This is a genomic window from Anoxybacillus tengchongensis (assembly GCF_014201585.1).
In the GTDB taxonomy this organism is placed as follows: domain Bacteria; phylum Bacillota; class Bacilli; order Bacillales; family Anoxybacillaceae; genus Anoxybacillus; species Anoxybacillus tengchongensis.
Map to the genome: position 1 here is coordinate 1 of NZ_JACHES010000001.1, position 115,343 is coordinate 115,343.

Consider the following 115,343-nt stretch of genomic DNA (forward strand, 5'->3'; position numbering starts at 1 on the left):
GCATGCAAAGACAAATATCACGAAAGTACGAAATGAATAAAACAAAAACAGAAGGAGGTGAATTCCGTTACAGAAAAACGGAAAACATCAAGAAAATTGAATTCCTTGTTTTGAAAAAACGCCGAAGGCTAAAAAATATACAACTTAACTATACCCATCACATCACAACGACGTTGGTGAAAGCCAAGCCAACGTATGTCGTGATGGAAGACTTGAACACAAGTGGCATGTTAAAAAATCGCAAGCTATCGAAAGCGATTCAACAACAAACATTCCACGAGTTTAAGCGGCAAATGACGTACAAATGTGCATGGCAAGGTATCGAGTTGATCGTCGTAGATCGCTTTTATCCGTCAAGCAAAAAGTGTAGCCGTTGCGGTCATGTGAAAGACCGCCTTTCTTTATCGGAACGGACGTACCGTTGCGAAGTGTGTGGGTTACAAATGGATCGCGATCTCAACGCGAGCATCAACTTGAAACAATATGCCGAATCCATGATGTGACATGACCATGTACCCATACGTTAGTGGGGAAGTAAAGTCTTCGGAGCGCCAAGCAAACGAGAGTAGCTTTTTGCGAAATCGGGCGCGATGAACAAAGAAGGAAACGAAAACTTTATAAATAATGAATAGATGATTTATAAAGTTTTGTAAGTTTTCTGTAACGGGAGAACCGATGTATCAAACAATTGTTATGACATGTGGTGTATCGTCATTAATGAGAACAAATGTGTTTGGAAAAAGAAAAGAAAATTTGCTTCATAAGTTGGGAATGAGCGAAGGAGAATTTTCTCAATTGCTTAATAAACACACCGTTTCTGAAGAAATAGATAGAGCGATTTTGAAGTGGATAGATGAAATGAAACGACATTTTAAAGAAGTGAAAGAAACCCCAAATTTTGTAAGTGCAGAATATTCGATGATGTATGAACTACAAAAACAAGGGAAATTAGGGAAACATCCACGTGTAGAACTTATATTGACAAGTACTGTTGGTGGGAAAATTGTGGAGCGATTGCTTAGCGCTTTGTTTAAGGAACATTTTTCTGCAACGGTTGGATGCTCATATGTGAATATCGACGTAACTGAAACGAAGCGAATGAATCGAACGTTAGGGGAATATATGCAAACAGTCGGTGAAAAGTTGTCGCAAGGAGAGCCATCATCCACGTGCTTTGCTCCCATTGGTGGATATAAAGTAATGACGTCACTTGGATATATTGTTGGTTCGTTTTTAGGTTATCCCACCGCTTATTTACACGAAAATAGTCAAATTATGCACGAAATCCCTCCTATTCCGATTCATCTTGATGAGGGGTTTGTACAGAAGCATATTGCTCTCTTAAGACGTTGTCAGCGCCATATTGTATGTATTGATGAACTATCGCATCCAGAAAAACAAGTCATTTCAGCTTATTCATCCATATTCCAACAAGAAGAGGGCTACGTCTATTTGACGCCTTTCGGTGAATTTTTGTTTGAACATGAAAAATATAAACATTTATTGGATACAAAATATTTGGCAACGAAACAAGTAATAAAAATGATGGAAGGAAACAAGAAGTTTGTTGTAGATCAACTTAAACAATTTGTGAAAAAACTAAAGTATGAAGAAGGAATCATTTTTAATTTACAACATGAAAAAGAATTCGAGAAACTCGATCAAAAAAGGGTAAAATTTTATTTATATAAATCATCTACTGGGGACGTGTTCCGTCTCGCTTATCAGTATGATGAAAAAGAAGATGTGCTCTTTGCCAATTATTTATGGTTTGATCATAATCAATACGAAAGAGAAGCAGCTGTTGGAATTGGACTTTATGAACAGCATTCTGAATTTGAGGATATTACAAATATAATCGTTGGACATAAGTGAGGGGAACGATAATGAATCATTCAGCCATTTGCAAACGGTCATATGATATGCAACTAATTACCCCCCTCGCCATGCATGGGGCGAATCCGAAGCAACAGGCGGAATTTCGCATCGCATCGTGGCGTGGTGTGTTGCGGTATTGGTGGCGAACACTTCAGGAAGAATTTAATAAGGAAACATTGCTAAAAAAGGAAGAGGCATTATTTGGTGGGACGATGATGGAAAAGCAAAAATCACCTGTTGCTTTTGTGCTAGAAAAAGAGATGGTGAGTGCAAAAAAAGAAAATGTGCTTCCACATAAACAAGGGACTGCTGTTCCAGCGATTCCGAGCGGCTGCTCTGTAACGGTGACGATGCAAGCGCGCAACCGCCATGAACCGTACGTACACACTTATGATTTGTATGTGCAATATATGCTTCATCTTGCTGGTATGGGACAGCGAGCACGGCGCGGATTTGGTGCAATGCAATGGACGGAGCACAGATGGGAAAGCGTTGCTCAATTTTCGGATAGTTTACAACAAATTCTTCAACAGTTGCGCGTAAGTGATGCGTTTACGTTTTCACATGAAGGATGTGTAGTAAAACGAAAAAGGGATGTAAAAACAAGCTATCCGGTATTGTCAGCTGTTTGGATTGGGAAAGGAGAGCAATCTCCACAAAGTATATTAATCAAGTTCGGGAAAGCATCGCACGAAGCGAACGGTCGAGGGGATCTTGGATGCGTGCGCCCGAAAAAATGGGCTTCGCCGTTGTGGTGCACCGTAAGAAAAATGGGTAGCTTATACTATCCAATTATTACAGAAGTGAAAGCAAATGATGAACGATATACGAATAAAAACTATGAGCGTCAACGAGACGAGTTTTTGAAAATAGTCGGGGTGAAATTATGACGAACCGCCATGTCGTGATTTTTACAATTGGTCCTGTGCAGTCATTTATCGCTTCCGCGCGAAGAACAGAAGATTTGTGGAGCGGAAGTTACATTCTTTCTTATTTAGCACGGGAAGCGATGAAAGCGTTGTATCAAATGGATGAAACAACGGAAATGGTATTTCCGAAAGTTTCGAAAGAAGAGTTAAATAAGCCAAATGTAAAAAACTTTCATATTGCGTCCATTCCGAACCGTTTTACTGCGATCGTCCAAGGAAGTGCAGAGCAAGTGTACGCTCGGTTAAAGGAAGTGGAACAAAGCGTACGCAACATTTTTACGGACTTTTGTTTTCAAGCGATCGAAGAAGTGTTTCATTCTTTAAGCGACGAAGAAAAAGAAAAATTAAAGCGCTTAACCGAAAAGCAAATTCGCTCATTTTTAGAAATATATTGGGTAATTGAACCGTATGGAGATGAACCATTTAACAAGGTGCGAGAGCGGGCAGAGAAACGCCTTGGAGCGTTAAAAAACGAAAAAACGTTTGAATATGTGCCGCAAACAAGTTTCGTTTGTACGATTTGTAAAGAACGAGAAGCGCTTTGTCTTGATGACATTCATCCGAATGATCGGTACGGTACGATTAAGCAAAAGTTAGTTAAGACGTGGAGTAGACGCGCTTACGAGTACAGAGAAAACGAAGAAAAACAAACAGGAAAAATTAAAGATTCAGAGTTTTTATGTGGCGTTTGTTTAGGAAAACGAGCAGCTCGCTCTTATTTTGAGGAGAAGTTTAAACAAGCAGGAGCGAAATTTCGCTCATTCCCTTCTGTATTGGACATCGGTCACGGAAACTATTATGCCATCATTATGATGGATGGAGACAACATGGGAAAATTGTTTAGCGGCGACAAAGAACATGCGTATAGTGAAGTGAGTGAAAAACTTGCGCGTTTTGCGCAACAACATGTTCCACATATTGTCGAAAAACATGATGGCAGGCTCGTTTATGCGGGCGGAGATGATGTGCTTGCGTTTGTCCCTGTTGACAAAGCGTTAATAATCGCAGAACAGTTACGCTTTGCATTTAGCGATCAAGAAAAGGGACTTGGCAAGGAAGCAACCGCTTCGTTTGGCGTGATCATCGGGCATAAAAAAGCACCACTTCATATGTTGCTTGATGGGGTGCGCAAATTAGAGAAAAAGGCGAAAAGCTACCGAAAAGAAAAAGATGCGCTCGCTCTTTCGATTTATATGGGAGCAGGAGAAATTTTAGAAACGGTGTTGCCATGGAAAATTGAACATGAAACAACGTCGCAATTATTACTAAAATTCGTCGACTTGCTTCATACGACATTATCATCGACGTTTATTTATCGCTTTTTAGAGGCATTTTCCCCGTTATTAGAGCAAGGAGGAAAGTGGAAGCAAAACGATATGCTCCGTCTCGAGCTTTATCGTTTATTACACCGCTCGAAGCGTGAAGGAGCTAAACATGTCGATGTTCGTCCATACGTCGAAGATTTAATGAAATTGCACGACGTAGCAAAAACAGGATATGACTTTTTATATTTGTTAAAGATGTTGACGTTTTTTAGAAGGAAGGAGGGGGAGAAAAAGTGAGATTGTCATTACAACCAATTGACACGTTTTTTTTCAAAACACATCACGTGACAGAAGCAGGGGAGCATACGGTGATGGAATCGATGTTTCCACCGCGTCCAAGCACCGTTTACGGTGCGTTGCGCGCAGCGTACATTCATGCTCATACGTCGTTTGACGAATTTGCACAAGGGACGAATGAACAGGTGCGTCTGTGGATGGGGACACCAGAGAGTTACGGAGAGTTTCGTCTCCAATATTGCACGCTATACCGAAATGAGCCGTTTTTGCCGCTACCGCTTGATTATCAATTGATCGAAGAAGACGGTAAACTATCAGCTCACTCTCTTCAACTATCAAAAGACCATAAATTATCATCTATTTCCAATCCGTGGCGTTTAATTGCGACAAAACGAGCGAAGACGAAAGACGCGAAACATCATTGTGTAAGCATGACACATTGGAAACAAGCGTTGCTAGATGGAAGAGAAATGACAGACATTATCTCGTTATCTTCCATCGTTATTCCGGAAGAAAAAGTGGGCATCCAGCTTAACACATATGCTCGGACAACAGAGAAAGGCCAACTATATCGTGCGACGCATTACCGTTTTCACGATGGATGGGAGCTTGCGGCATATGTTGAGAACGCCCCTGATTTTTCAAACGTTTCGTTTGCGCGCATCGGTGGAGAAAATCGTCCATGGGTCGTGCAGCAACAAAATGATTCGTTCTCATTGTGGAATGAAAAGGAAAAAGAAAAAATAGCAAGTCGCATTCGTCAAACGAAAAAAGCGAAAATCGTATTTCTTTCCCCTGCAATTTTCGCAGGTGGCGCTCGCCCGCGCCAATTTGACGGAGAATATGTAACGTTACCGAACGGACTCAAGGTGAAGTGGCTAGCAGGCGCAATCGGACGTCCAGAGCTTTACGGTGGCTGGGATATCGTTCGTCACCGCCCGAAAGAGCGCATGCCGATGATTCCGGCAGGTTCTGTCATTTACGTGGAAATCGACAGTGAAGAACATATTCCACGTCTTATGGAACTAGCAAACGGTATGCATTTTACGGATGAAAACGCACACGAAGGGTTTGGTTTCGCTATGATTACAAGCGCAAATGAAAGCAAGGAGGAGTTATAACATGTATTCAATCGTACAACCATTTTTATTGCACGCAGTTACATCGGTTCATGCAGGAAGCGGAAGTGAAATTGGATTAGTCGACTTACCGATTCAACGCGAAAAACATACAGGATTTCCGAAAATTGAAAGTTCTTCCTTAAAAGGAGCGCTTCGCTACCATATGAAGCTTTCCGCAAACGGAAACAAAGACGAAGAAAAAAAGTTAGAAATTATTTTTGGTGGAGAAAAAAGCGATGAAAACAATACGGTCGCGAGTGCCACAGCGTTAAGTGATGCGCGCATCCTTCTTTTCCCTGTCAAATCGATGCGCGGTGTTTTCGCTTGGGTGACATGCCCACAAGTGATTCAACGTTGGAACTATGAGATGAGCATGCATAAAAAAGACGCCCTTGCTCTCCCTGTTCCGAAAGAAAATACGTGCAGCACAACGAAACTGCTTGTTGGAAAAAGTGAACTCGTGCTCGAAGAATATACGTTTTCTGTTCAAGTGGATGAAAATACAAAAGCGATCGCTCAACGAATTGAACAATGGCTCGGGGCGCACGTATGTATCCCTGTTGTCGATCGCCTCGTTGTGTTGTCCGATGATGATTTTGCTGACTTTGTTCAATTGTCAACAGAAGTCAATGCGCGCATTAAAATTAATGACGAAACAGGAACAGTGGACGAAGGGGCGCTTTGGTACGAAGAAAATGTGCCCCCAGAAACAATTTTTTATAGTTTTTTATATGTCGGCAATCCGCGCAAAAAAGACGAGCGTGTAAAAGATGCCGAACAAATTCATACGTACTTAGTAGCTGAGCGCAAGTTTCCAGAAGTATTTCAATTAGGTGGAAATAGCACATTAGGACGCGGAATGATGAGAACGATTTGGCTAGGGGTGTGAGAGGGATGAAAACGACACGTGTTGGAATTGAAAATGGCCGTGCTACATTTGCGTTTGAGGCAGTAAAAAAAGCGAAAGAAGGCGGAGTGAAAGATTTTAAGGCGTATCGGTCTTATGTGAAAAAAATGCCTTCGCTTATTCAAGTGAACGGCTTTGGACAAGCGCTCGCTTTTTGTTTTCAAAAAGGGAAAGAAAAAGAATATGGTGCTATTTATAACACATTGCGAGATTGGTTAAAAGAAAAGTATAAAGGCAAATTCGAAGACAAAGAGTTTGTCGAGGTAGTGATCAGTTTATCAAGTGCTGAATATCGTGCATGGACGATGGAAGCGTTAGCGTTGTTAAATTGGATGCGCAAGTTTGCAGACGGCATGGCAAAGCAAGGAGAGTGAACTTATGAACAAGCGTCACCCCGCAAAACAACAAGTACGAGAAGAAAAATATTTTCTTCCAAAGGATACGCATGCGATTTTTCGCGCTGCAAACGATCAGCAACTAACCCATTTAGCTTATCGTTTACATTATGGGCTATCTCATGAGTTTGATGAGAAAAAAGGTTGCTATAAAGTGGCGAAACGTCTTCCTGTCGTATCCATTCATCCAGACGTTCAACAAGTGGCGAAACAAGCACTTCTTCATCGTGAGCGTTCGTTTGTTTCTTTTGCGCATATCGCATCTGTTCGGAAGCTCAAAGCTACGCCTGTCGGAAAAATGGTTCACGGGCTCGGTGCCGGTCACGTTCGCGAAACGTCGCTAACGATTCATCCAACGTACGGGATTCCATACATTCCAGCGTCAAGTTTAAAAGGTGTCGTGCGGCAATGGTGGATCGAAGCGTACGGGGAAGGAAAAGAAGCCGCAATCGAACAGTCTAATGAAGCAACAGCGATTTTCGGTACACAGCAACGACGAGGTTGCGTGCAGTTTTACGACGTTTATTTAGTGAATGGGTTGCAACTCGTTCCAGAAGTAATGACGGTGCATATGAAGAAGTACTATGAAACAAAAGGTATGCCGACAGATGATCAATCTCCGACACCTGTTTCGTTTTTTACAGTGAAAGTGACGGACGTCGACATTTATTTATCTTGTTTACATCTTGAGCAGCAGGCGGAGCAGTTGTTAAAGACAGCAACGGAGTGGACGATGCGGGCACTTGAGGAATTAGGAATTGGCTCAAAAACATCGTCAGGATATGGCTATTTTCGTAACGTGCGCGACGTGACAGAACAAGAATTTCTTCCGCTTATGAAGCAAGCGAAAGAGCAAATCGAAAGCGAGATGCAAAAACAACAGCAACAAAAAGAAGAACAATACCTCGCTTCTTTGTCGCCGGAAGAACGATTAGTCAAAGAAATTGAACGATTAACAACAAACGAACAAGACCAGCAAAAAAGCAAATCGGAATTGTACAAACAAGTCATTGAAACGAAAAATAAAGATGCTGCTCGTGCGCTGAAAGCATATTGGGAAAAAATCGGCGAATGGAACGTAAAGCCAAAACAAAAAAAGCAATATGAGAAAGTACAAGCCGTTCGTGCATTGCTAGAATAGTTATCATGACATGCCATCGCTCTCTCATAGAGATGCGGTGGCAGTTTTATAGTTTTATGCAATACAATTTCTTTCTCTGGTATTTTTTGACTTTATTAAAGTAGGAATTTTTTGAGGGGATATGTTTATGGCGTATGAAGCACTTATGTTTGATCTTGACGGTACGTTAGTTGATACTTCAGCAATAAAAACGTGGAGAGAAAAAAGATTATGGCACGAGTGTATACGGCATTTCCGCTTTACTCGTTTCAATCCACATGTACGTTTGTTATTAAATAATATACAAAACAAAAAAATTGGAATTGTCACAAATGCTCCGTACATGTATGCTGAACCGCTTTTAAAATATCACGGTATTCGTTATGATGCACTTATTTCCTATGAAAAAAATCGAAACAACAAACCATATCCAGATCCATTATTTCGTTGTGCCCAACATATGAATGTTCACATTAAACATTGTATATACGTTGGAAATGAAGCGATCGATATTGCAGCAGCGAAAGCAGCAGGCTGTACATCTGTGGCATATGTGAATACATATAGTGAAATCGAACAATTGCTTGTTCATATGCCTCATTTGATCATTAATAATTTTTTAGATTTACAGCATATACTAACCGAAGAGAAAGAGATGAAGAAAACAGCTCAAAAACGTTTTGAACAGGCATTAGAGGAAAAACACAAGGGGAATGGCTCGGGATATTTTCGCTATCTCAGAGAGGCAAGCGATCAAGGACATGGACTTGCACAGTATTATCTTGCTAAGTTGTTACGCAAAAACCCCCATCTTCTTCACGAAGGGAAAAATGTACACGACTTGTTGTGGAGTGCTGCAATGAAAATGATACCAGAAGCCATTTTTGAACTTGGTCAATTGTTTGAAAAGGAAAATGAATGGGAGAAAGCAAAACATTTTTATCGTGTTGCTGCTCATATGGGTTACGCTCCCGCACAATATTTTTTTGCAAAGATGAAATTACGAACTCCGTTTTCACACATGAAATTGCATATTGCTTATCATTGGATAAAAAAGTGTAGTGAAAAACTTAACCAAACTCTCCCTCTTTTAAACCAAGTGGAGAAAATTGTGCAATTTGAAAACGACCTAAGACAGCATTTCCACTATGACAAAGGAAATGAAATTTTTTTTATATGCAACTACCTTCCAAACGAAAAATATAAAGATGAATATTCTATGCGTATATTAGGTGTAAAGGAACGGAAGCAGGCGGATATTGCCTATTTTTGTGAGCGTATTTCTCCTCTTATTTCAGACGACATCGTAATATGTTGCTTTCCTTCTTCAGATCATCGTAATATTTTGACAGGCATACGTGAAATTGCTCAATTTGTTGCACAAGAGAAAGGGATAGATGGCACGGATTGTCTCGTTAGATGGAAAAGCCGTGAGAAAAGTTCTTATGGTGGAGAAAGAAATATACAGTCACATGTGCAAACAATGAAAGTTTTTAAGCGAGAAAAAATTGTGGGAAAGCATGTGCTCCTTTTAGATGATGTTACAACATCAGGAAGTTCACTTCGGGCGGGTGAGCAGTTACTTCTTGAATCAGGTGCCTTATATGTGACAAAACTTGCCCTCGGAAAAACGAAATGAGGATAAGGAAGGGGAACGTCATGCGAACATTATGGTTAGCTTTCACATTTGTTCGAGGCCTTGGGGCAAAAAGAATAAAGAATATATATGATACGATGCCACAGTTAACGGAAAATTATTTTCATGATGATGAACAAAAGCATATATTAATGAAAGTGATTAAAAATAAAAATATTTTAGATGTTTTATTTCATGAAAAAACAATGAAAGAGTATATAAAGCAAGCACAAGAAGTAATATGGCATCATCAAAAGCAAGATATAAACGTCATTACAATTGGAGACGAGTATTATCCAAAATTATTGAAAAAGCTAGATGATCCTCCGATTGCTCTCTACTGTAAAGGAAATATTGAATTATTACAAACATCTGATCATATTGCTATCGTCGGCACACGCCATCCAACGGAAATCGGGAAAAAGTTTGCACGAAGGATTGCAGAAGTATTTGTCGAAAAAGGATATTGTATTGTTAGTGGGCTAGCTATAGGAATTGATACGGAAGCTCATATTGGTACGTTAGATGCGAAAGGAAAAACCGTTGCCGTTTTAGCAGGTGGTCTTCATTCAATTTTTCCAAAAGAAAATACAAATTTAGCACACCGAATTATTGAAAATGGGGGGGTGCTTATATCCGAGCAAGCGATTGGATCCCCAGCATTTCGAGCTGCATTTGTACAAAGGGATCGCATTCAAAGTGGATTGTCTTTAGCTGTTTGTCCAGTACAGACAGATATCGAAGGAGGGACACAAAACACCATTCAATTTGCACGCAAACAAAATCGCTTATTGTTTTGTCCTGTTCCAATTGAGAATGTCCCAGCAACTCGTGGAATTTTTAAACTATTAGAAGAAGATGCTATTCCTTTGAAGACTTCAAGTGATCTGCCCTATATTATACAAAATATTGAAAACAAAAAGGTTGAGCTACTTGAAGATAATAAACAAAGTAGCAAGCCGATACTTAACTGCAAGACAGTTGAGCAATTAAATTTGTTTGACTAATCTTCCGGAAAGGATATGTTTTTTGTATGGTCAGTCAACTTGATGAAATGATCAAACTTATTAATGCTGGAAATTTACAAGAAGCAAAAAAACAGTTTTGTGAAAAAGCTAGTTCATTGAGCAAATATGATTATTTTAAACTGTCAAAACATTTATCAGAACGTGAATACCACTTGGAAAGCATGAGCGTGCTAAAAAAAGGTTTAGAGTATTTTCCGAAAAATGAATATCTTATTCGGAGTCTCGTTCCTAAAGTATATAAGCATATTATTCGTCGTTTTTATAATGAAAAGCATATTCCAGAAGAACAATATACAGCAACAATTGAATATATTGATCGTATATTAGAAGAAATGAACCGAGGGGAGTACAGTTATATTTATTTAAGACATGTGGACTATTTACTAACAAAACAAAACGTAAATAAGGAGATAGTCTTAGCTTATTTACAGCGTCTCAAAGGATTTCCGTTAAGCAAAGATGCTTATAAAAATGGAGAACAGTCGTTTCCATCCCCATATGAAAAGTGGGTGACGAAAACGGCAAAGCTTCAGTTTGAATTAAAGCAATACACACGATGTATAGAGACCGTGAATGAGGCATTGAAAGCTCCGATTTCTTGGCATTATCATAACGATATTTGGCTTTTACGATTAAAAGCGCGTTCTTTGTGCTTTCTTGGAGAAATAACCGATGCGGTTCGCATATATGAAGAATTGTTACTTAAACATCCAACGTGGTTTATGTATCGGGAAATGGCTGAGTGTTATGAAAACATAGGAGAGCGACAAAAAGCGTTGTATTATGGAGCGAAAGCTTGTTTAAGTCGTGATGCTGAGCCAATGAAATGTGGAAAGTTATATACAATGATGTATGAATGGCTTGTTGAAAGTGAGGAGTATATGGCGTTTGTACATATAGACTATATCATTCAAGTCTATAAGGAAAACGATTTTCACGTAGATGAAAAAACGAAAAAATTACATGAACGCATATGCCAAAAATACGAGCAGCCAAAAAACATTCGTCAAACGTTAGAAAGGTTTTGGTTTCATATCATTGAGAGGATAATACCACGACACGAAGGAACGATTTGTAAGCTTCTTCCTAATGGGAAAACAGGATTCATTGAATATGGCAATAAGCAAAAAATTTATTTTAAAAAATCTGATGTACGTTTTCCAAAGAAACTTGTGCAAGAGGGAAAAAAGGTGACGTTTTTTATCGAAGAGTCGTTTGATTTTGCGAAAAATCGGCGTTCGCAAATCGCACAATATATTTGTGAGGTGAACGATGAAGAACATTGCCCCAAAAGCATTCCAATGTCCAAATGACTTGTTTCATGAAATTGAAAAAAGATTGCACACGCATGAGTTAGTTATATACTCTAGAAAAGATCATCCATATCATTTTATTTTAGAAGTGGGAACGAAAGAGAGAAAAATTGGTAGAATAAAGTGTCATTACAATAAATTTTTTCGTTGTACATCTGTGGAGATGATTGATGCTATGGATGACATTTATCCTTTGCTTGTTCAGCTGTTTCCAATAAAAAAGATAAAGGATAATCAAGTCGATGAACTTGCTCGTTATTTAATAATTAACTACCATTTCGAAGTTCATATTATTCATCGTGATCGTGTAAGAACATGCTACGAAATTCGTTTTAGGGATCAGTTCATTTGGGTAAATATAGAAAACAAACATGAAAATTCATGCACATATGTACAAGGTGATTTGGATTTCTTTGACGAAGTGTACCATATTTATATTGACTTTGAACGTATCATAAGACAAACACAGTAAAATCCACTTATTGTGAATTTCTTCACAACTGTCGTCGACCCCCAATCGTGCAAAAACCCCGGGGGATCGACGACAGTTTGTATGTTGCAATTTTTTCAGTTGTATCAACGGATATAGACTATTGACTGAATTTTCGAATGTATGTATAATATCAATGTATAGCTTTTCCATGTGTTGATTTATCAACATTTTTTTGGGGTTTGTATCGTACCTATGAGGAATTGAAACATTGTATAGCGCTGATCTGGCCGTTTTCTGTATAGAAGAGTTTGTATCGTACCTATGAGGAATTGAAACTCGGGTCAATAAAGAAAACTATTTTGAAGTTGAAAACGCGTTTGTATCGTACCTATGAGGAATTGAAACTTTCAGTATCGCTGAATTAAGCCGTTTTCACTTACTCCCAGTTTGTATCGTACCTATGAGGAATTGAAACATCGTATTAAACGCGGAGATACATGTACGATTGAAGCAGGTTTGTATCGTACCTATGAGGAATTGAAACTCAATCTTTTTCAAGCGTTCAAAATAAATCGGCATCGGTTTGTATCGTACCTATGAGGAATTGAAACTGATACAACAAGATTGCTGAAAAAAATGTCGAAATGGTTTGTATCGTACCTATGAGGAATTGAAACACCCACGGCGCAGGACAATTTTTTCTGGTGATGTCATGTTTGTATCGTACCTATGAGGAATTGAAACGGACTTGACTTAGACACGTTGATTCTAATCATTCTGTTTGTATCGTACCTATGAGGAATTGAAACTGTTCTGCGACGACTAAAAGGCCCTTCTGCCATCCGTAGTTTGTATCGTACCTATGAGGAATTGAAACGCGAATACAATCGTGTATTCGCCGTCCGCAACCCATTTCGTTTGTATCGTACCTATGAGGAATTGAAACGATGCTTGCAATCGGAAGAGGAGGTAGCTAGGTGGATAGAGTTTGTATCGTACCTATGAGGAATTGAAACATTTCGATACAACTTTTTGAAGCGTGAAAAATCCTTGTTTGTATCGTACCTATGAGGAATTGAAACCTAAAAATTTCATTTTTACTTCCTCCTTTGTTTGTAAGTTTGTATCGTACCTATGAGGAATTGAAACAAGTTATCTTCTGTTGTTTTTTCTATTTGTACTTCAACCGTTTGTATCGTACCTATGAGGAATTGAAACACGACGAAAGATGGCTTCTCTTTCGTCGACTTCTCCTGCGTTTGTATCGTACCTATGAGGAATTGAAACATGAAGATTTTTCAATAATTGGAATGAGAAATCTCAATGGTTTGTATCGTACCTATGAGGAATTGAAACTATGAATGGGTGTGGATAGATGACGAAGCAGGCCAAAGCGTTTGTATCGTACCTATGAGGAATTGAAACTCGCTAATTTTCCGCTCAATTTTTCTGAAGGTATGGTTGTTTGTATCGTACCTATGAGGAATTGAAACGTGCAGAGGCGTACAAGCATTGGGCTGTCCTGTTGGAGTTTGTATCGTACCTATGAGGAATTGAAACTCCACTCCGTCACGATTTGTAAGAACGCTTGTGATTTTTGTTTGTATCGTACCTATGAGGAATTGAAACAAGGCAATGGCTGATATATTTGATAGCATTTCGGATGTTTGTATCGTACCTATGAGGAATTGAAACCGCCCATCTTCTAAATTTTTCAATCCGCTTTTCCATTCGTTTGTATCGTACCTATGAGGAATTGAAACCCATACCAAACAACATTCCACGCAGCATACCCGATTTCCGTTTGTATCGTACCTATGAGGAATTGAAACGCAGAAATGCAATATTCGCTCGCACGAGATGAAGAAATTTGTATCGTACCTATAAGGATTAAAAAAGCTGTTCCGAAGTGTTGTTCGGAACAGCTTTTATGTTGTTTATACGTTCCAGAGACCTTTCTTTTGTTGGCGTGCTTTTCGTTCAGCCTCAAGAAAACGTTGTTGATACTTTACATTTGGTTGAATCGTCATCACACGTGCGTATCCGTCTTTGACGAGCGTTTCGTTGTAAAGCTCTTTTCCAATCCAAACGTATGCTAGGAATCTGCCGTATTTATCTTTTATTCCTACATCGAACTCAAGTGTAACTGTTTGATTAGTCAATCGTTTTTTTGTGTAATTAGATGCTTCTTTTCCATATTTCTCGACTGGTTTTTGAGGATGGACGGTTTCTGGTGTATTAACCCCAATGAAACGAACTCGTGACGTTGCGCCGTTAGAGAAGCGTACATCGATCGTGTCGCCATCTACTACACGAATGACTTTTACGATATGTTTTGAGTTCACACGAATAGTAGGGACACTCGTGGCTTTACTTTTTTGGCGAATAATGTTGCCATTTTTATCATGATAATGATACTTTCCCGTTTCTAGCCCCCATTTTTCACAATTAGTTCGACAAGTATGTCCACCATTTGCATCTGTTTTTCCTGGATGGGCGTATGCGGAAGAAGTAAATAAAAAAATGAAAGCAATGAGAAAAGAAAATATGGCTCTAAACAAAATGACTTCCTCCTTCGTCCTCTATATTTTTTGCTCCCGTTCCTATTATTTGTATATTTAAATATTATGTCAAGAAAATGAAGAAGATAGATGGATATTTGGGAGCTTCTGATTTCGAATTTATTAATATAATGATTGAATATGTCATGTTTTAAATTATGAAAATTTATTGAAATTTAGTTTTATTTGACAAAAAACGACAACATTTTCTTTTCTTTTTCGGTAGAATCGTTACATAGGATGAGATATAAAAATATCTTTTTAGACAAAATTTATTTTTATGCTATTTTGCACTGAAGTAGGTGGTTGCTATGATTAAAACTATTTACTCTCTAGGTCATAAGTATATGATCGATGAAAATCCTTCTATAGTACAAGCTATAACGTTACCGCTTGAAAAGCCGGATGATACTATAAAATATGCCGTTATCATCGATCTGTCACTGCAAACGAAAAAGGTTCAACTGTCCCTAAAAGAGATCGGATCATCTACTTCTACCGATCTCTTGTGGATCGGAACAGCAGATGGAGCAGCAAGCCCGCAGTGGTACGGTACTGTAAGAAACATCGAATATTTACTAGGACAAACAATTCCGAACTTACTTGAGCGCTGGGATCGAGAAGACTCTTATTATCGTCTTCTAAAAGAAGCTCATCAATTGTTCTTTCTTGATCTTGGCGCTACTAAAAAATCAGATGAGAGATATCGTTATGTGTTTAATCCAATCTATATTGGCGGTACGTTGACGGAAGTAGACGGAAAAAAAGCAGTTAGTGAGGTAGCTAAGCAGTTTCAGCATTTTGTTGAAAAAGAAGCACACGTAAACAGCAAAGATGTTCTTTTATATTCTTTAGCTATTGATGGCAAGCTTATTGTGAAGCAACCAGAGTACGAGAGATTGGTGATTTCTGAAAAGTTTAGTGTATTTAAGGACGCAGAAGAAGGTATATGTGCGCTTACAAATAAAAAAGCTCCTGTTACGGGCGAAACTACAAAATTAAAGTTTAACTACTACATAAATGATAAAATCAGCTTTGCGAGTGACTTGGATAAAAAATCGTTTGTAAAAAATTTATCAATTTCCAAAGAAGCCTATCAAGCAATTATGGCTGGGGAAGCATACATCCTTAGAGATTTTAACACCCGCTTTAGTGGCCTCCCTTGCTATATTATCCCAGACTTTTTATATGATGTTCCATTTGCGAACACACCTCTCCAAGACATTAGTGAACGTATCCGACGATTCATTCGTACAGTGAAAACAGTTGAGACAGCAGAGTTTTTGTATAGAGATATTGAAGATTACAAGTTATTTGAAGAGCAAATGGATAATTATATTTCTCTACATTTTCTTTTTTATACAAAATCGAAAGCTTCTCTAAAGATTAACAAACTGATATCCGACGTCCCTTTGACTTATCTACGAGCTCTGGGGAGAGGAATGAGAAATGTTGAAGATATTGGGCGTCGCTTTTTTAGTAGTGGAAAATTTAATTTAGGGTTAGATGCTATTTATTATTTAATTCCAATGCGTACCCAACGAGGAGAAAACTTAGAAAAACGAAAAATATTGTATGTTTATGAGTCTTTGTTAACAAATAAGTCTATTTCTTATCAATGGCTTGTCACGCAATTTGTGCAATTGGCTAAAGTTCATATGTATGCAAATTACGACCTTTATCAATATAATAGCAAAAAAGAATATAATGATTTTCAACTTATCGATTCGATGATACACGCACAGTTATTTTTGAAGCTCTTGTACAGGCTTAATTTAATAAAGGAGGGAAGAGAAATGACAGGTATTTTATATGATTTGCCTGATGCAGAAATGGCGGAATATATGGAAACGATGAACTATATGACTGCACAAAGAGCGTTATTTTTGCTCGGTTATTTAATTGCTCGAATTGGGGCAGAACAGGTTAAGAGATCTAACGAACGGTCAGAAGCTCTTGGACAAGCTAGAGCAGGGAAAACAGCGAGTAAACCTATTTTATCAAAAATTAATTACCATGGAATGAACAAGCAAAAAGTGATGATGCTTTCTACTGAAGTGTTTGAAAAACTTCGCCAACTGAAAATTGCGTCTTTGTATAATGAGTCGATTTATGCAGCGCACAAGCATTTACTAGATGTAGCACTACGGGAAAAATGGAGTTTGTCAGATCGTGAAAGCGTCTTTTATTTACTGTCTGGTTATGCTTATGGAACAAAACGAATTTTAGAAAACGCCAAAAAAGGCAAGACAGAATTAGATAATGAAGAATAATGTCGAAAGCGAGGAGAAGATGCGATGAACAATAGTGATATTTTATTTCTTTATGATGCGAAATTAACAAATCCAAATGGTGACATTGATGAAGAAAACCGTCCACGCATGGACTATGAACGCTCGATAAACTTAGTAAGCGACGTTCGATTGAAGCGCTATATTCGTGATTACTTTGAACAAATTGGGAAAGAAATTTTTGTAGGGAAAGTGGATGGGGAGACGGTAAATGCGACAGAACGGATTAAACGTTTATTTGAGAAATACGATGGTAAAGTAAATATTAACAAATTATCAAAAGAACAACAAACATGGATGCTTGATCAATTGATCGACGTTCGAGTATTTGGAGCAACAATGCCATTGAAATCTGAGGATAAGGGAAGCTCCATGACTTTTATTGGTCCTGTTCAGTTCAACTGGGGATATTCATTAAATAAAGTGACGCTTGTGGAGTCAGCAAGTATTACTTCTCATTTTGGCTCGGATGATAAAAACGATGGCGGCAACATTGGAAAAGATTATCGTGTATACTACTCGTTTTTAGCATTTCATGGGGTAATTAGTGGTCATCGTGCAGCACATACAAGGCTTACAGATGAAGATATTCATCTTTTTGACAAGGCGGTTATCAAGTCTATTCCATTAAGTGCGACTCGCAGTAAAGTCGGTCAGTATCCACGCCTATATGTACGTGTGGAATATAACTCTCCGGAATTCCTTGTAGGGGACTTGCGAGATTTAGTGAGTTTAGCAGAAACAGAAGGATTGCGAAGCATTTCAGAGGTGCAACTTCATGTGGATGCGCTAGTAAACAAGTTGTTAGAAGTGCGTGATGAGATTGCGTATATTCATTACTGGCAGGATTCTAACTTATTGTTAAGTTATGAAGGGCTGCAAGGAAAATTGGTTGATCTTATACCGACTGAGTTGGCTGATAAGCTTGTTTCAGTGTTGTAAAAAAGGGTGACATTTATGAACATGCTTATTTTTGATTTGGTTGGGAAGATGGGACATTTTCGAAAGATAGATACGAACTCATCTTCTCTATCATATTTTTTTCCGCCGCGAACAACGGTTATAGGAATTATTGCGGGTATTTTAGGAATGGAAAGAGATAGTTATTATGAGCAGTTTTCAGAGAATCAATGCGATATCGCACTTTCTGTACGTACTCCCGTCCGGAAAATGGTTCAAACAGTAAATTATATGCTAGTAACATCTAAAAGTCATCTCAACAATAGTAAGGGGCATACACAAATCCCACTTGAGTTTGTTTTACCTAGGAAAGAAGAAGTACATTTGCGATACCGCATTTATTTTTCACATGATGATTCGTTTATTTATGAAAGTGTGAAGAAGCGAATACAAGAAAATCGCTATATTTATCCTCCATACTTGGGACTTTCTGAACTTATTGGGCAATTGGAATGGATTACCGAGGTGGAAGGGGTACAAAATGAGGCAGGTAGGTTAGTGCCGATTCATTCTGTTGCTCGCGTTTCCCAGTTACGTGAACGCTCAATTCAGCTATCTAATGAAATAAGGATTGTTAAAGAGTTCATGACTCGCCACTTCACAAAGGAAAGAATGATTCAAGAAACCGATTACTATTTGTTAGAGCAATCGCGGCAACTAGTAGCTACTCCCGAGGTACCGTATGTTACTGTCATGTACGGTGGGGAAAAAGAAAACGTGTTATTTATGTAGCGCAGCGACGTTCGAATTGCTGCGCTATTTTTAAGGGGGCGAAAACATGTATCTATCCCATACAAACCCGGATAAACAATTAGTTGTTCATTTATGGGAAGTGTATGAGTATTCGAGTGATATGCTGAAGCACGTGCCGTTATCCGAAGAAAATCGGGAAGTATTGCTATATATCAATAAGATTGTTTCTTTGACTCACGATTTTGGCAAATACTTATCCTATTTTCAAACCTATTTAAAAAACGGAGAAACGCAAGGGGACTTGCATCATCATTCATTTATTTCTGCTTTGTTTGCAGCTCACCTTTTATGCCGCTCAAGTTTCTTGGTAGCTTCTTGGTCTGAATTTGCTCCATTATTAGGATATTTTATAATTATGCATCACCATGGGAATCTGCGCGATATAGCATTAGATGTAACAAAATCACGAGATATTTATGAAGATAGTGTACAAGACTCTCTTCGCTATCGTATTCGTATTTTGAAGGAGCAGATTGAGGATGTAAAAAAACATGTATCAGATATCACAAAGGATCTGCGTCCGCTATGGGAGAAGTTATGTGTCCCTCTCTCGTTGGAAGAGGAACTTCAAGACTTTACGCGGGACTACGAAAAAAGCTTTGATGAGGTATACCGTCAATACTATTTTATTAAGAAGAAAAGGAGAGGAGAGGTAACGGATAATTTATACTACTATACCTTATTGCTATATTCAGTACTAATTAATGCTGATAAACTGTCAGCTGCAAATATTAAAAGACAGCCACGTGTCCACATTCCTTCAGATCTTGTTGATCAATACCGTAAAATCCATTTCAATACAGAAGTAATAGAAGGGACGAATGGATGGCGCAATCGAATGTACAATGTTGTAATGGAGCGACTCCAATATATTGCGAACACAAAGCCAGAGCAACGATTGTTTACACTAACGGCACCAACTGGCGCAGGAAAAACATTGTTGTCGATTTCAGCTGCTTTGAAATGGAGAGAATATGCCGAACAGCATGAAGGCTATACACCAAAAGTTATTTATGCATTACCGTTCACAAGTGTTATTGACCAAAACGAGAAAGTCATTCACGATCTGTTAAAACAATTGGAGGATTTTACATGTAACGAACAGCGATATCTTGTAAAGCACCATCATTTGTCTAATTTTCAGTATCGTACAAATAATGAAGAATTACCTGTTAGGCAGGCACTGTTGTTGACGGAAAGTTGGGAAGCTGAGTTTATTGTAACAACATTTGTGCAATTATTTTATACATTGATCGGTTATGAAAATAGAGCACTAAAGAAATTTCATCAAATTGCAGGAGGCATTATTATTCTTGATGAAATACAAAATGTACCTGTTGAATACTGGCCTCTGCTTCGCTCTGTATTATACAAAATGGCTGAATTATTTAGTTGCAAAATTTTATTACTAACAGCTACACAGCCTTTAATTTTTCCAAAAGATGAGACAATAGAGCTTCTAGAATCTGACATGATAAAGCCGATTAACTTCTTTAAGGAAATGGAGCGTGTGGAGCTTCATCCGTTTAGAGGAGAAAGAGGATTTTGTAATGTGGATGAATGGATTGAACAGTTTCAACTTCGATTTGAAGAGGGAAAAAGTTACTTATCCATTTTTAACACGATTAAAACGTCAATTGATGTATATGAACGATTAAAAGGTTGGCTAAAACAGTACGGCTATCATGTGATATACCTTTCTACTAATATTGTTCCTTACGAACGTAGGCAACGGATTGAAACAATGAAGCAACTTTTAAAAGATAAGAAGAAGGTAGCTGTTATTTCTACACAAGTAGTCGAAGCTGGAGTAGATGTTGATTTTGATATTGTTTATCGTGATATAGGTCCAATTGATGCTATTGTCCAAGCTGCAGGTCGCTGTAACCGGAACGGAAAAGCAAGGGAGTTTGGCAAAGTGTATATTGTTCCGGTAGAAAGAAACGGAACTTTAGAATCGCAGTACGTATACGGATCTGTTCATACGAAAATTGCAAAAGAATCGTTGCCGAAAGAGACAGTTTCAGAGCATCAATTTTTTGGTATTATTTATCGGTATTTTGAGAGTGTACAAAATGCTAAATCATTTACTGTATCAGAAGGGATTATACGGGCGATAGAGGGATTGAGATTTGATGCAAAAGAAAAGAGCGAGTTCGACTATGTATCAGACTTTCAACTAATTAAAGATGTTCACCAGGCAGTAGATGTATTCGTTGAAGTAGATGAGCAAGCAATGGCTATTTGGGAAGAGTACATTTCAACGGTAATTGAAGAAAAAGATTTAGAAACAAAACTTGAAAACTATTTACACTTGAAGAAAGAGGTACGTCAGTATGTCATTTCTGCCCCAATCCAGCTTGTGAAAAATTTAGATCGTGACTTGTACGAGAAAACTCGAATGCTCCGATTACCAAATGACATATTAAACCAATATTATCATTGCGAATATGGATTAATTCGCTCAAGTGAGATGGTGGATGCATGGACTATGTAATGGATGTAAATGGTACACATATTTGGTATTACTTTATTTGCAAGCGTGAAGTCTGGCTTATTGTGCACCAAATAGCAGCTGATCAAGAAGATGATAACCTTGAAATAGGGCGGTTTATTTCTGAAACAAGTTATCAACGTCAGAAAAAAGAAATAATCATTGGAAATATTAAAGTGGATCGTGTACGTCGTGAAGGGAATACACTTGTTGTCGGTGAAGTGAAAAAATCATCCACTTATGAAAAAAGTGCATATTATCAACTCTTTTATTATCTTGATACACTTCGGAAAATGGGAATAACAGCTCAAGGAGAGCTTTTGTTTCCAAAAGAGAAGAAAGTGGTTAAAGTGGAATGGACAGAAAAAGGGAAGCAAGTATTAGAAGAAGCCATTGCTGATATTCGCAGCATCGCCCGTTCACCTGTACCTCCAGAGCCGAAAAAGATCGGATTTTGCCGTAGTTGTGCTTACCGAGAATATTGTTGGGCGGAGGAATAGAAATGAAAAAAACGCTTTATATTTTTCAAAATGGAGAGTTGTTTCGGAAGGACAACAGTGTTTGTTTTGAAACATCTGAGCGGAAACGTGTGTTGCCTGTCGAGGATATTAACGATATTTACATTTTCGGTGAAGTGAATGTAACGAAAAAGTTTTTGGAGTTAATGGCACAAAAGCATATTTGTATCCATTATTTTAATCATTATGGTTATTACACCGGGACATTTTATCCTCGGGAGCACTTAAATGCGGGGCATGTTGTTTTGAAACAGGCTGAAGCGTATTTGCATCCTGAAAAACGTCTTATTCTAGCGCGAAAATTTATTGATGGGTCTATCGGACAAATGATTCAAGTGTTGAAATATTATCAAAATCGCATACAAGAGAAAAATGATAAATTCAAGGAAATGATTTTAGATTTTCAGCAGAGCTGCTCCAAGCTGGAACAATGGACTAGTGTTGAAGAAATGATGGCAACAGAAGGGCATGTACGTGAGAAATATTATCGTATGTTCGATGACATTTTGAACAATCATCCAGACTTTTTGTTTGAAAAACGCTCGAAGCGCCCACCTCTAAATCGTTTAAATGCGATGATTAGTTTCGGAAATCAGATTTGCTATACGATGTGTTTGAGTGAAATCTATAAAACATACTTAGATCCACGAATTGGTTTTTTGCATGCGACAAACTTTCGGCGGTTTTCACTTAATTTAGATGTTGCAGAAATTTTCAAGCCGATTATGGTAGATCGTTTAATTTTTACGCTTATTAATAAGAAAATGATAACGAAAAAAGATTTTGATAAGCATATGGAAGGAATTTTATTGTCTGAAGAAGGACGCAAAAAGTTTATTGAAGAGTTAGACAAACGGATGAAAACAACAGTTAATCATCGGCATCTCGGGAAATCCGTATCCTATCGACGGCTTATTCGGTTAGAGCTTTATAAAATTCAAAAACATTTACTCGGTGAAAAAGAATATGAGCCATATCGCTCATTATGGTAGGTGTCGATATATGTTTGTTATTCTTGTCTATGATTTTGATAAGAGAAGGGTTTCAAAAGCATTGAAAATTGCACGTAAATATTTATACTGGGTTCAAAACTCAGTATTCGAAGGGGAGATTTCTGAAGCGAACTATGTGAAGTTAAAAGCGGAGCTGGAAGACATTATAGATCCAGATGTTGATTCAGTTATTTTTTATACATTCCGCACGCAAAAATATTCGAAGCGTGAAGAGTTTGGACTGAAAAAAGGTGGAGAGGAATTCATTTTGTAGAGAGGAAGACGGAAATGCGTTTAACGATTACATTACGGGGAACAGACGGAACGGTTATATTGCCACTTCATTATCAGCAATATTTACAAGGGCTAATATACCATTCACTCAGCGATGAGGCATTTGCTCACTTTTTGCATGATCGTGGATTTCGCAAAGAAAAGCGATCGTTTAAAATGTTTACATTTAGCCGCTTATTTGGCGAACATTACATTCAATACGATGCCAAAACGATTACTTTTGTTGATTCGATTCAATGGCACATTGGCACTGTGCTTCCTGAACTGACGCAACAGTTAGGGGAATATTTATTGCTTCAGCCATACGTAAAAATTGGTGATCAGCATGTCATCGTTGAGCGAGTGGAAACCGAGAAACGAGCAATTGAGCAACGTGAAATTGAAATCGATATGTTGTCGCCGATGACTGTATACAGTACGTACGAAACGGTGGATGGGAAGAAAAAAACACAATTTTTTGACCCGAACGATGAAGTGTTTCCCCATTTAATGGAACGGAATTTTCATAACAAATATGAAGCATACTATGGGGTTCCACCGAGCGATCGGTTACTCATCGAACCTGTCGATGTTCGAAAAAACGATCGGATCGTAACGAGCTTTAAAGGCTTTTACATTACAGCGTGGAAAGGGCGGTATAAGCTTATTTCTTCTCCAGAAAATTTAACGTTTTTGTATCGTGTAGGTATCGGCGGACGAAACTCACAAGGATTCGGCATGTTTCGTATTGCAAATAGAAAGTGAAGTATTTCACAACTGTCGTCGACCTCCAATCTTGCAAAAACCTCGGGGGATCGACGACAGTTTGTATTTTGCCACTCTTTCAGTTGTATCAACGGATATAGGCTATTGACTGAATTTTCGGATGTATGTATAATAACATTGTATAGCTTTTCCAAGTGTTGATTTATCAATACTTTTTTGGGGTTTGTATCGTACCTATGAGGAATTGAAACTAAGCTGGTTCAATATCTTGACGGCGAACCTTATAATAGTTTGTATCGTACCTATGAGGAATTGAAACATGATATGATAGACAGCATTCATTTCTTTTTTTACAATGTTTGTATCGTACCTATGAGGAATTGAAACAAATCAGTAATACCGCTATTACCAAAATAAAAGGCTGTTTGTATCGTACCTATGAGGAATTGAAACGAGTTTTCGTATCCCGACCCGAACGCAACCGAATCGCAAGTTTGTATCGTACCTATGAGGAATTGAAACTCCTCAATCCACGTCTTTCCATCCCAAATAAGCCACTGTTTGTATCGTACCTATGAGGAATTGAAACTCTGTTCGGTGGAAAAGATGAATCCTCGCAAGACCTCGTTTGTATCGTACCTATGAGGAATTGAAACTTAGGAGGAAAAGATAATGGCACAAATTAGCTTCGAGGGTTTGTATCGTACCTATGAGGAATTGAAACCAGCTTGAAAGAAGGTGTGAAATGGTGGTAGATGCGTTTGTTTGTATCGTACCTATGAGGAATTGAAACTTTGCAAATACATAACCAATCTTTGTTTTACCAATGTTTGTTTGTATCGTACCTATGAGGAATTGAAACGAACCATTGAAACTCGACGGGAACGAGCGAGCGATGATTGTTTGTATCGTACCTATGAGGAATTGAAACTGGTTTTTCAACATATTGCTTACTTGCAAATCCTCTACGTTTGTATCGTACCTATGAGGAATTGAAACAAGTTTTCAAGGAGCGTTTCTGTTAGAAAGGTTTTCAAAACATTTCTAGCGGGAGGTGAAAGTCTTGCCCGTGCATAAAGCGTATAAGTTTCGCATGTACCCGAACAAAAAACAAGAGGTGCTAATTAATAAAACGTTCGGATGCTCACGTTTTGTGTTTAACCATTTTCTCGTCAGATGGAACGACACATACAAAAAAACAGGGAAAGGACTGTCTTATCAGGCGTGTTCTTCGCAATTGACCAAGTTGAAAAAAGAATACACTTGGCTCAAAGAAGTGGACAGCATCGCACTTCAAACCTCGCTGAAACATTTGTCGGATGCATTCACACGATTTTTCCAAAAACAAAACGACAAACCTCGTTTTAAGTCAAAGAAGAACAAGGTGCAATCGTATACAACGAAATACACGAAAGGAAATATAGCGATTGTAGGTAACAAAATCAAGCTTCCGAAACTAGGATTCGTTCGTTTTGCCAAAAGTCGTGAGGTAGAAGGACGTATGTTATCCGTCACCATTCGACGCAATCCAAGCGGAAAATATTTCGTATCCATTCTTGTAAAAACAGATGTGCAACCACTCCCAAAAACACATACTGCTGTTGGTATCGACATGGGTTTAAAGAACTTTGTCATTCTTTCAGACGGAACAACGTATGCGAATCCAAAATTTCTTCGGAAACTTGAAAAAAAATTAGTCAAAGCTCAACGCATTCTTTCTAGGCGCAAAATCGGGAGTTCGAATTGGCATAAGCAGCGAATCAAGGTTGCGCGCATACACGAGAAAATCACAAATTCCCGAAACGACTACTTGCACAAAATCTCCACCGAGATCGTCAAAAACCACGACATCATCGGGATGGAAGATTTGTCAGTTGCTAGCATGCTCAAAAACAACAAACTCTCCAAAGCGATCTGCGAGGCGTCATGGGCAACGTTCAAAGCGATGATCGCATACAAGGCCAAGTGGTATGGGAAGCAATTGGTTGTGGTGGCGAAAAACTTCCCATCGAGCCAGTTATGCTCCCATTGCGGATATCAAAATAAAGACGTGAAACATCTCACTTTGCGTGAATGGCAATGCCCAAATTGCCATACCCGTCATGACCGAGATGTGAACGCAAGTATCAATATTAAGAATGAAGCCGTTCGGCTTCTAACCGCAGGAACTGCGGGGCTAGCCTACTAAATAACTGAAGGGTGCTTCGGTGTTTGTAGGAATCTCCTGCTTCAAACAAACCGTAAGGTTGTTAAGCGGCGAGTAGTTCAATTGAACGTAGTGGGATAAACCCTCCCCCTTTCACTTAATTTTCACCATCGGCTAGTACATTTACGATATACGGTAAATGATATGTGAATGCGGGGGATATGTGTTGAAGAAAAATATTGTAAAAATCATATTAGATGTATCGTTGGCGATTATGTTTGTGTTGTTAATGAATCCGAGGGTGTTTAATGGGTTGCCGTTTCATGAAGTGACAGGGTTAGTGATTGGTGTCGCTATTTTCGTTCATATTGCATTAAACTATAAATGGGTTGTCAATACGGCGAAAAAAATGTTTGATCGTTCACTTTCAGGGAAGACGAGATTTAGTTTTTTGCTAAATATATTGTTGTTTATATCGATGACGGGAATTATTGTGACAGGCATTCTTATTTCCAAAGTCGTTTTTCCGCATATTGCAGGTGGGGAAAATCACGTTTTGCGAGAGCTTCATGATGTTTTTTCGAATGCGACGCTTGTGCTTGTCGGCGTTCACATTGCGTTACATTGGCACTGGATCATGGGTGTGTGGCGAAAAATATTTAAGACAAAAGAAGGGCATTGGCGGAAAGGAGTGCTTGTGGCTTTCGCGTTGGTGTTTGCGTTATTTTTCGGAAGCATGCACTGGCTTGCGGTTCATGTAAAGCCGAGCGAAGAGGCGTTCAAGTCGAAATTTAAACATGAAGTGGCTCATGTGGGAGATATGCCTGCACCGCCGAAAAAGTTTCGCGAAGGGGAGTTTCCTCATAAAGAACGCCACGGCAGCAGCCATCCGCTACTTGTTATTTTTGGTCACTTTACATTTTGGGCAGTTGTTATTGTTCCTGTTTACTACATAGAAAAGCGAATGCGTCATAGACGACAGGTTCGTGTGTGAAAAAAGGTGTCCCAAGTGTGTGGGACACCTTTTGTTCATGATCCTTTTTTTCCTTTATCATGTTTATAACATTCATGAAATAGCTTCATTAATGCACGTTTTTCGATACGTGAAACGTAGCTGCGAGAAATGCCGAGTTCTTTGGCGATTTCGCGCTGGGTGCGTTCAGGTTGCATGTTTAAGCCGAAGCGACTAACAATGACTTGGCGTTCACGATCGTCAAGGACGTGCAAATGTTGGGCGATGTTTTCAAGCTCATTATTTTTTTCAATCATATCGCTAATGTCCTCATCTTCCGACTTTAATACATCTAGCAAGCTAATTTCGTTTCCGTCGCGATCTTGCCCGATTGGATCATGAAGAGATACATCTTTTTTTGTTTTTTTGAGCGAACGTAAATGCATAAGTATTTCATTTTCAATACAACGCGCTGCATAAGTGGCGAGTTTCGTTCCTTTTCCGGTTGAGTAGCTTTCGATCGCTTTAATTAAGCCGATTGTGCCGATTGAAATTAAATCTTCTGGATCTTCTCCGGTGTTTTCAAACTTTTTTACAATGTGCGCAACGAGACGTAAATTATGTTCGATTAGCTTATTTCGGGCGTGTTCGTCTCCTTTAGCCATCTGTTTTAAATACATTGCTTCTTCTTTTGCATCGAGCGGTTGTGGGAAGGCATTGTTTTTCACATAAGAAACTAAAAAGACAAGCTCTTTTATAAACAAAGCAAGTGCAGAAAAAATAGTGCCCATCATCGTTCACCTCACAGGTGGTCATTTGTTGCTTATGTATGTATATGCATTAGAAAACTTGTTCGTGTTTGGACACACGATTTTTTTTGTTTTGTGAAAGAACATGACGTATAATTGGAAACTGTAAATATACCTAAGAAAGAAGGATGAATCGTGAGAAGGGCGATGATGAAACCGTTAAAACTGACACCGCCGCAACTATTAGCGTTTATGTTTCTTTTTCTCGTCGTTATTGGTGGGGTGTTGTTGAAGTTGCCGATCGCAACAAATAAACATATTAGCTGGCTTGATGCATTCTTTTTATCCACGTCCGCCGCGACAGTAACTGGACTAGCACCAATTGATCCCGGCTCTACGTTCACGTTGTTTGGGGAAGTCGTTTTAATGGTGCTCATTCAAGTGGGTGGGCTTGGGATTATGACCTTTGCGGTGCTCGTTGTCATTGTGCTTGGAAAAAAAATCGGAATGAAGCAGCGCATGTTGATGCAGGAAGCCCTAAATCAACCATCGCTTGGCGGCGTCATTCGTTTGGCGCGCAATTTATTGTTGTTTGCTTTATTCATGGAAGTTGTCGGAGCGGCGTTGTTAGCGATCGATTGGGTTCCGAAAATGGGGTGGGCAAAAGGATTGTATTACAGTCTTTTTCACACCATCGCATCGTTTAATAATGCAGGGTTTGCATTATGGCCGGATAATTTGTCACGTTTTGTCGGTGACCCGATCGTCAACGTTACCGTTTCTTTGCTCGTGATCATCGGAGGTCTTGGTTTTACCGTTGTGTTTGACGTATTGTATCAACGGCGTTGGAGAAAACTGTCTCTCCATACGAAACTCATGTTAATCATGACGCTTGTTGTGAATGTTGTGGCGATTGTTGCCATATTTTTATTTGAACGTCATAATCCGAAAACGCTCGGTTCACTTTCGCTTTTTGAACAGTTATGGGCTGCATATTTTCAAGGCATTACACCAAGAACGGCAGGATTTAATACAATCGATATCGGCTCATTAGAGCAACCAACAGCGATGCTTATGATTTTTCTTATGTTTATTGGAGCAGGAAGCACATCGACCGGTGGAGGAATTAAACTGACAACATTTGCGGTCATCGTGTTTGCGGTGATGAGTTTTCTAAAAGGAAAAGAAGAAACAGTGATTGGGATGAGAACGATTCGCCATACGATCATTTTGCGTGCGTTAGCGATTGCATCGATGAGTATGTTGTTTATTTTTGTTGTGACGATGATGTTGACACTTACCGAAGACGCCTCGCTTCTTGCTCTTTTATTTGAAGTAGTATCTGCATTTGGGACCGTTGGACTCTCGATGAATTTGACGCCACATTTATCAACGGTTGGGAAAATGCTCATTATTGGCGTCATGTTGTTTGGAAAGTTAGGTCCGTTAACGCTCGTGTATTCGATTGCGAAACCGAAAAAAACAAATATTCGTTATCCGAACGGAGATATATTGACAGGATGAAAAAAGCGAGGGAGCGTCCCTCGCTTTTATTGTGCTGGCTCTTGTGGCATAATTAAAATTTCTACACGTCGGTTTTTGGCGCGTCCTTCTGGTGTGGCGTTGGAAGCGATCGGTTTAAATTCACCGTATCCTTTTGCGCTAAATAATTGTGGATTTAACTTTGTATTTTCAAGCAACAGTTTCATAAAGTTAACGGCGCGCATGACGCTTAATTCCCAGTTTGAAGCAAACTTCGCATTGTTGATCGGTACGTTGTCCGTATGTCCGCTAATGACGATGTTGCGCGGTGGATTCATGACAAGCAAGTTTGATATTTTTTTGGCGACATCGCGATATTGCGGTTTAATGTCAGCACTGCCCGAATCAAACAGCACATCGTTTGCGATCGTAACAAGTAATCCTTCCTCTGTCATCGCTACAGATAATTCTCCACTCAATTGATTCGTTTTGACGTATTCGTTAAATTTACTTTGAATCTTTTTTAATTCCTCGTATTCTTCTTTTGAAATTTTGACATACGGTTTTTGATTTGGTGAGTCTTTAATGACCGAGTCCATTTCTTCCCGCTCAATCGGGCTTAAATATTGCAGCGCCCCTGTACCGCCTGTGAATACACTATTAAACGCGCGCGCAATTTCCATAAACTTTTTTGAGTCAATTTGACTACTTGCGAACAGTACGATAAATAGCGCAAGCAACAATGTCAATAAGTCAGCGTACGGAATGAGCCAGCTTTCATCGACATGTTCTTCATGATGATGTTTTTTATGCTTTTTCGCCATTATTTTGAGCTCCTTGTCCTAAAAGTTTTTGACGTTCGCTCATCGGTAAGTACGAAGCTAATTTTTGTTCAATCGCCCGCGGTGCTTGTCCTTCAATAATGGAAAGCACACCTTCAATCATCACTTGTCGCACTTTAATTTCTTCTTTTGATTTCCGTTTTAATTTGTTCGCAAACGGGTGCCAAAGAACGTATCCTGTAAAAATCCCCATGAGTGTCGCCACGAACGCCGCACTAATCGCATGACCGAGACGCTCAATATCAGACATATCTTGCAAGGCAGCGATCAATCCAACGACGGCCCCAAGTACCCCGAGCGTTGGGGCATATGTGCCGGCTTGTGTAAAAATGGTAGCGTTCGCTAAGTGTCGTTCTTCCATCGCTTCAATTTCTTCCGTCATGACATCACGAATAAATTCTTGTGACTGTCCGTCAATCGCTAAACTTAATCCGTTGCGCAAAAACGGATCATCAATTTCAGCCACTTTTGCTTCTAACGCTAACAATCCTTCGCGGCGAGCGATGTTTGCCCATTCAACAAACAGAGGGATGAGTTCTTCAATTTTCGGCGTTTTTGACTCTTTGAAAATAATCCCAAATAATTTCGGCACTTTCGAAATTTCTTTTGTTGGAAAGGCGATCGTAACAGCGGCCGCTGTCCCTAATAAAATGATTAAAATCGCAGCAGGGTTAATGAGCACAGCTGGGCTTACCCCTTTAAACACCATTCCGACACCGACAGCGATAATGCCAAGAATGAGCCCAATTAAGGACGTACGGTCCATGATATCACCTCTAGTTGTAGTTGTAGATTGAAAAATAAATCCAAGTTTATCATATAATTTATCCGAATGTTTGAAAAGGGAAATTTGTACGAAAAAAACCCTTGAAGTGGAAAACTTCAAGGGTTAAATTTTCTTTAGCTTGAATGGACCAACCATTAAAAGAGAAAGCGTAAAAATAATAAAAATAAAGACATAAGGCGGGAAGTAATGAATCGTTAAATAGCTGAGCGTCAATAAACAACCTGCCGCTGTAATCGGCAAACCGGTGAAATATCCGTTGCTTTCAGTAATGTTAAATCGCGCTAGGCGAAAGGCTCCACAACCGATATAAAAAATCGTAAAAAATGAGCCAGGTGCACCAAATTCGTGCAATAATCCTTGATAAAGTAATAGTGCAGGTGCTACTCCAAATGATATAATATCACTCATTGAGTCCAATTGTTTCCCTAAGTCCGATTCGATGTTCATTTTCCGAGCGACTGTCCCGTCAAAACGATCGGCAAGTGCTGCTAAAAAAATAAATAATACAGAAACGTTCAGCTGGCCTTTCACCGCAAATAAAATTGCGAAACCGCCTAAGCTTAAGTTTGTTAACGTCAATACGTTTGCCGTATGCGCTTTAAGTTTTTTAATGGTATGATCAATATAATCCGATAAAAACATATAAATTCACTCCTTTATTAAAATCGTGCCGACCCACTTGCCAAAAATATCACTCGGTTACTAATATTTTATTGATAATAAGCAAACTAGTAAAGGACATTCTTTACTTTAGGAGGGAAAGTCGTTGGTGAAGTGGTTATATCGACTATTTATTGAATTGACAAATCAGCCATTGACATCGAAATGTCTCGCTTCGTTCACACGTTCGAAATGGAGTCGGTTAGTCATTCCATCTTATGCGAAAGTATATAAAGTTAATGAAGAAGAAATGGAAAAAAAGTTGCACGAATACGAAACGCTCCAACAACTGTTCGTTCGCACATTAAAAGAAGGTCTTCGTCCAGTTGATGCGCATCCAGATAGCGTCGTCAGCCCTGTCGATGCAGTCATCGAAGATGTCGGCATCATTACGGATCAAAAAGAAATCATCGTCAAAGGGAAAACGTACTCCATTCGTGAAATGCTCGGCGATGACCGAATAGCTGAAAAATATTTGCATGGAACGTTTATTATTTTGTATTTAAGTCCGAGTCATTATCATCGCATTCATAGCCCAATATGTGGGGAGGTTGTAAAGCAGTGGGAGCTCGGCAACAAGTCATATCCGGTAAACCGCCTTGGATTGAAATATGGCAAGGCGCCCCTTTCTAAAAATTACAGAAGAATTACGGAACTGTGTACAAATGGCATGTATACGGCTATTGTGAAAGTCGGGGCGATGTTTGTCAACAGCATTGAATTAACGCATGAGCATGATTACGTAAAAAAAGGAGAAGAAATCGGATATTTTTCGTTCGGTTCAACCGTTGTGTTATTGTTTGAAAAAGATGTATTTACGTTAGACGAACAAATCGTTCCGCCACTTGAAGTGAAAATGGGACAACGGATCGGTTTTTTGACACAAAAGAAAAAGAGCCAATAAAGGCTCAAGCCGATGATGATTGTTTTAGTTTATGTTCAAGACGGCGACGGAAAATTTCACGTTCAATCAGTTGAATAAACTCTTTACTTAATTGCAACTCTTTCGCTTTGTAGTATGATTCGATTAATAAGTCGTCAGGCAAACATTTCATTTTTTTCGCCTCCTAAGGTATACATCAATACATGTATACATATAATGGTAGGTTTATCTTCACTTTACCATAAATCAAAAATAAGAACAATTGTTCTAATTATCCACAGGTGGCGGTGGATAAAGTGTGGATGGATTGTTCATAACATGTAGGAAAAGTTGATAAATATGTGTGGGTAATGTGTATAAAGTTATCCACAATACACGAAAGTCGTCGGATTTTGTCGAAAAATTTTACAATTTGTTTATTTATGTAAAAAACAAAGAAGGAATGAGGAAGTATGTTAAAATATTTTTTGCCAAACGAACATGCGAAAAGTATTTTTGAAATTACCCCAGAGCATTTGAAACAAAAAGGAATAAAAGGGATTATTACCGATTTAGACAATACGTTAATCGAATGGGATCGCCCGCTAGCAACGCCAGATGTTGCTCGTTGGTTTGAACAAATGAAACAAAGCGGCATTCAAGTAACGATCGTATCGAATAACAATAAAAAGCGAGTTGAAGCGTTTGCGAAACCGCTCGGTATCCCGTTTATTTTTGAGGCGCGCAAGCCGTTAACGCGAGCGTTTCAACAAGCGCTGCGCGACATGAATCTAAAAAAGGAAGAAGTTGTCGTCATCGGTGATCAGCTTCTTACCGATGTATTTGGCGGCAATCGCCTCGGATTACATACGATTTTAGTCGTTCCTGTTGCGCAAACAGACGGCTTTTTTACTCGTATAAATCGAAATATTGAACGAAAAATTTTAAATATGATGCGAAAAAAAGGTATGATTCATTGGGAGTGATGATAATGAGTGAACGAATGATTTGTATTGGGTGTGGAGTAACAATTCAAACCGAAGATGAAACGAAAATTGGATATGCGCCTCCTTCAGCGCTTGAACGTGATCCAATGATTTGCCAGCGCTGTTTTCGATTAAAACATTACAACGAAGTGCAAGATGTATCTTTAACGGATGATGACTTTTTAAACATTTTGCACGGCATCGGACAAGCGGATGGACTTGTAGTGAAAATTGTTGACATTTTTGACTTCAATGGTAGTTGGTTGCCGGGCTTACATCGATTTGTCGGAAAAAAAGATGTGCTACTTGTCGGCAATAAAGTTGATTTGTTGCCAAAGTCTGTGAAACATGAAAAAGTCACGCGTTGGATGAAACAAACAGCGCGTGAACTCGGATTGCAGCCACGCGATGTCTTTTTAGTCAGCGCCAATAAAGGTGATGGAATGAAGGAAGTGATGGTTGCGATTGATGAGTATCGCAATGGAAAAGATGTATATGTCGTCGGCTGTACAAACGTCGGAAAATCAACGTTTATTAATCGTATCATTAAAGAAGCGACAGGAAAAGGAAACGTCATTACGACGTCATATTTTCCGGGAACGACATTAGATATGATTGAAATTCCGCTCGATGACGGATCAGCGCTTTATGATACGCCAGGCATTATAAATCATCATCAAATGGCACATTTCGTCGATAAAAAAGATTTAAAAGTCATTACGCCGAAAAAAGAAATAAAGCCGAAAGTATATCAATTAAACGAACAACAAACGTTATTTTTCGGCGGACTTGCCCGGTTAGATTATGTGAGCGGGGGAAGACGTCCATTTGTATGTTATATGTCAAATGAACTATTTATTCATCGAACGAAACGTGAACATGCAGATGAATTGTATGAGAGACATCTCGGTGAATTGTTGCAGCCGCCGCGCAAAAGCTATTGTGATCAATTGCCACCACTTGTTGCCCATCATTTTACGTTAAAAGAACCAAAAACAGATATCGTTTTTTCAGGGCTCGGTTGGGTGACATGTCACGAACCGGGGGCACAAGTCATTGCGTATGCGCCAAAAGGTGTCGGTGTGATGTTGCGCAAATCGCTCATTTAACATAAAAGGGGGAGAGGGATTTGAAACTATTTGGACTTATTGGCTGTCCTGTTCATCATTCGTTATCGCCACTTATGCATAACGATGCGTTCCAATCGTTACATATCGATGCGCATTATCATGCGTTTCATGTCGAGCCACATATGTTAAAAGAGGCGGTAGAAAGTTTAAAGGCGTTACAATGTGCCGGGTTTAATGTGACGATCCCGCATAAGACAGCGGTGATGGAATATATGGATGAGCTTGACGAAACGGCTACACAAATAGGGGCAGTGAATACAGTTGTTAATGAAAATGGGAAATGGGTTGGCTATAATACAGATGGTGAAGGATTCGTTCGGGCGTTATGCGAGCAAATGAACATGGAATTATCCGGCGCAAGCATACTCATTGTCGGTGCAGGTGGAGCCGCGCGTGGCATTTATTTTACTCTTTTAAAACATCAAGTGTCCGCTCTTGATATATGTAATCGCACACTAGGAAGGGCGGAAGCGTTTGTTAAAAAAGAAAAGTCAGCTGTGTATTCGCTTGAACAAGCGGAAGAGCGTTTAGGAGAGTATGACATCGTCATTAACACAACGTCTGTCGGCATGTATCCGAATGTTGATGCGATGCCAATTTCCCTTCGAAATTTAAAAAAAGATACAATCGTCAGCGATATTATTTATAATCCGCTGATGACGAAATGGTTGCAAGAAGCGAAAGAAAAAGGGGCGCGCGTGCAAAACGGCGTTGGGATGTTTGTCTACCAAGGGGCGCTAGCGTTTGAAAAATGGACAGGCATCTTCCCCGATACGAAACGAATGGAACAACTTGTTATTCAACAGTTAGGAGGAAAAACATGTTAACAGGAAAGCAAAAACGATTTTTACGTTCTTTAGCTCATCATTTAACACCAATTTTTCAAGTAGGAAAAGGCGGTGTCAATGACAATATGATTAAACAAATTGCGGATGCGCTTGAAGCGAGAGAACTCATTAAAGTGAGTGTACTAAAAAATTGCGAAGAAGAAAAAGAAGTAGTTGCAGAGCAATTAGCGAAAGGTGCAGGGGCGGAAATCGTCCAACTGATCGGACATACGATCGTGTTATATAAAGAATCACGTGAACATAAACAAATTGTGTTACCAAAATAGGAGCGACGCGGTGAAAAAAGTAGGCATTTTAGGTGGGACGTTTGATCCGCCTCATTACGGGCATTTACTAATTGCGGATGATGTACGAACGGAGTTGCAACTCGATGAAATATGGTTTATGCCAAACTACATTCCGCCACATAAAGACAAAAAAGTGACAGATCATGTGCATCGCGTCAATATGTTGCATGCGGCGGTTGCCAATCAGCCGCACTTTCGCATTGAAACGATCGAACTTGAACGAAAAGAACGGTCATATACGTACGATACGATCGTTTTGTTAAAGAAAAAACATCCTCATACGATATTTTATTTTATTATTGGCGGGGATATGGTCGAATATTTGCCACACTGGTATCGTATTGATGAGCTCATTCAGCTTGTGCAATTTGTCGGCGTGAAACGACCGGGTTATTCGCTTTGTACGCCGTATCCGATCATTGAAGTCGATGTGCCGGTGTTTGCAGTTTCTTCTTCGCTCATTCGTCAACGTATACAAAGTGGAAAAAGTGTGACGTACTTGTTGCCCGAAGCCGTTCAATTATATATAAAGGAGAATCGGTTGTATGAAACGTGAAGAAGCGTTAGCGATCGTGCGCAAGCAATTAAAAGAACAACGTTACATTCATACAGTAGGCGTGATGGAAACAGCGATTGAACTTGCGAAAATATATGGTGCTGATATTCAAAAGGCGGAATTAGCCGCGATTTTTCATGACTACGCTAAATTCCGTACAAAAGAGGAAATGAAGCGCATCATTATCGAGCAACAAATGCCACAAGATTTGTTAGCGTACAGCCCAGAGTTATGGCATGCGCCGGTCGGGGCATACTTAGTTCAAACGGAAGTCGGCATTCAAGATGAAGACATTTTACAGGCGATTCGTTATCATACATCAGGAAGACCGAATATGACATTGCTTGAAAAAATTGTATATATCGCCGATTATATTGAGCCGAATCGTTCGTTTCCAGGTGTTGACGAAGTGCGGGCGTTAGCACGAGAGCATTTGGATCGTGCGCTTTTTCGGGCGTTGCAAAATACGATTCAATTTTTAATGGATAAACGTGAACCGATTTATCCAGATACGTTTCATACGTATAATGATATAGCACAAAAATTGAAGGGGGTTTCATCATGACGGAACGAGATATTTTACGTATTGCTGTACAAGCAGCTGATGAAAAAAAAGCAGAGAACATCGTGGCATTAAATATGAAAGGTATTTCGCTTGTCGCCGACTACTTTATGATTTGCCATGGCAATTCAGATAAACAAGTACAAGCTATTGCGCGCGAAATTAAAGAAAAGGCGGAAGAACATGACGTTCTAGTCAAACGTGTTGAAGGCTTTGATGAAGCGCGTTGGATTTTAGTCGATTTAGGGGATGTTGTCGTCCATGTATTCCATAAAGAAGATCGGGAATATTACAATCTCGAACGGCTATGGGGCGATGCGCCACTTGAACAAATTGAGAGTGATCTCGGAGCATGACGTACGAACGATTTGCGAGTTGGTATGATCAATTAATGAGCGATGCCCCGTATGACGCGTGGTGTGCACTCGTTGAACGAACGGTTGCTTCCCATCACGTTGGAAAACGGCTACTGGATCTCGGATGTGGTACGGGGGAGCTTGCGATTCGGTTAGCAGAAAAAGGGTTTGAAGTGACCGGTGTCGACTTATCAGAGCAAATGCTAGCTATTGCACAAATGAAAGCAGAAGAGCGCGGGGTCGCTCTCTCGTTTTTTCAACAAGATATGCGCGAATTTGGCCCGTTCGAGCCGTTTGATACGATCGTTATTTTTTGCGATTCACTCAATTATTTATTACAGGAAGAAGACGTGATTGCCACATTTTCACGTGCATATGATCAATTGCGTTCGGGTGGATTGTTTTTATTTGATGTGCATTCTTTATTTAAAATGGAAAACGTCTTTTTACACCATAGAACGTTTGCGAGCAACGATGAACAAGTGAGCTATATATGGAATTGTTACGAAGGACCGTGGCCGCATAGCGTCGAACATGAGCTCACGTTTTTTGTTCAATTAGAAGAAGGCGTGTATGAGCGAGTTGATGAAATGCACGTACAGCGAACATATGATGTGGATCGATATGTGATGTGGTTAAAACAAGCTGGTTTTCGCCTATTACATGTATGGGCGGATTTTACAGAACAGAAACCGACAAAAGAAAGCGAGCGCATTTTTTTCATTGCGCAAAAATAACGTCCCAAAAGTGTTTGCTTTTGGGACGTTTTAATTAGAAGGAGTTTTTTTGTTAATCGCGAATATTATCGATTTGTTGGCGCACCTTTTCCGTTTCTTCATAAAACTTTTCGTGCGTTTTTTGGAAAACATGGACAAACAAGTCCCCAACTTCTTTTTCTAACACGTCAATGCCAGCCCCTGTAATGCCGCCTTTCACGCATACTTTTTCCTGCAATGTTGGTAGTGTATATAATTGTTGTTCAAGCAATGCTCCTAGCCCAATGATCATGTTTGTCGCTAACGTTGTTGCTTGCTCTTTCGTAATAGATGTTTGTTGAACAGCTGCATCGATAAACTTTTGAATTAAGTAGCTAAAAAAAGCAGGACCGCAGCTTGTTAAATCAGAAGCGATGCGCGTAATAGGCTCGTCTATGTATATTGGACGAGAAATGGAACGGAATAGCTGCTCAATCGTTGTCCGATTTGCCTCTGTGCAACGTTCACTTACAGTAATTAACGTACTTCCGGCGAGCGCCCGATTTGTAATGCTCGGAATGACGCGGACGACATGACATGGCACGAGTGATTCAAGTTGCTGCACGGAAATCGGGCTCGTAATCGATACGATACAGTGATGACCAGTCAAATGTGGACGTAGTTGCTTTAAAACGGCAGGCACATGCAACGGTTTTGTACAAATAAAAACAATGGTCGCATGTTTAGCTACTTCTTCATTTGTCGCCATGACGTGAATGTCTGGGTAACGCTTTTGTATATTGTACGCTTTTTCAAGCGTCCGGTTCGTAATGAATAGTTGTTCTGGTTTTACCGCATTTCCGTTAATAAACGATTCAATTAAAATCGTTCCCATGTTTCCTGTTCCAATAAACCCTATATTCAACGGTATTCCCCCCTTATCCGTCACCACTATACGTCATATGTATGCGCGAATAATGCTTTTTATGAAAGGATGAAAGCATGAAGTGGATAAAAACATATGAACGTTGGATATATGTAGGCTCGATTGTCATTGGAGCGATCATTTGGATCGTTCAACAACAAGAGGAAACGCCGATACAACCGCTTCCTTTCGAACAGGTAGAACAACAAGAACAGCAAGAAAAGCAAGTAGAGGAGCAATCATCCGTTGTTGTCGATGTGAAAGGAGCAGTGAAACGAGCGGGAGTATATGAAGTGGCGCCGACAAGTCGTATTCATGACGTTATTCAACTGGCAGGAGGATTAACAGACGAAGCAGATGAGACGAAAGTGAACTTTGCAATGAAAGTGCATGATGAAATGGTCATTTACGTGCCGAAAAAAGGTGAGGATATCCTCGTGGAAACAGCTAGTCAAACGAGCAGTTCAAGTGGAAAAATCAACATTAACACAGCAACGATTGAACAACTACAAACATTACAAGGAATTGGTCCTGCGAAAGCATCTGCGATTATAGCATATCGCGAGGAACACGGACCGTTTCAAAACGTCGAAGATTTGTTGAATGTTAGTGGAATCGGTCCGAAATCGCTTGAAAAAATAAAAGAACAAATTGTCGTTCGTTAAAATTGACGATAAACTAAAGGCATAATGGACAAGGGGGAGAAATAGATGGAGCGAATTACATGGGATCAATATTTTATGGCCCAAAGCCATTTATTAGCGTTGCGTAGCACGTGTACGAGACTAGCTGTCGGGGCAACAATTGTGCGCGATAAGCGTATTATTGCCGGGGGATATAACGGTTCGATCGCAGGGGGGGCGCATTGTATCGATGAAGGATGTTATGTGATCGACAATCATTGCGTGCGCACTATTCATGCAGAAATGAATGCCATTTTGCAATGTGCAAAGTTCGGTGTGCCAACAGAAGGGTCGGAAATATACGTCACCCACTTTCCTTGTTTACAATGTTGCAAAGCGATTATTCAAAGCGGGATAAAAGCTGTGTATTATGCGAACGACTATAAAAACCACCCGTTTGCTTTGCAATTGTTCGAACAAGCGGGGGTAACGGTAAAACACGTTCCGTTTGATGTTAACTCGATTCCAACATTTTTACACGCAAAGGGGAGATGACGTATCGTTTACGTGGCGATGGCGGCCGTTTTGGCCGTCTTGTCTATGCTAACGAAATCGCCTGTTTGTTTTGTATTGTCATTTATGTACAGTTTCTTTTTACTTTGGAGGAAGCGGGAGTTGTTTTTCGCTTGTATATGTTGTTATTTGCTTTTCTCGTTATGGAGCAAATGGGTGGATGCACATAATGTGACGGCGCTTTCAGGTAATGAAACGACATTTTTTGTCCGATTTATTGCCCCGATTTATATTGACGGCGATCAAGTGAAAACGATTGTCCAATGGCAAAAGGAACGATTGCAACTCGCCTACCGTCTTCGAACAGAAGAGGAAAAACGAAAATGGGAAGACATTCAAATTGGGACAGCGTGCTTATTAAAAGGAACGATTGAACGCCCTTCTTTACCAACAAACCCGTATGCCTTCAATTATCGTCGTTATTTGTTTTACCAACACATTCATTGGATCGTTCGCCCAGCTTCACTTGAACGTTGTACGCGTACAAATGTGACATGGATAGAACGATTACAAATGATTCGACAACAAGGCATTCGCTACATTCAACATTATTTTCCAGATGGCGTAAGTGCGTTTATGCAAGCGTTGATTTACGGTGAACGGAGTGATATAGAGCCAACGGTGTTGGCGAGTTATCAAAAGTTAGGGCTTATTCATTTACTTGCGATTTCAGGTTTGCATATGACGTTGCTTGTCGGTGGTTGTTTTTATTTGTTTATTCGCTTCGGCATCCCGAGGGAACGAGCGACGGTGATATTGCTTGGATGCATTCCGCTATATGCTGTTTTAGCTGGTGCTGCTCCGTCGGTGATGCGCGCGGCCATCATGACAAGTTGTTTTCTCCTTTTTTCATCTCGTCTCCGTACACTTGATACGTTAAGTATCGCTTGCCTCGTTTTATTAGTAAAAGACCCGTATACAGTATTTCATCTCGGTTTTCAATTATCTTTTCTCGTTTGTTTTGCATTAATCATATGCTCTACATTCATTCAAAACGAACCATCTGTTGTGCGTCAATTGTTCATGACATCCTTTATTGCACAAATAAGTACATTACCGCTTTTGCTTTATCATTTTTACGAAGTGTCTTTTTTATCTATTCCGTTAAACATCATTTTTGTTCCACTTTACTCGTTTATTATTTTGCCGCTTTCCTTTTTAGCGTTGCTCATCCACTTGTTTATGCCATTTGCTAGTCCCCTCATCATATATGTACTAGCGATTGTCATTGAACATGCGAACGCCCTTGTTGTTGCACTAGCCGATACATTCGTGCTTACGCTCGGTCGTCCGCCACTATTGTTGCTTGTTGCTTATATCATCTCGATTTTCCTTTTTTTTCTTTCTTTCGAATACGGAAAGTGCGCGGTTATTTTTCGTTTTTCATTTATTTTTGTTATGATCGCACATTTTATTTGGCCATTTTTTCGCCCGACTGGTGAAGTCGTGATGTTAGACGTTGGACAAGGAGATAGTATATATATTGAGCTGCCATATCGAAAAGCGGTTTATATAATTGATACGGGTGGAACGATGTCGTTTAGCGATGAACATTGGAAAAAACGGAAGCGATCGTTTCGTGTTGGAGAAGATGTGATCGTTCCATTTTTAAAGGCAAAAGGAGTTCGCACGCTTGATGCGCTCATTGCAACACATGGTGACTTCGATCATATAGGGGATGCAAACGATATATTCGATGCCGTTCGTGTGCGAAAGCTAATCGTTGGTATGCAACGAAATGATTTCATCCAATCGGTGATGAAGCAAGCGATAAATAAAGGAACACATGTAGAAATGGTGAAAAGTGGTGATCGTTGGACAGTGGGAGAAGCTCGATTTTATATTCTTTCTCCGTTTGGAAACGAAACGACAACAAATGATGGTTCTGTTGTATTGTATGTGTTTATGGGAGGGGCATATTGGCTATTTACCGGCGATTTGGAAGAGGAAGGGGAGCGGCGAATAATAAGCACATATCGGTCATTGCCTGTTCACATCTTAAAAGTAGGGCATCATGGGAGTAAAACGTCAACATCTGAACCGTTTTTACGACATATACGTCCGAAATGGGCGCTTATTTCAGTCGGACGACGTAACCGATATGGTCATCCGCATCGTGAAGTCATCGAACGTTTACGTCGCTATGACGTGCACATATTTCGAACGGATGAACAAGGAGCGATCGTGATTCGTTTTCATAAGCGGATAAGCACCATTCAGACGTTTTCGCCATAACATACAAGAAAAAAGAGACTGCAACAAGCAATCTCTTTCGGGCGTTCATTATGCACCGAAAAATTTTACAAGTGTGGCGATAATGAACATAGTGGCGAAAAAGCCGAATGATACGATGAAGCCAACTGCCGAGTCAACGGCATCGTTGCGCGTACATTGAACGTTTTTTTCAAATTCGTTCATGACCATCCCTCCTATTTTCTCACCATTAGTATAAGGGAAAAATGAAAGAAAATCTACATCGTTGACAACAGTTGTCACAAATAGTTCGCGCCAGATCGGAAAAGATAATGATACCCGTTGGACAAATGAGTTCCTAGGGCTTGTTTTCCAACGTTTAAATAAATGGGAGTTGGCAATTTTCGTTTGCTAACTCCCTTGTAAAATGCTCCGAAACGTTGTATGTTCTTTAAAGAAAGTCGATAAAGAATGGGGAAGGGAACATGGAACAACTATATGTCATATATGGTACGGAGCATTTTTTAATCAAACAAGCGCATGAGCAAATCATTCGACGAGCATTATCGGATGAAGAGCGTGAATGGAACGTTAGTACATATGATTGCGAAGAAACGCCGATTGAAGTAGCGCTTGAAGACGCAGAAACGCTTCCGTTTCTTGGTGAACGAAAAGTTGTGATCGTCAAGCAACCGTATTTTTTAACGGCGGAAAAAGGAAAAGAAAAAGTAGAGCACGACGTGAAACGGTTAGAAGCTTACATTGAGCAACCAGCACCGTTTTCAAGCGTCATTTTTGTCGGTTCGTATGAAAAACTCGACGAACGAAAAAAAGTGACGAAAGCGTTATTAAAAAAAGCGCATGTCATTGTTGCGAAACCGTTAAATGAAAAAGAATTAAAACAATGGGTGAAAGGGCAATGTCAAATTGATGATGATGCAATTGATGTATTGCTTACATTAGCGGGTACTGACTTAGCGACATTATCGAATGAAATCGAAAAGCTTATGCTTTTTGCTGAGCGTCGTTCCATTACAGCTGACGATGTTCGGTTGCTTGTATCACGTACACTTGAACAAAACGTATTTACCCTTGTAGAGCAAATCGCTAGGCGCAACATTTCAGCTGCATTACAAACATTGCAAGATTTATTGCGCCAAAATGAAGAGCCGATCAAGCTTGTCGCATTATTGGCTAGTCAATTTCGGCTTATATATGAAGTGAAAGAATTGATGAAAACAGGGTACGGACAACAACAAATCGCCTCGATGTTAGGTGTTCATCCGTTTCGTGTAAAAATGGCAGCAAGTTATGCAAGCGGGTTTTCAGAACAGCAGTTGATGCACATTTTATATGATTTAGCTGAAACGGATTACGCACTAAAAAGCAGCGCGATGGACAAACAGTTGTCGTTGCAGTTGTTTTTCTTAAAGTTACAGCGGTAGAGAAGAAACTACCGCTTTTGTTGCAATGCATCGACATCAATGATATAGTAGCATTTTCCTCAATGAAATATGTGTGGCTCCCAATAATGAAAAAACAGCTTGCCGCGTATGACAAGCTGTTTTTTCATTATGCTGTAATGCTGTTTAATTTTTTCGCTAAACGTGATTTATAGCGATTTGCAGCATTTTTGTGGATTAAGCCTTTGCTAGCTGCTTTGTCGATTTTTTTCGTTGCAAATGCGAAAGCTTCTTTCGCTTTTTCCACGTCTTTTAATTCAACAAGCGCTTCGAATTTTTTAATTGCAGTGCGCATTGCTGATTTCATAGATGCGTTATGAGCGCGACGCTTTTCGCTTGTTTTTGCACGTTTAATTGCTGATTTAATGTTTGCCATTTTTTTCACCTCCGTTAACCGATCGCCAATATATACGTTCAATACGCGACAGTTCGATGAACAATAAGAACAAGTGATATTCTACCAAACTGCTCTTAATTATGCAATAGGGCAAATCCGGAAAAGTACGATTGTATGAAAAAGGAGGAAAATGGATAAAACAAATGATAAAAAGTAATGAAAGTGATAAGTGATGGAGGGGATCGCATGATCGATTTACGACCGTATAGTGTACGAACGGATTTAGCGATTGAAGCGCATGAAATAGCGATTGAAGAACGATTGCAAAGCAAGCAGGAAACTTCGCTTGAAGGGGTATTGATTCACGATTGGGAAGAAGATGGTGTTCATTTTTCATTTGTAGAAGTGACGGAAGAAGGCGCAAAAACGTTGGGCAAAAAACAAGGAAAGTATTTAACAATTGAAGCGCAAGGCATTCGAACGCAAGATACTGACTTACAACAAAAAGTAGAAAAACTATTTGCGAAACATTTTCATGCTTTTTTACAGCAGCTTGGTATTCCTCAAGAAGCCAGTTGTCTCGTCGTTGGGTTAGGGAATGCGGAAGTCACCCCTGATGCGCTCGGTCCACTAGCTGTGTCTAACTTATTGGTGACGCGTCATTTATTTCAGTTACAGCCTGAAAGTGTTCAAGACGGATTTCGCTCGGTGAGCGCCCTTGCCCCAGGAGTGATGGGAATGACCGGAATCGAAACGAGCGATGTTATTGCAGGTATCGTAGAAAAAATTAAACCGGATTTTATCGTTGCTATTGATGCATTAGCTGCCCGTTCAATTGAACGAGTAAACGCCACGATTCAAATTTCAGATACAGGTATTCACCCAGGATCAGGAGTAGGAAATAAACGAAAAGAGCTAAGTAAACAAACGTTAGGTATTCCTGTTATTGCTATCGGTGTACCAACTGTTGTTGATGCCGTATCGATTGCAAGCGATACGATTGATTTGTTATTAAAACATCTCGGTCGCGAGATGAAAGAAGGCAATCGCGCAGCGCGCGCGTTGGCCCCAGCTAATCTTGTATTCGGGAAGAAAAAAAAGTTAACGGAAGGAGATTTGCCAAATGAGTCCGATCGTTCTGCTTTTTTAGGCATGGTCGGTATGCTAGATGAAGAAGAAAAGCGGCAATTAATTTATGAAGTGCTTGCTCCGATCGGTCATAATTTAATGGTTACACCAAAAGAAGTGGATGTCTTTATCGAAGAAATGGCGAACATATTGGCGAGCGGGTTGAACGCTGCTTTGCATCATCGGATTGATCAAGAAAACGTTGGGGCATATACGCATTAGTTTTTCGTTCTATCTTTCAAAGCGTTGTCATATTGATAGAGTAGACAAGCTTTGAAAGGGTGAAGTGATGAAAATGATGGTGACCGTTCACGGGGCAAGTATAAAAAAGTGGCTTGTATTTATTTTGTTTACATTTATGGGGACGTTGACAGTTGTCGCTACGATGACAGCGACATCGACATATCGCCTTTCTTCTTCTTCTGTTCATGAAGTGACAAATCGGTTTTCAACGGAATCGCTTGTACACTTGCTCTCTTTTGAAAATGTGTACTTTCGTCACATGTTGCCGAAAGATAAACAACAATGGCCGTATTCTCAATATTTTTTTCAAATGACGACAAGTGTCAACTTGAATGATCCTCGCAGTTTGCTTGGACGGGAACTTCCGGGTTTTTCGTTGTATGATAGTGAAATTATTTTAGCTGGAGAAGGAACGGACTTTACAAACATCCCATACGAATCGCCCCCTCCTTTAGAAGTGCTGCTTGCTGAGCGCGAAGCTGCCCAAGAACAGCTTCAAGAGGAAGAAACGCCACCTGCTCCTGCGCCGTCACAAACGACAGGAGGAAAAAAAGTAGTCTACATTTATCATACACATACACAAGAATCGTATTTGCCAGCGTTAAAAGGAGTTACGAATCCAAACTTTGCCCATCATCCGACTGTGAATGTGACGAAAGTTGGCAAAAAATTAGGAGAAGAGTTAGAAAAGCGTGGCATTGGTGCGGTTGTAGACACGACCGACTTTATAAGCAAATTATTAAAAAGCAATATGGAATATTATCAAGCGTATGATATGTCGCGTAAAACGGTCGTTGAAGCGATGGCGAACAATCGTGACGTGCAATATTTAATTGATATTCACCGTGATTCTCGTCGCCGTAATGATACGACAGTGACGATTAATGGAGTTGATTATGCACGAGTGTCGTTCATTATCGGCGGGGAAAACGCGAAATATGAGAAAAATTTACAGCTCGTAACGAAATTGCATGAGTTGCTTGAAAAAAAATATCCAGGGTTAAGCCGTGGAACGTTCGAGAAAAAAGGGGTCGGCACAAATGGAAAGTTTAATCAAGATTTATCAGAAAACGCCATTTTAATTGAATTTGGTGGTGTGGATAACACGTTTCAAGAATTGTATCGAACGGTGTCAGCTGTTGCTGACGTGTTTAGTGAATATTATTGGCAAGCGGAAAAAGTGAATGCGACACAACCAGCAGAAAAAAAGTAGGTGAGTAAGATGGTGAAATTTACAATTCAAAGTTTACTCATCGCCGTCATTTTTTTAGTCGGGGTATTGCTCGGCATGCAACAAGCAAACGAAGGAATGCGAAAGATGAAAGGGTATAACGATCCATCGCTTGAGCGGGTTGTACACGTATCAAAAGATGAAACGATCGTCCTTGGACAATCCATCGAAGAGAAAAAAGAAAAACTGCAACAAATTGAGGCGTTTAACATGTTTTCAAAGGCAGGTCAAAAGCTAGCCACGCTCGTTCATTCGCTCGTTGAACATATGCTTTCATTTATGCAAAAGGCAGGATAACGATCCGCCTTTTCTTTTTTTGCGTTGAATATTGCAAACGTTGTTGTTATAATCAAAGCTAGCGTATTTCGGAATTTATAGGAGTGGAATATAGATGAATCGTGAAGAAAGATTAAAAAGAAGGGATCGCATTCGTAACTTTTCGATTATTGCACATATCGACCACGGAAAATCTACGCTTGCAGACCGCATTCTTGAAAAGACGGGTGCGCTATCTGAGCGCGAAATGAAAGATCAAGCGCTTGACTCGATGGAGCTAGAGCGTGAGCGCGGTATTACGATTAAATTAAACGCTGTCCAGCTTCATTACAAAGCAAAAGACGGCGAAGATTACATTTTACATTTAATCGACACGCCGGGGCACGTCGATTTTACGTATGAGGTGTCACGCAGTTTAGCGGCGTGTGAAGGTGCGATTTTAGTCGTTGATGCGGCGCAAGGTATTGAAGCACAAACGCTTGCGAACGTATATTTAGCGATTGATAACAATTTAGAAATTTTGCCCGTTATCAATAAAATTGACTTACCAAGTGCAGACCCTGAACGTGTTCGTCAAGAAATTGAAGATGTGATCGGTCTTGATGCATCCGAAGCGGTGTTGGCATCAGCGAAAGTTGGCATTGGGATCGAAGAAATTTTAGAGCAAATCGTTCAAAAAATTCCTGCTCCATCTGGCGACCCAGATGCTCCGCTAAAAGCGCTCATTTTTGACTCGTTGTACGATCCGTATCGTGGGGTTGTCGCATATATTCGCGTCGTCGAAGGAACGGTCAAAGCGGGTCAAAAAATTAAAATGATGGCGACAGGAAAAGAATTTGAAGTTGTTGAGGTCGGCGTATTTACACCGAAAGCGAAAGTTGTAGATGAATTAACGGTCGGTGATGTTGGTTATTTAACGGCTTCGATTAAAAACGTCAGCGATACGCGTGTCGGGGATACGATTACGCATGCGGACAATCCAGCGAGCGAACCGCTTCCAGGGTATCGCCGATTAAATCCGATGGTGTTTTGCGGATTATATCCGATCGATACAGCGCGCTACAACGATTTGCGTGAGGCGTTAGAAAAATTACAATTAAACGATGCAGCGTTGCAGTTTGAGCCGGAAACGTCACAAGCGCTCGGTTTCGGCTTCCGCTGTGGCTTTTTAGGACTTTTGCATATGGAAATTATTCAAGAACGATTAGAGCGCGAATTTAACATTGACATTATTGCAACAGCGCCAAGCGTTGTATATAAAGTATATTTAACAGACGGAACAGAGTTAGCTGTCGATAACCCGTCAAACATGCCAGATCCGCAAAAAATTGAACGTGTGGAAGAGCCGTACGTGCGTGCGACAATTATGGTGCCAAACGATTACGTCGGCCCTGTCATGGAATTATGTCAAAAGAAACGTGGCATTTTCGGAGATATGCAATATTTAGACGAGCGGCGCGTCACATTGACGTATGAATTGCCACTTGCTGAAATTGTGTACGATTTCTTTGACATTTTAAAGTCGAGCACGAAAGGATACGCATCGTTTGACTATGAGTTGATCGGCTATAAGCCGTCTAAGCTCGTCAAAATGGACATTTTATTAAACGGTGAAAAAGTTGACGCTTTATCGTTTATTGTCCATCGCGATTCAGCATACGACCGTGGAAAAGTGATCGTTGAAAAATTAAAAGATTTAATTCCGCGTCAACAGTTTGAAGTGCCTGTTCAAGCAGCCATTGGTAATAAAATTATTGCCCGTTCAACGATTAAAGCATTGCGCAAAAACGTATTAGCGAAATGTTACGGTGGTGACATTTCTCGTAAGCGCAAGTTGCTTGAAAAGCAAAAAGAAGGGAAAAAGCGCATGAAGCAAGTCGGCTCTGTTGAAGTGCCACAAGAAGCGTTTATGGCTGTATTAAAAATGGATGATCAAAAATAAACCGCAGAACGATTCTGCGGTTTTTTATATAGAAAAGGGTGAAACAAGTGATTCAAGCAGCATATATTCATATCCCGTTTTGTACGCACATTTGTCATTATTGTGATTTCAATAAAGTATTTTTACATCAACAACCGGTTGATGCTTATATTGATGCGTTAATCATCGAAATGGAGCGGACGTTTGAACGCTTTCCAACGCCACGATTACAAACGGTATTTATCGGTGGAGGAACGCCGACGTCGCTTAACGCCAAACAACTCGAGCGATTATTGCGCGCGATTCATCGTATAGTTCCACTTGCTTCAAATGTCGAGTTTACCGTTGAAGCGAACCCAGATGGCGTAAGTGACGAACAGTTGCATGTGCTCAAGCAATGGGGCGTGAATCGCCTTAGCTTTGGGGTGCAGACGTTTGACGATGAGCTGTTAACACGCATTGGACGTACGCATACGAAAGAAACAGCGATCGAAACAATCGAACGAGCGCACGAGCTCGGTTTTTATAATATAAATATCGATTTAATGTACGGATTGCCAACACAAACGATCGCTCAACTAAAAGAGACGTTGCACATGACGTTTTCATTGCCGATTCAGCACGTTTCTGCTTACTCGTTAATTATTGAACCGAAAACGGTATTTTACAACTTAATGAAAAAAAGTACGTTGTCGTTACCGAGTCAAGAAGAAGAAGCATATATGTACGAAATTATTATGGAACAAATGGAACAACGTGGGTATAAACAGTACGAACTAAGCAATTATGCACGAAACGGGTTTTATAGCCGTCATAATATGACATATTGGAATAATGAGTATTACTACGGATTTGGTGCAGGAGCGCACAGTTATATGAACGGCGTAAGATATGTAAACGCGGGACCGATTAAAAAATATATCCAACTCATTCAACAAGGCCAACTCCCTTATGTAGATACACATGTTGTGTCAAAAGAGGAGGAAATGGAAGAGCATATGTTTCTCGGTTTGCGAAAAATCGAGGGAATAAATAAAGATGAATTTTTTCAACGTTATGGAAAAACGGTACATGCTGTCTTTAATGAAGCGATTGCGTTGCAAAAACAAAACGGATTACTCGAAGAAACAGATGAAGCTATTTTTCTTACACATCGCGGCAAATTGCTAGGAAATGAAGTATTTCAGTCGTTTCTTGGCGTTTCATCTTGACATGAAAAGTGCAATTTGATACCTTAATAGTAGATTTAGCACTCGCTTTATTAGAGTGCTAACAGAGGTGATAAGCGTTGCTAACAGATCGCCAATTGTTAATTTTAAAAATTATTGTCGATGATTTTATTCGTTCAGGGCAACCGGTTGGTTCGCGGACGTTGTCGAAAAAAGAACAAATTACGTTCAGTTCGGCGACCATTCGTAACGAGATGGCGGATTTAGAAGAACTTGGTTTTATTGAAAAAACACATATTTCCTCTGGTCGCGTTCCGTCTCAAAAAGGATATCGGTATTACGTTGATCATTTGTTGCCACCTTTTCGATTAACACAAAAAGATGTCCAAACGATTCGATCGATTTTTAATGAACAAATATACGAATTAGAGAAGCTCATTCAAAAATCGGCGCAAATTTTATCCGATTTAACAAACTATACAACGGTTGTGCTCGGTCCTTCAGTGAAAGAGCATAAATTAAAAACGATTCAAATCATCCCGCTGAATGCAGAAACAGCTGTTGCGATCATTGTGACGGATACAGGATATGTGGAAAAGCATGTCGTTACACTTCCACCGTCTATTCCGACATCTGATGTTGAAAAAATGGTAAACATTTTAAACGATCGGTTGACGGGTGTGCCTTTAGAAGATTTGACAGATAAAATTCAAACGGAAGTTGCGCATGTTTTGCGTGAACATATCCAAAGCTACGACCACATGTTGCGGATGATTTCTACTCCGTTAGATTTAAACGCGCCTGCACAAATGTTTTTAAGTGGAAAAATGAACATGCTTCGTCAACCGGAATTTAACGACATCGATAAACTTCGTGCTTTATTTAATGTCATTGAACAAGAAAAAGAGTTTTATCGTTTGTTAAGAAAACATAAGCAACAAGGCGTCCAAGTGAAAATTGGCACTGAAAACGACGTGGAAGGAATGGAAAACTGCAGTTTAATTACAGCGACATATTCTGTCGGTGGAGAGAAACTAGGCACAATTGCCGTCCTTGGTCCAACTCGTATGGAATATTCGCGCGTCATTTCGTTGTTGAATCTTGTTGCGACTGACTTATCGAACGTATTAACGATGTGGTATCAAAAAGATTAGCGATGTCAATATTATGGATGGGGAATTTCCCCATCCGCTTTTCAAGTGTTTGAGGGAGGTGAGAAGATGGAGAAAGAACAGCGTACATATGATGAAACGGCTGAACAACACGAAGACATACAAACTGAGCAACAACAAGATGAGCAAATGCAAAGTGGAGAAACAAAAGAAGAAAAAGACGAGTTAGCACTTGCTTATGAAAAAATTGCGCAACTCGAAGCAAAGTTAGCAGAAACAGAAAATCGTTTCCTTCGTTTACATGCTGATTTTGATAATTATCGTCGCCGTGTACGTTTAGATATGGAAGCTGCTGAAAAATATCGTGCGCAAAGCTTAGTTGCTGACTTGTTGCCGATTTTAGATAACTTTGAACGCGCATTACAAGTGCAAGTAGAAGATGAGAAAGCAAAATCGCTCTTACAAGGAATGGAAATGGTTTACCGCGCGTTAATTGAAGCGCTGAAAAAAGAAGGTGTCGAAGTGATTGAATCGGTTGGAAAACCGTTCGATCCGCATGTGCATCAAGCAGTCATGCAAGTCGACGATCAAAACTATGAACCAAATACAGTTGTTGAAGAGTTTCAAAAAGGCTATAAACTAAAAGATCGTGTCATTCGTCCGGCAATGGTCAAAGTAAATCAATAAGGAGGGATTATGTATGAGCAAAATTATCGGTATTGACTTAGGTACAACAAACTCTTGCGTTGCGGTATTAGAAGGCGGTGAGCCAAAAGTTATTCCAAACCCAGAAGGAGGTCGCACGACACCATCTGTCGTTGCGTTTAAAAATGGTGAGCGTTTAGTTGGTGAAGTCGCAAAACGTCAAGCGATCACAAACCCAAACACAATCATTTCAATTAAACGCCATATGGGTACAGACTATAAAGTACAAATCGAGGGAAAAGAATATACACCTCAACAAATTTCTGCGATGATTTTACAATACTTAAAATCATATGCAGAAGCATATTTAGGTGAACCTGTGACACGTGCGGTCATTACCGTTCCAGCTTACTTTAACGATGCGCAACGTCAAGCGACAAAAGATGCGGGTCGCATCGCTGGCTTAGAAGTCGAGCGTATCATTAACGAGCCGACAGCGGCAGCATTAGCATACGGATTAGATAAAATGGATGAAGATCAAACGATTCTCGTCTACGACCTTGGTGGCGGTACGTTTGACGTATCGATTCTTGAATTAGGCGATGGCGTATTTGAAGTAAAAGCAACGGCAGGTGACAACCACCTTGGCGGTGACGACTTTGACCAAGTCATTATTGATTATTTAGTAGAAGAGTTCAAAAAAGAACATGGCATCGATTTATCGAAAGACAAAATGGCATTACAACGTTTAAAAGATGCAGCAGAAAAAGCGAAAAAAGAACTTTCTGGCGTCATGCAAACGCAAATTTCGTTGCCGTTTATTAGCGCGAACGAAAACGGTCCGCTTCACCTAGAAATGACGTTAACGCGCGCAAAATTTGAAGAATTGTCTGCTCACTTAGTTGAACGTACGATGGAACCTGTTCGCCAAGCGTTAAAAGACGCGGGATTAACTCCTGCGGATATCGACAAAGTCATTCTTGTCGGTGGTTCAACGCGCATCCCTGCCGTTCAAGAAGCGATTAAAAAAGAAATCGGAAAAGAGCCGCATAAAGGAGTAAACCCAGATGAAGTCGTTGCAATTGGTGCTGCGATCCAAGGTGGAGTTATTGCTGGTGACGTGAAAGACGTCGTATTATTAGACGTAACACCTCTTTCGCTCGGTATCGAAACGATGGGTGGCGTCTTTACAAAATTAATTGAGCGCAATACGACGATTCCGACAAGCAAATCGCAAATTTTTACAACGGCAGCGGACAATCAAACAGCGGTGGACATTCACGTTTTACAAGGGGAACGCCCAATGGCTGCCGACAACAAAACGCTCGGTCGCTTCCAATTAACGGACATTCCACCAGCTCCGCGCGGTGTGCCGCAAATTGAAGTGACGTTCGATATTGACGCGAACGGTATTGTGCACGTACGTGCGAAAGACTTAGGTACAAATAAAGAACAATCAATTACAATTAAATCTTCGTCTGGTCTTTCTGAAGAAGAAATTCAACGCATGATTAAAGAAGCGGAAGAAAATGCAGAAGCAGACCGGAAGCGAAAAGAAGAAGTTGAACTTCGCAACGAAGCAGATCATCTCATGTTTACAACAGAAAAAACATTAAAAGAATTAGAAGGAAAAGTAGACGAAGCCGATGTGAAAAAAGCGCAAGAAGCAAAAGATGCGTTGAAAGCAGCGCTTGAAGGAAAAGATATCGAGGACATTCGTGCGAAGAAAAATGCGCTTCAAGAAGTTGTACAACAGCTTTCAATTAAGTTATATGAGCAAGCAGCTAAGCAAGCGCAAGCTCAACAAAGCGAAGGCAAAAAAGACGATAACGTCGTGGATGCCGAATTTGAAGAAGTGAAAGAAGATAAGTAAACAAACAAAAAGTCAAAGTCAGGCCTGCCTTGGCTTTGACTTTTTTGCTATGGAAATATCAAATATATTGCGTAATAAGATGAGACAATGATAAAATTACGTTCATGTGAACGAGTCGGGAGTGGGTGATCATGAGTAAACGAGACTATTATGAAGTGCTCGGTGTAAGTAAAAACGCAACAAAGGAAGAAATTAAAAAAGCATATCGGAAGTTATCAAAACAGTATCATCCAGATATTAATAAAGCACCCGATGCAGCAGAAAAGTTTAAAGAAATTAAAGAAGCATACGAAGTGTTAAGTGACGATCAAAAGCGTGCTCACTACGATCAGTTTGGTCATACAGATCCGAACCAGCAGTTTGGTGGATTTGGCGGTGCTGATTTTGATTTTGGTGGGTTTGGTGGCTTCGAAGATATTTTCAGTAGCTTTTTTGGCGGTGGGCGCCGACGTGATCCGAACGCCCCACGTGCAGGGGCAGACTTGCAATATACGATGCGCTTGACGTTTGAAGAAGCGGTATTCGGAAAAGAAACAAATATTGAAATTCCACGTGAAGAAACGTGCGATACATGCCAAGGTTCTGGTGCGAAGCCGGGAACGAAAAAAGAAACGTGCGCACATTGTCACGGTACAGGGCAATTAACGATTGAACAAGCAACGCCATTTGGGCGCATCGTCAATCGACGTGTTTGTCATCATTGCGGCGGAACAGGGCAATGGATTAAAGAAAAATGTACAACATGTCATGGAACAGGTCGTGTGAAAAAACGGAAAAAAATTCATGTGAAAATTCCTGCTGGTGTCGACGATGGCCAGCAATTGCGTTTAGCAGGTCAAGGTGAACCAGGAATAAACGGAGGACCACCTGGGGACTTATATATCGTTTTCCACGTTGAACCGCATGAATTTTTCGAACGCGATGGCGATGACATTTATTGTGAAATGCCAATTACATTTACGCAAGCGGCGCTCGGTGCAGATATCGAAGTGCCGACGTTGTATGGAAAAGTAAAGTTGAAAATTCCAGCTGGTACGCAAACAGGTACAAAATTCCGTTTAAAAGGAAAAGGAGTGCCGAATGTGCATGGGTACGGAAAAGGAGATCAACATATTCGCGTGCGTGTCGTCACGCCAACGAAATTAACGGAACGTCAAAAACAATTATTGCGTGAATTTGAACAACTCAGTCAAGGGAATGGCCAAGAAGACAGCTTTTTTGCAAAAGTGAAGCGGGCATTTAAAGGGGAGTAACGTGAAGGAGGAGTTGGTAGATCATGAAATGGTCAGAAATAAGCATTCATACAACACACGAAGCGGTTGAGGCGATTTCGAATATTTTACATGAAGCAGGTGCAGGTGGCGTTGTCATTGAAGATCCATTTGAACTAACGAAAGAGCGTGAAACGACTTACGGGGAAATCTACCAACTCAATCCTGACGATTACCCCGAAGAAGGCGTCATTATTAAAGCATATTTACCAGTGAATAGTTTTTTAGGTGAAACTGTCGAAGAAATTAAACAAGCAATTAACAACTTAATGTTATATAACATTGATATCGGGCGAAATAAAATTACGATCAGTGAAGTGAATGAAGAAGAATGGGCGACGGCATGGAAAAAATATTACAATCCGGTGAAAATTTCTGAACGCTTCACGATCGTTCCGACATGGGAAACGTATGAACCGGTTTCAAGCGATGAATTAATTATTGAGCTAGATCCGGGCATGGCGTTTGGCACAGGGACGCATCCAACAACAGTCATGTGTATTCAAGCGCTTGAAAAAACGGTTAAAGAAGGAGATACAGTCGTTGATGTCGGTACGGGATCAGGCATTTTAAGCATTGCTGCTGCGATGCTAGGTGCCAAACGTGTCCATGCGCTCGATTTAGATCCGGTTGCGGTAGAAAGTGCCAAATTAAACGTGAAGTTAAATAAAGTACATGATGTCGTCACCGTTTCGCAAAACAATTTACTTGATCGAATCGATGAACAAGCAGATGTCATCGTCGCCAACATTTTAGCTGAAATTATCCTTCGTTTTGTCGATGATGCGTATCGTTTGTTGCGCTCAGGTGGCGTATTTATTACATCAGGTATTATTCAAACGAAAAAACAAGAAGTGAAGGAAGGGCTTCTTCGCGCTGGTTTTACAATTGAAGAAACGTTAACGATGGAAGACTGGGTTGCGTTTATTGCAAAAAAACAATAAAAAGGGTGTTCGTGTTGCAACGATATTTTGTACGTAACGAGCAAATCGTTGGCGATCACGTTATGATTTATGGCGATGACGTCCATCATATCGGACGGGTGATGCGCATGAATGAAGGTGATCGCCTTCTTTGTTGTAATGAACGTAGTGAAACGATGCTTTGTGAGATCGAACAAATTTCCAATGATTTTGTGCGATGCCGTATTATACAATGGATAGAGGCAAACGTTGAACTTCCTGTACACGTATATGTCGCAAGTGGATTGTTAAAAGGAGATAAATACGAACTCGTCTTACAGAAAGGGACAGAGCTCGGGGCGAAAGGATTTCTTCCACTCATAACTTCTCGTTCGATCGTGAAATGGGACGAGAAAAAGGGCGATAAAAAAGTGGAGCGTTGGCAAAAAATTGTGAAAGAAGCAGCGGAACAATCGCATAGAGCCTATATGCCATCTGTTTATGCTCCGATGACAGTTCATGAACTCATCTCATGGGCGCACGATGTCGATTATAAATGTATTGCATATGAAGAAGAGGCGAAAGAAGGAAACCATCGTTCGTTTGCTCGTCTTCTTCAGACGATGAACGACGGGAACTCTCTCCTCATCGTTTTTGGACCAGAGGGCGGACTATCCGAGCAAGAAGTTGCGCTATTAAAAGACCATGGGTTTGTCGCGTGTAGTCTTGGACCGCGTATTTTACGGGCAGAGACGGCGCCGTTATACGCATTATCAGCAGTATCTTATGAATGGGAACTTAAGTGAGGTGATATACATGCCAACGGTTGCATTTCATACGTTAGGATGCAAAGTGAATCATTACGAAACAGAAGCGATTTGGCAGTTGTTTAAACAAGCAGGATATGAGCGAAAAGATTTTGAAAGCCACGCCGATGTATACGTTATTAATACGTGTACAGTAACGAATACAGGGGATAAAAAAAGTCGCCAAGTCATTCGTCGTGCGGTGCGCCGTAATCCTGATGCGGTCGTCTGTGTAACAGGCTGTTATGCCCAAACGTCTCCTGCGGAAGTTATGGCAATTCCAGGCGTTGATATTGTCATCGGTACACAAGATCGCGGTAAAATTTTAGAGTACATTGAACAGTTTAAACAACAACGCCAGCCGATTAACGGTGTGCGCAATATTATGAAAACACGCGTATATGAAGAGCTTGATGTGCCTGCGTTTACGGATCGAACACGTGCATCGCTGAAAATTCAAGAAGGATGCAATAACTTTTGTACGTTTTGTATTATTCCATGGGCGCGTGGCTTAATGCGATCACGCGATCCGAAAGAAGTCATTCGTCAGGCGCAACAACTCGTTGATGCAGGCTATAAGGAAATTGTGTTAACGGGCATTCATACAGGCGGATATGGAGAAGATATGAAAGATTACAATTTCGCCATGTTGTTGCGCGATATCGATGAGCAAGTGAAAGGATTGAAACGATTACGTATTTCATCGATTGAAGCGAGCCAAATTACAGATGACGTCATCGCCGTATTAAAACAGTCTGATAAAATTGTTCGTCATTTACACATTCCGTTGCAATCTGGTTCAAATACGGTGTTAAAGCGAATGCGTCGCAAATATACGACGGAATTTTTTGCGGAGAGACTGGCACGTTTACGCGAAGTATTTCCAGACTTAGCTGTTACATCGGATGTGATCGTCGGCTTCCCGGGTGAGACGGAAGAAGAATTTATGGAGACATACGAATTTATTCGCGAGCAACGCTTCTCCGAACTGCACGTCTTTCCATACTCGAAGCGGACAGGCACACCAGCAGCAAGAATGCCAGATCAAGTTGACGAAGAAATAAAAAATGAGCGCGTTCATCGCTTAATTGCGCTTTCCGATCAATTAGCGAAAGAGTATGCATCAAAGTTTGAAGGACAAGTGCTTGAAGTCATTCCAGAAGAGCTTTATAAAGAAGATCCAACGAGCGGCTTATATGTCGGCTATACGGATAACTATTTAAAAGTGAAATTCCCAGCAACAGAAGACATGGTAGGTAAGCTTGTGAAAGTGAAAATGACAAAAGCAGGCTACCCATATAACGAAGGGGAATTTGTTCGCGTCATCGATGATGCCCATGAAGCCATTCGGTTAAGCTCATAAAAAGAAGTTGACTTATGAACTTGGTTATATTATACTTTGAAAGTACATGTTCTAACATGTGCCAAGGATTAGCGGTTTTGTTCGGAGGGAGGGAAGTAGGATGTCGAAAACGATCGTTCGTAAAAACGAGTCGCTTGAAGATGCTCTTCGTCGCTTCAAACGTGCGGTTTCCAAAACAGGTACGTTACAAGAAGCAAGAAAGCGCGAATTCTATGAAAAGCCAAGCGTAAGACGCAAGAAAAAGTCTGAAGCGGCTAGAAAGCGCAAATATTAAAAGAGGGTGTATTTATGAGTCTTCTCGAACGTTTGAACAATGATATGAAGCAAGCGATGAAAAACAAAGAGAAGGACAAATTATCGGTCATTCGCATGGTGAAATCCGCTTTACAAAATGAAGCGATTAAACTTGGCAAAACGTTGACCGAGGATGAAGAATTAACCGTACTTTCTCGCGAATTAAAACAGCGTAAAGACTCCCTCCAAGAATTTGAAAAAGCTGGTCGCACAGACCTTGTTGATAAAGTCAAGGAAGAGATTACGGTTCTTGAACTTTACATGCCGAAGCAGTTGAGCGAAGAAGAGCTTGTGCAAATCGTAAAAGAAACGATTGCCGAGGTAGGCGCTTCCTCAAAAGCGGATATGGGTAAAGTGATGGGAGCGATCATGCCGAAAGTGAAAGGAAAAGCAGACGGCTCGCTCGTAAACAAACTTGTTCAACAACATTTGAGTTAAAACACCTTACGACATCGTAAGGTGTTTTTCTGTTTTTGAAACTTTTTTTCTTTTCATACGTACATATAAAAGGTGAAGGGAGGAAAAACGATGGGCGATTTCATTATTGCTTTTACGCATCCGTTTCTTGCTGCTCTCTTACTCATCGTTGGCAGCGTGCTGTTTGTTTGGCAGCTATACGATGCGCGTTGGGGATGGAAGGGAACGGGAAGCCTCGTTTGCTTTTTGCTTTTTTTCTCAGCGCATTTAGCGGCTGGTTTAACAACTTTTGGAGCGATCATGTTATTTGCTATTGGTCTTATTTTGTTAGTCATTGAGTTGTTTGTTCCGGGTGGGGTAATTGGCTTGCTTGGGCTCGGGACGCTTGTTTGGAGTTTATTTTTAGCCGCCAAACATTCCCCTTTTATCACTGTTTCTTTAGCCGTAGCTGTCGTTAGTGCGCTCATGATGGGATTGTGGTTAAGTCGAGTCAGTAAAAAGAAGATGATGCTTTTCGAGAAAATCGTGCTTACTGATGAACAGCGAAATGAAAAAGGGTATGTTTCTCACGAAGCGCGTGTTGATTTAATTGGAAAGCGTGGAGTGTCGCTTACTGTCTTGCGACCAGCGGGAACAGCACTCATTGATGAAGAACGTGTAGATGTCGTCACAGAAGGAGAATATATAGAGCGAAATCGCCCGATTGAAGTCGTTTATGTCGATGGGTTAAAAATTGTTGTTCGTGAATGGAAAAAAGAGGAGGAGATCATATGACACCAGATCAATTTTTGTTCATTATTGCACTTGCTTTAGGGCTTGTGTTGTTAGCTGTGTTTTTCTCGTTCGTTCCAGTTATGCTTTGGATTTCAGCTATTGCTTCCGGCGTTCCAATTAGCATTTTTACGCTTATTGGTATGCGATTACGTCGCGTCATTCCATCGCGCGTTATTAATCCGTTAATCAAGGCGAAAAAAGCAGGATTAGATGTAACGATTAATCAGTTGGAAAGCCATTATTTAGCAGGAGGAAATGTCGACCGCGTCGTTAATGCTTTAATTGCTGCACAACGCGCCAATATTAATTTAACGTTTGAACGTTGTGCTGCCATTGATTTAGCAGGACGAAATGTACTAGAAGCTGTCCAAATGAGCGTGAATCCAAAAGTCATTGAAACGCCATTTATTTCGGGTGTCGCAATGGATGGTATTGAAGTGAAGGCGAAAGCGCGTATTACTGTACGAGCAAATATTGATCGATTAGTGGGTGGAGCAGGGGAAGAGACGATTATCGCACGTGTAGGTGAAGGTATTGTATCAACAATCGGCTCTCAAGACGATCATAAAAAAGTGCTTGAAAACCCAGATATGATTTCTCAAACGGTATTGGCTAAAGGATTAGACTCAGGAACAGCGTTTGAAATTTTATCGATTGATATTGCGGACATTGATATCGGAAAAAATATCGGTGCAGAATTGCAAACAGATCAAGCAGAGGCAGATAAGAAAATTGCGCAAGCGAAAGCAGAAGAACGTCGTGCAATGGCCGTTGCGCTTGAACAAGAAATGAAAGCACGCGTGCAAGAAATGCAGGCAAAAGTTATTGAAGCAGAGGCACAAGTGCCACTTGCGATGGCGGAAGCCCTTCGTTCTGGCAAGCTCGGTGTGATGGATTACATGAACTTAAAAAACATTATGGCGGATACGAATATGCGCGATTCGATTGGGAAACTCACGCAACAACCAGATGATGAGAAAAAGTGAGGAATAAATGATGGTGCTAATCGATTGGCTCCTTAACAACTTATTTGTCGTCTTTGTTTTAGTTACATTTGTTTCATGGATTGGAAAACGAATGAAAACAGTAGAGGAAACGATTGAACAAAAACAACAGCAAGAACAACAACCGACCGTCGTTGTGAAAGAAATAGAGCCAGAAACGAGACGTGAAGTGAAGAAAGAGCGAGAAATTATTGTGCCACAGCAAATGATCGAGCAACAAGCAAAAGTAAAACAATTACCGACGCATCCGCTCGTACAAGGTGTCATTTTTTCAGAAGTGTTTGGTCCACCGCGAGCAAAGCGTCCGTACAGTAGAAAATAAGTGATATAACCCCCATTTCGCTCATACATATGAGATGAAAGGGGGTTTTGTTTATGATCGGAAAATGGAAAAACAACATGCGACAATGGTTAACAAATCAAATGGAATTACCCGCAGATGTTGTCGCTGACCTCCCCCGTATTACAATGATTGGGCATATTCATATCTACATAGAAAACCATCGTGGTTTACTTTTGTTTACAGACCGCGAATTGCGTTTGTTGTTAAAAAACGGGCAGCTACTTGTCAAAGGGGAATCGTTTAGTATTAAAACGATTTTGCCAGAAGAAATTTTGCTCGAGGGAAAGATTAGCCAAGTGTTGTATTTGGAAGAATAAGGGGGGGCGAGTGTGAAAAACGAATGGATGTATCGCGTGGCCGGAAATTTGCGTATACGTATTGTTGGAAAAGGATTAGAGCGGTTATTAAATGAATTTACACGACGTGGAATATACGTATGGAACGTGAGGCGAGAGGATGAAAACTCGCTCACGTGTTACATGTTTCTTCGCGATATTCATCATGTGCGAGTAGCGATGCGAAAAAGTGGATGTAAGCTATATGTTCTCGAACGGCGAGGGGCACCGTTTTGGTTGAAAACGTCATGGAAAAATAGCGGCATCGTTGTCGGATTAGTTGCCTTTATGTGCGTCGTTTTTTTATTATCTAATATGATTTGGCGTATTGAAGTAACTGGGGCGAATCCAGAAGTGGAACATACCGTGAGACAACAATTAAAAAAAATAGGGGTTGAACGTGGCGCCCTACAGTTTGTCATCCCTACCCCTGAAGCGATTCAGCGAACGTTAATGAACAATATGGATACGATTACGTGGATTGGTGTTGAATGGCGCGGGACAACGTTATATTGCCAAGTCGTTGAAAAAAAGAAGCCGACACAAACGAAAGCGAATGCGCCACAACATCTTGTTGCAAAGAAAAAAGCGATCATTACGTATATGTTTGTCGAACAAGGTCAAGCAGTTGTAGAAGTGAATGATCATGTTGTCCCAGGACAGTTGCTTGTTTCTGGTTTTATTGGAAAAGAAGGACAAACGGAGATCGTGCCAGCGCGCGGTCAAATTTTAGGCGAGACGTGGTACAAGTCTACAGTTGCCGTTCCGTTAAAAACAACGTTTTATATGTTGACAGGGAAAAAACGGGAAACACATTACGTTCGTTTTTGGTCGTGGAAAGTTCCGGTTTTTTGGAATCATAAAGAACCGTTTTCACAATTTGAAAAACAAGTAGACGAAAAAACGTTTCGTTTCTTGACGTGGACGTTACCGATTCGCTATGAAAAAGTAGTGTGGCGTGAAAAAGAAGTTGCTGTTCGTGAATATTCATATGAACAGGCAAAAACAGCCGCAAAACAAATTGCTCGTGAACAGTTAAAGCGACAATTGCCTGCGGATGCGATCATCCAAGGTGAAAAAGTTTTGCATGAGACGAAGGAGAATGGTAAAGTAAAAGTAGAAATGCATTACCAAGTCATTGAAAACATTGCGACACCACAACCAATTATTCAAGGAGATTGAGGAATGTCGGAACAGTTTGTCACGATTTACCCTAACGTACAAAATGCAGATGAAGCGCTTGCCTTATTTGGTGCGCACGATATTCATTTAAAGCGCATTGAACAAGAACTCGGTGTTTCCATTGTGACGCGCGGAGAGGCAGTCAGCGTTTCAGGAAGCAAACAACATATTGAGCTTGTTGATGAATTGCTTCGTCATTTGTTGTTTGTTATTCGTAAAGGCATCGTTATTAGCGAGCGAGATGTGCTTTATGCGCTACAAATGGCGAAGAATGGTACGATTTCTTATTTTGTAGAGTTGTACAATGAAGAAATTGGAAAAAATGCAAAAGGAAAAGCGATTCGCGTCAAAACGCTTGGTCAGCGTCAATACGTTTCTGCCATTCAGCGCCACGACTTAATTTTCGGTATTGGACCGGCAGGAACGGGAAAAACGTATTTGGCTGTCGTTATGGCTGTACAAGCGTTAAAAAACGGACAAGTCAAGCGAATTATTTTAACGCGTCCGGCCGTTGAAGCGGGAGAAAACTTAGGTTTTTTGCCGGGGGATTTAAAAGAAAAAGTTGATCCGTATTTACGGCCGCTTTACGATGCCCTTCATGACGTCCTTGGTCATGAACATACCCAACGATTAATTGAGCGCGGTGCAATTGAAATTGCTCCGCTAGCATATATGCGTGGGCGAACGTTAGATGATGCGTTTGTCATTTTAGACGAGGCGCAAAATACAACGCCTTCGCAAATGAAGATGTTTTTAACGCGCCTTGGCTTTGGCTCGAAAATGGTAATTACCGGTGATATTTCGCAAGTGGATTTGCCAAAAGGTGTTCGTTCGGGACTTGCGATTGCAAAAGACATTTTAACGAATGTAAGCGGAATTTCATTTGTCTTTTTAGAGCAAGCTGATGTTGTACGCCATCCGCTTGTCGGCAAAATTATCGCTGCATATGAAGATGCCGGAATGTAAATGCGACCTGCGCTCACGTAGGTCCTTTTTGCACTTTAATAAAGAGAGGGAAGAGTATATGTTAATGATTGACTTTATTGATGAGACGAATGAAATAACAGAACAACAAATCGATCTTATTGAACAGTTATTGCAACATGCTGCAAAGGAAGAACACGTACGAGATGGAGCAGAAGTGAGCGTCACGTTTGTTGATAATGAAAAAATTCGCGAAATCAACCGCGATTATCGCGGAAAAGATCAACCGACAGATGTCATTTCGTTTGCGCTCGAAGAAATGGGTGAAGAAGAAATCGAAATTGTCGGTGCAGATTTTCCGCCGGTGTTAGGAGATATTATCATTTCCGTTCCAAAAGCGCGCGAACAGGCAGAACAATACGGTCATTCGTTTATGCGTGAACTTGGTTTTTTAGCGGTGCACGGTTTTTTACATTTGCTCGGTTATGATCATGAAACGGAAGAAGAAGAAAAAGTGATGTTTGCGAAACAAGAGCAATTATTACAACAGTTCGGCTTAACGAGATGATTGCTTATGCGCTGGAAACGATTTGTCGCTAGCGTGTTATATGCTTTACACGGCATTCGTCTGGCGGTTTGTTATGAGCGAAATATGCGCATTCATTTAGCAGCAACGATTGCTGTTATCGTTGCTGCAACGGTGTTTCGTATTACGAAAACGGAATGGCTCGTGTTGCTTTTGACGATCGGGGCAGTCATTAGCTTAGAAATCGTCAACAGTGCAATTGAACGGACGGTCGATTTAGTGACGGACGAGTATCGACCGTTAGCGAAAGAAGCGAAAGATTTAGCGGCAGGTGCAGTGCTCGTTTTTGCGATTATTTCTGTTATTATTGGAATTACCATTTTCTCACCTTATTTGTATGTATTTTTTAAAAATTCTTTACATTTTCATAAATAGTAGTGAAATCGTGTTCATATTTTGGTAAAATAAAAAGCAAGCATATTTTATGCGATGGAGGTTTTTATGATTCGAGAAGAATATAAATCAGGATTCGTAGCAATTATCGGACGACCAAATGTAGGGAAATCTACATTTTTAAATCGCGTCATCGGGCAAAAAATTGCTATTATGAGCGATAAGCCACAAACGACGCGCAATAAAATTCAAGGTGTATATACAACAGATGACGCGCAAATTATTTTCATTGATACGCCAGGCATTCATAAACCGAAACATAAGCTTGGCGATTTCATGGTCAAAGTAGCGCAAAGTGCGTTGCAAGAAGTCGATTTAATTTTATTCATGGTGAATGCTGTAGAAGGGCTCGGTCGCGGTGATGAATTTATTATCGAACGTTTAAAACAAGTGCAAACACCGATATTTTTAGTCATCAATAAAATTGATGAAATACATCCCGACGATTTATTGCCGCTGATTGAGCAATATCGCTCACTCCATTCGTTTGCCGAAGTCATTCCTATTTCAGCGTTGCAAGGCAACAATGTAGAGACATTGTTGCAACAAATTAAAAACTACTTGCCTGAAGGACCGCAATATTATCCTGCGCACCAAGTGACGGATCATCCTGAGCGGTTTATTATTGCTGAGTTTATTCGCGAAAAAGCGCTCCATTTAACGCGCGAAGAAGTACCACATTCCATTGCGGTTGTCATCGACTCGATTGAACGTCGGGAAAATAGCGATACTGTATATGTTGCAGCGACCATTATCGTTGAGCGCGATTCGCAAAAAGGAATTATTATCGGCAAGCGCGGTCAAATGTTAAAGGAGATCGGCCAGCGAGCGCGCGTCGATATTGAAGCGCTACTCGGTTCAAAAGTGTTTTTAGAACTATGGGTGAAAGTACAAAAAGACTGGCGAAATAAAATGGCACAGTTGCGAGACCTTGGCTATCGCGAAGATGAATATTAATACTGTAAAATTTTAAAAGACATCGTGACAGCGACAAACGGGCAAACTACAAGTGAGCTGCTCAATCACCGTCAACTAACGAGAGAAAGGTGTGGTTCGATGCTCGATTTTACCTGGAAGCTATTTAGTCAAACAGGGAATATTGACACGTATCTGTTATTTAAGGAGCTAGAACGCGAAACGCAAGAGCAAGCGAGCGATTCAACGTATCATTTAACTGAACGAGATTATCACGTCCTGTAACTTTGGAAGGTTATGTTATATGTTTGAAAAGTGTGAAGGGATTGTCATTCGAACGATTGACTATGGAGAGACAAATAAAATCGTTACGATATTTACACGCGAATGGGGAAAGGTCGCTGCGATGGCAAGAGGTGCGAAAAAGCCGAGCAGCCGCCTTTCTTCTGTTACGCAAATGTTTACATACGGTATTTATTTGATTCAAAAAAGTCGCGGTGTTGGAAGTTTACATCAAGGAGAATTGCTTTCAACGATGCGCCATATACGAGAGGACATTTTTTTAACAGCATACGCCTCGTATGTTGTTGAATTGACAGATAAAGCAGTGGAAGAAAGACGTCCGAATCCATATTTATTTGAGCTTCTTTTACAAACGCTCACGTATATGAACGAAGGACTTGATGCGGAAGTGTTGATGTACATATACGAAATGAAGCTGCTTCCGGCATTCGGATTGTATCCAAAGTTAGACGGCTGCGCTGTTTGTGAAGAGAAAGAAGGCACGTTTGCTTTTTCGATTGCGCAAGGGGGATTTTTATGTCACCGTTGTTTTGAGCACGATCCATACTGTATTCCGATGACTCCGTCGGTTTTAAAATTACTTCGCCTTTTTTACTACGTAGATTTGTCCCGCATTGGTCAAATCGCTGTCAAGCAGGAAACGAAAAAACAATTACAAACGATTATTTCAGCTTATTACGATGAATATTCGGGCCTTTCGCTGAAGACGAAACGTTTTTTACAGCAGCTCCATACGTTAAAAGGTGAAAGCGGACAAATATAATGTTGTCCGCTTCCCACTTTTGTTTGCAAAATATAAAGATGAATTATAATATGGTCTTATAGTGTAGCCTATTGTAAGGTGGTGAGCGACAATCGAACTCAATAAACGTCAAGAACAAATTTTACAAATCGTCAAAGATCACGGACCGATTACAGGGGAACATATTGCTGAGAAGCTCAATTTAACACGTGCGACGTTACGGCCGGATTTAGCGATTTTAACGATGGCCGGGTATTTAGAAGCGAGACCTCGTGTTGGGTATTTTTATACAGGAAAAACAGGAACGCAACTGCTTGCTGATAAAATTAGAAAAATTAAAGTGAGCGACTATCAGTCTATTCCGGTCGTGATTCATGAAAACATGAGCGTCTATGATGCGATTGTGACGATGTTTTTAGAAGATGTCGGCACGTTGTTTGTTGTGGATGAACAGTCGTTGCTTGTCGGTGTGCTATCCCGAAAAGATTTGTTGCGCGCCAGTATCGGAAAACAAGAATTGACGTCTATTCCTGTCAATATTATTATGACGCGAATGCCAAATATTACGTTTTGTGAAAAAGATGATTTACTCATTGACATCGCCCAAAAGTTAATTGAAAAGCAAATTGATGCGATGCCAGTCGTCAAAAAAGTGGACAAAGGGTATGAAGTCATCGGGCGTATTACAAAAACGAATATGACGAAGGTACTTGTCGCGTTAGCGAAAGAAGACGTGCTTTAAAGGGGGAAAACCATGAGTCAAATCGTATACGTCGTATCCGATTCAGCAGGAGAGACGGCCGAGCTCGTTGTCAAAGCAGCGGCGAGTCAGTTCCAAGGGGCGCTCGTTCAATTTCGGCGTGTTCCGTACGTAGAAGATGTTGAAACGCTATCAGAGGTTGTCGCGTTAGCAAAAATGAACCGAGGTATTATCGTTTTTACATTAGTCATACCGGAAATGCGCCAATTTTTACTAGCCGAAGCAGCACGTGAAGGAGTTCCTGTATACGATATTATTGGACCGCTCATTGAACAAATGGCGAAATTGCTACAAATGACACCTCGTTGCGAACCAGGACCTATTCGCGTGTTAGATGAAGATTACTTCCGTAAAATTGAGGCAATTGAATTTGCAGTAAAATATGATGATGGACGTGACCCTCGGGGCATTTTGCGAGCCGATATCGTTTTAATCGGGGTATCGCGCACGTCGAAAACACCGCTATCGCAATATTTAGCTCATAAGCGTTTTAAAGTAGCTAACGTGCCGATTGTTCCAGAAGTCGATCCACCTGAAGAATTGTTTCAAGTGCCGCCCGAAAAATGTTTCGGTCTAAAAATTAGTCCAGAGAAGTTAAACGAAATTCGTCGTGAGCGGCTAAAATCGCTCGGCTTAGATGATCGCGCCATTTACGCAAACATTGATCGGATTAAAGAAGAATTGCAATACTTTGATGGGATTGTGAAAAAAATTGGTTGTGAAGTCATTGATGTGACAAATAAAGCGGTTGAAGAAACAGCGAATGTCATTATGAATATTATGCGCAAAAGAGAGAAATAAACAGACAAAGCACAATCACAACAAGTGATATGTGCTTTTCCTTTTTCATAAAAACGTTTGTGCATTTGTATAGCCAACTGACGTTTTTTATATTATAATAAAAAATTGTGATAAAACAGGTTTAGACTGAACATAGGACGAATAAACTATTTATAGCTAATTGTCAAGTGACAATGCATCGGGATTTTCGACAATATTTTTTTCTCAAAAAGAAGGATTGTTTCGCGCAATGGAGAATAAAAACATACAAAACAATTGGATCAAAGCCACACGTTTTGTCGAAATATGTTTGGAGCTGTTGAAATATGGGACAACGCATTCCTGAAGAAACGGTTGAGCACATTCGTCGCTCAGTCGATATTGTAGACATCATCCAACAGTATGTCTCGCTTAAAAAACAAGGACGCAACTATTTTGGTTTATGTCCTTTCCACGGAGAGAAAACACCTTCTTTTTCTGTTTCACCAGAAAAGCAAATTTACCACTGTTTCGGCTGTGGGGCAGGCGGAAATGTGTTTTCGTTTTTGATGGACATCGAAGGAATTACATTCATAGAAGCAGTGAAGCGATTGGCACCGCGGGCAAATGTAGATCTGTCGCACATCGTTGATGATCATCCGACAGCCGAGCGGACAGAAACAGCAACGATGATTGCTGCGCATGAGCTGCTAAAAAAGTTTTATCATCATTTGCTTATGCATACAAATGAAGGAGAGGAAGCATTAAGCTACTTACTTCATCGGGGATTTACGCGCGAAATCATCGAACAGTTTGAAATTGGCTACGCTTTGCCATCTTGGAATGCAGCTGTTACATTTTTAACAAACAAAGGTTTTTCGCTTTCTCTGATGGAGCAAGCAGGATTAATCGTAAAAAAATCAGGAGAGGACTCATATTTTGATCGTTTTCGTCATCGCATTATGTTTCCAATCCATAACCATCACGGAGAAACGGTTGCGTTCTCAGGGAGAGCGCTCGGAAACGAAGATCCGAAGTACTTGAATAGTCCTGAAACACCTATTTTCAACAAACGAAACATTTTATATCATTTTCATGAGGCGCGCGTGCCGATGCGCCAAAAACAGCAAGTAGTGTTGTTTGAAGGTTTTGCGGATGTAATTGCCGCTGTGCAAGCTGGCATTTCCCATGCGGTAGCAACGATGGGAACGGCTTTATCAGAAGAACAGGCGCGCATGCTACGGCGAAACGCATCTTCTGTCATCGTTTGTTACGATGGCGACCGAGCTGGAATAGACGCTGCGCTCAGAGCTTCAGAGACGCTTATGGAGGCTGGCTGTTATGTCAAAGTGGCGATGATACCAGATGGGCTCGATCCTGATGAATATGTGCGAAAATATGGTGCCGACCGCTTTCGTCATCATGTGCTTGATGCAAGCTTATCGCTTACTGCATTTAAGTTAGAATATTTGAAGCGCGGGCGTCATTTACAAAATGAAAGCGAGCGACTTCGTTACATTGAAGAAGCAGTCAAAGAAATTAGTCGCTTATCTAATGCCATTGAAGCTGACTATTACTTGCGACAACTAGCGGATGAGTTTTCGATTTCTATGGATGCGTTACGTGAACAAATGACGCTTCATGGGAAAAAGCAACAAACGGAACGGAAAAAACATGAGCGTCGCGAGACAGTCATTCTACCTGCGAAGACAAAATTGTTACCTGCTTTTCAAAAAGCAGAACGGATGTTAATTGCTCATATGTTGCGCGATAAAGAGATCGCATTAACTGTGCAAGAGGCGATCGAAGGCGCATTTAACATCGAGGAACACCGCGCTATTGTCGCTTATTTATATGCATTTTACGAAGAAGGACACGAACCCGATGTAAGCTCGTTGCTTGAACGCATTCATGATCCACAACTAAAACGCATTGTGACAGAGCTGTCGATGATGCTGATTAACGAAGATATTTCATCAGCGGAGTTACAAGATTATATTCAATGCGTGCTCAATTATCCGAAAGAACAGTTGCTTAAGCAAAAAGAAACGCAGTTGCGCGAAGCTGAACGCCAAAAAGATTATGAGCGCGCCAAACGCATTGCTAGCGAAATCATCGCAATGCGAAAGTCTTTGCATTTTGGAAGGAGGGGAATAAATGGCTGAAAAGTCAACACATTCCGATTTAACGTTAGAGCAAGTGAAAGAGCAATTAATTGAACTAGGTAAAAAACGTGGTGTTCTTACCTATGAAGAAATCGCAGAACGATTATCACCGTTTGATCTCGATTCTGATCAAATGGACGAATATTATGAATATTTAAGTGAGCAAGGTATCGAAGTCGTCGGTGAGTCCGATTTAGATGATGAGGATCTAGAAGATCCAGACTTCGATGATTTGAAAGACGAAGAGTTCGATTTAAACGATTTAAGCGTTCCGCCAGGTGTAAAAATTAACGACCCTGTTCGTATGTATTTAAAAGAAATTGGACGCGTTCCATTATTGTCAGCAGAAGAAGAAATTGAGTTAGCGAAACGGATCGAACAAGGTGACGAAGAAGCAAAGCGCCGTCTTGCTGAAGCGAACCTTCGCCTTGTTGTGAGCATCGCCAAACGTTACGTTGGTCGTGGCATGCTTTTTCTTGACTTGATCCAAGAAGGCAATATGGGCTTAATTAAAGCCGTCGAAAAATTTGATTACCGCAAAGGATATAAATTTAGCACATATGCAACATGGTGGATTCGACAAGCGATTACGCGTGCGATTGCTGACCAAGCACGTACGATTCGCATTCCTGTTCACATGGTTGAAACGATTAACAAGCTCATTCGCGTTCAACGGCAACTTTTACAAGATCTCGGTCGCGAGCCATCTCCGGAAGAAATTGCAGAAGAGATGGATTTAACGCCAGAAAAGGTGCGTGAAATTTTAAAAATTGCTCAAGAACCTGTATCGCTTGAAACGCCGATTGGTGAAGAAGACGACTCCCATTTAGGCGATTTTATTGAAGACCAAGATGCGACATCTCCAGCCGAACATGCAGCGTATGAACTGCTGAAAGAGCAACTTGAAGACGTGTTAGATACGCTAACAGATCGGGAAGAAAATGTTCTTCGTCTTCGTTTCGGTCTTGACGACGGCCGTACACGAACGCTTGAAGAAGTCGGAAAAGTGTTCGGTGTAACGCGCGAGCGCATTCGCCAAATTGAAGCAAAAGCGTTGCGGAAGCTGCGTCACCCAAGCCGTAGCAAGCGTCTAAAAGACTTTTTAGAATAACCGTTTACAAGAAATAGTTTACTTCTTACAATAGAAGTAAGCTATTTCTTTATTTAGGAAGGAATGCGTATTCAATGGAACAAAAACGAAAAGAAATTATTATTAACGAAATTAAATATTGGAAACAAACGCGATTGTTGCCGGAACAATATTGTGATTTTTTGCTTGCGTTGTATACAGAAGGGAATCATAACAACGATGTTGGTCAGCCGACGAAGCAAGTCCCGACATGGGCTGTTCGTTTTACGATGATGATGATCGGCATCTTTTTGCCTTTTGCCCTTCTTGTCATTTATTTTACTGAATTGTCGTTCGTTTTGCAAACGCTCATTTTGTCACTTTTTGTCATAGTTTGTTTGATGACCGTCCGTTTTTTTGCACAACATAAAATGCTCACTCATATTTCTCTCATCGTTGGCGCGTTGTCTCTTCTTTTACTTTCGATCCGCGCATGCGATGTTTATTTTTCGGGAAGTACGACCGCATTAGCAATTACAGTAATATGTAATTGCTTTGTTTGGCTATTGATCGGTTGGCGTTTTTCACTCATGTATTTCGTCATTTCGGGTGTTGTCGGCATCATCCTTCTTTTTTCTTCATTTTTCATTTAAAAAAATTTACATACAGGGCTTTTCCTTTATGGGAATTTAAAGTACAATAAAATTGTTTGTAACGTTTTCATTTTGAAAAACATGCTTTATTACATAAGGGAGGGTAAAGTATGAATCGTAATCCATTAATCCCATTTGCACTCATTATGGTAATGGGAATCGGCCTCATTTTCTTTCTGTCTGTAAAAGGTCTCGGGGATATGAAAGAAGTGGCGAAAGAGAAAGAAGGCGGCGCGAAGACAGAAGAAACAGCTGCTGCGGGTCCAGAAGACATTTACAAAAAAAGCTGTGTAGCATGTCATGGTGCGAACTATGAAGGTGGTGTTGGTCCAGCGTTAAAAGGTGTAGGTGACCGTCTATCTGTTGATCAAATTAAAGATGTATTAGTAAACGGTCGTGGAAGCATGCCAGCTGGACTAGTCCCTGCGGATCAAGCAGAAGAGATGGCAAAATGGCTTGCTGAATTGAAATAAACGAAGTAGAAAAGTCCCTTTACCTCGGTGAAGGGATTTTTCGTTTTTTGCAAAACATGATAAACTGAAGAAAAAAGTGTGGTGACTATCATTGAACGAATTACAGCTATCTAAACGGTTACAAACAGTTGTTTCATTCATTCCAAAAGGAAGCGTACTAGCAGACATCGGTTCAGACCATGCTTATTTGCCATGCTATGCATATTTGCATGGATACATAACAAAAGCGATTGCGGGTGAGGTAGCGGATGGGCCGTTTCGTTCAGCAAAGCAACAAGTGGAAAAATGCGGACTTTCTCGTGTCATTTCCGTTCGTAAAGGGGACGGACTACAAGTTGTTGCGCCAAATGAGGTAAATTGTGTCACAATTGCCGGGATGGGGGGTACGCTCATCTCAAACATTTTAGAAGCAGGAAAAGGAAAATTAACAGCTGTGAAGCGGCTCATTTTACAACCAAATGTCGGTGCGCATATTGTACGGCGATGGCTGTTAGAAAATGAGTGGGAGCTAATAGATGAACGCATTTTAGAAGAAGATGGACAAATTTATGAAGTGCTCGTTGCGGAGCGTGGCAATCCTTATCGGCCATATACGCAGCTCCATGTCGAATTGTTGCTCGGTCCGTTTTTATTGAAAGAGCGAAATGACGTGTTTGAAAAAAAATGGGCGCTAGAAATGAAACATTGGCGGGATGTCATCGAGCAACTGAAACATGCAAAAACAGAAGAAGCAATGAAAAAGAAACAACAATTTGTTGAAACATTGCATATGGTAGAGGAGGCTTTAAACAGATGAAAACCCCAAACGGATATGAAATGATTCAACTGTTCGAACAGTTTGCTCCAAAACATTTGGCGATGGAAGGGGATAAAATCGGTTTACAAATCGGTACGTTAAACAAGCCAATTCGACGCATCATGATTACGTTAGACGTATTAGAACATGTTGTCGATGAAGCCATTGTGCATGAAATTGATTTAATTATTGCGCATCATCCACCGATTTTTCGTCCGCTTAAACATATTGTTACCGATCAGCCGTATGGTCGCATGATTGAAAAGTGTATCAAACATAACATTGCTATTTACGCTGCGCACACGAATTTAGATATCGCTAAGGGCGGGGTGAACGACTGGATCGCTGAGGCACTGCAATTACAAAATGTTGATGTTCTCGTACCAACGTACGAAGAGCCGTTGAAAAAGCTTGTCGTATATGTGCCACGCACACATGCAGATGCGGTGCGCAAAGCAATGGGCGATGCCGGTGCTGGACATATCGGAAATTATAGCCATTGTACATTTAATAGCGAAGGCATAGGTACGTTTTTACCAGAAGAAGGAGCAAATCCGTTTATCGGTCAACAAGGGAAGTTAGAAACAGTAGAAGAAGTACGCATCGAAACGATCGTCCCTGCACGTTTGCAACGAAAAGTCATTCGAGCGATGTTACAAACTCATCCGTATGAAGAAGTAGCGTATGATGTATATCCGCTTGACAATAAAGGGACGACATATGGGCTCGGACGAATCGGGACATTAAGCGAAGAGATGACGTTGCAACAATTTGCGGAACATGTGAAAACATCATTGCATGTACCGGCTGTTCGTGTCGTTGGTGAATTGGCGAGTCGTGTTCGTAAAGTTGCAGTCATTGGTGGTGACGGAAATAAATATATTCACGAAGCAAAAATGAGCGGTGCCGATGTGTACGTAACAGGTGACTTATATTATCATGTCGCACATGATGCGTTAATGCTCGGTTTAAATGTCGTTGACCCGGGGCATCATGTCGAAAAGGTGATGAAAGAAGGAGTGGCGAACGTATTAAAAACGATGTGTGCACAACAAAAATTCGATGTCGATATATACGTGTCGCAAACGAACACAGAGCCGTTTACGTTCATATAAAAAAGAGGCTTATTCGCCTCTTTTTTTCACTTTTGGTAAAATTTTGGTTATTGGTACTTTTCGTTCACGCTTCCATGTTTCAGGATTGTTCGGATCAAACTGCTCTAAAAAGTCGATGACTTCTTTTGTAATGGGTGTTGGTGTGGATGCGCCGGCAGTCACTGCGACTTTTTTGGCGTCTTTAATCCATTCGATGTCGATTTCAGTCACGTCTGCAACACGATACGCTTTCGTTCCGGCAATTTCTTCAGATACTTGTGCGAGTCGATTGGAATTATTACTTCTTGGATCACCGACAACGATCGTTACATCTGCTTCTTTTGCTTGTTCAGCAACGGCTTCTTGCCGTACTTGGGTCGCTAAGCAAATTTCACGGTGCATTTCGACGTGCGGATATTTTTCTTTTACTTTTTCCATAATATGTGCCACATCCCATTGACTCATCGTCGTTTGGTTTGTCACAATAATGTGTTTCGATTGAATATTCAGTTGTTCTACATCTTCAGGTTTTTCAATTAAATGAACAGCGTGTGGTGCAACGCCAATTGCTCCTTCAGGTTCAGGATGTCCTTTTTTTCCGATGTAAATGACTTCATAGCCGTTCGCTACTTTTTCGCGAATTAAATCATGTGTTTTCGTGACATCTGGGCATGTGGCATCAATTGTAACAAGTCCTTTTTCTCTTGCGCGCTGTTTCACCTCAGGTGAAACACCGTGGGCAGTAAAAATGACTGTGCCACGATCGATACTTTCTAAAATTTCAAGTCGATTCGGGCCGTCGAGGGTAATAATTCCTTCTTCAGCGAATGCATCGGTTACATGTTTATTATGAACGATCATGCCTAAAATGTAGATCGGTCTTGGTAACGTCGGATCGAGCGCGGCGTTGCGGGCGATAACCATCGCATCAACGACTCCGTAACAATATCCGCGTGGCGTAATTTTAATGACTTCCATAATGGATCGCTCCTTCTTGGCGTGTTTGTCGTATTCATTATATAAAAGAAGGAGCGAACATACAAAAGTTAAATATATAGTTTTGGAATGGATTTCCCTTTTTCATACGTTTTTTCTTGTTTTCGTTCTTTTGCTGTTGGAACAGGACGTTGTTTTTTCGATGATTGCTGTTCAGTTTGTTTTTCGGTTGTTGCCGCACTTATTTCATTTGACGTTTTAGTTGTTTCGTTTGTATTGTCAGTTTGTTTTAGTTCACGAAAAATTCGCATCATCGATGGCACGCTTTTAATGAGTGGACCGTATTGTTGTACCATCGGTGTAATCGTTTGAACCATGTTTAACATTTTTTGTACATTTGTTAACATTGAATCAATACTCGGCAATGCTCCACCAGCACCAAATGCTTGTGTAGGAAGTTGGCTACCGAACAATCGCGAAAACATGCCTCCTTGTGCTTGTCGCATCATTGGTTGTTGCCACATGGGTGGTATCGGTGGACGCGAAGGTGGAAACATAAATGGACGTCGCAATGAAGTTCCTCCTTTCTTTACATGGTAAAGCTTTTTGCTCATTTTATCTATATTACGATATGCAAGAAAGCTCATATAGTTGAATGAACGGTTTATGTTCGTATATAATATGTAACTGGTCTATTTTTTATTGAATGAGAAAGGGGATGAGAAACGATGTTTGAACGTTTTCCGTTTCATCCGTTTATTATAGAGGCGATTCAACATTTAAAGTTTCATAAGCCGACACCTATTCAAGAGCGTGTCATTCCTGCTGTGTTGCGTGGTGAAAGTGTCATCGGCCAGTCGCAAACAGGAACAGGGAAGACACATGCTTATTTATTGCCAATCATTCAGCGTATTGATCCACGTGTAGACGAAGTACAAGCGGTAATTACTGCACCAACGCGTGAATTGGCAACACAAATTTATCATGAGGTATTAAAAATTGTAAAATTTTGTCCGAATGATCACCGCATTACAGCCCGATGTTTTGTTGGCGGAACGGATAAGTTACGGTCGATTGAAAAACTGAAAACACAGCCTCATCTTGTCATTGGTACACCGGGGCGCATTGATGATCTCGTTCGCGAACAAGCGTTATTTGTCCATACAGCCCGCATGCTCGTCGTTGACGAAGCAGATGTTATGCTCGATATGGGGTTTATTGCAGATGTTGATCGCATCGCAGGCCGTATGCCTGAAGATTTACAAATGTTAGTTTTTTCTGCAACAATTCCAGAAAAGTTAAAGCCGTTTTTGAAAAAGTATATGGAGAATCCGACTCATATTCATATCGCACCAAAACAAGTCGCAGCATCAACGATTGAACATATTTTAATTCCGCTTCGTCATCGTGATCGGTTGCAACTTTTACATGATATATTAGTTGCCTACAACCCATATTTAGCTATCGCGTTTGTAAATACGAGAAAAGCAGCTGACGAAGTAGCAAACGGTTTAATTGATAAAGGATTAAAAGTAGGCGTGTTACATGGAGATTTAACGCCACGTGAACGGAAAAAAATGATGAAAGCGATTCGTGATTTGCAATTTCAATATATTGTTGCAACGGATTTAGCGGCGCGTGGAATTGATATTGAGGGCGTCAGCCACGTCATTAACTATGAATTGCCGTCAGACGTAGATTTTTATGTTCATCGCATTGGTCGGACAGGACGTGCAGGTTATGCCGGCATTGCTGCAACGATTTATGAGTCATCAGATCAACATGCGCTAGTCAAGTTAGAAAAGAAAGGCATTCATTTTCTCCATCGTGATTTGCGCCACGGCGAATGGATCGAACTTGATGCATGGAACGGACGGAAAAAAGAGAAAAAAGTTGATGAAGTAGAGCAACTCGTTGAAAAAATAGCGAAAAAACAAAAGAAAGTAAAGCCGGGATATAAGAAAAAATTGCGAGAACAATTAAAAAAACAAAGAGCGAAAAAGAAATAAGGGAGAGAAGAGTGTGTTAAAAATTGGTTCACACGTATCGATGAGCGGAAAAGAGATGCTGTTGGCCGCGAGTAAAGAAGCGGTATCGTATGGGGCAAATACTTTTATGATTTATACGGGAGCACCACAAAACACGAGACGGAAACCAATCGAAGAACTAAACATTGATAAAGGACGTGCCCATATGAAAGAACATGGGATTGATGAAATCGTCGTACATGCTCCGTACATCATTAATATCGGTAATACAATGAATGCCGATACATTTTCTCTAGGCGTTTCTTTTTTACGTTCGGAAATTGAACGAACGGAAGCGATTGGTGCCAAGCAGCTTGTCCTTCATCCTGGAGCGCACGTTGGGGCAGGCATTGAAGCAGGAATTGAAAAAATTATTGAAGGATTAAATGAAGTGATGACAACTGACCAACAAGTACAAATTGCTTTAGAAACGATGGCAGGAAAAGGATCGGAATGTGGCAGTCGTTTTGAAGAGTTAGCGAAAATCATTGATGGTGTGACACATAATGATAAATTGTCTGTCTGTTTCGATACGTGTCATACGCACGATGCGGGATACGATATTGTGAATGATTTTGACGGTGTATTAGAGCAATTTGATCGCATCATTGGGCTTGACCGTCTCAAAGTATTGCATATTAATGACAGTAAAAATCCGTGTGGAAGCCGCAAAGACCGTCATGAAAATATCGGTTTTGGTCATATCGGTTTTGACGCATTAAATTATATTGTGCATCATCCGCAGCTTATGCATGTGCCAAAAATTTTAGAAACGCCGTATGTTGGTGAGAAAGCGTCTGCGAGGCCACCATATAAATTCGAAATTGCCATGTTGCGTGCACAACAGTTCGATCCGAACGTTCGCGAAAAAATTGTTGAGTAGAAGAAGGCTGTCCGTAGGCAGCCTTCTTACTGTATAAATTGGCGAATGAAGTCATTGGCTTGTTTAGCGAGTTGTGGTGATGTGCGATGGGCGAGTTCGCGAATCCATTTTTTTCTTTCTTGTTCATTAAACACATCAAGTGTCTTTTCGCGCATCATTTGAATAATCGTTTCTGCATCTTTTGGCGAGAGCGAAACGTCATATTGTTTTGCATACGTCATTAACTCATTTGCGGTGATGGATTTCATTTTATGTTGAACGATTTTATGATATACATTCACGTCACATCCCTCCTTGTTTACGATATGAATGGGAAAAGGAAGGTGTGCAATGATATAATAAAATAGATGAAGGGAGAGATTGGAGTGAAAAGACAACATAGAAAAGAGACAGTTGGTCATTTGTTGTATCGTCTTGTAATGATGACAATTGGTGCAACGCTCGCAGCGTTATCCATCGAGCTGTTTTTAGTGCCAAATGAAATTATTGATGGTGGGGTAATTGGTATTTCCCTTATTCTTGATCGCATTCTTCCAAATTACACATGGTTGAACTTTGCTACACTTGTTATTTTGTTGAATACACCATTTATGTATTTTGGTTATAAACAAATCGGAAAAACGTTTATGCTTTCCTCCTTGTATTCCATCGTTGTGTTAGCTGTTATGGAACGGTTATTTCACCATGTATCTCCATTTACAACAGATTCCATTTTAGCGACAGTATTTGGCGGAGCTATTCTTGGTGCAGGCGTAGGACTTGTCATTCGCCATGGTGGCTCATTAGATGGGACAGAAATTTTAGGGATTTTAATGACGAAAAAATTACCGTTTTCCGTTGGTGAATTTGTTATGTTTACAAACGTTTTTATTTTTACTTGGGCTGCGTTTGTATTCGGACCGAAACAGGCGATGTACTCTGTTCTAACTTATTATATCGCTTTCAAGACAATTGATACAGTCATTCAAGGATTAGATGAAACAAAAGCAGTATTGATCGTATCGGACCGTTATGAGGAAGTATCAGATGCGATTTTAAATCGACTCGGACGCGGGACAACGAAGCTGATGGGGAAAGGCGGATATACGGATGAGCAAAAAGAAGTCATTTATGCTGTCGTTACTCGCTTAGAAGTGACGAAGCTGAAGTCGATTGTATACGAAATTGATCCAAATGCTTTTATTACCATTATGAATACGCAAGAAGTACGCGGAGCGAAATTCAAGTCTGCTATTCATTAATGACAATAAATGCGCTATACTATGAATCGGAATCATTTTGAATTAAGGTGGTCAAACGATGGACGATATTTTACGTGTTGAGAATGTATCGTTTCGATATGATGATGAAGATGTATTGCAACATATCAATTTTCACATTCCAAAAGGTGCGTTCGTCGGTTTAGTTGGGCCAAATGGCTCAGGAAAATCGACATTGTTAAAATGTATTTTACGGTTGCTAAAACCACAAACAGGACAAATTTTTTTATTTGGCACACCAATTGAGCAGTTTAAAGATTGGCATAAAATCGGTTTTGTATCTCAAAAAGCAAATAGTTTTAATACTGGATTTCCCGCGACCGTGTATGAAGTTGTCGCAAGCGGCTTAACAGGAAAGTTAGGTTTATTTCGACGATTAAACAAACGCGATGAAAAAGCGGTATATGAAGCGATCGATGCGGTTGGCATGGGCCCGTTTATTCGTCGTAATATCGGGGAACTTTCGGGCGGTCAACAACAGCGTGTATTTATCGCTCGCGCCATCGTGTCGCAACCAGAGTTTTTAATTTTAGATGAACCGACTGTCGGGGTCGATGTGCATCATGTACAAAGTTTTTACGACATGCTTGAGCGGTTAAATAAGCAACATCACATGACATTACTCCTTGTGACACACGATATTGGAACGATTACAGAAAAAGTGACACATGTCGCATGTTTAAACAAACATTTACATTTCCATGGCAGTGTGCAACAGTTCGCTCAGCTGAAAACAGAAGATTTAGCATCGTTTTACGGGCATCATCTTCATTTACTTGCTCACGATCACGCATAGAAAGGAGAGGGGATATGCTAGAGGCATTGTTTCAATATGAGTTTTTACAAAACGCGTTTATTGTTGGTATATTGATCGGATTTATCGCCCCTCTTTTAGGTGTGTTCATTGTCGTCAGAAGGCTATCGCTTATTGCTGATGCATTAAGCCACGTAACACTTGCGGGAATTGCAGCCAGCTTACTTGTACAAAAAAAATTTTTAACGTTTGCGACATTAAACCCGATTTATATTGGGATGGCATTTTCTGTCGTAGGTTCGTTATTTATTGAAAAGTTGCGTACGGTATATAAGCATTATCAAGAATTAGCGATTCCAATCATTTTATCAGGAGGCATCGGTTTAAGTGTCATTTTTATTTCACTTGCGGATGGCTTTAATACCGATTTGTTTTCATATTTATTTGGAAGCGTCAGTGCAGTCAGCACAACGGACGTATGGACGATTAGCATCATTTTTTTCATCGTGCTTACTGTCATTTTTCTGTTTTATAAAGAGTGGTTTATTTTATCATTCGACGAAGAATATGCGCAAGCATCGGGAGTGAAAGTAAAATCGCTCCATTTTGTTTTCATTGTGTTAGTAGCTCTTGTCATTGCTGCGTCAATGCGAATTGTCGGCATTTTGCTTGTTTCGTCACTCATGACGCTTCCTGTTGCTGCAAGCATTCGAATAGCGAAAGGATTTAAACAAGCGCTATGGTTGTCTGTTATATTCGGGGAGCTTGCGGTTATTGTCGGATTGTTTCTTTCTTATTATTTGAATTTAGCTCCTGGTGGAACAATCGTTTTATTAGCAGTTTGTATATTAATTGGGGCGATCATGTGGAAAAAATGGAAGAGAGGATGACAAAGCGTGAACGTTTCTGAAGCGCTACGGTTAATGAAAGAGAAGGGATTTAAGTATACAGGAAAGCGCGAAGAAATGCTTGAGCTGTTCGCAAAAACAGATAAATATTTAACTGCAAAAGATGTGCTGGATGTGATGAAAGAGAGGTATCCGGGACTTAGTTTTGATACGGTTTATCGCAACTTGGCACTATTTGTTGAACTCGGAATTTTAGAAATGACGGAGCTATCTGGGGAAAAGCACTTTCGGTTTACATGTAATATGCACCATCACCATCATCATTTTATTTGCATGTCGTGTGGTAAAACGAAAGAGCTTGTGACTTGTCCGATGAACGAATTAATGGAAGATTTACAAGGATACACTATATCAGGACATAAATTTGAAGTGTACGGAACGTGCCCGATGTGCCAACAACAAGCTGACGTGTAATGTCAGCTTGTTGTTGTAAGTAATTTTTCTACTTGTTGTTTCGCCTCATGCCAATTGTACACACGAATGACGCCTTTTGGTAGTGGACCACGATTGTACGGGGTATCAAATAAAATGACGGGAATAAGGCATTGTTCCGCAATGTCGCAAGCGTTATCGTATTTATCTTCAAAAAAAATGTCGATTTTATATTTTTTTACGGCTTCAATTTTATTGTGCGAACCGATAAGCTCAATATGATGATAATGAACACCGTATTGTTGAAACCATTTTTCTGTGACTTCATATAAGTGGCGACCTCGTGCACTAATGTAATATAGCTCATACTCATCTTTCCAGCTATTAATGACCTCTAACGCTCCATTCGCAAGAGGGGCCTCACTATAAATGATTGGTTCATATCGCTCCATCCATTCATTTAATATTTCTTCCGTCGTATCTAAAAAAGGGACTAAATCGTAATCGGTAATATCATCGAGCGTTAAATTTTTTTGGAACGACTTGTTTAAGTATGGGATAAATGTGCTTGGACATGTGACTGTTCCATCAATATCGATGCCAAATCGTCGCTTGATCATGTTTGTTCATCCTTTCTATGATGGGGTTTCTTGCCCATTATAACATTGACATAAAGTAACATCTATAATGACGTATCGCTTATTACATAATAATAGTGCTCCTCATTTTACGAAAGCGAGGGAATTGTCATGGACAATGAACGTCAGCAACAATCGTACGACAATGCACGAATCGACACTGTTCCAAATGTTGAAAGAGATTTTATGGAAGAAACAGCAGGTGAAATTGCTGAACCGATTCGATTTTCTGATCGGGAGGTAAGGCATGAAGAAAACGGTCGTGGCGTCGGCTGGCTTGCGCTTGCTTTATCGGTTGTTTCCCTTTTTCTTATGCCAGTCATTATGGGAGCAGCTGGCATTATTTTCGGATTTATCGCCCGCCGTCGAGGAGCAGAAACGTTAGGTGCTTGGGCGATTGGAATTGGTGCTGTTTCCATTATTTTAAGCTTTTTCGTCCGATTTTTGTAAATAAGAGGGGAATATCCCCTCTTATTTTTGCTTTCCTTTCAATGCATATTCTTCCGCTAATTTATCAATTTCTTTTTTTAATTCTTCGACCATCGTTTCTTCAGGTACTTTGCGGACAATTTTTCCGTGTCGGAACAATAATCCTTCTCCGCGAGCCCCTGCAATACCGATGTCAGCTTCACGCGCTTCTCCAGGTCCGTTTACTGCGCAGCCGAGAACCGCTACTTTAATAGGTGCTTTAATTTGGGCAATATACTCTTCAATTTCATTTGCGATGCTAATTAAGTCAATTTCAATTCGTCCGCATGTTGGACAAGAAATTAATGTTGCAGCGTTCGCAGCAAGACCGAATGCTTTCAACAACTCGCGAGCCACTTTTACTTCTTCAACAGGATCAGCGCTAAGGGATACACGCACCGTGTTACCAATCCCTTTACTTAAAATGGCGCCGAGTCCGGCCGCACTTTTTACCGTTCCTGCAAATAACGTACCCGATTCTGTAATGCCAAGGTGTAGCGGATAGTCGAATGCGCGAGCCGCTTTTTCGTATGCTTCAATCGCTAAACGAACATCGGAAGCTTTCAATGACACGATAATATCTTGAAAATCAAGGTCTTCTAAAATACGGATATGATGCAAAGCACTTTCGACCATTCCGTCTGCAGTAGGATACCCGTATTTTTCTAAAATGCGCTTTTCAAGCGAACCGGCGTTCACCCCGATGCGAATCGGTACGCCACGCTCTTTTGCGGCTTTGACAACGGCTTCGACTTTTTCGCGCTTGCCGATATTTCCTGGGTTAATGCGAATTTTATCGGCCCCGTTTTCAATCGCTTTTAAAGCAAGGCGATAGTCAAAATGAATATCAACAACGAGTGGAATATTAATGCGCTTTTTTATTTCAGCAATCGCATCTGCTGCTCTTTCATCTGGGCAAGCAACGCGAACGATTTGGCATCCAGCTTCTTCAAGTCGATGAATTTGGGCAACAGTTGCATCGACATCATGTGTTTTTGTTGTCGTCATACTTTGAATGACAACTTCATTGTTCCCGCCAATTGTAATATTTCCTACACGAACAGGACGGGTTTTTGAACGATGAATGATTTCACTCACGCGCTAATCGCTCCTTTAACGTATTGATCAAATCATTTTTTATTGTAGCAATGTTTCTCATTTGTTGACAATGTTTTTGCTATTTCCGTTTATATTGTGGAATGCGATATGTTTTTCCAATTTGAAGTGAATGGGCATTTACATGTGGATTTAATGCTTGAAAATCAGCGATGAGTTTATCAATTGGCACAGGTAATTGTCCATTTATTTCACGCTCGATAATGGACAGGAGTGTATCGCCGCGTTGGACAGTTACTTCGCGATACGGTAACTCGTTCGTTTGTTTGTCCGTTGTTTGTGAACGAATCATATGAATCGTTCCGTCTGTTAGATCATGGTAAGCAATCGCACATATAGCAATGAAGATAAGAAATATAAACATGTTTTTCATTCCATTTCCCACCTACTATTTCTTCTTACTTTATTCATATGGCTTGTCCCCATGAGATATGAGTAAAAATTACATTCCCTTTACATCACTTAACATTCACTTAACGTAACATTTATATTTTTTTGGTATTCTTTGTCTGTATTTGTCGAAGGGGGGATGTGTCGTGCGTGCACAAATGAAGCAGCCATTGAAAAATATAAAAACACATATGAGAACATTTCATGCTCAGCTATCACCAAAAGTAAAACAATGGTTATTAAAAATTAGTTTACAAAACCGTTTATTCATTTTATTTTTTAGCGTTTTAATTACTTCGCTGAGCATTGTTGGGATGATTGCTTATCACCAAGCGAAAGAAGCGACGGTAAAAGCGATTGAAAACCGTCTGGAAAGAGAAGCGACGATGATGTTTGAAGTGACACGTAATCTTATGTATATTCATGCAGGAAATGAACAACTATTTGAAAAAAGTTTACGTTCTGCGATCAAACAGCAAAAAGCAGAACTTATGCAAGATGGTCTAAGTGTAGATATATTTTTAATTCGAGATGAGAAAGTCAAAACATTTGAGCGAAATGAGCAACTCCATGTACCGAAATCGATCCAAGAAACGATTGCGAAGAAAAAAAATGGTGTGTCGCATTTGGAGTGGAACGGACGTACATATACATTTGCGTATAAAACGATTCAAGAGTTAAAAGGAACATACGTTGTAGCTGTACCTGATGAACAGTTTATGCAACCTATTCAACAACTCGCCAATCTAACACTTATGGCCATTGTGATTAGCGTTATCGTTGCAACATTTATGATTAGATGGTTAGTTAGTGGATTAACGAAGCCGATTGCTCAACTTCGTCATGCAATGAGCCGATTATCGCGAGGAGATTTAACGGTTGACGAACATATGTATTCGACGACGCCGGAAATCGATTCGCTTGCGCGTAGTTTTCAACGAATGTTGACGAGCATGAAAACGGTCATTCGTGAAATGAACGAAACAACAAAACAGTTAGCTATTACAGGAGGGGACTTAGAGCACGTCTCTGAACATATCATTGAATCAAACGATCAACTCATATCAGCTATTGCAACTGTAAAGCAAGGAGCAGAAGAAACGGCAAATGCTTCAGATGAAAGCATTCATCACGTGGATGAGATGAAAAAGAGGATGCAACATGTGTTAGCAAGTGTACAAAACATTTCAGCAAGTGCGACCGATATGAATGAATCATCGAAAGGTGGAGAAAAGCGACTGGCGCATTTAATTGCTGATATTCATTCATTTGCTGAGCAATTTAAAGAAGTAAATGATACGATTCAAAGTGTGAAACATCATTCTATGTTAATTACAAAAGTTGTCGATGTCATTCGTCAAATTGCCGAGCAAACGAAGTTATTGGCGCTCAATGCAACTATTGAAGCCGCTCGTGCTGGTGAAGCAGGAAAAGGATTTGCAGTTGTCGCTACAGAAGTGAGAAAACTGGCGGAACATGCTTCAAAAGCAACGGAAGAAATTACGTCATCCATTTTTGCAATGGAAGAAGTATCGATTCATGCGACTAACCAGTTTCAAGGGATGGTGACGCATTTACAGCATCAGTTGGCTTCTGCAAATGAAGCGAAGCGTTCGTTTGACCATTTATTAAAAGAGATTCAGCGTGTCAATCGCAACGTGGCACAAATGGAAAGTGAATTAGAGCAGTTTCAGCAATTATTGCCTATGATCGAAACAGTCACAGTGGCGTTTGCTTCGGTTGCTCAACAAACGTTAGCAAGCGCGGAAGAAATGATGTCGGTCTCGTATGATCAAACGAAGCAAATGAACGACATGTATCGTGTTGGTGAACGATTAAACGAATTATCTCAGTCGCTATCTACACTAACTACAGCATTTAAATTGTGAGAAGCAGGCTCATTAGCCTGCTTCTTTCACGGAAGGAAGTTCTTTAATGGAAACAAACAAAATGGTGATAGAAACGAACCAATCTAACGCGACAGCGTATGGAACGACAATTTGTAATGCTTCCATAACGGTAAAAAAGATCGTTGCTAGTGTGATGGAGTAAGCGGAAAGGCTCCACATGTGGCGATATGAGCCACGTTTATTTAACGTGCCGCGAAAAATAAGACCGATAAATGCTAGGACGGTAACGTAAAGAAATTTGCTCGTACATGTGAAAAAGTATAAAACAAAAAACGATAGCGAAATGACGATAGGGAGTAACGATTGTAGCGTGCCCGTAAATTCATATACATCTTTGTTTGTAAAACGCTCCACTTGCATGACACTATACGGATATGATTGAACGTGTCCATTTGCCACAAGTGCAAATTCTTCTTTTAAAAACGCCACTGCATTTGTATAGCGTGCTACATCATCTGTTGTTAGTGTACCTGTGCTATCCAATAACATCGTCACGTCAGGACGTATAATCTCAATCGGTTCTTTTTCATTAGCTATCAATACGCCATCAACGACTTCAAAAGGAGGAAGTTCTTCGGTCAATAGTTGATGCGTTGAGCCGATCATTTTGTTTATACTTATCGTAAAGTAAATAGCAATCGGCAACGTCGCAATAAGCGATAAAAAGAACACGTAACTAATCGCCTTTCCGATCGGATGAAAGCGAAAGCGAGCAATATGTACAGGAGAATAAAGACTTTGTAATAATCGTTTCCACATCATCATTCACATCCTTTACGCATCATCATTTCTCATTCTACTTCTTTTTATGTTCGCTACACAACCATTTTGTTTCAAGTGTAACATGTATTGACGATATGTATCTTTTTTGATAAAATTACCATCGGATATAGTGGACCCTTAGCTCAGCTGGTTAGAGCGGACGGCTCATAACCGTCTGGTCGCAGGTTCGAGTCCTGCAGGGTCCATTTGCCTCGCTAAGTAAATTAGCGAGGTTTTTTTGCAAATAATTTGAAACATTCGTTTTATTTTGGTACTCTTAAAGTAGGTTCACTTATGAAACTTTTCTGTTTCTAAATATAATTTATCCGTTTCATTTGTGAACAATTACATAATAAATGAGGAGGAATGAAGTATGGCATTTGAATTACCAAAATTGCCTTATGCTTACGACGCGTTAGAACCACATATTGATAAGGAAACAATGAACATTCATCACACAAAACATCATAACGCGTATGTAACCAACTTAAACGCAGCGCTTGAAGGTCATCCAGAATTGCAAAACAAAACAATTGAAGAGTTAATGGCCCATTTAGACGCGGTACCAGAAAACATCCGTACAGCTGTTCGTAACAACGGAGGCGGGCATGCAAACCATTCGCTCTTTTGGACTATTCTTTCACCAAATGGTGGCGGTGAACCAACAGGCGAATTAGCTGAGGCGATTAACAACACATTCGGTAGCTTCGAAAAGTTTAAAGAAGAATTTTCAAAAGCTGCTGCTACGCGCTTCGGTTCGGGTTGGGCATGGCTTGTCGTCCATAACGGCCAACTTGAAGTAACAAGCACACCGAACCAAGATACACCATTAATGGAAGGTAAAACACCAATTTTAGGATTAGACGTATGGGAGCATGCATATTACTTAAAATATCAAAACCGCCGTCCAGATTATATTTCAGCATTTTGGAATGTTGTCAACTGGGATGAAGTAGCGAAACGTTACGCGGCGGCAAAATAATGATGAAGAGCTCGGCAAATTTTGTCGGGCTCTTTTTGTATATCGCTATAAAAGAGTAGGCAAACTACTTGTCAAGAAAGGAAGTTTGCTTATGAACAGATGGAAACGGATCATCGTGCACATTCGCGCGCATCGACAATTGTTTCTTTTGTTGGCGATTGGCGGATTGTATTCTTTAAGTATCGCTTTGTCGAATACGTTTGTGAACGTATATGTTTGGAAAAAAGTGAACAGTTTTCATGCTCTAGGTGTGTACAATTTAGCGATCGTTACATGGCAGCCACTGGCGTTTATTGTTGCTGGGCAAATTGCAAAAAAGATTGATCGCGTCATCGTTTTACGCATGGGCGTTACGTTTTTAGCTCTCTTTTTTTTAGTTGTATTATTTAGCGGAAATAAAGCGATGAACCATTTGTTTTTACTTGGCGGGTTGCTCGGTGTCGGTTACGGCTTTTATTGGCTCGCATTTAACGTATTAACATTTGAAATTACTGAACCGAGCACACGTGATTTATTTAATGGATTGCTTGGGGCGATGACGTCTGTGGCTGGAATGATTGGCCCACCGCTGGCAGGCTGGGTTATTGCTTCAAGTGAGAAGTTTACCGGGTATATGGCGATTTTTTTAGCTTCCTTATGTTTGTTTCTTGTTGCTGTTATACTTAGCTTTTTTTTACATCGAAGAGGCTCGTCAGGACGCTTTGCGCTTCGCCCGGTGTATGATGAAAGAAAGAAAAATAAAAACTGGAGAATGATTACGAATGCCCATTTTTTTCAAGGATTTCGGGAAGGAACGTTTGTGTTTATTGTTTCCATTTTTTTATTTATGGCGACCGGAACAGAAAAAGCGCTTGGTGTATTTGGGTTGATTAACGCGATTGTCTCGTTTATGACGTACTCGTTTGCGTCTAAATATATAAAACGACAATGGCGGTTGCGCGCTATTTTATTTGGTGGCTTATTGTTATATGCCTCTGTCTTTTTACTCGTTTTTGATTTATCGTACACAAAGCTGATCATATATGGAGCGCTTATTGCGATCGGCTATCCGATTTTACTTGTTCCATATTTGTCGCTTACGTTTGACGTGATTGGACAAAGCAATCAGGCGAAAGAGTGGCGAATTGAATATATTGTCATTCGGGAATTGTTTTTGAACGGTGGACGTGCAACGTCTGTGTTATTGTTTTTAGTAGCCATTACGCTATTTGACGCAAAAGACGCCATTCCATCATTAATGTTAATTGTTGGGGCAGGTCATTTCATTATTTATTTTTTTGTTCGACGTATTCAACTTTCAATGTAGAAATTTGCGAGCGTTTCTTTTACAATGAGGAGGGAGCAAGTAAAGGAGGTGCTCGCTCGTTTTGAAGCAAATACAACAAGCTCAAAAGGCAAAGAAAAAGAAAAAACGAACGCAGTTGCCATTTCGATTAAATGTATTGTTTTTTGCTGTTTTTTTACTATTTTCTGCACTTATTTTACGATTAGGTGTGATCCAAATCGTTTACGGTGAGCAATATCGCAAGGAAGTAGAGCGTACGGAAAACGTCACTGTCAATACACCGGCGCCACGCGGGAAAATTTATGATCGCAACTATGAAGTCGTCGTTGATAACGAGCCACTCCATGCGATTACGTATACACGCACACAAACAACAAAAGCATCGGAAATGATTGAAGTAGCGAAAAAGTTAGCGATATACATTGAAAAGCCGACGGATCGTGTAACAGAACGGGACATAAAAGACTATTGGATTTTAACGAATGAGGAAAAAGCAAAAGAAAAAATTACAGAAAAAGAATGGAAACAGTTTCGCGCTAAAAAGTTAAAAGATAAAGATATTTATCGTCTGCAACTTGAACGTATTACAGAAGAAGATGTAAAAATGATTAAGGAAAAGGAACTTGAAGTTGTTGCTATTTTTCGGGAAATGAATAGCGGATACGCTTTGACACCACAAATGATTAAAAATAACGGCGTGACGGATGAAGAGTATGCGGTTGTTAGCGAACATTTAGAAGAACTGCCTGGTGTAGATGTCACAACAGATTGGAATCGTCATTATGCATTTGGTGATACATTTCGTACAGTGCTCGGAAATATTACATCGTCAGAAGAAGGATTGCCACGTGAAAAGCTTGATTATTATTTGGCGCGCGATTATAACCGAAATGATCGTGTAGGAAAAAGTTACATTGAAGCTCAATATGAAGATGTGTTGCGCGGGCAAAAGGCAAAAATTAAAAATGTGACCGATAAAGCAGGAAATATTATTGAAACGATTGAAATGTCGCAAGGACAGCGAGGCAAAGACATTGTATTAACGATCGACATGGAATTACAACAACGTGTCGAGAAAATTATTGAAGAAGAATTAATGACAATGAAACGGCGCGGTGGAACGGAATTGCTCGATCGTGCTTTTGTCGTGATGATGGACCCGAATACGGGAGAAATTTTATCGTTAGCCGGAAAACGGTACACACGTGATGAAAATGGGAAAGTAGTATTAAAAGATTATGCTCTTGGAACGATTACGTCAGCGTATGCGATGGGTTCAGCAGTAAAGGGAGCTACTGTATTAACAGGGTTTCAAACCGGTGTTATCCATCCTGGTACAGTACTCATTGATGAACCGTTATATATTAAAGGAACACCGACGAAAAAGTCGCATAGCGGTATTCGCCCAGGACCGATGAACGATTTAAAAGCGCTTGAAATGTCGTCGAACGTTTATATGTTTAAGACGGCAATTGCGATTGCTGGCTCTACGTATCGTCCGCATCAAGCGCTGCCGATTAAAAAAGAAGCATTTTCGATTATGCGAAGATACTTTAATCAGTTCGGTTTAGGAGTGAAAACAGGTATTGATTTACCTGGAGAAATTATTGGATGGCCTGGACAAAGTACGCTTCCAGGACACTTGCTTGACTTAGCTATTGGACAGTTTGATGTATATACACCAATTCAAATGGCACAATACGTTTCAACGATTGCTAACGGTGGATATCGCATTCAACCGCACGTTGTGAAAGAAATTCGTGAACCAATTAGTGAGAAAAATCAAATGGGAAACGTCATTTATTCGTTTGAACCGAAAGTGTTAAACCGAGTAGATATGAAAACTGAGTACATTGAACGCGTGCGTGAAGGATTTTATCGTGTCATGCATGGTTCAAACGGAACAGCGCGTGCCTTTTTCGCAAATGCTCCTTATGATCCAGCAGGAAAAACAGGAACCGCACAGGCGTTTTACGATGGACCGATCAAATCAAGACGGATGACGCCAACGTACAATTTGACGTTAGTTGGGTTTGCCCCTTACAACAACCCAGAAGTGGCGTTTGCCGTCGTTGTGCCTTGGGTATACCAAAATGCAAAAAACCATTATCCGATCAATAACTACATCGGGAGAAAAATTTTAGATGCATATTTTGAATTAAAAAAACAGCGCCAATTAGGACAACCATCTTCTACTGAATCGTTGAATAATGGTGAGGAAACAATGGAAAGATAGAAGAAAGCGAATTTACAAAAGCTTAACATTTGTTTAAAACGAATTTAATACGTGTCCATTATTCTATAATTCGTGAAGCAAAAATTATTGAAAAAAAGTAGGGGGAAATCAAAAGATGAAGAAAAACAAATGGTTTGCACTCGCAGGAATGACAAGCGCTGTATTAGCATTTACAACAGCATGTGGTGGTGGCGCTCAACAAGGCGGTGAAGATGGTGGCGAAGCATTAAGTGGTAACGTTGTTGTTGATGGATCTTCTACTGTTTATCCAATTGTTGAGGCTGCCGCTGAAGCATATGCGGGTGAACAACCAGATGTGAAAGTGTCTGTTGGTTTGTCCGGAACAGGTGGCGGATTTGAAAAGTTTACGAAAGGCGAAACAGACTTTTCAAACGCTTCTCGTCCAATTAAAGAAGAAGAAAAGAAAGCTGCTGAGCAAAACGGCATTCAATTTGAAGAGTTTCAAATTGCGTTCGATGGTCTTTCCGTTTTAGTGCATAAAGATAACGATTGGGTTGATTATTTAACAGTCGATGAGCTAAAGAAAATTTTTACATCTGGCGCAGTGAACGGAGATGACAAAGTCAAGTGGTCAGATATTCGTCCAGAATGGCCAAATGAAGAAATTAAATTATTCTCACCAGGACATGACTCAGGTACGTTTGACTACTTTGATGAAGTCATTTTAGATGGACAACCGTTAAACAAAACAGCACAATTATCCGAAGACGATAACGTCCTTGTTCAAGGGATTGCAGGAGATAAAAATGCGCTTGGTTACTTCGGATTTGCGTACTACATCGAAAATAAAGATAAATTGAAAGCTGTACCAATCGATGGTGGAAATGGTCCGATCGAGCCAACACATGAAACGATCCAAAGCGGTGAATATGCACCATTATCTCGTCCATTATTTACGTATGTGAGCGTAAAAGCGTTAAAAGAAAAAGCGCAAGTGTATGATTTTGCGAAATTTTTGTTAGAGAACGGTGCAGAGTTTGCTGAAGAAGTTGGTTACGTAGCGCTTCCAAAAGAAAAGTACGATGAGCAATTGAAAAAGCTTGAAGAATTGAAATAACAAAACATAAAAAGATGAGAAGCGATGTCATCGTTGCTTCTCATCTTGCCATGAAATTGGAAAGGGGTTTTCATATTATGGCGATGACAGACGGGAATCGTTCATATTCTGTCCGTGACATGATTAAAGAAAATAAAAAAAAGCAAAGCGGACAGCAGTTTGTTGAATGGTTAATGCCAAAATTGTTACTATTGACAGCAACCATTTCTGTTTTAACGACAATCGGTATTTTATTTACATTGTTATTTGAAACGTTTGTTTTCTTTGAACGAGTATCTATTGTTGAATTTTTAACGAGCAAAGAATGGCTTCCGTGGGATGAAAAAACAGGCTCGTTTGGTGTGGCACCGCTTGTGACAGGAACGCTGTTAACAACAGCGATTGCGATGGTTGTTGCGATTCCAATCGGTTTAGCTTCAGCGATTTACTTGAGTGAGTATGCGTCTGAGAAAGCACGAAAAATATTAAAACCGATATTAGAAGTGTTGGCAGGCATTCCGACGATTGTATACGGATTTTTCGCATTAACGTTTGTTACCCCTCTTTTGCAAAAAATAATTCCAAATTTAGGGATTTTTAACGCGTTAAGTCCAGGGCTTGTTATGGGTATCATGATTATTCCGATGGTTGCTTCTTTATCTGAAGATGCGATGAGTTCCGTGCCAAACTCCATTCGTGAAGGAGCCCTCGGTCTCGGTTCAACAAAGTTAGAAGTAGCCCTAAAAGTCGTCCTTCCTGCAGCGACGTCAGGTATTGCGGCGTCATTTATGCTGGCAATTTCTCGTGCTGTCGGCGAAACGATGATTGTAGCAGTAGCGGGTGGTTCATCTCCTGTCTTTACGTTTGATGTAACGAAGTCGATTCAAACGTTAACGGCATATATTGTCCAAGTAACAACAGGAGATGCTGGATACGGCACGACGGTTTATTACAGTATTTATGCGGTCGGTATGACGCTGTTTTTGTTTACATTAGCCATGAACTTACTCGCACAATACATTTCTCGTCGCTTTAGGGAGGAGTATTAATCATGGGAAAATTAATTGATAAGCAACGTGTCGTTCAACATATGAACGGTCGCCTATTACGCAATAACGTGCTAAAGTTTTTATTTTTCTTAGCAACATTGTTTGGGCTTATTGTTCTCGTTGTGCTTCTATATCGGATACTCACTCAAGCAATTGGCTGGCTAAATCTCGACTTTTTAAACAACTTTCCATCCCGTCGTCCAGAGAACGCAGGAATTAAAGCGGGATTAGTTGGGTCACTATGGTTGATGGTTATCGTTGCGCCTGTTTCTCTCATTCTTGGAGTGGGAACAGCAATTTATTTAGAGGAGTATGCAAAAAAAAATCGTTTTACTGATTTTATTCAAACGAACATTTCCAACTTAGCAGGCGTTCCTTCCATCGTATTCGGGTTGCTCGGTTTGACTATTTTCGTTCGTGAACTGAATTTAGGTCGTAGCATTCTTGCAGCAGGTTTAACGATGAGTTTGCTCGTTTTACCTGTCATCGTCGTTGCAGCACAAGAGGCCATTCGCGCCGTGCCAAATCAATTGCGAGAAGCATCGTATGGTATGGGAGCAACGAAATGGCAAACGATTTATCGCATCGTTCTTCCAGCATCGATTCCTGGTATTTTGACAGGTAGCATTTTAGCTTTATCTCGTGCCATCGGTGAAACGGCACCGCTTGTTGTTTTAGGTATCCCAACGTTTTTAGCATATTTGCCACGCGGTATTTTGGACACATTTACTGTAATGCCGATGCAAATTTACAACTGGACGTCACGTCCACAAGCGGATTTCCAAAACGTAGCGGCAGCAGGAATCGTCGTATTGCTCGTTGTGCTAATTTTTATGAACTCGATTGCCATTTTCATTCGCAACAAGTTTCAAAAACGTTATTAATTGCGCGTTGAAAGGGGAACTTACTAATGGAATTAACAGTTGTGAAAGAACGTAAAAATAAACAAGTTGAAGAACGAAGCGAAAAAAATGTTGTGTATCGGACGAAAAACTTAAATTTATGGTACGGGGAACATCACGCGTTAAAAAATATTGACTTAGATATTTACGAAAATGAAGTCACAGCTATTATCGGTCCGTCAGGTTGCGGAAAGTCAACGTATATTAAAACGTTGAACCGAATGATTGAGCTTGTGCCAAGCGTACGTACATCTGGGGAAATTACGTATCGTGGTCGCAATATTTTTGATAAATCGTACCGTGTCGAAGAATTGCGTACACAAGTTGGTATGGTATTCCAAAAGCCAAATCCGTTCCCGAAATCAATTTATGATAACGTGGCATACGGTCCGCGTATTCACGGTATTCGCGATAAGAAAATTTTAGACGAGATCGTTGAAAGAAGCTTACGTGGTGCTGCGATTTGGGATGAGGTAAAAGACCGTTTGCATACGAATGCATATGGACTTTCTGGAGGACAACAACAACGCTTATGTATTGCGCGCTGTTTAGCAATTGAGCCAGATGTTATTTTAATGGACGAACCGACATCTGCCCTTGACCCCATTTCAACATTAAAAGTAGAAGAGCTTGTGCAAGAGTTAAAGAAAAACTACAGTATTATTATCGTTACACATAACATGCAACAGGCGGCGCGTATTTCTGATAAAACAGCATTTTTCTTAAATGGTGAAGTCATCGAATATAGCGACACAGATAAACTATTCTCAAATCCAGATGACAAACGAACAGAAGACTACATTACAGGTCGATTTGGATAAAAAAAATCGTGCGGGTGCGCTCGCACGATTTTTTCAAAATGATAAAAAGGGGGAGTGAATATGTCTGTACGTGAAAAATTTGATTACGACTTACAAACGTTGCGAGATCAATTATTACAACTGGGAAGTTTGACGGAAATTGCCTTAACTCAGTCGTTTGAAGCGTTAAAAACAAAAAATAACGATTTAGCATTGCAAGTGCTTGAAAATGATACAAAAATTGATTTACTTGATGAAGAAATTAACGACTTCGCCATTTTACTAATTGCGAAACAACAACCAGTTGCAATCGATTTGCGCCGAATTATTGTCGCCATTAAAATTGCAACGGACGTTGAACGGATGGCAGACTTTGCTGTTAATATCGCAAAATCAGCCATTCGAATTGGAGAACAGCCGTTTGTTATGTCATTAAATAAGTTAGAAAAAATGCATGAAATGGCAGTCAATATGCTTTCGTTAACGTTAAAAGCGTATTACGAAGAAGATGTCATCGTGGCTAAAAAAGTAGCCGACATGGATGATGAAGTCGATCGCTTGTACGGTGAAACGATTCGGGAGTTGCTAGAGCGCACTAAAGCACATCCAGATGCGATGTCGCAAATTACGCAACTGTCGTTCACAGCACGTTACATTGAGCGCATTGCCGACCATGCGACAAACATTGCTGAAAACGTGTTTTATTTAGTGAAGGGAAAACATTATGATTTAAACGATTAAAGCAAAAGGATGTCCGACGTTGGACATCCTTATTTTGTTATGTTTCGTGCGATTTGTTCATATGACATGTCGCTTGTGACAACATACGTTCCTGGGCGCAGTGCACGCGTTAAGTGATGTGTATCAAGATAAGTTAAAAATGATTGAGCATTATCAATAATATGGGCTTGCTCAAGCCGTCTAGCGATGTCTCGACTTGCTTCACCTTTAGCAATGGTCAGCGTATAAATGTATGTTTCTTTTTTCGTTTCTTTTTTCGTTTCTTTTTTCGTTTCTTTTTTTAATTTTTCTAGTTTTTCAGCTAGTTCATTTCGTTCCGTAATGAGCTGTTCATATTGTTTCTGGCTGATGGCATCGTTTTGTCGCTGTTCATCAGTTATATAATGAACGATAGCCAGTGTTGTTGTAGCGAACAACATCCCAGCCGCAAATGCACGTGTTGTTCTTTTCATTGATCATTCCTCGCGATCATGATATTCACCTCATCTATCGGCATGTTAAGCTTACGAGCAATTTGTTCTTTTGTCCATCCTTGTTTATATAAGTACCATATTTGCTCTTCATTTGAAAATGACTCGATTCCGATAAGCAATTCTTCTTCAAGCACTTTGACTTTCTTTTTTATTTCGTATAATTGTTGCATTGTCGATAATGTCAACTGCTCGACTTGTTCTTCTACTTCTTTGACACGATCTTTTTGAAAAAAAGAAATCAACAACAGTATGATAGCAAAAGAAACGAGCCCAATAAATGTATATTCGATCATGTTTGTCACCCCACTTTATTATACATAGGAATGTAGCAACCATGCATCATTTTCATGTAAAATCGACAATTTTCGTATATTGTCCGCATGTAGCTGTCATGATATGATGGAAAAAAGTGTGCTTTCACTTGGGGGGGATATGTTGTGAAAGCGGTCATTATGGCAGGGGGAAGAGGAACGCGGTTACGCCCGTTAACTTGCCATGTTCCGAAGCCGATCGTACCAATAATGAATAAGCCTGTAATGGAGTACAGTATTGAATGGTTAAAACAATATGGAATTACAGATATTGCTGTAACTGTTCAATATTTAAGCGACGAAATTATTGAATATTTTGGGGATGGACGACGATTTGGTGTACATCTTCATTATTTTGAAGAGACGACACCACTCGGAACGGCAGGAAGTGTAAAACATGCTCAGTCTTTTTTAGACGATACGTTTGTTGTCATTAGTGCCGATACGTTGACGACCATTCATTTACAACAAGCGATAAATTTTCATTTCTCCAAACAAGCATTAGTTACCGTTCTTATGCACCACGAAGCGACTCCTCTTTCATACGGTGGAATTGTGACAGATCGAAACGGAAAAATCATTCATTTTGTCGAAAAACCAAAATGGAATGAAGTATGTAGCGATTTAGTGAATACAGGCATTTACATTTGCCATCCAGCAATTTTTAATTATATGCCCGAACATCCACCTTACGACTTTAGTCAACATATTTTTCCACATCTCATTCAACAAGGGTACCCGATATATGGCTATCAGGCGGATGGATATTGGTCTGACATTGGTGTCATTGAACAATATCATCAAACACATATCGATTTATTACGGCAACGTTTCGTTTCTTCTCACTATAAAGAGATAGCTCCTGATGTATGGGCCGGTGAGGGAGTTCATGTTGCACAAGGGGTAAAATTAGAAGGACCGCTTCTTCTTGGAGATGATGTGCGTATTGATGCACATGCAACGATTGGACCATACACGGTAGTTGGTCCACGTTCAGTTGTTAGCAAATACGCATCGTTAAAGCGATCAATTGTTTGGTCAGATGTGTATATTGATGAGCATAGTGAATTACGAGGAGCCATTGTGGCAAATGATGTGTACATCGGTAAAAAAAATGAAATATTTGATTACGCAGTCATTGGAGCAAAGTGTAAATTAGAAAATAAAGTAAAAGTACAGCATGCTGTTAAAATTTGGCCGAATAAAACAATTACAGAAAAAACAAAAGTGAAAGATTCGGTCGTATGGGGGGGAAAACGACCGAACCTATTGTTTCGTCAAAACGGGATAAGCATGCGTGCACATGTCGATGCCCATCCGCTATTTATCACACAACTGGCTTTGGCGTATAGTAGTCTGCTTGAAAAAGGAAGTCGAATATTAATTGGCTTTGACGATCAACCGTTTTCTAAAGCATTTGGGACGTTGTTTGCTCAATGTTTGCATATGTATGGTATGTACACGAATATATACGATGGAGGATATTTGCCTGCTTTTCGTTATATCATTCCTCACAAATGGTATGACGGTGGAGTATTTATCACAATGAATGAACATGGTGAGGTGATTATTGACATACATGATGAATACGGATTTCCCATTGATCGAACGATGGAACGGGCTATTGCACAACAAATGGAACATGAACATTACATGTTGGCGATCGAAATGGGTGGAGCAATGGACGAAAAAGAAAACGATGACATGTATATTCGCGCATTGCGTGAATGGATTGCTTTTTCTTCATCGGAGCAATGGAAAGTTGTTGTCGCTAGCCCTCTTCTATTTCGGGACATCATTCATCATACACTTCAGTCGTTTGCTATTGAAGTCATTTGGACAGAAAATTGCGATGATGAACATATTCGGGAGCAAATAAAGCATGAACAAGCGCAGTTTGCGATTGTGTTTGACCATTCGGGGGAGCGTTTTCGTATTTTTGATGGGCAAGGGATCACATTGACGAAAGAAGAAATGATTTCACTGCATGTATTAGTGTCTCTTTTATGTAGTGAAACGAAAAAAGTAGCAGTTCCTACTTGGGCACCGTCTGTGTTACACACGTTAGCAGAACGGCTATATGGCGATATTGTGTATGTTAAAGATACGAGACGAGAGTTTTTACTTGCACATCATCATGAACCGTTTCATTTTTATTTTGATGGGCTGTATGCATGTGTACAACTGTTGCATTTGTTGTCTATGGAACGTTGTTCGCTTCGTACCATTGTATCGTCCATTCCAACGATTCATTTATCGTGCCGTGATGTTTATTGTCCATGGGATGAACGGGCGGCTGTTATGCGTAAATTGTTAGAAGAATCGTATGACAAGCATGTAGATTTTACAGATGGCATGAAAGTGTATCATGAAGACGGAGCATGGACACTCATTTTACCAAAAATAGATGAACCGACATTGACCATTTATTCTCAAGCAACGAATGCCCAAAAAGCAAAAGAATATACAAAATACTATATAAAGAAAATTCGGCAATATCAAAACGTATAAAATTCATATGGAAATTGTTTAAGAAAAATGATATGATGGAAAGGTGTGATTATAATACTTTTGTTTGGAGGGAAAGAACAATGCGTGTAAATATTACGTTAGCATGCACAGAATGCGGCGAACGCAACTATATTTCAACAAAAAATAAGCGCAATAACACAGAGCGCCTTGAATTGAAAAAATATTGCCCACGTGACAAAAAAGCAACAGTTCATCGTGAAACGAAGTAAGCAGTAGGATTTTTTTCCTGCTGCTTATTTTTTTATGAAAGAGGGGGAAGGATAATGGATAAGAAATTATTGCGACAACAAATGAAACAGCGCATCTTACATATGACGAAAGAAGAACGTAAGCAAAAAGAGAGAATCATTCAAGACATATTATTTCAGCAACATTGTTGGAAAAAGGCTCATATGATCGGCATTACGATTTCACGACAAATAGAAGTAGACACAATACGTATTATTGAACGCGCTTGGCAAGAAGGAAAAAAGGTTGCAATTCCGAAATGCGATATAGCCGCGAAACAAATGACATTTCGGGAAATTCATTCTTTTCAACAAATAGAGTGCACGTTTTTTGATTTATACGAACCAATTGTAAAAGAAACGAAAGAAGTACAAAAACATGAGATGGAATTGTTATTTGTACCGGGCCTCGCTTTTGTTCGTAAAGGGTATCGTCTCGGTTACGGAGGGGGATATTATGATCGTTATTTAGGCGATTTTTCAAACGATACGATTTCTCTAGCATATGATTGTCAAATTGTTTCTACGTTGCCGATCGAACAACACGACATCCCAGTCCAAATGATTGTTATGAATGAAGGAATAATCATTTGTGAAAGCGAATAACAAAAACAGTATAAGTGGGTTAATGTTATACAGGAGAAAAAATTAACAAAATGTTAATAATTCATGCCCCATAAACTTTGTGAAACAGTGTACAATGTAAGTGTGAAACAGATAAACAATGCACATATTGTAAAATGATATAAATGAAAGGTGGAAGAAATATGTCAAATAAAGTGAATCGTGTTGTTTTAGTCGGGACAGGTTTTGTCGGCTCGAGTTATGCGTTTGCTCTTTTAAACCAAGGGGTGACAGAAGAGCTCGTTCTTATTGATATTAACAAAGAAAAATCAGAAGGGGATGCGATGGACTTAAATCATGGCATGCCGTTTGCACCGTCTCCAACAAAAATTTGGTTTGGCAATTATGAAGACTGCAAAGATGCGGATATTGTTGTACTAACAGCTGGTGCCAATCAAAAACCAGGGGAAACACGATTAGATTTAGTTGAGAAAAATACAAAAATTTTCAAAAATATTATTGACCAAGTAATGGCAAGCGGATTTAATGGTATTTTTCTCGTCGCAACAAACCCGGTTGACATTTTAACATATGCAACATGGAAGTTTTCGGGATTACCGAAAGAGCGCGTCATCGGCTCAGGAACCATTTTAGATACAGCGCGCTTCCGATATTTATTAGGTGAATATTTCGACGTTGATACACGTAACGTACATGCGTATATTATTGGAGAACATGGCGACACAGAGTTGCCGGTTTGGAGTCATGCATTTATCGGTTGCCGTCCAATTGCTGATATGATGAAAGAGAAGCCACAATATAAACAAGAAGATTTAGATAACATTTTTGTGAATGTACGTGATGCAGCGTATCAAATTATTGAACGAAAAGGCGCAACATATTATGGCATTGCTATGGGACTTGTTCGTTTAACAAAAGCCATTTTACAAAATGAAAACAGCGTCCTTACTGTCTCAGCTTACTTAGAAGGGCAATATGGCCAAAACGATATGTACATTGGCGTGCCGGCGATTGTAAATCGTAACGGTATTCGTGAAGTTGTTGAATTACAATTGAGCGAAGAGGAAAAAGAAAAATTTACCCACTCTGCAACTGTATTAAAAGATGTGATGAAACGAGTTGGTTTGCAATAGGTTGTCTCATGACGAGGCAACCTTTTTATAATTTCAACGTGAAAAGGGAACGGTAACAATGAGGAGGGTGATCATATTGAATGGAAAAACATTCATCGTTACATTGATGGTAGGACTTGTTCTCTACCGCTTTCGCTATCGGTTATTGAATGAAATATTGAAAAGAGAAGCGGTTCAAAAGCGAGTTGTACAATGGGGGATGTCCATTCCGTTTATTCGCCATCGCCTAATGCCCACGTTATTTTTACAAAAGTACAAATAGTTGCACTTTGTAAAAGAGTGTGGTAAAAGAAGGGTATGATAGCGAAGGGAGAGGAAAGGTTGAGCATTCGCTTCGATTTTGTATATTGGCAAATGATATTTCAATTTTTACAGGAAAACTATACTATCGTCTATATATCGCCTGATGAACAAGAAGTTTGGTTGCAACCTACGCGTGAACGAAAAGCGCCAATCGTTCGTCTTGTTCGAACGGATATAGATTGGAGCATATCGTTAAAAAACGATATGCAACGTGCGCTCATTGCCGTTGATGAATGGCGGAGAAGCCAATTTCGTCGCCAACTACAAGTCGTCAACATATATGTCATGATGAATCCTCCTGTTGACGATTGGGAATGGTATGTTCATCGTCCGTTTACGACTGAACGAGTACATATGCAAACATTTGTCATGCACAAAAACAATATGTATGCGATATTACATGAACTACATATGTTGTTTCAACACGCATTGAAAATATATGTACCCGATGATTCCCCGATGTTGCAAAATGAGTTACAAGTATTTAAACAACATGTTTTATCGTTTGCAGAGCGCATGTACGAAAATGAGCGTCGCATATTTGAACGTGGAAAAGCAAGATTTACATATGTATTTATTGCTTTGCAAATTGTAATGTTTTTTATTTTAGAATGGAACGGTGGAAGTACAAATACGTTAACGCTCATTCAATACGGTGCAAAATTTAACCCGCTTATTTTGCAAGGGGAATGGTGGCGCTTTTTTACTCCTATCGTTTTGCATATTGGCTTTTTACACTTGTTCATGAACACGTTTGCGCTATATTATTTAGGTCCGCTCGTTGAAAAATTGTACGGTTCGTTTCGATTTTTATTTATTTATCTTTTTGCTGGTTTTGCAGGCTCGCTCGCTAGTTTTTTATTTTCACCATCCGTATCTGCGGGAGCGTCCGGTGCCATTTTTGGATGTTTTGGGGCTTTGCTTTACTTTGGAAAAGCGTATCCGCATGTGTTTTTTCGAACGATTGGAATGAATGTACTAACAGTTATTGGGATTAACTTAGCATTTGGTCTCATTGTTCCAAATATTGATAACGCAGGCCATATTGGTGGATTAATTGGTGGATTTTTAGCTGCAAGCATCGTCCATTTTCCAAAAGAACGTGTTCGTCTCGGACAATGGTTCGCTGTTCTATTTACAGCGGTCGTTATGCTCATTTGCTTATATATCGGCTTTCAACGACCACCCGCAGATCAAGCACAACTCATTCTTGCGCTGTCCAAGCAGTATATTGATGAACGAGAATACGGCCAAGCAGAACACATGTTAACACTCATTCATGAACAAGATGCTGAAGCATATAAAGCAGATTTTTTACGTGCCTATATTCGTATACAACAAAAAGATTATGACGGTGCAAAACAATATTTATATGCTGCGCTCCAGAAAAATGACCGCTTTCATGAAGCATTTTACTATTTAGCTTTACTGTATGCAGAAGAAAAAAATTATGAACAAGCAAAACAAGCTGCAGAACGTGCGCTGCAGCTTCATCCAAATGATGAACAATATAAACAGTTATTTCGTGAACTCGAGCAGTTGTTTTAATATGACGAGCTCTCCGTCTGCTGTTTCTGTCACGACAAATAATTGACTGTAATCTTTTTTAATTAAAATGAGGGGAACGGTACTACCGATTGGTGATTCAATCGAACCGTTCTGTTTTTTTATGCCTAGAAAATAATTTTTGTACAAACCTTCCCATAAGTTTCCGACCATCACTTCCGTCTCATTTGTCGTTAAATCCATAAATGGTTGCTCATTATATTGAACAAGCTCAGGTAAATACAAATGATAATAATCATCTTTTTTTAATATTTTGTCCATTTCATTGGCAGCTTTGTTTACAATCGTTTGCGTTTGTTTATTTAATGTATTTGCCCATGTTTTTTGTTCATTTGTCGTTGGTTTACGAAACGATTGAAGAGGGGCGAAAGATGAGTCGATGACATATAATGTGTCTCCACTCATTTTCTGACTGCTTCGAATATCGTTACCGTTATGCAACTCTCCTTGATGATATGAAATGGCTTGAAATAATCGGCTCCCTTTTCGTTCGAGACGTTTTTGTTGAATAAGGTTTTTCCCATTCTCTTTCCATTTTGATTGCGTGGAAATGAGCCTCCCATTAGCAAACAATAAAGAAATATCTTGCCGTAAGTAAGCGGTTCGATCGAGCGATGAAGTGACGATCCAATCGATTACATAATTGTTTTCTTTTTTCTGGGGTTGTAGTGATAATTTTGTTTCGGCAGTTATAAAGCGAACGGTCGGATCGATCGGAAAAAACATAATCGTCTCGCGAGCAGGCCGCTCAAACGCTTGGACGATGACGATAAATACGAATAGCAATATAAATAGCGATATGAAACGTTTCATCTCATTCCTCCGGTCAAGCATACATTTATAAAAAATGTATGTGTATACAAACCGAAATATGTATGAATGAATATCGATATGTCAAAGATGGATGGTAGTCCATGTAAAGTAGGTGATCGGAATGAAGCGAGTATCTTCACATCTTTCAGAAAACGTTTCATATATGAAAACAAAGCTTGGAGTAGGGAAAAGTTTTGACGTTATTTATTTAGATGTTCATTATGCAGGAAAAGATATGGCTTTATTTATGATTGACGGATTTGTCAAAGATGATATTCTCCATTACTTAATGAAATTGTTGTCTGAATTGCCGGACGGTGCGTTAGACGAACAACCGTTAGATAAATTGTTACGGACGCATCTTCCGTACGTTGAACTCGATCAAACAGACGATTTTGAACGTATCATTGATGGAGTACTTGCAGGCCCGACAGCCTTGTTTGTTGATGGAATGGCGAAAGCAATTTTAATTGATGCACGTACATATCCCGTGCGCGGGCCTCAAGAACCAGATATGGAACGCGTCGTTCGAGGTGCACGTGATGGGTATGTGGAAACGATAGTCTTTAACACAGCATTAACGAGACGCCGCGTGCGCGACCGTTCGTTACGTATGGAGTATATGCAAATTGGTCGTCGTTCAAAAACGGATGTATGTGTTTGTTATATTGAGGATATTGCCAATGAACAGATTGTCGAAGAAGTGAAACAATCGTTGGCGAAAATCGATACTGATGGTTTACCAATGGGAGAAAAAACAGTAGAGGAATTTATTTCTGGCAGACACTTTAATCCGTATCCTGTCGTTCGATATACAGAAAGACCAGATACGGCAGCTGCTCATTTATATGAAGGACACGTTCTTATTTTTGTTGACGGGTCTCCAAGTGTGTTAATTACACCAGCAACATTTTGGCATCATTTACAACACGCAGAAGAATATCGAAATAAGCCAATTGTTGGTGCATATTTACGCTTCGTTCGCTTTCTTGCTGTATGGCTTTCTATTTTTTTATTACCGCTTTGGTATATGTGGATGAAAACACCAGAGCTTGTTCCACATTCGTTATCATTTGTTGCAAAATCAAGTGAAGGAAACATTCCGTTGTTTGGTCAAATATTACTTATTGAATTTGGATTAGATATGTTGCGAATGGCAGCCATTCACACCCCATCAGCTTTAGCCACAGCTCTTGGGCTCGTTGCTGCATTAATGATCGGTGGGATCGCCGTTGAAGTTGGATTATTTTCGAACGAAGTCATTTTATATTTTGCGATGGCGACCATCGGGACGTTTGCGACACCAAGTTATGAGCTTGGATTAGCCAATCGGCTCGTTCGCCTCGCTTTGCTGATTGTAACAGCGTTATTTGGTGTTATCGGGTATGTCGTAGGCATTACTGCATGGTTAGTCATGCTTGCACGCATGCAATCGTTTGGCGTTCCGTATTTATGGCCTTTTATTCCATTTTCATACCGTGGGATGCGTGATGTGCTTATTCGTTCCCCAATTCCATTGAAAAATCGTCGTCCGACCGTATTACATCCAAAAGATCCAGATCGGTAAAAATGTGAAAAATATCGCAAAGACATTGTTCAGTTCTTGACGACCTTTTATTTTCCTTATACATTTAAAATATGTAAATTGAAAACGCTTATACACGATAGGTGAAGAAAATGAAATCTGTATACGATGTACAACAATTATTAAAAAAATATGGAACGATCATTTACGTCGGTGATCGTCTCGCAGATTTAGAATTAATGGAAGACGAACTGAAAGAATTATTTCAAGCGCAGCTTGTCGACGTAAAAGATTATCAAATGGCGCTTCTCATTTTACGTCATGAAGCACAAATCGAACGAGAAAAAAGAGAAAAGGAATGAAGGAACAATGGAACAATGGTTAGTTGGTGTAGATTTAGGCGGAACGACAGTCAAATTAGCGTTTGTAAATATGTATGGGGAAATCATTTGTAAATGGGAAATTCCAACAGATAAATCGGAACAAGGGAAACATATTACAACACATATTGCCAAAGCGATTGATGAGAAGTTGCGTGAATTAGATGAATCAAAAGAACGGCTTGTCGGTATTGGAATTGGTGCCCCAGGACCTGTTAATATGGCGACAGGGGACATTTATGAAGCGGTAAATTTAGGGTGGAAAAACTACCCTTTAAAAGATCGATTAGAAATGGAAACAGGGCTTCCTGTTGTTGTCGATAACGATGCGAACATTGCAGCGATCGGAGAAATGTGGAAAGGAGCGGGCGATGGCGCGAAAAATTTAATTCTTGTTACACTTGGCACAGGTGTTGGTGGCGGTGTGATCGTGAACGGTCAAATCGTTCATGGAACGAACGGTGCCGGTGGCGAAATTGGTCATATCACGTCCATTCCAGAAGGAGGGGCATCTTGTAACTGTGGCAAAACAGGGTGTTTAGAGACGATTGCTTCAGCGACAGGTATCGCTCGTATTGCAACAGAACGTTTACAACAAATGAACGAACCGAGTTGTTTACAAGATGTTTGGAAAACGTCCGGAACCGTCACCGCGAAAGATGTTTTTGATGCTGCGAAAGAAAATGATACGTTAGCGCTACAAATTGTTGATGAAGTGACTTTTCATCTTGGTTTAGCGCTCGCTAATTTAGCAAACGGTTTAAATCCAGAGAAAATCGTCATCGGTGGCGGGGTATCAAAAGCAGGGGACATGTTAGCGCAAGCGGTTGCTCGTCATTTTAAACGTTTTGCGTTCCCGCGTGTCGCTGAAGCTGCTGACATTGTTATCGCTACCTTGGGAAATGACGCTGGTGTAATCGGTGGAGCATGGTTAGTGAAAGAAAATATCGTATAAAGACAGACGAGGAGATCGTCTGTCTTTTTTGTCGAAAATTTGTCGGTAAAAAACGTCTTGCCTTTTTGTAAGAAAAGGTGTAAAACAGTCATATGTGGATGCGCGACTTGTCTATTATATCGTTTATAGTTTAAGATAACAGTTGCTTTTTTGTTAAGAAAGTATTAATATTGTCATTGGTTAAGATAAAAAAATGTAAAAAAACGGATGTACCTCGTACAGCATAGAATAAGCATCGGAAGTGGATGGATTAAAGGAGGGAGACATATGAAAAAATACCGTTTCGTTCTTTTCGCGGTATTACTTTTATGGATGAAGACATATTTAGTGTATAAAAATAGTTTTGATATAAAAATTGAGTCATGGAAGCAGGAGTTTATTTTGTTCATTAGTCCATTAAGCTTCCTGTTATTTATTTTTGGGCTCGCTTTGTTTATGAGCGAAAAAAGACGTAATCGCTATATTGTCATTACAAGTTTTATCATTTCGTTTGTTTTGTATGCGAACGTTATGTTTTATCGTTTTTTTAGTGACTTCATTACCATTCCTGTGTTGTTTCAAACGAACAACATGGGTGATTTAGGAAATAGCGTATTTGAGTTGATGAACGTTTCTGATATTTTCTTTTTCCTTGATGTTGCGTTGATTGCTTGGATGGCGTATAAAAAAGTATCTATTGCTCAATATGTGCCGGCGACAAAACGTTTTCGTCGCACGTATTTTCTTATGACAGTAGCCATTGCTTTATTTAACCTAGGATTAGCGGAAACAGAGCGTCCAGAGCTGTTAACGCGCACGTTTGACCGTGAAATGTTAATTAAAAACTTAGGGATATACAACTATCATGTGTATGATATTATTTTGCAGTCACGTTCGAAAGCGCAACGCGCATTAGCGGATAGTAGTGAATTAGCAGATATTCAAAACTACATTAACGCGAACGAAAAAGCGCCGAACAAACAATTGTTTGGCATCGCAAAAGGGCGTAACGTTATTGTCGTTTCGATGGAGTCTTTACAAAGCTTTGTCATTAATAATACGGTGAACGGACAAGAAATTACGCCGTTTTTAAACGACTTTATTAAACAAAGCTATTACTTTGATAACTTTTACCATCAAACAGGGCAAGGAAAAACATCAGATGCGGAGTTCATCATTGAAAACTCGTTATATCCGCTTGGCCGTGGTGCAGTCTTTTTCACGCATGCGACAAACGAGTATAACGCCACGCCAGAAATATTGAAAAACCATGGATACTATTCAGCCGTATTCCATGCAAATAATAAAAGTTTTTGGAATCGTGATGTGATGTACCAATCAATGAAATACGATCGTTTCTTCTCGATGACGGACTATACCATTACAGAGGAAAACTCAGTTGGCTGGGGTTTAAAAGACATTCCGTTTTTTGAGCAATCTGTGCAACATTTAAAAACGTTGCCACAGCCATTTTATACAAAATTTATTACATTGACGAACCACTTCCCGTTTGAATTAGGCGAAGAAGATAAAATGGTTTCGGAGTATACGTCAAATAGTCGGACGTTAAACCGTTATTTCCCGACGGTTCGATATATGGATGAGGCGTTGAAAGTATTTATTGAGCAGTTGAAAAAAGAAGGATTGTATGACAACTCTATCATCATTCTATATGGAGACCATTACGGTATTTCTGAAAACCATAATAAAGCGATGGCTCAATATTTAGGTAAGGATGAAATTACACCATTTGACCACGTTCAATTACAACGTGTTCCATTGATCATCCATATTCCGGGTGTGACCGATAAACATCCGAAAGTGATTTCAAAAGTATCTGGACAAATTGATGTGAAGCCAACATTGCTCCATTTGCTTGGTATTGATACACGTAATCAAATTCATTTTGGTGAAGATTTATTTTCAAAAGATAAACTTGACTTTGTCGTTCTTCGTGACGGTAGCTTCGTAACAAAAGACTACGTATACACAAAAAACGCATGTTACGATAAGAAAACAGGAACAGAAGTCGATGGATCTTACTGTGAGCCATATATGGAAAAGGCGCGCCAAGAGCTTGATTACTCTGACAAAATTGTATATGGAGACTTGTTGCGCTTCTACAATAAACAACAGGAAAATAAACAATAAGCTAGCTCTGACGACAGGGCTAGCTTTTTTTATGCAAAGGGCTCGTGAAAGCCCCTGACGGAGAATATACATACGGACAAATTCATCATTCATACAATGAAGTAAGGGAGGAGAGAGAAATGTACGATTTTTCGACATTGATGCATGATATTGATCAATTGCAACATCATTCGTTTGTTCGCATACATGAAATCGGAAGAAGTGTATTAAACAAACCGCTTGTGGAATTACAAATTGGTGAAGGTGAAACATATGTGCATATGAATGCATCTTTCCACGCGAACGAATGGATTACTTCCGCAGTTGTGATGGCGCTTGTTCGTGACTATGTGCAAGCGTTACAGAACAAGCAGCATCTTCTTGGCTATGATGTACAACGATTATATGAAAAAACAACTTTATCCGTTGTTCCGATGGTAAATCCAGATGGAGTAGATCTTGTGTTACATGGAAAAAAAGCGGCACAACATTATGAAGATGAAGTGGTGCGCATAAATGGGGGAAGTGAAGATTTTTCACAATGGAAAGCGAATATTCGAGGGGTTGATTTAAACAATCAATTTCCTGTAAAGTGGGAAGTAGAGAAAGAAAGGAAAATTCCGAAAGCACCTGCACCGCGTGATTTTCCTGGTTTTTTTTCGCTAACTGAACCCGAAGTGCAAGCGATGGTAGCATTGACAAAAAAGCGGAATTTTTTTAAAGTGCTCGCATTTCATACGCAAGGAAAAGAAATTTATTGGGGATATGAACAATGTGAACCACCTGAAGCGGAAGAAGAAGTAAATGAGTTTGCAAAATGGAGTGGTTATGTACCCGTTCGGTATATTGACAGTCACGCTGGATATCGTGATTGGTTTATTTTCAATTGGAAGCGATGTGGGTATACGATTGAACTTGGTGAAGGGGTAAATCCGCTCCCTTTTTCGCAATTTCCTTCTATTTATAACGAAAGTATCGGCATTTTTGTTACTGCTCTTGCTCGTACGTAAAAAGACGCCAATACGTTGGCGTCTTTTTAATGGGCAACTGGATATCCGTGATGAATAACAGTCATAATTGTAAACCAACCGAATACAGCAATTGTTCCTATGCCGAACAATACGCCGAGGAAATTTTTTTCGCGCAACGAACGGACTACGCCGTAAGCTGCAAGCAACGTGACTAACGTAAAGATCACAACTAAAATAATCCCTGTTGGCATAACTTCCCCTCCTTATGTATACCGATTATTCCTTTTCCATTGTAATCGTTTTTGTTACGTTTGTCGAGGTGCAAAACGTATGTTGTTCGTGTACAATAAAGATAGAATATATGTGGAAAGCGAGGAAATGTGATGAGGTGGGAACGAATTCCTTTAGGACCGTTGCAAACAAACGCGTATGTGCTTGTCCATGAAAATGGGACATGTTTAATTTTTGATCCGGGTAGTGAAGGGGAAAAGCTTATTCAGCATATTGAAGCAAACAGTTGGACGCCACTAGCTGTTTTGCTTACACATGCTCATTTTGATCATATTGGGGCAGTTGATGATGTAAGAAATCGTTGGTCTATTCCTGTGTATGTACATAAAAAAGAACAACATTGGCTAACTGATCCAATGAAAAACGGGTCTTTATTATTTATGGGGGAAGCGATTACTACAAACGATGCTGACGTGTTGTTTGAAGGAGAGGACATGTTGACGATTGGTCCTTTTTCTATTCAAGTGCTTGAAACACCAGGGCATTCGCCGGGCAGTGTGTCATACTATATCGAAGACGCCCAAGTAATCGTATCGGGGGATGTGCTATTTTCAGGAAGTGTAGGTCGTACTGATTTACCTGGGGGAAGTTACGAACAATTGCTACAAAGTATACATCGCAAGCTTCTCGTTCTTCCTGAAGAAACGATTGTGTTATGTGGGCATGGTTTTGAAACAACGATAGGAGCGGAGATGGACACGAATCCATTTTTAAATGGGTTTTAAGCAAAAAAAATTCCCTTCTCTATACAGAGAAGGGGGTTTGGGGGATGTTTTATTTCCTATAATGGGAGGGGATATAGTTAAGCTACTAAATTAACAATATAACAAATTTAACACTATGTCAATAGTGAAAAAGGGTGCGAATAAAAAAATGTTAGAAAAAATGAGAAATAGACGTTTATCGTATGCACAATATATAGAATTGGCATTGTATGATGAACAGTATGGCTATTATATGAGACGAAAAGAAAAAATTGGACGCGAAGGAGATTTTATTACAACGAGCAACGTAGGACATATCGTTGGGCATGTATTCGCGGATGTGTTTATTCGTTTCATAGAAACATATGATGTTCCGCCGCTTATATGTGAAATCGGCGGAGGGACAGGTCGATTTGCTTATGCTGTTTTAGAACAATGGAAACGTCAATCGCCACAAACGTTTTCACAAGGACAATATATAATTGTTGAAACAAGTCCATATCATCGAGAAAAACAAGCGGAAATACTCGCTCCGTTTATGGATCACGTACGTATCATCTCTAGTTTTACTGAACTTTCTTCTCCTTTTTCTGGTATTGTATGTAGTAACGAATTATTTGATGCGTTTCCTGTTCATGTCATTGAGAAAAGAAACGGTCAAATATATGAATGTTTCGTTGTAGTAGAAGACGATCAGCTTGTTGAACAACGTTATGTACTTGAAAACGAGGAGATCGTTCACTATTTAGAAGAGCGAGACATTCAGCTCGCTGATGGTCAACGATTTGAAATTCCGTTAGCGATGAAAAAGTTTATCTTTCAGCTTGATCAAGCGCTTGAGCAGGCGATTATTTTTACGGTCGATTATGGATATACAGATGAAGAATGGAAACATCCTGAACGAAAACAAGGCAGCTTGCGTGGTTATTATCGTCATCAGTTTATTGATAATCCGCTTTGTTATCCAGGGGAGATGGATATCACTACGCATATTCAATGGGATGCGTTACGGTTTTACGGAGAACAAGCAGGATGGACATTTACTCATTTATGGCGCCAAGATGAATTTTTATTGCAGGCGGGCATCTTGAATCATTTGATCGCTCATCATGATCCGAATCCGTTTTCCGAACAACATCGCCACAATCGTGCCATTCGCTCGCTAGTGATGAGTGATATCGGCAGAGCGTTTCAAGTAATGGTGCAACAAAAGAATATGAATATTCCTATTTTTACATAAAAAAGCGATGAGTGCATCTCATCGCTTTTTATTCGCCCATGCCAGGAACCATCATAAATGTTGTCCAGTACGTAAATCCGGCAAAAAAGACCGTTAAGTACGCACCGAAAATGTAAATGTACATTCTTTCCGTTAATTTTAAGTAGCTTAACAAAAGAAAGAATCCTGTTTGGCCGAGGAACAATAATGACGTTGTATGCATATGGCCAAGGTAGAACATGACAGCGAAAATCCCTGTCCAAAATGACAAGACGCGGAACATACGATCCATATGTATCCCTCCTTTTCTGACCGTTTCCCTTACTTATTATAATGTAATTGAAATGGTTGTGTAAACGTTCTATTTTTTAAGAATGGCTTGATACGTGCACGAATTACAACCGGACGGCATAATTTCTTCTGTCACAAGTTCAGCGTTTGTAAATAACACTTCTAGCATTCCTTTTAAAAAGGCGTTATGCATATAGCAAACCGAGTCTGGATGCGTAAAAGCAAGCTCTTTAAACGGGCAGTTGAAAATTTCAAAATAAATTTTCCCTTGATTTTCACTGTAATGGAATGTCGGATAAAATCCAGCGGCTTCGGCTGCTTTTTGTAAAATATTCATTTTTTCTTCAATGCTTAACTGCTCAAGTGCTTGCATCGATTGAACGTGTTGTTGTACAAGTTCTTGTCCGAATAGCTTTCCTGTTTCATACAACGCTTGTTTCCCTGCGTCTCCAAGTTTCATCATCGCTTGGATAGCGATTTTTGATAACAGTTGGTAATCGCGAAATGGAAAATGAAGTTGGATGACATCGTCGGACAGGCGGTATAGTCGGCTCGGTCTTCCACCTTTTCCTGTTTTTTTTGTTTCGGATACAAGCATATTTACATCTTCTAACTTCGTTAAATGAAGACGAGCAACGTTCGGATGAATATGAAAAGCATCAGCGATTTCTTGAACGGTTACTTCTTGATGTTTTCGAGCGATATACTGATAAATGTCGTAACGAGTCGGATCGGCAAGGACGCTTGTAATTTTTAATACTTGATCCATTATGTCTCACTCCTATAGATTCATTCACTTACATTATAATACATGTATTTTCACAATGGAAATGCATATATACAACTTTATTCCTATCTTTTTGCAACGTTCACAAAGTTTTAAAACAAATTACTGTACAAATGTTAAACAAAAGTTATACAATATGTGTAACAAGGGTGGAGAAAGGAGTGTGTTGTTATGCTTACTGTATACATGTATCCAAGTTGTACATCGTGTCGAAAAACAAAAAAGTGGTTATGTACAAACAATATTGAATTTCATGAGCGTCATTTATTTCGTGAAACACCGACATATGAAGAATTATTGCACTTATTATCGTTAACGACGGAAGGGATCGATGAAATTTTAGCGACACGCAGTCAGTCATTTAAGCAACTTGGTGAAAATGTGGAGGACTGGCCTTTATCAAAAGTTGTTGAGCTGCTTGTGAAAGAACCTCGTCTCCTTCGCCGTCCAATCGTCACTGACGGCAAACGGCTCGTTGTCGGCTATAATCCGTCAGCGTTAAAAAACATGGCAAAAAAATATCGTCGTGTTTGTGTCTCGTAACGTTCACCCTATGGGTGAATATTTTTTTGAATTTTTTTACGAAAGAAGAAGGAGTTTGACGAAAAATGTTGAATAATGAAGGCGAAAAATAAAGAAAGGAGGATAGCGTTGCAAACAATCGAGCAGTTGGCGGATCGACTAATTGAAGATGCTTACATTCTTCAAGCTTCTGACATTCATATCGTTCCGCGTAAGCAAGATGCGCTTGTTCAATTTCGATTAGGAGGGATGCTCGTTACAAAAAATGTGTTATCAAAACAAACGTGTGAACGTTTGCTTGCACACTTTAAGTTTCTGGCTGATATGGACATTGGTGAACGTCGCCGCCCACAAAGTGGAGCGATGGAAATGAACGTTGCCCACGCAACTATCCATCTTCGTTTGTCAACATTGCCTACCATTTATGACGAAAGTTTAGTTATTCGCTTGCTTCCGTTACATTCATTTCTTCCGCTCAAACAACTCGCGCTATTTCCTTCAACAGTAAAAAAGTTGCTCGCGTTATTAAATTATTCCCATGGGCTTATTATTTTCACGGGACCAACAGGATCTGGGAAAACGACGACGCTATACAGTTTGTTAAACGTATGTCGCCATCATTTTCAACGAAATGTCATTACATTAGAAGATCCGGTTGAAAAGCGAGCGGAAGATGTGTTGCAAGTACAAGTTAATGAAAAAGCTGGGATTACGTATGCGGCAGGGTTAAAAGCAATTTTGCGCCACGATCCAGATGTGATTATGGTAGGAGAAATTCGAGATGCCGAAACTGCACGAATAGCTGTACGTGCAGCGCTTACAGGACATCTTGTACTGACAACGATGCATACGAAAGATGCTGTTGGAGCCATTTATCGTCTTCTTGAGTTTGGTGTACCATTTCAAGAAATGGCGCAAACGTTAGTTGCTGTCACAGCCCAACGTCTTGTGCAACTGAAATGTCCGTTCTGTGCGGGAGAATGCTCATCTTTTTGCCGACAGTACCGACCTGTTCGGCGAGCTGGTGTTTATGAATTACTATACGGAAGTGAACTGGCGCAAGCGATGCGAGCAGCAAAAGGAGAGCAAGCGACATACGTGTACACTCGGCTAAAAGATGTTATTAAAAAAGGGATTGCGCTCGGTTTTTTACATGAGAGTGTCATCGAAAGTTGGTTGTTAGATGAAGCGACGTTGTAATTGGTCGTTACAAGAGCAAAGTTTGTTTTTCATTCAATTAGGGAAATTGCTTAGTAAAGGGTATTCGCTTGCCCAAGCCATTGAGTTTTTACAAATTCAACAATCTGCTTCCAAACAAAAAGATTTAGATGATTGTATGCATGCATTGCGAGCTGGTGTGCCCATTCATGAAGCTTTTTCACGCATGCAATTTCATTCTCATCTTTTAGGATATGTGTTTTTTGCTGAACAACATGGTCAACTTGCTCACGGATTTATTGAGGCCGGGGAGATCGGACAAATGAGAGCACGTTACGTCGAGCAAGTGAAGCGTATGTTACGCTACCCGTTGTTTCTTTTTAGTTTTTGTATGGCAATGTTTTTCATATTTCAGCAAGTGTTAGCTCCGCAGTTTTCCCATCTTCTTTCTTCGTTTCATGCTCACTCTGCTTTTTCTACCTTCATTTTTTCTGTTGCTGTATGGCTTCCTCGTATATTTTCTATTGTGTTCACGATGCTCATTTTGTTCGGATTGTTTTACTTTTTTTTCATTCGTTCATGGCCTATTTATAAAAAAATGAATATGCTTATGAAAATTCCAATCGTGAGCTCGTGGATCGTTTCCTTCCATACACAAGTATTTTCGTTGCAATTAAGTCATTTGTTAAAAGGAGGGTTATCTATTTATGAGGCGCTGCAAATTTTTGAACACCAATCCCACCTCCCGCTACTGAAAGAGGAAGCGAAAATCATGAAACAGCAGTTATGTGCAGGCGAAAAGTTGGATGAAATCGTTCAGCAACGGAAGTATTACGAACAAGAACTACCTTTCGTCATTCGTCACGGTCAGTCGAATGGGGAATTAGTTCAAGAATTATTTCATTACAGCCAGTTTTCATTGCAAAAACTTGAAAACCGTCTGAAAAAAATTGTATATATCATTCAACCACTGTTGCTTAGTTTTATTGGTATTTTCGTTGTTCTTATGTATATGGCTATGCTGTGGCCTATTTTTCAATTGTTAAATCACATATGATGGGGGATGCATATGCGAAATGAGAAAGGATTTACATTAATCGAGATGTTAATTGTGTTAATGGTTATCACGATTTTAATTTTAATTACAATCCCAAATGTGACAAAACATAACAGCATGATTAACAATAA

Annotated in this window: 125 protein-coding genes, 1 tRNA gene and 2 CRISPR repeat arrays (1 of these 128 running past the window's edge); of the genes, 104 read left to right on the top strand and 22 right to left on the bottom strand. The window is 40.0% G+C overall.

Features of this window, described 5'->3' with window-relative positions:
- The 12 genes from HNQ82_RS00005 to HNQ82_RS00060 form a co-directional block, all read left to right on the top strand.
- The coding region (locus HNQ82_RS00005) for an RNA-guided endonuclease InsQ/TnpB family protein (protein ID WP_183246112.1) at positions 1 to 503 on the top strand (503 nt) is incomplete at its 5' end.
- A 172-nt stretch (positions 504 to 675) separates the two neighbouring features.
- The gene (locus HNQ82_RS00010) at positions 676 to 1,875 is read left to right on the top strand and encodes a CRISPR-associated protein (protein ID WP_183246114.1); all 1,200 of its coding nucleotides are present in this window, start codon (positions 676 to 678) and stop codon (positions 1,873 to 1,875) included.
- Positions 1,876 to 1,886: 11 nt separating this feature from the next.
- Positions 1,887 to 2,768, top strand: a complete 882-nt coding sequence (gene cmr1 / locus HNQ82_RS00015) for a type III-B CRISPR module RAMP protein Cmr1 (RefSeq protein ID WP_183246116.1) — start codon at positions 1,887 to 1,889, stop codon at positions 2,766 to 2,768.
- The gene (gene cas10 / locus HNQ82_RS00020; RefSeq protein ID WP_183246118.1) at positions 2,765 to 4,369 is read left to right on the top strand and encodes a type III-B CRISPR-associated protein Cas10/Cmr2; all 1,605 of its coding nucleotides are present in this window, start codon (positions 2,765 to 2,767) and stop codon (positions 4,367 to 4,369) included. The genes cmr1 and cas10 overlap by 4 nt, the downstream gene beginning before the upstream one ends.
- On the top strand, positions 4,366 to 5,490 hold the full coding sequence (gene cmr3, locus HNQ82_RS00025; RefSeq protein ID WP_343053331.1) for a type III-B CRISPR module-associated protein Cmr3: 1,125 nt from the start codon (positions 4,366 to 4,368) through the stop codon (positions 5,488 to 5,490). The genes cas10 and cmr3 overlap by 4 nt, the downstream gene beginning before the upstream one ends.
- 1 nt (position 5,491) lies before the next feature.
- Entirely contained in the window at positions 5,492 to 6,379 is an 888-nt protein-coding gene (gene cmr4, locus HNQ82_RS00030; RefSeq protein WP_183246120.1) for a type III-B CRISPR module RAMP protein Cmr4, read from the top strand.
- A gap of 5 nt (positions 6,380 to 6,384) precedes the next feature.
- Positions 6,385 to 6,771: a type III-B CRISPR module-associated protein Cmr5 gene (gene cmr5 / locus HNQ82_RS00035; protein ID WP_183246122.1), complete on the top strand. Its 387-nt coding sequence runs from the start codon at positions 6,385 to 6,387 to the stop codon at positions 6,769 to 6,771.
- Between the two features lie 4 nt (positions 6,772 to 6,775).
- Entirely contained in the window at positions 6,776 to 7,933 is a 1,158-nt protein-coding gene (cmr6, locus tag HNQ82_RS00040; protein WP_183246125.1) for a type III-B CRISPR module RAMP protein Cmr6, read from the top strand.
- A gap of 127 nt (positions 7,934 to 8,060) precedes the next feature.
- Positions 8,061 to 9,551 (top strand): HAD-IA family hydrolase, encoded by a 1,491-nt coding sequence (locus HNQ82_RS00045; protein WP_183246128.1) that lies wholly within the window; start codon positions 8,061 to 8,063, stop codon positions 9,549 to 9,551.
- Positions 9,552 to 9,571: 20 nt separating this feature from the next.
- On the top strand, positions 9,572 to 10,555 hold the full coding sequence (locus HNQ82_RS00050) for a DNA-processing protein DprA (protein WP_183246130.1): 984 nt from the start codon (positions 9,572 to 9,574) through the stop codon (positions 10,553 to 10,555).
- A 26-nt stretch (positions 10,556 to 10,581) separates the two neighbouring features.
- Entirely contained in the window at positions 10,582 to 11,889 is a 1,308-nt protein-coding gene (locus HNQ82_RS00055) for a tetratricopeptide repeat protein (protein ID WP_183246132.1), read from the top strand.
- Positions 11,849 to 12,361, top strand: a complete 513-nt coding sequence (locus HNQ82_RS00060; RefSeq protein WP_183246134.1) for a hypothetical protein — start codon at positions 11,849 to 11,851, stop codon at positions 12,359 to 12,361. The genes HNQ82_RS00055 and HNQ82_RS00060 overlap by 41 nt, the downstream gene beginning before the upstream one ends.
- A 198-nt stretch (positions 12,362 to 12,559) precedes the next feature.
- A CRISPR array of direct repeats spans positions 12,560 to 14,220; the repeat unit is 30 nt; unit sequence GTTTGTATCGTACCTATGAGGAATTGAAAC.
- 39 nt (positions 14,221 to 14,259) lie between these two features.
- Here the strand turns inward: HNQ82_RS00060 and HNQ82_RS00065 are convergent.
- Positions 14,260 to 14,883, bottom strand: a complete 624-nt coding sequence (locus HNQ82_RS00065; RefSeq protein ID WP_183246136.1) for a thermonuclease family protein — start codon at positions 14,881 to 14,883, stop codon at positions 14,260 to 14,262.
- 311 nt (positions 14,884 to 15,194) lie between these two features.
- Here HNQ82_RS00065 and HNQ82_RS00070 point away from each other — a divergent pair, with 311 nt between their 5' ends.
- From HNQ82_RS00070 to HNQ82_RS00115, 10 genes are all read left to right on the top strand, one after another.
- Positions 15,195 to 17,156: a TIGR02556 family CRISPR-associated protein gene (locus HNQ82_RS00070; RefSeq protein WP_183241075.1), complete on the top strand. Its 1,962-nt coding sequence runs from the start codon at positions 15,195 to 15,197 to the stop codon at positions 17,154 to 17,156.
- Between the two features lie 24 nt (positions 17,157 to 17,180).
- A complete protein-coding gene (cas7b, locus tag HNQ82_RS00075; protein ID WP_032100149.1) occupies positions 17,181 to 18,116 on the top strand; it encodes a type I-B CRISPR-associated protein Cas7/Csh2 in 936 nt (311 codons plus the stop codon).
- A 15-nt stretch (positions 18,117 to 18,131) separates the two neighbouring features.
- Entirely contained in the window at positions 18,132 to 18,866 is a 735-nt protein-coding gene (cas5b, locus tag HNQ82_RS00080; protein WP_006320564.1) for a type I-B CRISPR-associated protein Cas5b, read from the top strand.
- A 46-nt stretch (positions 18,867 to 18,912) separates the two neighbouring features.
- The gene (cas3, locus tag HNQ82_RS00085) at positions 18,913 to 21,384 is read left to right on the top strand and encodes a CRISPR-associated helicase Cas3' (RefSeq protein WP_183246138.1); all 2,472 of its coding nucleotides are present in this window, start codon (positions 18,913 to 18,915) and stop codon (positions 21,382 to 21,384) included.
- A complete protein-coding gene (gene cas4, locus HNQ82_RS00090; RefSeq protein ID WP_032100147.1) occupies positions 21,372 to 21,881 on the top strand; it encodes a CRISPR-associated protein Cas4 in 510 nt (169 codons plus the stop codon). Before cas3 ends, cas4 begins: the two co-directional genes overlap by 13 nt.
- 2 nt (positions 21,882 to 21,883) lie before the next feature.
- Positions 21,884 to 22,891, top strand: a complete 1,008-nt coding sequence (gene cas1b, locus HNQ82_RS00095) for a type I-B CRISPR-associated endonuclease Cas1b (RefSeq protein ID WP_183246140.1) — start codon at positions 21,884 to 21,886, stop codon at positions 22,889 to 22,891.
- Positions 22,892 to 22,901: 10 nt separating this feature from the next.
- Positions 22,902 to 23,165 (top strand): CRISPR-associated endonuclease Cas2, encoded by a 264-nt coding sequence (cas2, locus tag HNQ82_RS00100; RefSeq protein WP_032100145.1) that lies wholly within the window; start codon positions 22,902 to 22,904, stop codon positions 23,163 to 23,165.
- A 14-nt stretch (positions 23,166 to 23,179) separates the two neighbouring features.
- The gene (cas6, locus tag HNQ82_RS00105) at positions 23,180 to 23,929 is read left to right on the top strand and encodes a CRISPR-associated endoribonuclease Cas6 (RefSeq protein WP_183246142.1); all 750 of its coding nucleotides are present in this window, start codon (positions 23,180 to 23,182) and stop codon (positions 23,927 to 23,929) included.
- Positions 23,930 to 24,111: 182 nt separating this feature from the next.
- Positions 24,112 to 24,889: direct repeats of the CRISPR family, unit length 30 nt; unit sequence GTTTGTATCGTACCTATGAGGAATTGAAAC.
- Positions 24,890 to 24,953: 64 nt separating this feature from the next.
- Positions 24,954 to 26,078: an IS200/IS605 family element RNA-guided endonuclease TnpB gene (tnpB, locus tag HNQ82_RS00110; RefSeq protein ID WP_183246144.1), complete on the top strand. Its 1,125-nt coding sequence runs from the start codon at positions 24,954 to 24,956 to the stop codon at positions 26,076 to 26,078.
- Between the two features lie 181 nt (positions 26,079 to 26,259).
- Positions 26,260 to 27,030, top strand: coding sequence for a DUF4405 domain-containing protein (locus HNQ82_RS00115; protein ID WP_183246146.1), 771 nt, complete (start codon positions 26,260 to 26,262; stop codon positions 27,028 to 27,030).
- Positions 27,031 to 27,065: 35 nt separating this feature from the next.
- Here the strand turns inward: HNQ82_RS00115 and sigK are convergent, their stop codons facing one another.
- Positions 27,066 to 27,779 carry an RNA polymerase sporulation sigma factor SigK gene (gene sigK, locus HNQ82_RS00120; protein WP_055441040.1) on the bottom strand — a complete coding sequence of 238 codons (714 nt, stop codon included), beginning with the start codon at positions 27,777 to 27,779 and terminating at the stop codon, positions 27,066 to 27,068.
- 168 nt (positions 27,780 to 27,947) lie between these two features.
- Between sigK and HNQ82_RS00125 the strand changes: the two genes are divergently transcribed.
- On the top strand, positions 27,948 to 29,261 hold the full coding sequence (locus HNQ82_RS00125; protein WP_183246821.1) for a TrkH family potassium uptake protein: 1,314 nt from the start codon (positions 27,948 to 27,950) through the stop codon (positions 29,259 to 29,261).
- A gap of 26 nt (positions 29,262 to 29,287) precedes the next feature.
- Here the strand turns inward: HNQ82_RS00125 and motB are convergent, their stop codons facing one another.
- The 3 genes from motB to pssA form a co-directional block, all read right to left on the bottom strand.
- Positions 29,288 to 30,043, bottom strand: a complete 756-nt coding sequence (motB, locus tag HNQ82_RS00130; RefSeq protein WP_183246148.1) for a flagellar motor protein MotB — start codon at positions 30,041 to 30,043, stop codon at positions 29,288 to 29,290.
- A complete protein-coding gene (gene motA / locus HNQ82_RS00135; RefSeq protein WP_055441037.1) occupies positions 30,027 to 30,827 on the bottom strand; it encodes a flagellar motor stator protein MotA in 801 nt (266 codons plus the stop codon). Before motA ends, motB begins: the two co-directional genes overlap by 17 nt.
- Before the next feature lie 123 nt (positions 30,828 to 30,950).
- On the bottom strand, positions 30,951 to 31,490 hold the full coding sequence (gene pssA / locus HNQ82_RS00140; RefSeq protein WP_032100118.1) for a CDP-diacylglycerol--serine O-phosphatidyltransferase: 540 nt from the start codon (positions 31,488 to 31,490) through the stop codon (positions 30,951 to 30,953).
- A gap of 124 nt (positions 31,491 to 31,614) precedes the next feature.
- Between pssA and HNQ82_RS00145 the strand changes: the two genes are divergently transcribed.
- Complete coding sequence (locus HNQ82_RS00145) at positions 31,615 to 32,412, top strand: phosphatidylserine decarboxylase (protein ID WP_183246149.1); 798 nt, start codon at positions 31,615 to 31,617, stop codon at positions 32,410 to 32,412.
- A gap of 4 nt (positions 32,413 to 32,416) precedes the next feature.
- Here the strand turns inward: HNQ82_RS00145 and HNQ82_RS00150 are convergent, their stop codons facing one another.
- Positions 32,417 to 32,563, bottom strand: coding sequence for a sporulation histidine kinase inhibitor Sda (locus HNQ82_RS00150; protein WP_032100116.1), 147 nt, complete (start codon positions 32,561 to 32,563; stop codon positions 32,417 to 32,419).
- A gap of 280 nt (positions 32,564 to 32,843) precedes the next feature.
- Between HNQ82_RS00150 and HNQ82_RS00155 the strand changes: the two genes are divergently transcribed.
- The 8 genes from HNQ82_RS00155 to HNQ82_RS00190 are packed head-to-tail and all read left to right on the top strand — an operon-like array spanning position 32,844 to position 37,832.
- Positions 32,844 to 33,356 (top strand): YqeG family HAD IIIA-type phosphatase, encoded by a 513-nt coding sequence (locus HNQ82_RS00155; protein ID WP_183246151.1) that lies wholly within the window; start codon positions 32,844 to 32,846, stop codon positions 33,354 to 33,356.
- Positions 33,357 to 33,361: 5 nt separating this feature from the next.
- Positions 33,362 to 34,465 carry a ribosome biogenesis GTPase YqeH gene (yqeH, locus tag HNQ82_RS00160; RefSeq protein ID WP_183246153.1) on the top strand — a complete coding sequence of 368 codons (1,104 nt, stop codon included), beginning with the start codon at positions 33,362 to 33,364 and terminating at the stop codon, positions 34,463 to 34,465.
- Between the two features lie 20 nt (positions 34,466 to 34,485).
- Positions 34,486 to 35,313, top strand: a complete 828-nt coding sequence (aroE, locus tag HNQ82_RS00165) for a shikimate dehydrogenase (protein WP_183246155.1) — start codon at positions 34,486 to 34,488, stop codon at positions 35,311 to 35,313.
- Complete coding sequence (gene yhbY / locus HNQ82_RS00170) at positions 35,307 to 35,600, top strand: ribosome assembly RNA-binding protein YhbY (protein ID WP_032100112.1); 294 nt, start codon at positions 35,307 to 35,309, stop codon at positions 35,598 to 35,600. The genes aroE and yhbY overlap by 7 nt, the downstream gene beginning before the upstream one ends.
- A 10-nt stretch (positions 35,601 to 35,610) precedes the next feature.
- A complete protein-coding gene (locus tag HNQ82_RS00175) occupies positions 35,611 to 36,177 on the top strand; it encodes a nicotinate-nucleotide adenylyltransferase (protein ID WP_032100111.1) in 567 nt (188 codons plus the stop codon).
- On the top strand, positions 36,167 to 36,742 hold the full coding sequence (gene yqeK, locus HNQ82_RS00180) for a bis(5'-nucleosyl)-tetraphosphatase (symmetrical) YqeK (RefSeq protein WP_183240990.1): 576 nt from the start codon (positions 36,167 to 36,169) through the stop codon (positions 36,740 to 36,742). Before HNQ82_RS00175 ends, yqeK begins: the two co-directional genes overlap by 11 nt.
- Positions 36,739 to 37,095 (top strand): ribosome silencing factor, encoded by a 357-nt coding sequence (gene rsfS, locus HNQ82_RS00185; protein WP_055441030.1) that lies wholly within the window; start codon positions 36,739 to 36,741, stop codon positions 37,093 to 37,095. The genes yqeK and rsfS overlap by 4 nt, the downstream gene beginning before the upstream one ends.
- Positions 37,092 to 37,832 carry a class I SAM-dependent DNA methyltransferase gene (locus HNQ82_RS00190; RefSeq protein ID WP_183246158.1) on the top strand — a complete coding sequence of 247 codons (741 nt, stop codon included), beginning with the start codon at positions 37,092 to 37,094 and terminating at the stop codon, positions 37,830 to 37,832. The genes rsfS and HNQ82_RS00190 overlap by 4 nt, the downstream gene beginning before the upstream one ends.
- Before the next feature lie 52 nt (positions 37,833 to 37,884).
- Here the strand turns inward: HNQ82_RS00190 and comER are convergent, their stop codons facing one another.
- Entirely contained in the window at positions 37,885 to 38,715 is an 831-nt protein-coding gene (gene comER, locus HNQ82_RS00195; RefSeq protein WP_183246161.1) for a late competence protein ComER, read from the bottom strand.
- A gap of 77 nt (positions 38,716 to 38,792) precedes the next feature.
- Between comER and HNQ82_RS00200 the strand changes: the two genes are divergently transcribed.
- From HNQ82_RS00200 to HNQ82_RS00210, 4 genes are read left to right on the top strand one after another with little or no spacing between them, the layout of a single operon-like run.
- Positions 38,793 to 39,380, top strand: coding sequence for a helix-hairpin-helix domain-containing protein (locus tag HNQ82_RS00200; protein WP_183246163.1), 588 nt, complete (start codon positions 38,793 to 38,795; stop codon positions 39,378 to 39,380).
- Positions 39,381 to 39,425: 45 nt separating this feature from the next.
- Positions 39,426 to 39,893 carry a ComE operon protein 2 gene (locus tag HNQ82_RS00205; RefSeq protein ID WP_183246165.1) on the top strand — a complete coding sequence of 156 codons (468 nt, stop codon included), beginning with the start codon at positions 39,426 to 39,428 and terminating at the stop codon, positions 39,891 to 39,893.
- Entirely contained in the window at positions 39,890 to 40,081 is a 192-nt protein-coding gene (locus HNQ82_RS14725) for a hypothetical protein (RefSeq protein ID WP_343053369.1), read from the top strand. Before HNQ82_RS00205 ends, HNQ82_RS14725 begins: the two co-directional genes overlap by 4 nt.
- Complete coding sequence (locus HNQ82_RS00210) at positions 40,014 to 42,146, top strand: DNA internalization-related competence protein ComEC/Rec2 (protein WP_343053335.1); 2,133 nt, start codon at positions 40,014 to 40,016, stop codon at positions 42,144 to 42,146. Before HNQ82_RS14725 ends, HNQ82_RS00210 begins: the two co-directional genes overlap by 68 nt.
- A gap of 48 nt (positions 42,147 to 42,194) precedes the next feature.
- On the opposite strand, the gene HNQ82_RS00215 is transcribed toward HNQ82_RS00210, so the two are convergent.
- Positions 42,195 to 42,329, bottom strand: a complete 135-nt coding sequence (locus HNQ82_RS00215) for a YqzM family protein (protein ID WP_003393868.1) — start codon at positions 42,327 to 42,329, stop codon at positions 42,195 to 42,197.
- A 260-nt stretch (positions 42,330 to 42,589) separates the two neighbouring features.
- Here HNQ82_RS00215 and holA point away from each other — a divergent pair, with 260 nt between their 5' ends.
- Positions 42,590 to 43,549, top strand: a complete 960-nt coding sequence (gene holA, locus HNQ82_RS00220) for a DNA polymerase III subunit delta (RefSeq protein WP_183246169.1) — start codon at positions 42,590 to 42,592, stop codon at positions 43,547 to 43,549.
- A gap of 127 nt (positions 43,550 to 43,676) precedes the next feature.
- Here the strand turns inward: holA and rpsT are convergent, their stop codons facing one another.
- On the bottom strand, positions 43,677 to 43,943 hold the full coding sequence (gene rpsT / locus HNQ82_RS00225) for a 30S ribosomal protein S20 (RefSeq protein WP_004889444.1): 267 nt from the start codon (positions 43,941 to 43,943) through the stop codon (positions 43,677 to 43,679).
- A 207-nt stretch (positions 43,944 to 44,150) separates the two neighbouring features.
- Between rpsT and gpr the strand changes: the two genes are divergently transcribed.
- The 33 genes from gpr (at position 44,151) to HNQ82_RS00390 (ending at position 73,846) form a co-directional block, all read left to right on the top strand.
- On the top strand, positions 44,151 to 45,254 hold the full coding sequence (gene gpr, locus HNQ82_RS00230) for a GPR endopeptidase (protein WP_183246171.1): 1,104 nt from the start codon (positions 44,151 to 44,153) through the stop codon (positions 45,252 to 45,254).
- 73 nt (positions 45,255 to 45,327) lie between these two features.
- Entirely contained in the window at positions 45,328 to 46,488 is a 1,161-nt protein-coding gene (gene spoIIP, locus HNQ82_RS00235) for a stage II sporulation protein P (RefSeq protein WP_183246823.1), read from the top strand.
- Between the two features lie 9 nt (positions 46,489 to 46,497).
- On the top strand, positions 46,498 to 46,803 hold the full coding sequence (locus HNQ82_RS00240; protein ID WP_055441024.1) for a YqxA family protein: 306 nt from the start codon (positions 46,498 to 46,500) through the stop codon (positions 46,801 to 46,803).
- Between the two features lie 94 nt (positions 46,804 to 46,897).
- Positions 46,898 to 48,724: a translation elongation factor 4 gene (gene lepA, locus HNQ82_RS00245; protein ID WP_183246173.1), complete on the top strand. Its 1,827-nt coding sequence runs from the start codon at positions 46,898 to 46,900 to the stop codon at positions 48,722 to 48,724.
- A gap of 47 nt (positions 48,725 to 48,771) precedes the next feature.
- Positions 48,772 to 49,914 (top strand): radical SAM family heme chaperone HemW, encoded by a 1,143-nt coding sequence (hemW, locus tag HNQ82_RS00250; RefSeq protein ID WP_183246175.1) that lies wholly within the window; start codon positions 48,772 to 48,774, stop codon positions 49,912 to 49,914.
- A gap of 77 nt (positions 49,915 to 49,991) precedes the next feature.
- Positions 49,992 to 51,026: a heat-inducible transcriptional repressor HrcA gene (gene hrcA, locus HNQ82_RS00255; RefSeq protein WP_183246176.1), complete on the top strand. Its 1,035-nt coding sequence runs from the start codon at positions 49,992 to 49,994 to the stop codon at positions 51,024 to 51,026.
- Positions 51,027 to 51,092: 66 nt separating this feature from the next.
- Positions 51,093 to 51,671 carry a nucleotide exchange factor GrpE gene (grpE, locus tag HNQ82_RS00260; protein WP_183246178.1) on the top strand — a complete coding sequence of 193 codons (579 nt, stop codon included), beginning with the start codon at positions 51,093 to 51,095 and terminating at the stop codon, positions 51,669 to 51,671.
- 13 nt (positions 51,672 to 51,684) lie between these two features.
- Positions 51,685 to 53,502, top strand: a complete 1,818-nt coding sequence (dnaK, locus tag HNQ82_RS00265; RefSeq protein WP_183246180.1) for a molecular chaperone DnaK — start codon at positions 51,685 to 51,687, stop codon at positions 53,500 to 53,502.
- Between the two features lie 131 nt (positions 53,503 to 53,633).
- Entirely contained in the window at positions 53,634 to 54,755 is a 1,122-nt protein-coding gene (dnaJ, locus tag HNQ82_RS00270; protein WP_055441018.1) for a molecular chaperone DnaJ, read from the top strand.
- Between the two features lie 23 nt (positions 54,756 to 54,778).
- A complete protein-coding gene (prmA, locus tag HNQ82_RS00275) occupies positions 54,779 to 55,717 on the top strand; it encodes a 50S ribosomal protein L11 methyltransferase (protein ID WP_183246182.1) in 939 nt (312 codons plus the stop codon).
- 14 nt (positions 55,718 to 55,731) lie between these two features.
- Positions 55,732 to 56,481 carry a 16S rRNA (uracil(1498)-N(3))-methyltransferase gene (locus HNQ82_RS00280; RefSeq protein WP_183246185.1) on the top strand — a complete coding sequence of 250 codons (750 nt, stop codon included), beginning with the start codon at positions 55,732 to 55,734 and terminating at the stop codon, positions 56,479 to 56,481.
- A gap of 10 nt (positions 56,482 to 56,491) precedes the next feature.
- Positions 56,492 to 57,844: a tRNA (N(6)-L-threonylcarbamoyladenosine(37)-C(2))-methylthiotransferase MtaB gene (mtaB, locus tag HNQ82_RS00285; RefSeq protein ID WP_183246187.1), complete on the top strand. Its 1,353-nt coding sequence runs from the start codon at positions 56,492 to 56,494 to the stop codon at positions 57,842 to 57,844.
- Between the two features lie 100 nt (positions 57,845 to 57,944).
- Complete coding sequence (gene rpsU / locus HNQ82_RS00290; protein WP_003393897.1) at positions 57,945 to 58,118, top strand: 30S ribosomal protein S21; 174 nt, start codon at positions 57,945 to 57,947, stop codon at positions 58,116 to 58,118.
- Between the two features lie 14 nt (positions 58,119 to 58,132).
- A complete protein-coding gene (locus HNQ82_RS00295; protein WP_003393899.1) occupies positions 58,133 to 58,576 on the top strand; it encodes a GatB/YqeY domain-containing protein in 444 nt (147 codons plus the stop codon).
- 90 nt (positions 58,577 to 58,666) lie between these two features.
- Complete coding sequence (locus HNQ82_RS00300) at positions 58,667 to 59,329, top strand: NfeD family protein (RefSeq protein WP_183246189.1); 663 nt, start codon at positions 58,667 to 58,669, stop codon at positions 59,327 to 59,329.
- The gene (floA, locus tag HNQ82_RS00305; protein ID WP_032100093.1) at positions 59,326 to 60,315 is read left to right on the top strand and encodes a flotillin-like protein FloA; all 990 of its coding nucleotides are present in this window, start codon (positions 59,326 to 59,328) and stop codon (positions 60,313 to 60,315) included. The genes HNQ82_RS00300 and floA overlap by 4 nt, the downstream gene beginning before the upstream one ends.
- Before the next feature lie 10 nt (positions 60,316 to 60,325).
- Positions 60,326 to 60,655: a hypothetical protein gene (locus HNQ82_RS00310; RefSeq protein WP_246348795.1), complete on the top strand. Its 330-nt coding sequence runs from the start codon at positions 60,326 to 60,328 to the stop codon at positions 60,653 to 60,655.
- A gap of 53 nt (positions 60,656 to 60,708) precedes the next feature.
- Complete coding sequence (gene yqfC, locus HNQ82_RS00315; protein WP_055441010.1) at positions 60,709 to 60,993, top strand: sporulation protein YqfC; 285 nt, start codon at positions 60,709 to 60,711, stop codon at positions 60,991 to 60,993.
- Positions 60,994 to 61,005: 12 nt separating this feature from the next.
- Positions 61,006 to 62,193, top strand: a complete 1,188-nt coding sequence (yqfD, locus tag HNQ82_RS00320; protein ID WP_183246191.1) for a sporulation protein YqfD — start codon at positions 61,006 to 61,008, stop codon at positions 62,191 to 62,193.
- A 3-nt stretch (positions 62,194 to 62,196) separates the two neighbouring features.
- Positions 62,197 to 63,159, top strand: a complete 963-nt coding sequence (locus tag HNQ82_RS00325; protein WP_055441008.1) for a PhoH family protein — start codon at positions 62,197 to 62,199, stop codon at positions 63,157 to 63,159.
- A 58-nt stretch (positions 63,160 to 63,217) separates the two neighbouring features.
- Positions 63,218 to 63,685: an rRNA maturation RNase YbeY gene (gene ybeY, locus HNQ82_RS00330; protein ID WP_032100089.1), complete on the top strand. Its 468-nt coding sequence runs from the start codon at positions 63,218 to 63,220 to the stop codon at positions 63,683 to 63,685.
- 6 nt (positions 63,686 to 63,691) lie between these two features.
- Complete coding sequence (locus HNQ82_RS00335) at positions 63,692 to 64,078, top strand: diacylglycerol kinase family protein (protein WP_183246194.1); 387 nt, start codon at positions 63,692 to 63,694, stop codon at positions 64,076 to 64,078.
- Positions 64,079 to 64,144: 66 nt separating this feature from the next.
- On the top strand, positions 64,145 to 65,053 hold the full coding sequence (era, locus tag HNQ82_RS00340) for a GTPase Era (protein WP_183246196.1): 909 nt from the start codon (positions 64,145 to 64,147) through the stop codon (positions 65,051 to 65,053).
- A gap of 99 nt (positions 65,054 to 65,152) precedes the next feature.
- Complete coding sequence (locus tag HNQ82_RS00345) at positions 65,153 to 65,296, top strand: YqzL family protein (protein WP_072242680.1); 144 nt, start codon at positions 65,153 to 65,155, stop codon at positions 65,294 to 65,296.
- Positions 65,297 to 65,315: 19 nt separating this feature from the next.
- On the top strand, positions 65,316 to 66,077 hold the full coding sequence (gene recO, locus HNQ82_RS00350; protein WP_183246198.1) for a DNA repair protein RecO: 762 nt from the start codon (positions 65,316 to 65,318) through the stop codon (positions 66,075 to 66,077).
- Between the two features lie 91 nt (positions 66,078 to 66,168).
- Positions 66,169 to 66,798 (top strand): transcriptional regulator CcpN, encoded by a 630-nt coding sequence (gene ccpN, locus HNQ82_RS00355; RefSeq protein ID WP_183246825.1) that lies wholly within the window; start codon positions 66,169 to 66,171, stop codon positions 66,796 to 66,798.
- A 12-nt stretch (positions 66,799 to 66,810) separates the two neighbouring features.
- The gene (locus tag HNQ82_RS00360) at positions 66,811 to 67,617 is read left to right on the top strand and encodes a pyruvate, water dikinase regulatory protein (RefSeq protein WP_183246200.1); all 807 of its coding nucleotides are present in this window, start codon (positions 66,811 to 66,813) and stop codon (positions 67,615 to 67,617) included.
- Between the two features lie 305 nt (positions 67,618 to 67,922).
- The gene (gene dnaG / locus HNQ82_RS00365; RefSeq protein ID WP_183246203.1) at positions 67,923 to 69,740 is read left to right on the top strand and encodes a DNA primase; all 1,818 of its coding nucleotides are present in this window, start codon (positions 67,923 to 67,925) and stop codon (positions 69,738 to 69,740) included.
- Positions 69,733 to 70,851, top strand: a complete 1,119-nt coding sequence (gene rpoD, locus HNQ82_RS00370; protein WP_183246205.1) for an RNA polymerase sigma factor RpoD — start codon at positions 69,733 to 69,735, stop codon at positions 70,849 to 70,851. Before dnaG ends, rpoD begins: the two co-directional genes overlap by 8 nt.
- Before the next feature lie 74 nt (positions 70,852 to 70,925).
- A complete protein-coding gene (locus HNQ82_RS00375) occupies positions 70,926 to 71,462 on the top strand; it encodes a hypothetical protein (RefSeq protein WP_183246207.1) in 537 nt (178 codons plus the stop codon).
- 110 nt (positions 71,463 to 71,572) lie between these two features.
- Positions 71,573 to 71,935: a cytochrome c550 gene (cccA, locus tag HNQ82_RS00380; RefSeq protein WP_032100080.1), complete on the top strand. Its 363-nt coding sequence runs from the start codon at positions 71,573 to 71,575 to the stop codon at positions 71,933 to 71,935.
- A 91-nt stretch (positions 71,936 to 72,026) separates the two neighbouring features.
- Positions 72,027 to 72,731 (top strand): tRNA (adenine(22)-N(1))-methyltransferase, encoded by a 705-nt coding sequence (locus HNQ82_RS00385; RefSeq protein WP_183246209.1) that lies wholly within the window; start codon positions 72,027 to 72,029, stop codon positions 72,729 to 72,731.
- Positions 72,728 to 73,846 (top strand): Nif3-like dinuclear metal center hexameric protein, encoded by a 1,119-nt coding sequence (locus HNQ82_RS00390; RefSeq protein WP_183246213.1) that lies wholly within the window; start codon positions 72,728 to 72,730, stop codon positions 73,844 to 73,846. The genes HNQ82_RS00385 and HNQ82_RS00390 overlap by 4 nt, the downstream gene beginning before the upstream one ends.
- Positions 73,847 to 73,855: 9 nt before the next feature.
- Here the strand turns inward: HNQ82_RS00390 and HNQ82_RS00395 are convergent, their stop codons facing one another.
- Positions 73,856 to 74,803 (bottom strand): 4-hydroxy-3-methylbut-2-enyl diphosphate reductase, encoded by a 948-nt coding sequence (locus HNQ82_RS00395; RefSeq protein WP_183246215.1) that lies wholly within the window; start codon positions 74,801 to 74,803, stop codon positions 73,856 to 73,858.
- Positions 74,804 to 74,871: 68 nt separating this feature from the next.
- Positions 74,872 to 75,333, bottom strand: coding sequence for a VrrA/YqfQ family protein (gene vrrA / locus HNQ82_RS00400; RefSeq protein ID WP_183246217.1), 462 nt, complete (start codon positions 75,331 to 75,333; stop codon positions 74,872 to 74,874).
- A gap of 156 nt (positions 75,334 to 75,489) precedes the next feature.
- Between vrrA and HNQ82_RS00405 the strand changes: the two genes are divergently transcribed.
- Positions 75,490 to 76,770 carry a DEAD/DEAH box helicase gene (locus tag HNQ82_RS00405; RefSeq protein ID WP_183246219.1) on the top strand — a complete coding sequence of 427 codons (1,281 nt, stop codon included), beginning with the start codon at positions 75,490 to 75,492 and terminating at the stop codon, positions 76,768 to 76,770.
- 13 nt (positions 76,771 to 76,783) lie between these two features.
- Positions 76,784 to 77,671 (top strand): deoxyribonuclease IV, encoded by an 888-nt coding sequence (locus tag HNQ82_RS00410; RefSeq protein WP_183246221.1) that lies wholly within the window; start codon positions 76,784 to 76,786, stop codon positions 77,669 to 77,671.
- 26 nt (positions 77,672 to 77,697) lie between these two features.
- Here the strand turns inward: HNQ82_RS00410 and HNQ82_RS14640 are convergent, their stop codons facing one another.
- Positions 77,698 to 77,952: a DUF2624 family protein gene (locus HNQ82_RS14640; protein ID WP_032100074.1), complete on the bottom strand. Its 255-nt coding sequence runs from the start codon at positions 77,950 to 77,952 to the stop codon at positions 77,698 to 77,700.
- A gap of 66 nt (positions 77,953 to 78,018) precedes the next feature.
- On the opposite strand from HNQ82_RS14640, the gene HNQ82_RS00420 reads away from it, so the two are divergent.
- From HNQ82_RS00420 to HNQ82_RS00435, 4 genes are read left to right on the top strand one after another with little or no spacing between them, the layout of a single operon-like run.
- Positions 78,019 to 78,912, top strand: coding sequence for a YitT family protein (locus HNQ82_RS00420; RefSeq protein WP_183246223.1), 894 nt, complete (start codon positions 78,019 to 78,021; stop codon positions 78,910 to 78,912).
- A 58-nt stretch (positions 78,913 to 78,970) separates the two neighbouring features.
- Positions 78,971 to 79,726, top strand: a complete 756-nt coding sequence (locus tag HNQ82_RS00425; RefSeq protein WP_183246225.1) for a metal ABC transporter ATP-binding protein — start codon at positions 78,971 to 78,973, stop codon at positions 79,724 to 79,726.
- A gap of 14 nt (positions 79,727 to 79,740) precedes the next feature.
- Positions 79,741 to 80,574: a metal ABC transporter permease gene (locus HNQ82_RS00430; RefSeq protein WP_183246227.1), complete on the top strand. Its 834-nt coding sequence runs from the start codon at positions 79,741 to 79,743 to the stop codon at positions 80,572 to 80,574.
- A 6-nt stretch (positions 80,575 to 80,580) separates the two neighbouring features.
- Positions 80,581 to 81,006, top strand: a complete 426-nt coding sequence (locus tag HNQ82_RS00435) for a Fur family transcriptional regulator (protein ID WP_032100070.1) — start codon at positions 80,581 to 80,583, stop codon at positions 81,004 to 81,006.
- Between the two features lie 2 nt (positions 81,007 to 81,008).
- On the opposite strand, the gene HNQ82_RS00440 is transcribed toward HNQ82_RS00435, so the two are convergent.
- A complete protein-coding gene (locus HNQ82_RS00440; protein ID WP_183246230.1) occupies positions 81,009 to 81,584 on the bottom strand; it encodes a 5' nucleotidase, NT5C type in 576 nt (191 codons plus the stop codon).
- Positions 81,585 to 81,713: 129 nt separating this feature from the next.
- Between HNQ82_RS00440 and HNQ82_RS00445 the strand changes: the two genes are divergently transcribed.
- A complete protein-coding gene (locus tag HNQ82_RS00445; RefSeq protein WP_183246232.1) occupies positions 81,714 to 82,052 on the top strand; it encodes a DUF4190 domain-containing protein in 339 nt (112 codons plus the stop codon).
- Positions 82,053 to 82,073: 21 nt separating this feature from the next.
- On the opposite strand, the gene ispG is transcribed toward HNQ82_RS00445, so the two are convergent.
- Together ispG and HNQ82_RS00455 are read right to left on the bottom strand one after the other, a co-directional pair.
- Entirely contained in the window at positions 82,074 to 83,168 is a 1,095-nt protein-coding gene (gene ispG, locus HNQ82_RS00450; protein WP_183246234.1) for a flavodoxin-dependent (E)-4-hydroxy-3-methylbut-2-enyl-diphosphate synthase, read from the bottom strand.
- A 79-nt stretch (positions 83,169 to 83,247) separates the two neighbouring features.
- Positions 83,248 to 83,559, bottom strand: a complete 312-nt coding sequence (locus HNQ82_RS00455) for a LysM peptidoglycan-binding domain-containing protein (RefSeq protein ID WP_183246236.1) — start codon at positions 83,557 to 83,559, stop codon at positions 83,248 to 83,250.
- A gap of 163 nt (positions 83,560 to 83,722) precedes the next feature.
- Between HNQ82_RS00455 and HNQ82_RS00460 the strand changes: the two genes are divergently transcribed.
- Complete coding sequence (locus HNQ82_RS00460; RefSeq protein ID WP_183246238.1) at positions 83,723 to 85,465, top strand: methyl-accepting chemotaxis protein; 1,743 nt, start codon at positions 83,723 to 83,725, stop codon at positions 85,463 to 85,465.
- 12 nt (positions 85,466 to 85,477) lie between these two features.
- Here the strand turns inward: HNQ82_RS00460 and HNQ82_RS00465 are convergent, their stop codons facing one another.
- Positions 85,478 to 86,251 carry a DUF1189 domain-containing protein gene (locus tag HNQ82_RS00465; protein WP_183246240.1) on the bottom strand — a complete coding sequence of 258 codons (774 nt, stop codon included), beginning with the start codon at positions 86,249 to 86,251 and terminating at the stop codon, positions 85,478 to 85,480.
- 129 nt (positions 86,252 to 86,380) lie between these two features.
- Between HNQ82_RS00465 and HNQ82_RS00470 the strand changes: the two genes are divergently transcribed.
- The 9 genes from HNQ82_RS00470 (at position 86,381) to phoU (ending at position 95,300) form a co-directional block, all read left to right on the top strand.
- A tRNA-Ile gene (locus HNQ82_RS00470) sits at positions 86,381 to 86,454 on the top strand.
- A gap of 167 nt (positions 86,455 to 86,621) precedes the next feature.
- Positions 86,622 to 87,230, top strand: coding sequence for a superoxide dismutase SodA (sodA, locus tag HNQ82_RS00475; protein ID WP_183246242.1), 609 nt, complete (start codon positions 86,622 to 86,624; stop codon positions 87,228 to 87,230).
- A gap of 91 nt (positions 87,231 to 87,321) precedes the next feature.
- Positions 87,322 to 88,536: an MFS transporter gene (locus HNQ82_RS00480; protein WP_183246244.1), complete on the top strand. Its 1,215-nt coding sequence runs from the start codon at positions 87,322 to 87,324 to the stop codon at positions 88,534 to 88,536.
- A gap of 61 nt (positions 88,537 to 88,597) precedes the next feature.
- Positions 88,598 to 90,751 (top strand): peptidoglycan D,D-transpeptidase FtsI family protein, encoded by a 2,154-nt coding sequence (locus tag HNQ82_RS00485; protein WP_183246246.1) that lies wholly within the window; start codon positions 88,598 to 88,600, stop codon positions 90,749 to 90,751.
- 115 nt (positions 90,752 to 90,866) lie between these two features.
- Entirely contained in the window at positions 90,867 to 91,829 is a 963-nt protein-coding gene (locus HNQ82_RS00490; RefSeq protein ID WP_183246247.1) for a PstS family phosphate ABC transporter substrate-binding protein, read from the top strand.
- Between the two features lie 77 nt (positions 91,830 to 91,906).
- The gene (gene pstC / locus HNQ82_RS00495; protein WP_183246248.1) at positions 91,907 to 92,857 is read left to right on the top strand and encodes a phosphate ABC transporter permease subunit PstC; all 951 of its coding nucleotides are present in this window, start codon (positions 91,907 to 91,909) and stop codon (positions 92,855 to 92,857) included.
- A gap of 2 nt (positions 92,858 to 92,859) precedes the next feature.
- Complete coding sequence (gene pstA / locus HNQ82_RS00500) at positions 92,860 to 93,741, top strand: phosphate ABC transporter permease PstA (protein WP_183246249.1); 882 nt, start codon at positions 92,860 to 92,862, stop codon at positions 93,739 to 93,741.
- 26 nt (positions 93,742 to 93,767) lie between these two features.
- On the top strand, positions 93,768 to 94,580 hold the full coding sequence (pstB, locus tag HNQ82_RS00505) for a phosphate ABC transporter ATP-binding protein PstB (protein ID WP_032100059.1): 813 nt from the start codon (positions 93,768 to 93,770) through the stop codon (positions 94,578 to 94,580).
- Positions 94,581 to 94,640: 60 nt separating this feature from the next.
- Positions 94,641 to 95,300, top strand: coding sequence for a phosphate signaling complex protein PhoU (gene phoU / locus HNQ82_RS00510; protein ID WP_055440978.1), 660 nt, complete (start codon positions 94,641 to 94,643; stop codon positions 95,298 to 95,300).
- A gap of 29 nt (positions 95,301 to 95,329) precedes the next feature.
- On the opposite strand, the gene HNQ82_RS00515 is transcribed toward phoU, so the two are convergent.
- The gene (locus HNQ82_RS00515) at positions 95,330 to 95,752 is read right to left on the bottom strand and encodes an endolytic transglycosylase MltG (protein WP_183246250.1); all 423 of its coding nucleotides are present in this window, start codon (positions 95,750 to 95,752) and stop codon (positions 95,330 to 95,332) included.
- Positions 95,749 to 96,066, bottom strand: coding sequence for a hypothetical protein (locus tag HNQ82_RS00520; RefSeq protein ID WP_221260957.1), 318 nt, complete (start codon positions 96,064 to 96,066; stop codon positions 95,749 to 95,751). The genes HNQ82_RS00515 and HNQ82_RS00520 overlap by 4 nt, the downstream gene beginning before the upstream one ends.
- Before the next feature lie 144 nt (positions 96,067 to 96,210).
- On the opposite strand from HNQ82_RS00520, the gene HNQ82_RS00525 reads away from it, so the two are divergent.
- The 6 genes from HNQ82_RS00525 (at position 96,211) to HNQ82_RS00550 (ending at position 102,412) form a co-directional block, all read left to right on the top strand.
- Positions 96,211 to 98,595, top strand: a complete 2,385-nt coding sequence (locus HNQ82_RS00525) for a sugar phosphate nucleotidyltransferase (protein WP_183246252.1) — start codon at positions 96,211 to 96,213, stop codon at positions 98,593 to 98,595.
- An 80-nt stretch (positions 98,596 to 98,675) separates the two neighbouring features.
- Positions 98,676 to 98,825, top strand: coding sequence for a 50S ribosomal protein L33 (rpmG, locus tag HNQ82_RS00530; RefSeq protein ID WP_183246254.1), 150 nt, complete (start codon positions 98,676 to 98,678; stop codon positions 98,823 to 98,825).
- Positions 98,826 to 98,879: 54 nt separating this feature from the next.
- Complete coding sequence (locus HNQ82_RS00535) at positions 98,880 to 99,449, top strand: 5-formyltetrahydrofolate cyclo-ligase (RefSeq protein WP_183246256.1); 570 nt, start codon at positions 98,880 to 98,882, stop codon at positions 99,447 to 99,449.
- Between the two features lie 161 nt (positions 99,450 to 99,610).
- Positions 99,611 to 100,561, top strand: coding sequence for an L-lactate dehydrogenase (locus tag HNQ82_RS00540; RefSeq protein ID WP_183246258.1), 951 nt, complete (start codon positions 99,611 to 99,613; stop codon positions 100,559 to 100,561).
- A 76-nt stretch (positions 100,562 to 100,637) separates the two neighbouring features.
- On the top strand, positions 100,638 to 100,823 hold the full coding sequence (locus HNQ82_RS00545) for a hypothetical protein (RefSeq protein WP_183246260.1): 186 nt from the start codon (positions 100,638 to 100,640) through the stop codon (positions 100,821 to 100,823).
- 59 nt (positions 100,824 to 100,882) lie between these two features.
- Positions 100,883 to 102,412: a rhomboid family protein gene (locus tag HNQ82_RS00550; RefSeq protein ID WP_246348798.1), complete on the top strand. Its 1,530-nt coding sequence runs from the start codon at positions 100,883 to 100,885 to the stop codon at positions 102,410 to 102,412.
- Here HNQ82_RS00550 and HNQ82_RS00555 read toward each other — a convergent pair.
- Positions 102,383 to 103,243: a hypothetical protein gene (locus HNQ82_RS00555; RefSeq protein WP_183246264.1), complete on the bottom strand. Its 861-nt coding sequence runs from the start codon at positions 103,241 to 103,243 to the stop codon at positions 102,383 to 102,385. The genes HNQ82_RS00550 and HNQ82_RS00555 overlap by 30 nt on opposite strands.
- A gap of 121 nt (positions 103,244 to 103,364) precedes the next feature.
- On the opposite strand from HNQ82_RS00555, the gene HNQ82_RS00560 reads away from it, so the two are divergent.
- The 5 genes from HNQ82_RS00560 to HNQ82_RS00580 all read left to right on the top strand — a co-directional run bounded on the left by HNQ82_RS00560 (position 103,365) and on the right by HNQ82_RS00580 (position 109,222).
- Positions 103,365 to 104,810 carry a spore germination protein gene (locus HNQ82_RS00560; RefSeq protein WP_183246266.1) on the top strand — a complete coding sequence of 482 codons (1,446 nt, stop codon included), beginning with the start codon at positions 103,365 to 103,367 and terminating at the stop codon, positions 104,808 to 104,810.
- Between the two features lie 110 nt (positions 104,811 to 104,920).
- On the top strand, positions 104,921 to 105,130 hold the full coding sequence (locus HNQ82_RS00565; protein WP_183246267.1) for a YqgQ family protein: 210 nt from the start codon (positions 104,921 to 104,923) through the stop codon (positions 105,128 to 105,130).
- A 7-nt stretch (positions 105,131 to 105,137) separates the two neighbouring features.
- Positions 105,138 to 106,103, top strand: a complete 966-nt coding sequence (locus HNQ82_RS00570; RefSeq protein WP_183246270.1) for an ROK family glucokinase — start codon at positions 105,138 to 105,140, stop codon at positions 106,101 to 106,103.
- 267 nt (positions 106,104 to 106,370) lie between these two features.
- Positions 106,371 to 108,233, top strand: a complete 1,863-nt coding sequence (locus HNQ82_RS00575; protein WP_183246272.1) for an LTA synthase family protein — start codon at positions 106,371 to 106,373, stop codon at positions 108,231 to 108,233.
- A 119-nt stretch (positions 108,234 to 108,352) separates the two neighbouring features.
- Entirely contained in the window at positions 108,353 to 109,222 is an 870-nt protein-coding gene (locus HNQ82_RS00580; protein ID WP_183246274.1) for a M14 family metallopeptidase, read from the top strand.
- A 26-nt stretch (positions 109,223 to 109,248) separates the two neighbouring features.
- Here the strand turns inward: HNQ82_RS00580 and HNQ82_RS00585 are convergent, their stop codons facing one another.
- Positions 109,249 to 109,434 carry a DUF2759 domain-containing protein gene (locus HNQ82_RS00585; RefSeq protein WP_032100047.1) on the bottom strand — a complete coding sequence of 62 codons (186 nt, stop codon included), beginning with the start codon at positions 109,432 to 109,434 and terminating at the stop codon, positions 109,249 to 109,251.
- A gap of 132 nt (positions 109,435 to 109,566) precedes the next feature.
- Between HNQ82_RS00585 and HNQ82_RS00590 the strand changes: the two genes are divergently transcribed.
- Together HNQ82_RS00590 and HNQ82_RS00595 are read left to right on the top strand one after the other, a co-directional pair.
- Positions 109,567 to 110,199: an MBL fold metallo-hydrolase gene (locus HNQ82_RS00590; RefSeq protein ID WP_183246276.1), complete on the top strand. Its 633-nt coding sequence runs from the start codon at positions 109,567 to 109,569 to the stop codon at positions 110,197 to 110,199.
- 115 nt (positions 110,200 to 110,314) lie between these two features.
- On the top strand, positions 110,315 to 111,418 hold the full coding sequence (locus tag HNQ82_RS00595; protein ID WP_183246278.1) for a class I SAM-dependent methyltransferase: 1,104 nt from the start codon (positions 110,315 to 110,317) through the stop codon (positions 111,416 to 111,418).
- Between the two features lie 28 nt (positions 111,419 to 111,446).
- Here HNQ82_RS00595 and HNQ82_RS00600 read toward each other — a convergent pair whose 3' ends face one another.
- A complete protein-coding gene (locus tag HNQ82_RS00600) occupies positions 111,447 to 111,689 on the bottom strand; it encodes a DUF2626 domain-containing protein (protein WP_004889537.1) in 243 nt (80 codons plus the stop codon).
- A 69-nt stretch (positions 111,690 to 111,758) separates the two neighbouring features.
- Positions 111,759 to 112,457, bottom strand: a complete 699-nt coding sequence (locus tag HNQ82_RS00605; protein ID WP_183240827.1) for a helix-turn-helix transcriptional regulator — start codon at positions 112,455 to 112,457, stop codon at positions 111,759 to 111,761.
- A 189-nt stretch (positions 112,458 to 112,646) separates the two neighbouring features.
- Here HNQ82_RS00605 and HNQ82_RS00610 point away from each other — a divergent pair, with 189 nt between their 5' ends.
- From HNQ82_RS00610 to comGC, 4 genes are all read left to right on the top strand, one after another.
- On the top strand, positions 112,647 to 113,018 hold the full coding sequence (locus HNQ82_RS00610; protein WP_055440961.1) for a Spx/MgsR family RNA polymerase-binding regulatory protein: 372 nt from the start codon (positions 112,647 to 112,649) through the stop codon (positions 113,016 to 113,018).
- Positions 113,019 to 113,126: 108 nt separating this feature from the next.
- A complete protein-coding gene (gene comGA, locus HNQ82_RS00615; RefSeq protein WP_183246280.1) occupies positions 113,127 to 114,197 on the top strand; it encodes a competence type IV pilus ATPase ComGA in 1,071 nt (356 codons plus the stop codon).
- Positions 114,181 to 115,212, top strand: coding sequence for a competence type IV pilus assembly protein ComGB (gene comGB / locus HNQ82_RS00620; RefSeq protein ID WP_183246282.1), 1,032 nt, complete (start codon positions 114,181 to 114,183; stop codon positions 115,210 to 115,212). Before comGA ends, comGB begins: the two co-directional genes overlap by 17 nt.
- Before the next feature lie 6 nt (positions 115,213 to 115,218).
- On the top strand, positions 115,219 to 115,343 hold the start of the coding sequence (gene comGC, locus HNQ82_RS00625; RefSeq protein WP_167338095.1) for a competence type IV pilus major pilin ComGC. The gene runs 178 nt beyond the window's last position; the window shows 125 of its 303 coding nt (coding positions 1-125); its start codon is at positions 115,219 to 115,221; its stop codon lies off the right edge, out of view.

Coding starts and splice junctions, on each gene's coding strand:
- HNQ82_RS00010 (WP_183246114.1), top strand. CDS start 676: ATGTATCAAACAATTGTTATGACATGTGGTGTATCGTCATTAATGAGA.
- cmr1 (WP_183246116.1), top strand. CDS start 1,887: ATGAATCATTCAGCCATTTGCAAACGGTCATATGATATGCAACTAATT.
- cas10 (WP_183246118.1), top strand. CDS start 2,765: ATGACGAACCGCCATGTCGTGATTTTTACAATTGGTCCTGTGCAGTCA.
- cmr4 (WP_183246120.1), top strand. CDS start 5,492: ATGTATTCAATCGTACAACCATTTTTATTGCACGCAGTTACATCGGTT.
- cmr5 (WP_183246122.1), top strand. CDS start 6,385: ATGAAAACGACACGTGTTGGAATTGAAAATGGCCGTGCTACATTTGCG.
- cmr6 (WP_183246125.1), top strand. CDS start 6,776: ATGAACAAGCGTCACCCCGCAAAACAACAAGTACGAGAAGAAAAATAT.
- HNQ82_RS00045 (WP_183246128.1), top strand. CDS start 8,061: ATGGCGTATGAAGCACTTATGTTTGATCTTGACGGTACGTTAGTTGAT.
- HNQ82_RS00050 (WP_183246130.1), top strand. CDS start 9,572: ATGCGAACATTATGGTTAGCTTTCACATTTGTTCGAGGCCTTGGGGCA.
- HNQ82_RS00055 (WP_183246132.1), top strand. CDS start 10,582: ATGGTCAGTCAACTTGATGAAATGATCAAACTTATTAATGCTGGAAAT.
- HNQ82_RS00060 (WP_183246134.1), top strand. CDS start 11,849: ATGAAGAACATTGCCCCAAAAGCATTCCAATGTCCAAATGACTTGTTT.
- HNQ82_RS00070 (WP_183241075.1), top strand. CDS start 15,195: ATGATTAAAACTATTTACTCTCTAGGTCATAAGTATATGATCGATGAA.
- cas7b (WP_032100149.1), top strand. CDS start 17,181: ATGAACAATAGTGATATTTTATTTCTTTATGATGCGAAATTAACAAAT.
- cas5b (WP_006320564.1), top strand. CDS start 18,132: ATGAACATGCTTATTTTTGATTTGGTTGGGAAGATGGGACATTTTCGA.
- cas3 (WP_183246138.1), top strand. CDS start 18,913: ATGTATCTATCCCATACAAACCCGGATAAACAATTAGTTGTTCATTTA.
- cas4 (WP_032100147.1), top strand. CDS start 21,372: ATGGACTATGTAATGGATGTAAATGGTACACATATTTGGTATTACTTT.
- cas1b (WP_183246140.1), top strand. CDS start 21,884: ATGAAAAAAACGCTTTATATTTTTCAAAATGGAGAGTTGTTTCGGAAG.
- cas2 (WP_032100145.1), top strand. CDS start 22,902: ATGTTTGTTATTCTTGTCTATGATTTTGATAAGAGAAGGGTTTCAAAA.
- cas6 (WP_183246142.1), top strand. CDS start 23,180: ATGCGTTTAACGATTACATTACGGGGAACAGACGGAACGGTTATATTG.
- sigK (WP_055441040.1), bottom strand. CDS start 27,779: ATGGGCACTATTTTTTCTGCACTTGCTTTGTTTATAAAAGAGCTTGTC.
- HNQ82_RS00125 (WP_183246821.1), top strand. CDS start 27,948: ATGAAACCGTTAAAACTGACACCGCCGCAACTATTAGCGTTTATGTTT.
- motB (WP_183246148.1), bottom strand. CDS start 30,043: ATGGCGAAAAAGCATAAAAAACATCATCATGAAGAACATGTCGATGAA.
- motA (WP_055441037.1), bottom strand. CDS start 30,827: ATGGACCGTACGTCCTTAATTGGGCTCATTCTTGGCATTATCGCTGTC.
- pssA (WP_032100118.1), bottom strand. CDS start 31,490: ATGTTTTTATCGGATTATATTGATCATACCATTAAAAAACTTAAAGCG.
- HNQ82_RS00150 (WP_032100116.1), bottom strand. CDS start 32,563: ATGAAATGTTTGCCTGACGACTTATTAATCGAATCATACTACAAAGCG.
- HNQ82_RS00155 (WP_183246151.1), top strand. CDS start 32,844: ATGTTAAAATATTTTTTGCCAAACGAACATGCGAAAAGTATTTTTGAA.
- yqeH (WP_183246153.1), top strand. CDS start 33,362: ATGAGTGAACGAATGATTTGTATTGGGTGTGGAGTAACAATTCAAACC.
- yhbY (WP_032100112.1), top strand. CDS start 35,307: ATGTTAACAGGAAAGCAAAAACGATTTTTACGTTCTTTAGCTCATCAT.
- yqeK (WP_183240990.1), top strand. CDS start 36,167: ATGAAACGTGAAGAAGCGTTAGCGATCGTGCGCAAGCAATTAAAAGAA.
- rsfS (WP_055441030.1), top strand. CDS start 36,739: ATGACGGAACGAGATATTTTACGTATTGCTGTACAAGCAGCTGATGAA.
- HNQ82_RS00190 (WP_183246158.1), top strand. CDS start 37,092: ATGACGTACGAACGATTTGCGAGTTGGTATGATCAATTAATGAGCGAT.
- HNQ82_RS00200 (WP_183246163.1), top strand. CDS start 38,793: ATGAAGTGGATAAAAACATATGAACGTTGGATATATGTAGGCTCGATT.
- HNQ82_RS00205 (WP_183246165.1), top strand. CDS start 39,426: ATGGAGCGAATTACATGGGATCAATATTTTATGGCCCAAAGCCATTTA.
- HNQ82_RS14725 (WP_343053369.1), top strand. CDS start 39,890: ATGACGTATCGTTTACGTGGCGATGGCGGCCGTTTTGGCCGTCTTGTC.
- HNQ82_RS00215 (WP_003393868.1), bottom strand. CDS start 42,329: ATGAACGAATTTGAAAAAAACGTTCAATGTACGCGCAACGATGCCGTT.
- holA (WP_183246169.1), top strand. CDS start 42,590: ATGGAACAACTATATGTCATATATGGTACGGAGCATTTTTTAATCAAA.
- rpsT (WP_004889444.1), bottom strand. CDS start 43,943: ATGGCAAACATTAAATCAGCAATTAAACGTGCAAAAACAAGCGAAAAG.
- gpr (WP_183246171.1), top strand. CDS start 44,151: ATGATCGATTTACGACCGTATAGTGTACGAACGGATTTAGCGATTGAA.
- spoIIP (WP_183246823.1), top strand. CDS start 45,328: ATGATGGTGACCGTTCACGGGGCAAGTATAAAAAAGTGGCTTGTATTT.
- HNQ82_RS00240 (WP_055441024.1), top strand. CDS start 46,498: ATGGTGAAATTTACAATTCAAAGTTTACTCATCGCCGTCATTTTTTTA.
- lepA (WP_183246173.1), top strand. CDS start 46,898: ATGAATCGTGAAGAAAGATTAAAAAGAAGGGATCGCATTCGTAACTTT.
- grpE (WP_183246178.1), top strand. CDS start 51,093: ATGGAGAAAGAACAGCGTACATATGATGAAACGGCTGAACAACACGAA.
- dnaK (WP_183246180.1), top strand. CDS start 51,685: ATGAGCAAAATTATCGGTATTGACTTAGGTACAACAAACTCTTGCGTT.
- dnaJ (WP_055441018.1), top strand. CDS start 53,634: ATGAGTAAACGAGACTATTATGAAGTGCTCGGTGTAAGTAAAAACGCA.
- prmA (WP_183246182.1), top strand. CDS start 54,779: ATGAAATGGTCAGAAATAAGCATTCATACAACACACGAAGCGGTTGAG.
- mtaB (WP_183246187.1), top strand. CDS start 56,492: ATGCCAACGGTTGCATTTCATACGTTAGGATGCAAAGTGAATCATTAC.
- rpsU (WP_003393897.1), top strand. CDS start 57,945: ATGTCGAAAACGATCGTTCGTAAAAACGAGTCGCTTGAAGATGCTCTT.
- HNQ82_RS00295 (WP_003393899.1), top strand. CDS start 58,133: ATGAGTCTTCTCGAACGTTTGAACAATGATATGAAGCAAGCGATGAAA.
- HNQ82_RS00300 (WP_183246189.1), top strand. CDS start 58,667: ATGGGCGATTTCATTATTGCTTTTACGCATCCGTTTCTTGCTGCTCTC.
- floA (WP_032100093.1), top strand. CDS start 59,326: ATGACACCAGATCAATTTTTGTTCATTATTGCACTTGCTTTAGGGCTT.
- HNQ82_RS00310 (WP_246348795.1), top strand. CDS start 60,326: ATGGTGCTAATCGATTGGCTCCTTAACAACTTATTTGTCGTCTTTGTT.
- yqfC (WP_055441010.1), top strand. CDS start 60,709: ATGATCGGAAAATGGAAAAACAACATGCGACAATGGTTAACAAATCAA.
- HNQ82_RS00325 (WP_055441008.1), top strand. CDS start 62,197: ATGTCGGAACAGTTTGTCACGATTTACCCTAACGTACAAAATGCAGAT.
- ybeY (WP_032100089.1), top strand. CDS start 63,218: ATGTTAATGATTGACTTTATTGATGAGACGAATGAAATAACAGAACAA.
- HNQ82_RS00335 (WP_183246194.1), top strand. CDS start 63,692: ATGCGCTGGAAACGATTTGTCGCTAGCGTGTTATATGCTTTACACGGC.
- era (WP_183246196.1), top strand. CDS start 64,145: ATGATTCGAGAAGAATATAAATCAGGATTCGTAGCAATTATCGGACGA.
- HNQ82_RS00345 (WP_072242680.1), top strand. CDS start 65,153: ATGCTCGATTTTACCTGGAAGCTATTTAGTCAAACAGGGAATATTGAC.
- recO (WP_183246198.1), top strand. CDS start 65,316: ATGTTTGAAAAGTGTGAAGGGATTGTCATTCGAACGATTGACTATGGA.
- HNQ82_RS00360 (WP_183246200.1), top strand. CDS start 66,811: ATGAGTCAAATCGTATACGTCGTATCCGATTCAGCAGGAGAGACGGCC.
- dnaG (WP_183246203.1), top strand. CDS start 67,923: ATGGGACAACGCATTCCTGAAGAAACGGTTGAGCACATTCGTCGCTCA.
- rpoD (WP_183246205.1), top strand. CDS start 69,733: ATGGCTGAAAAGTCAACACATTCCGATTTAACGTTAGAGCAAGTGAAA.
- HNQ82_RS00375 (WP_183246207.1), top strand. CDS start 70,926: ATGGAACAAAAACGAAAAGAAATTATTATTAACGAAATTAAATATTGG.
- cccA (WP_032100080.1), top strand. CDS start 71,573: ATGAATCGTAATCCATTAATCCCATTTGCACTCATTATGGTAATGGGA.
- HNQ82_RS00390 (WP_183246213.1), top strand. CDS start 72,728: ATGAAAACCCCAAACGGATATGAAATGATTCAACTGTTCGAACAGTTT.
- HNQ82_RS00395 (WP_183246215.1), bottom strand. CDS start 74,803: ATGGAAGTCATTAAAATTACGCCACGCGGATATTGTTACGGAGTCGTT.
- HNQ82_RS00405 (WP_183246219.1), top strand. CDS start 75,490: ATGTTTGAACGTTTTCCGTTTCATCCGTTTATTATAGAGGCGATTCAA.
- HNQ82_RS00420 (WP_183246223.1), top strand. CDS start 78,019: ATGAAGGGAGAGATTGGAGTGAAAAGACAACATAGAAAAGAGACAGTT.
- HNQ82_RS00425 (WP_183246225.1), top strand. CDS start 78,971: ATGGACGATATTTTACGTGTTGAGAATGTATCGTTTCGATATGATGAT.
- HNQ82_RS00430 (WP_183246227.1), top strand. CDS start 79,741: ATGCTAGAGGCATTGTTTCAATATGAGTTTTTACAAAACGCGTTTATT.
- HNQ82_RS00440 (WP_183246230.1), bottom strand. CDS start 81,584: ATGATCAAGCGACGATTTGGCATCGATATTGATGGAACAGTCACATGT.
- HNQ82_RS00445 (WP_183246232.1), top strand. CDS start 81,714: ATGGACAATGAACGTCAGCAACAATCGTACGACAATGCACGAATCGAC.
- HNQ82_RS00455 (WP_183246236.1), bottom strand. CDS start 83,559: ATGAAAAACATGTTTATATTTCTTATCTTCATTGCTATATGTGCGATT.
- HNQ82_RS00465 (WP_183246240.1), bottom strand. CDS start 86,251: ATGATGATGTGGAAACGATTATTACAAAGTCTTTATTCTCCTGTACAT.
- sodA (WP_183246242.1), top strand. CDS start 86,622: ATGGCATTTGAATTACCAAAATTGCCTTATGCTTACGACGCGTTAGAA.
- HNQ82_RS00480 (WP_183246244.1), top strand. CDS start 87,322: ATGAACAGATGGAAACGGATCATCGTGCACATTCGCGCGCATCGACAA.
- HNQ82_RS00490 (WP_183246247.1), top strand. CDS start 90,867: ATGAAGAAAAACAAATGGTTTGCACTCGCAGGAATGACAAGCGCTGTA.
- pstC (WP_183246248.1), top strand. CDS start 91,907: ATGGCGATGACAGACGGGAATCGTTCATATTCTGTCCGTGACATGATT.
- pstA (WP_183246249.1), top strand. CDS start 92,860: ATGGGAAAATTAATTGATAAGCAACGTGTCGTTCAACATATGAACGGT.
- pstB (WP_032100059.1), top strand. CDS start 93,768: ATGGAATTAACAGTTGTGAAAGAACGTAAAAATAAACAAGTTGAAGAA.
- phoU (WP_055440978.1), top strand. CDS start 94,641: ATGTCTGTACGTGAAAAATTTGATTACGACTTACAAACGTTGCGAGAT.
- HNQ82_RS00515 (WP_183246250.1), bottom strand. CDS start 95,752: ATGAAAAGAACAACACGTGCATTTGCGGCTGGGATGTTGTTCGCTACA.
- HNQ82_RS00520 (WP_221260957.1), bottom strand. CDS start 96,066: ATGATCGAATATACATTTATTGGGCTCGTTTCTTTTGCTATCATACTG.
- rpmG (WP_183246254.1), top strand. CDS start 98,676: ATGCGTGTAAATATTACGTTAGCATGCACAGAATGCGGCGAACGCAAC.
- HNQ82_RS00535 (WP_183246256.1), top strand. CDS start 98,880: ATGGATAAGAAATTATTGCGACAACAAATGAAACAGCGCATCTTACAT.
- HNQ82_RS00540 (WP_183246258.1), top strand. CDS start 99,611: ATGTCAAATAAAGTGAATCGTGTTGTTTTAGTCGGGACAGGTTTTGTC.
- HNQ82_RS00555 (WP_183246264.1), bottom strand. CDS start 103,243: ATGAAACGTTTCATATCGCTATTTATATTGCTATTCGTATTTATCGTC.
- HNQ82_RS00560 (WP_183246266.1), top strand. CDS start 103,365: ATGAAGCGAGTATCTTCACATCTTTCAGAAAACGTTTCATATATGAAA.
- HNQ82_RS00565 (WP_183246267.1), top strand. CDS start 104,921: ATGAAATCTGTATACGATGTACAACAATTATTAAAAAAATATGGAACG.
- HNQ82_RS00570 (WP_183246270.1), top strand. CDS start 105,138: ATGGAACAATGGTTAGTTGGTGTAGATTTAGGCGGAACGACAGTCAAA.
- HNQ82_RS00575 (WP_183246272.1), top strand. CDS start 106,371: ATGAAAAAATACCGTTTCGTTCTTTTCGCGGTATTACTTTTATGGATG.
- HNQ82_RS00580 (WP_183246274.1), top strand. CDS start 108,353: ATGTACGATTTTTCGACATTGATGCATGATATTGATCAATTGCAACAT.
- HNQ82_RS00585 (WP_032100047.1), bottom strand. CDS start 109,434: ATGCCAACAGGGATTATTTTAGTTGTGATCTTTACGTTAGTCACGTTG.
- HNQ82_RS00590 (WP_183246276.1), top strand. CDS start 109,567: ATGAGGTGGGAACGAATTCCTTTAGGACCGTTGCAAACAAACGCGTAT.
- HNQ82_RS00595 (WP_183246278.1), top strand. CDS start 110,315: ATGTCAATAGTGAAAAAGGGTGCGAATAAAAAAATGTTAGAAAAAATG.
- HNQ82_RS00600 (WP_004889537.1), bottom strand. CDS start 111,689: ATGGATCGTATGTTCCGCGTCTTGTCATTTTGGACAGGGATTTTCGCT.
- HNQ82_RS00605 (WP_183240827.1), bottom strand. CDS start 112,457: ATGGATCAAGTATTAAAAATTACAAGCGTCCTTGCCGATCCGACTCGT.
- HNQ82_RS00610 (WP_055440961.1), top strand. CDS start 112,647: ATGCTTACTGTATACATGTATCCAAGTTGTACATCGTGTCGAAAAACA.
- comGB (WP_183246282.1), top strand. CDS start 114,181: ATGAAGCGACGTTGTAATTGGTCGTTACAAGAGCAAAGTTTGTTTTTC.